General features: G+C 72.5%; 107 protein-coding genes, 2 pseudogenes and 1 riboswitch. Of the genes and pseudogenes, 56 read left to right on the forward strand and 53 right to left on the reverse strand.

Annotation, left to right across the window (positions count from 1 at the left end; translation table 11 throughout):
• Positions 1 to 149 precede the first annotated feature (149 nt).
• Complete coding sequence (locus ACFFCA_RS06385; RefSeq protein WP_375482936.1) at positions 150 to 1,232, forward strand: ATP-dependent DNA ligase; 1,083 nt, start codon at positions 150 to 152, stop codon at positions 1,230 to 1,232.
• A gap of 50 nt (positions 1,233 to 1,282) precedes the next feature.
• On the opposite strand, the gene ACFFCA_RS06390 is transcribed toward ACFFCA_RS06385, so the two are convergent.
• Entirely contained in the window at positions 1,283 to 2,122 is an 840-nt protein-coding gene (locus ACFFCA_RS06390; RefSeq protein WP_375482937.1) for a class I SAM-dependent methyltransferase, read from the reverse strand.
• Between the two features lie 94 nt (positions 2,123 to 2,216).
• Between ACFFCA_RS06390 and ACFFCA_RS06395 the strand changes: the two genes are divergently transcribed.
• Positions 2,217 to 3,149: a DMT family transporter gene (locus ACFFCA_RS06395; RefSeq protein WP_375482939.1), complete on the forward strand. Its 933-nt coding sequence runs from the start codon at positions 2,217 to 2,219 to the stop codon at positions 3,147 to 3,149.
• Complete coding sequence (locus ACFFCA_RS06400; protein ID WP_375482941.1) at positions 3,140 to 4,345, forward strand: type III PLP-dependent enzyme; 1,206 nt, start codon at positions 3,140 to 3,142, stop codon at positions 4,343 to 4,345. Before ACFFCA_RS06395 ends, ACFFCA_RS06400 begins: the two co-directional genes overlap by 10 nt.
• Here the strand turns inward: ACFFCA_RS06400 and ACFFCA_RS06405 are convergent.
• A complete protein-coding gene (locus ACFFCA_RS06405; protein ID WP_375482943.1) occupies positions 4,335 to 5,105 on the reverse strand; it encodes a pyrimidine reductase family protein in 771 nt (256 codons plus the stop codon). The genes ACFFCA_RS06400 and ACFFCA_RS06405 overlap by 11 nt on opposite strands.
• 81 nt (positions 5,106 to 5,186) lie before the next feature.
• On the opposite strand from ACFFCA_RS06405, the gene ACFFCA_RS06410 reads away from it, so the two are divergent.
• Together ACFFCA_RS06410 and ACFFCA_RS06415 are read left to right on the forward strand one after the other, a co-directional pair.
• A complete protein-coding gene (locus ACFFCA_RS06410) occupies positions 5,187 to 5,897 on the forward strand; it encodes a hypothetical protein (RefSeq protein ID WP_375482945.1) in 711 nt (236 codons plus the stop codon).
• 63 nt (positions 5,898 to 5,960) lie between these two features.
• Positions 5,961 to 6,170, forward strand: coding sequence for a hypothetical protein (locus ACFFCA_RS06415; RefSeq protein WP_375482947.1), 210 nt, complete (start codon positions 5,961 to 5,963; stop codon positions 6,168 to 6,170).
• 6 nt (positions 6,171 to 6,176) lie between these two features.
• On the opposite strand, the gene treZ is transcribed toward ACFFCA_RS06415, so the two are convergent.
• The gene (treZ, locus tag ACFFCA_RS06420; protein ID WP_375482949.1) at positions 6,177 to 7,889 is read right to left on the reverse strand and encodes a malto-oligosyltrehalose trehalohydrolase; all 1,713 of its coding nucleotides are present in this window, start codon (positions 7,887 to 7,889) and stop codon (positions 6,177 to 6,179) included.
• A 96-nt stretch (positions 7,890 to 7,985) separates the two neighbouring features.
• On the opposite strand from treZ, the gene ACFFCA_RS06425 reads away from it, so the two are divergent.
• Genes ACFFCA_RS06425 through ACFFCA_RS06440 form a run of 4 tightly spaced genes read left to right on the forward strand, consistent with a single transcriptional unit; the run spans position 7,986 to position 10,151 of the window.
• The gene (locus ACFFCA_RS06425; protein WP_375482951.1) at positions 7,986 to 8,372 is read left to right on the forward strand and encodes an SRPBCC family protein; all 387 of its coding nucleotides are present in this window, start codon (positions 7,986 to 7,988) and stop codon (positions 8,370 to 8,372) included.
• Between the two features lie 9 nt (positions 8,373 to 8,381).
• Complete coding sequence (locus tag ACFFCA_RS06430) at positions 8,382 to 9,215, forward strand: PPK2 family polyphosphate kinase (protein ID WP_375482953.1); 834 nt, start codon at positions 8,382 to 8,384, stop codon at positions 9,213 to 9,215.
• Positions 9,216 to 9,256: 41 nt separating this feature from the next.
• The gene (locus ACFFCA_RS06435; RefSeq protein WP_375482955.1) at positions 9,257 to 9,760 is read left to right on the forward strand and encodes a hypothetical protein; all 504 of its coding nucleotides are present in this window, start codon (positions 9,257 to 9,259) and stop codon (positions 9,758 to 9,760) included.
• Between the two features lie 37 nt (positions 9,761 to 9,797).
• On the forward strand, positions 9,798 to 10,151 hold the full coding sequence (locus tag ACFFCA_RS06440) for a VOC family protein (protein ID WP_375482957.1): 354 nt from the start codon (positions 9,798 to 9,800) through the stop codon (positions 10,149 to 10,151).
• A gap of 139 nt (positions 10,152 to 10,290) precedes the next feature.
• Here ACFFCA_RS06440 and ACFFCA_RS06445 read toward each other — a convergent pair whose 3' ends face one another.
• From ACFFCA_RS06445 to ACFFCA_RS06460, 4 genes are all read right to left on the reverse strand, one after another.
• Positions 10,291 to 11,307 (reverse strand): ankyrin repeat domain-containing protein, encoded by a 1,017-nt coding sequence (locus ACFFCA_RS06445; RefSeq protein WP_375482959.1) that lies wholly within the window; start codon positions 11,305 to 11,307, stop codon positions 10,291 to 10,293.
• Positions 11,308 to 11,445: 138 nt separating this feature from the next.
• Positions 11,446 to 13,713 (reverse strand): malto-oligosyltrehalose synthase, encoded by a 2,268-nt coding sequence (gene treY / locus ACFFCA_RS06450; protein WP_375482961.1) that lies wholly within the window; start codon positions 13,711 to 13,713, stop codon positions 11,446 to 11,448.
• A complete protein-coding gene (gene glgX, locus ACFFCA_RS06455) occupies positions 13,713 to 15,815 on the reverse strand; it encodes a glycogen debranching protein GlgX (RefSeq protein WP_375482963.1) in 2,103 nt (700 codons plus the stop codon). The genes treY and glgX overlap by 1 nt, the downstream gene beginning before the upstream one ends.
• A gap of 133 nt (positions 15,816 to 15,948) precedes the next feature.
• The gene (locus ACFFCA_RS06460) at positions 15,949 to 16,662 is read right to left on the reverse strand and encodes a hypothetical protein (protein WP_375482965.1); all 714 of its coding nucleotides are present in this window, start codon (positions 16,660 to 16,662) and stop codon (positions 15,949 to 15,951) included.
• 110 nt (positions 16,663 to 16,772) lie between these two features.
• Between ACFFCA_RS06460 and uvrB the strand changes: the two genes are divergently transcribed.
• The 3 genes from uvrB to ACFFCA_RS06475 all read left to right on the forward strand — a co-directional run bounded on the left by uvrB (position 16,773) and on the right by ACFFCA_RS06475 (position 20,503).
• Positions 16,773 to 18,947 carry an excinuclease ABC subunit UvrB gene (gene uvrB / locus ACFFCA_RS06465; protein ID WP_375482967.1) on the forward strand — a complete coding sequence of 725 codons (2,175 nt, stop codon included), beginning with the start codon at positions 16,773 to 16,775 and terminating at the stop codon, positions 18,945 to 18,947.
• 22 nt (positions 18,948 to 18,969) lie between these two features.
• Positions 18,970 to 19,350: a VOC family protein gene (locus ACFFCA_RS06470; RefSeq protein ID WP_375482969.1), complete on the forward strand. Its 381-nt coding sequence runs from the start codon at positions 18,970 to 18,972 to the stop codon at positions 19,348 to 19,350.
• Positions 19,351 to 19,669: 319 nt separating this feature from the next.
• Positions 19,670 to 20,503, forward strand: coding sequence for an SDR family oxidoreductase (locus ACFFCA_RS06475; protein ID WP_375482971.1), 834 nt, complete (start codon positions 19,670 to 19,672; stop codon positions 20,501 to 20,503).
• Positions 20,504 to 20,509: 6 nt separating this feature from the next.
• Here the strand turns inward: ACFFCA_RS06475 and ACFFCA_RS06480 are convergent, their stop codons facing one another.
• Complete coding sequence (locus ACFFCA_RS06480; protein ID WP_375482973.1) at positions 20,510 to 21,283, reverse strand: IclR family transcriptional regulator; 774 nt, start codon at positions 21,281 to 21,283, stop codon at positions 20,510 to 20,512.
• A gap of 120 nt (positions 21,284 to 21,403) precedes the next feature.
• Between ACFFCA_RS06480 and hutU the strand changes: the two genes are divergently transcribed.
• The 9 genes from hutU to ACFFCA_RS06525 all read left to right on the forward strand — a co-directional run bounded on the left by hutU (position 21,404) and on the right by ACFFCA_RS06525 (position 31,059).
• Positions 21,404 to 23,062 carry a urocanate hydratase gene (hutU, locus tag ACFFCA_RS06485; RefSeq protein ID WP_375482975.1) on the forward strand — a complete coding sequence of 553 codons (1,659 nt, stop codon included), beginning with the start codon at positions 21,404 to 21,406 and terminating at the stop codon, positions 23,060 to 23,062.
• A 67-nt stretch (positions 23,063 to 23,129) separates the two neighbouring features.
• Positions 23,130 to 24,305: an allantoate amidohydrolase gene (locus ACFFCA_RS06490; RefSeq protein WP_375483134.1), complete on the forward strand. Its 1,176-nt coding sequence runs from the start codon at positions 23,130 to 23,132 to the stop codon at positions 24,303 to 24,305.
• 82 nt (positions 24,306 to 24,387) lie between these two features.
• On the forward strand, positions 24,388 to 25,704 hold the full coding sequence (locus ACFFCA_RS06495) for a formimidoylglutamate deiminase (RefSeq protein WP_375482977.1): 1,317 nt from the start codon (positions 24,388 to 24,390) through the stop codon (positions 25,702 to 25,704).
• Complete coding sequence (gene hutI / locus ACFFCA_RS06500) at positions 25,689 to 26,858, forward strand: imidazolonepropionase (RefSeq protein ID WP_375482979.1); 1,170 nt, start codon at positions 25,689 to 25,691, stop codon at positions 26,856 to 26,858. The genes ACFFCA_RS06495 and hutI overlap by 16 nt, the downstream gene beginning before the upstream one ends.
• A gap of 51 nt (positions 26,859 to 26,909) precedes the next feature.
• Positions 26,910 to 27,572 carry a lysophospholipid acyltransferase family protein gene (locus ACFFCA_RS06505; RefSeq protein WP_375482981.1) on the forward strand — a complete coding sequence of 221 codons (663 nt, stop codon included), beginning with the start codon at positions 26,910 to 26,912 and terminating at the stop codon, positions 27,570 to 27,572.
• Positions 27,573 to 27,668: 96 nt separating this feature from the next.
• A complete protein-coding gene (locus tag ACFFCA_RS06510) occupies positions 27,669 to 28,415 on the forward strand; it encodes a DUF2993 domain-containing protein (protein ID WP_375482983.1) in 747 nt (248 codons plus the stop codon).
• A gap of 291 nt (positions 28,416 to 28,706) precedes the next feature.
• Positions 28,707 to 30,269 (forward strand): PP2C family protein-serine/threonine phosphatase, encoded by a 1,563-nt coding sequence (locus ACFFCA_RS06515; RefSeq protein WP_375482985.1) that lies wholly within the window; start codon positions 28,707 to 28,709, stop codon positions 30,267 to 30,269.
• Complete coding sequence (locus ACFFCA_RS06520; RefSeq protein ID WP_375482987.1) at positions 30,266 to 30,658, forward strand: anti-sigma factor antagonist; 393 nt, start codon at positions 30,266 to 30,268, stop codon at positions 30,656 to 30,658. The genes ACFFCA_RS06515 and ACFFCA_RS06520 overlap by 4 nt, the downstream gene beginning before the upstream one ends.
• Positions 30,655 to 31,059, forward strand: a complete 405-nt coding sequence (locus tag ACFFCA_RS06525) for an ATP-binding protein (protein ID WP_375482989.1) — start codon at positions 30,655 to 30,657, stop codon at positions 31,057 to 31,059. The genes ACFFCA_RS06520 and ACFFCA_RS06525 overlap by 4 nt, the downstream gene beginning before the upstream one ends.
• Before the next feature lie 13 nt (positions 31,060 to 31,072).
• On the opposite strand, the gene ACFFCA_RS06530 is transcribed toward ACFFCA_RS06525, so the two are convergent.
• From ACFFCA_RS06530 to thiO, 6 genes are all read right to left on the reverse strand, one after another.
• On the reverse strand, positions 31,073 to 31,948 hold the full coding sequence (locus tag ACFFCA_RS06530; protein ID WP_375482991.1) for a carbohydrate kinase family protein: 876 nt from the start codon (positions 31,946 to 31,948) through the stop codon (positions 31,073 to 31,075).
• 1 nt (position 31,949) lies between these two features.
• Complete coding sequence (locus ACFFCA_RS06535; RefSeq protein WP_375482993.1) at positions 31,950 to 32,849, reverse strand: pseudouridine-5'-phosphate glycosidase; 900 nt, start codon at positions 32,847 to 32,849, stop codon at positions 31,950 to 31,952.
• Positions 32,824 to 34,188 carry a purine-cytosine permease family protein gene (locus ACFFCA_RS06540; protein ID WP_375482995.1) on the reverse strand — a complete coding sequence of 455 codons (1,365 nt, stop codon included), beginning with the start codon at positions 34,186 to 34,188 and terminating at the stop codon, positions 32,824 to 32,826. The genes ACFFCA_RS06535 and ACFFCA_RS06540 overlap by 26 nt, the downstream gene beginning before the upstream one ends.
• Before the next feature lie 94 nt (positions 34,189 to 34,282).
• On the reverse strand, positions 34,283 to 35,077 hold the full coding sequence (locus ACFFCA_RS06545) for a thiazole synthase (RefSeq protein ID WP_375482997.1): 795 nt from the start codon (positions 35,075 to 35,077) through the stop codon (positions 34,283 to 34,285).
• A complete protein-coding gene (gene thiS / locus ACFFCA_RS06550; RefSeq protein WP_375482999.1) occupies positions 35,070 to 35,270 on the reverse strand; it encodes a sulfur carrier protein ThiS in 201 nt (66 codons plus the stop codon). Before thiS ends, ACFFCA_RS06545 begins: the two co-directional genes overlap by 8 nt.
• Positions 35,267 to 36,421, reverse strand: a complete 1,155-nt coding sequence (gene thiO, locus ACFFCA_RS06555) for a glycine oxidase ThiO (protein ID WP_375483001.1) — start codon at positions 36,419 to 36,421, stop codon at positions 35,267 to 35,269. The genes thiS and thiO overlap by 4 nt, the downstream gene beginning before the upstream one ends.
• A riboswitch (TPP riboswitch) is annotated at positions 36,410 to 36,515 on the reverse strand. (Overlaps the previous gene by 12 nt.)
• Positions 36,516 to 36,597: 82 nt before the next feature.
• Between thiO and thiE the strand changes: the two genes are divergently transcribed.
• Positions 36,598 to 37,233: a thiamine phosphate synthase gene (gene thiE, locus ACFFCA_RS06560; RefSeq protein ID WP_375483003.1), complete on the forward strand. Its 636-nt coding sequence runs from the start codon at positions 36,598 to 36,600 to the stop codon at positions 37,231 to 37,233.
• A gap of 130 nt (positions 37,234 to 37,363) precedes the next feature.
• Here the strand turns inward: thiE and thiD are convergent, their stop codons facing one another.
• The gene (gene thiD / locus ACFFCA_RS06565; protein WP_375483004.1) at positions 37,364 to 38,200 is read right to left on the reverse strand and encodes a bifunctional hydroxymethylpyrimidine kinase/phosphomethylpyrimidine kinase; all 837 of its coding nucleotides are present in this window, start codon (positions 38,198 to 38,200) and stop codon (positions 37,364 to 37,366) included.
• A gap of 17 nt (positions 38,201 to 38,217) precedes the next feature.
• Between thiD and ACFFCA_RS06570 the strand changes: the two genes are divergently transcribed.
• Positions 38,218 to 38,616 carry a VOC family protein gene (locus ACFFCA_RS06570; RefSeq protein WP_375483006.1) on the forward strand — a complete coding sequence of 133 codons (399 nt, stop codon included), beginning with the start codon at positions 38,218 to 38,220 and terminating at the stop codon, positions 38,614 to 38,616.
• 9 nt (positions 38,617 to 38,625) lie between these two features.
• Here ACFFCA_RS06570 and ACFFCA_RS06575 read toward each other — a convergent pair whose 3' ends face one another.
• Positions 38,626 to 39,078: an SRPBCC family protein gene (locus ACFFCA_RS06575; protein ID WP_375483008.1), complete on the reverse strand. Its 453-nt coding sequence runs from the start codon at positions 39,076 to 39,078 to the stop codon at positions 38,626 to 38,628.
• A 149-nt stretch (positions 39,079 to 39,227) separates the two neighbouring features.
• Here ACFFCA_RS06575 and ACFFCA_RS06580 point away from each other — a divergent pair, with 149 nt between their 5' ends.
• Positions 39,228 to 40,268, forward strand: coding sequence for a L,D-transpeptidase (locus ACFFCA_RS06580; RefSeq protein ID WP_375483010.1), 1,041 nt, complete (start codon positions 39,228 to 39,230; stop codon positions 40,266 to 40,268).
• A 34-nt stretch (positions 40,269 to 40,302) separates the two neighbouring features.
• Here ACFFCA_RS06580 and ACFFCA_RS06585 read toward each other — a convergent pair whose 3' ends face one another.
• The 3 genes from ACFFCA_RS06585 to ACFFCA_RS06595 form a co-directional block, all read right to left on the reverse strand.
• On the reverse strand, positions 40,303 to 40,479 hold the full coding sequence (locus ACFFCA_RS06585) for a hypothetical protein (protein WP_375483012.1): 177 nt from the start codon (positions 40,477 to 40,479) through the stop codon (positions 40,303 to 40,305).
• Positions 40,480 to 40,565: 86 nt separating this feature from the next.
• Entirely contained in the window at positions 40,566 to 42,206 is a 1,641-nt protein-coding gene (locus ACFFCA_RS06590; protein WP_375483014.1) for an ABC-F family ATP-binding cassette domain-containing protein, read from the reverse strand.
• Positions 42,207 to 42,236: 30 nt separating this feature from the next.
• The gene (locus ACFFCA_RS06595; RefSeq protein ID WP_375483016.1) at positions 42,237 to 42,884 is read right to left on the reverse strand and encodes a GPP34 family phosphoprotein; all 648 of its coding nucleotides are present in this window, start codon (positions 42,882 to 42,884) and stop codon (positions 42,237 to 42,239) included.
• A 350-nt stretch (positions 42,885 to 43,234) separates the two neighbouring features.
• Between ACFFCA_RS06595 and ACFFCA_RS06600 the strand changes: the two genes are divergently transcribed.
• On the forward strand, positions 43,235 to 43,834 hold the full coding sequence (locus tag ACFFCA_RS06600) for a L,D-transpeptidase (RefSeq protein WP_375483018.1): 600 nt from the start codon (positions 43,235 to 43,237) through the stop codon (positions 43,832 to 43,834).
• Positions 43,835 to 43,864: 30 nt separating this feature from the next.
• On the opposite strand, the gene ACFFCA_RS06605 is transcribed toward ACFFCA_RS06600, so the two are convergent.
• Complete coding sequence (locus ACFFCA_RS06605; protein WP_375483020.1) at positions 43,865 to 44,233, reverse strand: VOC family protein; 369 nt, start codon at positions 44,231 to 44,233, stop codon at positions 43,865 to 43,867.
• A 64-nt stretch (positions 44,234 to 44,297) separates the two neighbouring features.
• Between ACFFCA_RS06605 and ACFFCA_RS06610 the strand changes: the two genes are divergently transcribed.
• Both ACFFCA_RS06610 and ACFFCA_RS06615 read left to right on the forward strand, forming a co-directional pair.
• Positions 44,298 to 44,759, forward strand: coding sequence for a MarR family winged helix-turn-helix transcriptional regulator (locus ACFFCA_RS06610; RefSeq protein WP_375483022.1), 462 nt, complete (start codon positions 44,298 to 44,300; stop codon positions 44,757 to 44,759).
• Positions 44,760 to 44,848: 89 nt separating this feature from the next.
• On the forward strand, positions 44,849 to 46,432 hold the full coding sequence (locus tag ACFFCA_RS06615) for a GAF domain-containing sensor histidine kinase (protein ID WP_375483024.1): 1,584 nt from the start codon (positions 44,849 to 44,851) through the stop codon (positions 46,430 to 46,432).
• 6 nt (positions 46,433 to 46,438) lie between these two features.
• Here ACFFCA_RS06615 and ACFFCA_RS06620 read toward each other — a convergent pair whose 3' ends face one another.
• Positions 46,439 to 47,194: a hypothetical protein gene (locus tag ACFFCA_RS06620; protein ID WP_375483026.1), complete on the reverse strand. Its 756-nt coding sequence runs from the start codon at positions 47,192 to 47,194 to the stop codon at positions 46,439 to 46,441.
• 117 nt (positions 47,195 to 47,311) lie between these two features.
• Between ACFFCA_RS06620 and ACFFCA_RS06625 the strand changes: the two genes are divergently transcribed.
• Genes ACFFCA_RS06625 through ACFFCA_RS06640 form a run of 4 tightly spaced genes read left to right on the forward strand, consistent with a single transcriptional unit; the run spans position 47,312 to position 49,440 of the window.
• Complete coding sequence (locus ACFFCA_RS06625; protein ID WP_375483028.1) at positions 47,312 to 47,833, forward strand: SigE family RNA polymerase sigma factor; 522 nt, start codon at positions 47,312 to 47,314, stop codon at positions 47,831 to 47,833.
• Positions 47,830 to 48,606 (forward strand): hypothetical protein, encoded by a 777-nt coding sequence (locus ACFFCA_RS06630; protein WP_375483030.1) that lies wholly within the window; start codon positions 47,830 to 47,832, stop codon positions 48,604 to 48,606. The genes ACFFCA_RS06625 and ACFFCA_RS06630 overlap by 4 nt, the downstream gene beginning before the upstream one ends.
• Positions 48,607 to 48,652: 46 nt before the next feature.
• On the forward strand, positions 48,653 to 48,961 hold the full coding sequence (locus ACFFCA_RS06635) for a hypothetical protein (protein ID WP_375483032.1): 309 nt from the start codon (positions 48,653 to 48,655) through the stop codon (positions 48,959 to 48,961).
• 17 nt (positions 48,962 to 48,978) lie between these two features.
• Complete coding sequence (locus ACFFCA_RS06640) at positions 48,979 to 49,440, forward strand: GNAT family N-acetyltransferase (protein ID WP_375483034.1); 462 nt, start codon at positions 48,979 to 48,981, stop codon at positions 49,438 to 49,440.
• Positions 49,441 to 49,751: 311 nt separating this feature from the next.
• On the opposite strand, the gene ACFFCA_RS06645 is transcribed toward ACFFCA_RS06640, so the two are convergent.
• Positions 49,752 to 50,288, reverse strand: a complete 537-nt coding sequence (locus ACFFCA_RS06645; RefSeq protein WP_375483036.1) for a GNAT family N-acetyltransferase — start codon at positions 50,286 to 50,288, stop codon at positions 49,752 to 49,754.
• A 116-nt stretch (positions 50,289 to 50,404) separates the two neighbouring features.
• On the opposite strand from ACFFCA_RS06645, the gene ACFFCA_RS06650 reads away from it, so the two are divergent.
• Both ACFFCA_RS06650 and ACFFCA_RS06655 read left to right on the forward strand, forming a co-directional pair.
• Positions 50,405 to 51,328 carry a phosphotransferase gene (locus tag ACFFCA_RS06650; protein WP_375483136.1) on the forward strand — a complete coding sequence of 308 codons (924 nt, stop codon included), beginning with the start codon at positions 50,405 to 50,407 and terminating at the stop codon, positions 51,326 to 51,328.
• Between the two features lie 76 nt (positions 51,329 to 51,404).
• On the forward strand, positions 51,405 to 52,454 hold the full coding sequence (locus ACFFCA_RS06655; RefSeq protein ID WP_375483038.1) for an LD-carboxypeptidase: 1,050 nt from the start codon (positions 51,405 to 51,407) through the stop codon (positions 52,452 to 52,454).
• A gap of 14 nt (positions 52,455 to 52,468) precedes the next feature.
• On the opposite strand, the pseudogene ACFFCA_RS06660 reads toward ACFFCA_RS06655, so the two are convergent.
• Both ACFFCA_RS06660 and ACFFCA_RS06665 read right to left on the reverse strand, forming a co-directional pair.
• Positions 52,469 to 53,203: pseudogene (locus ACFFCA_RS06660) on the reverse strand (class I SAM-dependent methyltransferase); the annotation flags it as partial.
• 52 nt (positions 53,204 to 53,255) lie between these two features.
• Positions 53,256 to 53,792 (reverse strand): pyridoxamine 5'-phosphate oxidase family protein, encoded by a 537-nt coding sequence (locus ACFFCA_RS06665; protein ID WP_375483040.1) that lies wholly within the window; start codon positions 53,790 to 53,792, stop codon positions 53,256 to 53,258.
• Between the two features lie 110 nt (positions 53,793 to 53,902).
• On the opposite strand from ACFFCA_RS06665, the gene ACFFCA_RS06670 reads away from it, so the two are divergent.
• Positions 53,903 to 55,222, forward strand: coding sequence for an MATE family efflux transporter (locus ACFFCA_RS06670; RefSeq protein WP_375483042.1), 1,320 nt, complete (start codon positions 53,903 to 53,905; stop codon positions 55,220 to 55,222).
• Position 55,223: 1 nt separating this feature from the next.
• On the opposite strand, the gene map is transcribed toward ACFFCA_RS06670, so the two are convergent.
• On the reverse strand, positions 55,224 to 55,988 hold the full coding sequence (map, locus tag ACFFCA_RS06675; protein WP_375483044.1) for a type I methionyl aminopeptidase: 765 nt from the start codon (positions 55,986 to 55,988) through the stop codon (positions 55,224 to 55,226).
• Between the two features lie 56 nt (positions 55,989 to 56,044).
• On the opposite strand from map, the gene ACFFCA_RS06680 reads away from it, so the two are divergent.
• The 6 genes from ACFFCA_RS06680 (at position 56,045) to ACFFCA_RS06705 (ending at position 60,976) form a co-directional block, all read left to right on the forward strand.
• Positions 56,045 to 56,308: a helix-turn-helix domain-containing protein gene (locus ACFFCA_RS06680; protein WP_375483046.1), complete on the forward strand. Its 264-nt coding sequence runs from the start codon at positions 56,045 to 56,047 to the stop codon at positions 56,306 to 56,308.
• A 151-nt stretch (positions 56,309 to 56,459) separates the two neighbouring features.
• A complete protein-coding gene (poxB, locus tag ACFFCA_RS06685) occupies positions 56,460 to 58,181 on the forward strand; it encodes a ubiquinone-dependent pyruvate dehydrogenase (protein ID WP_375483048.1) in 1,722 nt (573 codons plus the stop codon).
• A gap of 47 nt (positions 58,182 to 58,228) precedes the next feature.
• Positions 58,229 to 59,335 (forward strand): branched-chain amino acid aminotransferase, encoded by a 1,107-nt coding sequence (locus ACFFCA_RS06690; protein WP_375483050.1) that lies wholly within the window; start codon positions 58,229 to 58,231, stop codon positions 59,333 to 59,335.
• A gap of 109 nt (positions 59,336 to 59,444) precedes the next feature.
• On the forward strand, positions 59,445 to 59,699 hold the full coding sequence (locus ACFFCA_RS06695) for a hypothetical protein (protein WP_375483052.1): 255 nt from the start codon (positions 59,445 to 59,447) through the stop codon (positions 59,697 to 59,699).
• Between the two features lie 33 nt (positions 59,700 to 59,732).
• Positions 59,733 to 60,617 carry an aldo/keto reductase gene (locus tag ACFFCA_RS06700; protein WP_375483054.1) on the forward strand — a complete coding sequence of 295 codons (885 nt, stop codon included), beginning with the start codon at positions 59,733 to 59,735 and terminating at the stop codon, positions 60,615 to 60,617.
• Complete coding sequence (locus ACFFCA_RS06705; RefSeq protein ID WP_375483056.1) at positions 60,614 to 60,976, forward strand: DUF3253 domain-containing protein; 363 nt, start codon at positions 60,614 to 60,616, stop codon at positions 60,974 to 60,976. Before ACFFCA_RS06700 ends, ACFFCA_RS06705 begins: the two co-directional genes overlap by 4 nt.
• A gap of 13 nt (positions 60,977 to 60,989) precedes the next feature.
• On the opposite strand, the gene ACFFCA_RS06710 is transcribed toward ACFFCA_RS06705, so the two are convergent.
• Both ACFFCA_RS06710 and ACFFCA_RS06715 read right to left on the reverse strand, forming a co-directional pair.
• A complete protein-coding gene (locus tag ACFFCA_RS06710) occupies positions 60,990 to 62,528 on the reverse strand; it encodes a class I adenylate-forming enzyme family protein (protein ID WP_375483138.1) in 1,539 nt (512 codons plus the stop codon).
• A 2-nt stretch (positions 62,529 to 62,530) separates the two neighbouring features.
• Positions 62,531 to 63,499: a phosphotriesterase gene (locus ACFFCA_RS06715; protein WP_375483058.1), complete on the reverse strand. Its 969-nt coding sequence runs from the start codon at positions 63,497 to 63,499 to the stop codon at positions 62,531 to 62,533.
• Positions 63,500 to 63,672: 173 nt separating this feature from the next.
• Between ACFFCA_RS06715 and ACFFCA_RS06720 the strand changes: the two genes are divergently transcribed.
• On the forward strand, positions 63,673 to 64,356 hold the full coding sequence (locus ACFFCA_RS06720) for an SDR family NAD(P)-dependent oxidoreductase (RefSeq protein WP_375483060.1): 684 nt from the start codon (positions 63,673 to 63,675) through the stop codon (positions 64,354 to 64,356).
• A gap of 68 nt (positions 64,357 to 64,424) precedes the next feature.
• Here the strand turns inward: ACFFCA_RS06720 and ACFFCA_RS06725 are convergent, their stop codons facing one another.
• The 7 genes from ACFFCA_RS06725 to ACFFCA_RS06755 form a co-directional block, all read right to left on the reverse strand.
• Positions 64,425 to 65,114 (reverse strand): 2-phosphosulfolactate phosphatase, encoded by a 690-nt coding sequence (locus ACFFCA_RS06725; protein WP_375483062.1) that lies wholly within the window; start codon positions 65,112 to 65,114, stop codon positions 64,425 to 64,427.
• Positions 65,111 to 65,872, reverse strand: a complete 762-nt coding sequence (locus ACFFCA_RS06730) for a metallophosphoesterase family protein (RefSeq protein ID WP_375483064.1) — start codon at positions 65,870 to 65,872, stop codon at positions 65,111 to 65,113. The genes ACFFCA_RS06725 and ACFFCA_RS06730 overlap by 4 nt, the downstream gene beginning before the upstream one ends.
• The gene (locus ACFFCA_RS06735; RefSeq protein WP_375483065.1) at positions 65,869 to 66,468 is read right to left on the reverse strand and encodes a hypothetical protein; all 600 of its coding nucleotides are present in this window, start codon (positions 66,466 to 66,468) and stop codon (positions 65,869 to 65,871) included. The genes ACFFCA_RS06730 and ACFFCA_RS06735 overlap by 4 nt, the downstream gene beginning before the upstream one ends.
• 30 nt (positions 66,469 to 66,498) lie before the next feature.
• Entirely contained in the window at positions 66,499 to 68,709 is a 2,211-nt protein-coding gene (locus ACFFCA_RS06740) for an NADP-dependent isocitrate dehydrogenase (RefSeq protein WP_375483067.1), read from the reverse strand.
• Positions 68,710 to 68,782: 73 nt separating this feature from the next.
• Positions 68,783 to 69,253 (reverse strand): DUF2867 domain-containing protein, encoded by a 471-nt coding sequence (locus ACFFCA_RS06745; RefSeq protein WP_375483069.1) that lies wholly within the window; start codon positions 69,251 to 69,253, stop codon positions 68,783 to 68,785.
• Between the two features lie 87 nt (positions 69,254 to 69,340).
• A complete protein-coding gene (locus ACFFCA_RS06750) occupies positions 69,341 to 69,475 on the reverse strand; it encodes a hypothetical protein (RefSeq protein WP_375483070.1) in 135 nt (44 codons plus the stop codon).
• A gap of 33 nt (positions 69,476 to 69,508) precedes the next feature.
• The gene (locus tag ACFFCA_RS06755) at positions 69,509 to 69,658 is read right to left on the reverse strand and encodes a hypothetical protein (RefSeq protein ID WP_375483072.1); all 150 of its coding nucleotides are present in this window, start codon (positions 69,656 to 69,658) and stop codon (positions 69,509 to 69,511) included.
• Between the two features lie 137 nt (positions 69,659 to 69,795).
• Between ACFFCA_RS06755 and ACFFCA_RS06760 the strand changes: the two genes are divergently transcribed.
• Positions 69,796 to 70,419, forward strand: a complete 624-nt coding sequence (locus tag ACFFCA_RS06760) for a class I SAM-dependent DNA methyltransferase (RefSeq protein ID WP_375483074.1) — start codon at positions 69,796 to 69,798, stop codon at positions 70,417 to 70,419.
• Between the two features lie 111 nt (positions 70,420 to 70,530).
• On the opposite strand, the gene ACFFCA_RS06765 is transcribed toward ACFFCA_RS06760, so the two are convergent.
• Together ACFFCA_RS06765 and ACFFCA_RS06770 are read right to left on the reverse strand one after the other, a co-directional pair.
• Complete coding sequence (locus tag ACFFCA_RS06765; protein ID WP_375483076.1) at positions 70,531 to 71,898, reverse strand: FAD-binding oxidoreductase; 1,368 nt, start codon at positions 71,896 to 71,898, stop codon at positions 70,531 to 70,533.
• Between the two features lie 83 nt (positions 71,899 to 71,981).
• A complete protein-coding gene (locus ACFFCA_RS06770; RefSeq protein WP_375483077.1) occupies positions 71,982 to 72,815 on the reverse strand; it encodes a DNA-formamidopyrimidine glycosylase family protein in 834 nt (277 codons plus the stop codon).
• Between the two features lie 67 nt (positions 72,816 to 72,882).
• On the opposite strand from ACFFCA_RS06770, the gene ACFFCA_RS06775 reads away from it, so the two are divergent.
• From ACFFCA_RS06775 to ACFFCA_RS06790, 4 genes are read left to right on the forward strand one after another with little or no spacing between them, the layout of a single operon-like run.
• Complete coding sequence (locus ACFFCA_RS06775; RefSeq protein ID WP_375483079.1) at positions 72,883 to 74,136, forward strand: MFS transporter; 1,254 nt, start codon at positions 72,883 to 72,885, stop codon at positions 74,134 to 74,136.
• 9 nt (positions 74,137 to 74,145) lie between these two features.
• A complete protein-coding gene (locus ACFFCA_RS06780; RefSeq protein WP_375483081.1) occupies positions 74,146 to 74,967 on the forward strand; it encodes an SDR family oxidoreductase in 822 nt (273 codons plus the stop codon).
• A gap of 4 nt (positions 74,968 to 74,971) precedes the next feature.
• The gene (locus tag ACFFCA_RS06785; RefSeq protein ID WP_375483083.1) at positions 74,972 to 75,991 is read left to right on the forward strand and encodes a glutathione S-transferase family protein; all 1,020 of its coding nucleotides are present in this window, start codon (positions 74,972 to 74,974) and stop codon (positions 75,989 to 75,991) included.
• A gap of 45 nt (positions 75,992 to 76,036) precedes the next feature.
• Positions 76,037 to 77,752 carry an SDR family oxidoreductase gene (locus ACFFCA_RS06790; protein ID WP_375483085.1) on the forward strand — a complete coding sequence of 572 codons (1,716 nt, stop codon included), beginning with the start codon at positions 76,037 to 76,039 and terminating at the stop codon, positions 77,750 to 77,752.
• A 10-nt stretch (positions 77,753 to 77,762) separates the two neighbouring features.
• Here the strand turns inward: ACFFCA_RS06790 and ACFFCA_RS06795 are convergent, their stop codons facing one another.
• Positions 77,763 to 79,139: a wax ester/triacylglycerol synthase family O-acyltransferase gene (locus ACFFCA_RS06795; RefSeq protein ID WP_375483087.1), complete on the reverse strand. Its 1,377-nt coding sequence runs from the start codon at positions 79,137 to 79,139 to the stop codon at positions 77,763 to 77,765.
• Positions 79,140 to 79,264: 125 nt separating this feature from the next.
• Here ACFFCA_RS06795 and ACFFCA_RS06800 point away from each other — a divergent pair, with 125 nt between their 5' ends.
• Positions 79,265 to 79,459: an antitoxin gene (locus ACFFCA_RS06800; protein WP_375483089.1), complete on the forward strand. Its 195-nt coding sequence runs from the start codon at positions 79,265 to 79,267 to the stop codon at positions 79,457 to 79,459.
• A gap of 57 nt (positions 79,460 to 79,516) precedes the next feature.
• On the opposite strand, the gene ACFFCA_RS06805 is transcribed toward ACFFCA_RS06800, so the two are convergent.
• Positions 79,517 to 80,461 carry a cation diffusion facilitator family transporter gene (locus ACFFCA_RS06805; RefSeq protein WP_375483091.1) on the reverse strand — a complete coding sequence of 315 codons (945 nt, stop codon included), beginning with the start codon at positions 80,459 to 80,461 and terminating at the stop codon, positions 79,517 to 79,519.
• 49 nt (positions 80,462 to 80,510) lie between these two features.
• Positions 80,511 to 81,947 carry a GuaB1 family IMP dehydrogenase-related protein gene (locus ACFFCA_RS06810; protein WP_375483092.1) on the reverse strand — a complete coding sequence of 479 codons (1,437 nt, stop codon included), beginning with the start codon at positions 81,945 to 81,947 and terminating at the stop codon, positions 80,511 to 80,513.
• 116 nt (positions 81,948 to 82,063) lie between these two features.
• On the opposite strand from ACFFCA_RS06810, the gene ACFFCA_RS06815 reads away from it, so the two are divergent.
• Together ACFFCA_RS06815 and ACFFCA_RS06820 are read left to right on the forward strand one after the other, a co-directional pair.
• Positions 82,064 to 82,528 (forward strand): hypothetical protein, encoded by a 465-nt coding sequence (locus ACFFCA_RS06815; RefSeq protein WP_375483094.1) that lies wholly within the window; start codon positions 82,064 to 82,066, stop codon positions 82,526 to 82,528.
• Between the two features lie 176 nt (positions 82,529 to 82,704).
• Positions 82,705 to 82,971 (forward strand): DUF5999 family protein, encoded by a 267-nt coding sequence (locus tag ACFFCA_RS06820; protein ID WP_375483095.1) that lies wholly within the window; start codon positions 82,705 to 82,707, stop codon positions 82,969 to 82,971.
• Here the strand turns inward: ACFFCA_RS06820 and ACFFCA_RS06825 are convergent.
• The 5 genes from ACFFCA_RS06825 to ACFFCA_RS06845 form a co-directional block, all read right to left on the reverse strand.
• Entirely contained in the window at positions 82,921 to 83,802 is an 882-nt protein-coding gene (locus tag ACFFCA_RS06825; RefSeq protein WP_375483097.1) for a metal ABC transporter permease, read from the reverse strand. The two genes, ACFFCA_RS06820 and ACFFCA_RS06825, sit on opposite strands and share 51 nt — an antisense overlap.
• Complete coding sequence (locus tag ACFFCA_RS06830) at positions 83,799 to 84,686, reverse strand: metal ABC transporter ATP-binding protein (RefSeq protein ID WP_375483099.1); 888 nt, start codon at positions 84,684 to 84,686, stop codon at positions 83,799 to 83,801. The genes ACFFCA_RS06825 and ACFFCA_RS06830 overlap by 4 nt, the downstream gene beginning before the upstream one ends.
• Positions 84,679 to 85,605, reverse strand: coding sequence for a metal ABC transporter solute-binding protein, Zn/Mn family (locus ACFFCA_RS06835; RefSeq protein ID WP_375483101.1), 927 nt, complete (start codon positions 85,603 to 85,605; stop codon positions 84,679 to 84,681). The genes ACFFCA_RS06830 and ACFFCA_RS06835 overlap by 8 nt, the downstream gene beginning before the upstream one ends.
• A gap of 159 nt (positions 85,606 to 85,764) precedes the next feature.
• On the reverse strand, positions 85,765 to 87,420 hold the full coding sequence (locus tag ACFFCA_RS06840; protein ID WP_375483103.1) for an acyl-CoA dehydrogenase family protein: 1,656 nt from the start codon (positions 87,418 to 87,420) through the stop codon (positions 85,765 to 85,767).
• Positions 87,421 to 87,458: 38 nt separating this feature from the next.
• Entirely contained in the window at positions 87,459 to 87,869 is a 411-nt protein-coding gene (locus ACFFCA_RS06845; protein WP_375483105.1) for a hypothetical protein, read from the reverse strand.
• 46 nt (positions 87,870 to 87,915) lie between these two features.
• On the opposite strand from ACFFCA_RS06845, the gene ACFFCA_RS06850 reads away from it, so the two are divergent.
• The 3 genes from ACFFCA_RS06850 to ACFFCA_RS06860 all read left to right on the forward strand — a co-directional run bounded on the left by ACFFCA_RS06850 (position 87,916) and on the right by ACFFCA_RS06860 (position 89,751).
• Positions 87,916 to 88,278, forward strand: a complete 363-nt coding sequence (locus ACFFCA_RS06850; RefSeq protein ID WP_375483107.1) for an MmcQ/YjbR family DNA-binding protein — start codon at positions 87,916 to 87,918, stop codon at positions 88,276 to 88,278.
• 32 nt (positions 88,279 to 88,310) lie between these two features.
• Positions 88,311 to 88,583 carry a DUF2277 domain-containing protein gene (locus ACFFCA_RS06855; RefSeq protein ID WP_375483108.1) on the forward strand — a complete coding sequence of 91 codons (273 nt, stop codon included), beginning with the start codon at positions 88,311 to 88,313 and terminating at the stop codon, positions 88,581 to 88,583.
• Between the two features lie 76 nt (positions 88,584 to 88,659).
• Positions 88,660 to 89,751 (forward strand): hypothetical protein, encoded by a 1,092-nt coding sequence (locus ACFFCA_RS06860; protein ID WP_375483110.1) that lies wholly within the window; start codon positions 88,660 to 88,662, stop codon positions 89,749 to 89,751.
• Between the two features lie 21 nt (positions 89,752 to 89,772).
• Here ACFFCA_RS06860 and dop read toward each other — a convergent pair whose 3' ends face one another.
• The gene (gene dop / locus ACFFCA_RS06865; RefSeq protein ID WP_375483113.1) at positions 89,773 to 91,302 is read right to left on the reverse strand and encodes a depupylase/deamidase Dop; all 1,530 of its coding nucleotides are present in this window, start codon (positions 91,300 to 91,302) and stop codon (positions 89,773 to 89,775) included.
• 107 nt (positions 91,303 to 91,409) lie between these two features.
• On the opposite strand from dop, the gene ACFFCA_RS06870 reads away from it, so the two are divergent.
• On the forward strand, positions 91,410 to 93,383 hold the full coding sequence (locus ACFFCA_RS06870) for a S9 family peptidase (protein WP_375483115.1): 1,974 nt from the start codon (positions 91,410 to 91,412) through the stop codon (positions 93,381 to 93,383).
• Positions 93,384 to 93,456: 73 nt separating this feature from the next.
• Here the strand turns inward: ACFFCA_RS06870 and ACFFCA_RS06875 are convergent, their stop codons facing one another.
• Positions 93,457 to 94,209, reverse strand: coding sequence for a sulfite exporter TauE/SafE family protein (locus ACFFCA_RS06875; protein ID WP_375483117.1), 753 nt, complete (start codon positions 94,207 to 94,209; stop codon positions 93,457 to 93,459).
• Positions 94,210 to 94,274: 65 nt separating this feature from the next.
• Between ACFFCA_RS06875 and ACFFCA_RS06880 the strand changes: the two genes are divergently transcribed.
• A complete protein-coding gene (locus ACFFCA_RS06880; protein WP_375483119.1) occupies positions 94,275 to 94,796 on the forward strand; it encodes a methyltransferase domain-containing protein in 522 nt (173 codons plus the stop codon).
• On the opposite strand, the gene ACFFCA_RS06885 is transcribed toward ACFFCA_RS06880, so the two are convergent.
• The 5 genes from ACFFCA_RS06885 to arc form a co-directional block, all read right to left on the reverse strand.
• On the reverse strand, positions 94,783 to 97,062 hold the full coding sequence (locus ACFFCA_RS06885; protein ID WP_375483121.1) for a glycosyltransferase: 2,280 nt from the start codon (positions 97,060 to 97,062) through the stop codon (positions 94,783 to 94,785). The two genes, ACFFCA_RS06880 and ACFFCA_RS06885, sit on opposite strands and share 14 nt — an antisense overlap.
• Entirely contained in the window at positions 97,059 to 98,921 is a 1,863-nt protein-coding gene (locus ACFFCA_RS06890) for a glycosyltransferase family 2 protein (protein WP_375483123.1), read from the reverse strand. Before ACFFCA_RS06890 ends, ACFFCA_RS06885 begins: the two co-directional genes overlap by 4 nt.
• Entirely contained in the window at positions 98,911 to 99,888 is a 978-nt protein-coding gene (locus ACFFCA_RS06895; RefSeq protein ID WP_375483125.1) for a glycosyltransferase, read from the reverse strand. The genes ACFFCA_RS06890 and ACFFCA_RS06895 overlap by 11 nt, the downstream gene beginning before the upstream one ends.
• Complete coding sequence (locus ACFFCA_RS06900) at positions 99,885 to 100,949, reverse strand: glycosyltransferase (RefSeq protein WP_375483127.1); 1,065 nt, start codon at positions 100,947 to 100,949, stop codon at positions 99,885 to 99,887. The genes ACFFCA_RS06895 and ACFFCA_RS06900 overlap by 4 nt, the downstream gene beginning before the upstream one ends.
• Positions 100,950 to 101,111: 162 nt before the next feature.
• A complete protein-coding gene (arc, locus tag ACFFCA_RS06905) occupies positions 101,112 to 102,821 on the reverse strand; it encodes a proteasome ATPase (RefSeq protein ID WP_375483140.1) in 1,710 nt (569 codons plus the stop codon).
• Between the two features lie 280 nt (positions 102,822 to 103,101).
• Here arc and ACFFCA_RS06910 point away from each other — a divergent pair, with 280 nt between their 5' ends.
• Complete coding sequence (locus ACFFCA_RS06910) at positions 103,102 to 103,377, forward strand: ferredoxin (RefSeq protein ID WP_375483129.1); 276 nt, start codon at positions 103,102 to 103,104, stop codon at positions 103,375 to 103,377.
• A gap of 51 nt (positions 103,378 to 103,428) precedes the next feature.
• Here ACFFCA_RS06910 and ACFFCA_RS06915 read toward each other — a convergent pair whose 3' ends face one another.
• Both ACFFCA_RS06915 and ACFFCA_RS06920 read right to left on the reverse strand, forming a co-directional pair.
• The gene (locus ACFFCA_RS06915) at positions 103,429 to 104,325 is read right to left on the reverse strand and encodes a tRNA (adenine-N1)-methyltransferase (RefSeq protein WP_375483131.1); all 897 of its coding nucleotides are present in this window, start codon (positions 104,323 to 104,325) and stop codon (positions 103,429 to 103,431) included.
• A gap of 22 nt (positions 104,326 to 104,347) precedes the next feature.
• A complete protein-coding gene (locus tag ACFFCA_RS06920) occupies positions 104,348 to 105,484 on the reverse strand; it encodes a site-2 protease family protein (RefSeq protein ID WP_375483133.1) in 1,137 nt (378 codons plus the stop codon).
• Between the two features lie 49 nt (positions 105,485 to 105,533).
• Here ACFFCA_RS06920 and ACFFCA_RS06925 point away from each other — a divergent pair.
• Positions 105,534 to 105,791: pseudogene (locus ACFFCA_RS06925) on the forward strand (hypothetical protein); the annotation flags it as partial.

Consider the following 105,791-nt stretch of genomic DNA (forward strand, 5'->3'; position numbering starts at 1 on the left):
GGGCGCGGGCGGGCTCGGGGGACGTCGCCTGATGTCACTGGTTCGCTCCCCGGGTTCGGCGCGGGCCCGCGCGAAGGTGCAGCGCCACGCGGCTCGCATCGTAAGGCACGGGCGCGGGGCCTCGGCCGCTTCGGTGACAGACTGTGCCGATGCAGCTGCCCGTGATGCCCCCGGTGGCGCCGATGCTGGCCAAGTCGGTCCCGACCATCCCGCCCGGGGCGTCCTACGAGCCGAAGTGGGACGGGTTCCGGTCGCTGATCTTCCGCGACGGCGACGACGTCGAGTTCGGCAGCCGCAACGAGAAGCCGATGACGCGCTACTTCCCGGAACTGGTCGAGGCCGTCAAGGCCGAGCTGCCCGACCGGTGCGTCATCGACGGTGAGATCGTCATCGCCACCGACAGCGGCTTGGACTTCGAGGCGCTCCAGCAGCGCATCCACCCGGCGGTGTCCCGGGTGACCATGCTGTCGCAGGCGACCCCGGCCTCCTTCGTGGCGTTCGACCTGCTCGCCCTCGGCGACGACGACTACACCGGTCGTCCGTTCGCCGAGCGGCGTGCGGCTCTCGAGAATGCGCTGGCCGACGCGAAGGCACCCGTCCACCTGACCCCGACCACGACCGACCTCGAGGTCGCGCAGCGGTGGTTCGTCGAGCTCGAGGGCGCCCATCTCGACGGCGTCGTCGCCAAGCCGCTGGACGGCACCTATCAACCCGACAAGCGGGTGATGTTCAAGATCAAGCACGTGCGCACCGCCGACTGCGTGCTCGCCGGTTTCCGCTGGCACAAGACGTCGACGGAGAACCAGCCGCTGGTGGGCTCGCTGCTGCTCGGGCTCTACAACGACGAGCACAAGCTCCAGCACGTCGGCGTCGTGGGAGCGTTCACCGCGAAGCGGAGGGCGGAGCTGGTCGACGAGCTCGAGCCGCTGCTGCTGCGTGACGGCGACGAGCACCCCTGGCAGGAATGGGCCAGTGCGGAGGCCCACCAGGGTCAGCGGCTGCCGGGCAACGTGAGCCGCTGGAACGCGACGAAGGATCTGTCGTTCGTCCCGCTACGGCCCGAGCGGGTGCTCGAGGTCAAGTACGAGCACATGGAAGGCACCCGTTTCCGGCACCTCGCACACTTCGTGCGGTGGCGCGAGGACCGCACCCCCGAGTCGTGCACCTACGGGCAGCTGGAACAACCGCTCACGTACGCCCTCGACGACATCATCTCGGGGCTCGGCGGCTGATCGCGGCGCCGCCGAACGACCCGGTGTCCACGAGGTGCCGCGGGCCCGCGTCAGCCGGGTCGGCGTGCGGTCACGCAGGCCATGGGCACGGAGAGGTCGAGACTCCCCGCTGCGCGGGCCCGCGCGTTCAGGCGGCGCTCCAGCTCGGCGAACACCTCGCCGCCGTCACCCGGGCCCACGACCGCACGCCAGCCGGGTAGGAAACCGAGCCGGATGAAGTAGTGGTGCAGCAGCGCCGTCCCGTCGGCGTAACGCATCGTGAACGACCCGGTCGCCGTGTCGACGAGGTCGAACCCCGCCTGCTCGAGCTGCCGGGACATCGACCCGACGGTGGCGCGGTGGGCGATCTCGGCGTCCAGCGCGGGCAGCCGGTCGGTACGGCCAACGCCGGTCAGCGTCTCGCGGAACACGTCGTAGAACTCGGCCAGGTGGCCGACGAGGTTGCTGGAGGTCAGCAGCGTCCCGCCCGGCCGCAGCACGCGGTGGCATTCGCTCAGCACCGCCGCCGCGTCGTCGACGTTGTTGAGCCCGAGGTTGCTGACGACGACGTCGACGGACCGGTCTCCGAGGTCGACCGCGTCGGCGCCGCCGACCTGCAGCTGCACGTTGGTCAGCCCGAGGTAGCGGCACTTGTCGCGCAGGACGTCCATGGCCGCGGCCCAGGGGTCAACGGCGATCACCCGGCTCGTCGGGCCGCATCGCTGGGCCAGCTCGACGGTCAGGAACCCGGTACCGGCGCCGACGTCCACCACGGTCTGGCCGGCTCTCAACGGCACCCGGTCCAGGATCAGCTGCCCGAAGGGCGCCGACCACAGCGGCAGCTCGTCGTAGTGGGCCGCCACCTCGGGGCGACTCAGGTCGAGGTCCTCGGCGTCGAACACGGGCTTCATCGTGTCACCGCGCGACTTTGGTCCCGTACCACGGCGCGTCCTCGGGGGCTCCTGGACTGCATCGACCGCAGCCCACCCGCAGGAGAGGTGTCCGATGTCCCTGGCCACCGCGCGCACCGTCCCGCTCGTCGCGCTCACCCTGGCCGCAGCCGGCTGGGGATTGGCGAGCTGCGCGACCAAGTACGCACTGGGCGGCCTGGGCCCGGTGACGTTGCTGACGGTCGCGCTGGTGCCGGCCACGATCGGGCTCTGGACGTGGTGGTGGCTCCGCGGCCCCAGGGGCACGCGACCGCCCCGCGGCCGGGTCGTCGTCCTGGGCCTGCTCGAACCCGCCGTCGCCTATCTCGCCATCACCGTCGGGCTGGCGCACACGAGCGCCGCCAACAGCGTGGTCGTCGAGGGTCTGGAGTCGGCCTTCGTCGTCGTGCTCGCCGCCCTGGTGCTGGGTGAGCGCATCACCGGACGTCTCGGGGTGGCGCTCGCGATGGGGCTGCTGGGTCTCGGTGCGCTCGAGCAGGTCCGTGGCGTCACCGCCCCGCACCCCGGCGACCTGCTCGTCCTCGCGGGTGTGCTGGCGGCCGCGGCGTACACGATCGTCGCCCGTGGCCTGGCCGACGACGTCGACCCGTTGCTGCTGACCGCCTTGCAGTTCGCGGTGGCCACCGCCGTCGTGCTGCCCACCGCCGCCGTGCGGTGGAGCTGCGGCGCGGAAGGCCTGCCGACGCACGTCGCGCCCCAGTTCTGGGGCGCGGCCGTCGCCGTCGGCGTGGTGGGCTACGCGGGCAGTTTCGTGCTGTACAACTGGGCCATCCTGCGGGTCGAGGCCCGTGTGGCTGCGATCGTCCTCAACTCGATACCGGCCTTCGGGCTGCTCGCCGCCGTGGCCTGGTTGGGGGAGCAGCTGAGCGTGGCCCGCGGCATCGGCGCCGCCTTGATTACTCTCTCGGTCGCGCTCTTCGCGCGGGCCGAGCTCCGACCCGTCGTTCCCCTCGAACCCACCACGGAAGAGGTCCCGCTGTGTCTCTGACCTTGAGCGACACCGCCGCTGCCGAGCTGGTCACGGGGTCCGTCTATCCCTCGACCGCCCGGATCGACGCGTTCCTGGCCGAGAACCCTCAGCTGCCCACCCCGGTCCTGGTCGTGGACCTCGACATCGTGCGCGAGCGCTACCTGCGCCTGCGTCGCGCGCTGCCGTCCGCCGAGGTGTTCTACGCCGTGAAGGCCAACCCCGACGCCGCGGTCGTCGGCCTGCTCGCCGGCCTGGGCAGCAACTTCGACGTCGCCAGCCTTGGGGAGATCGACCTGTGCCTCGGCCTCGGCATCGCCCCCGACCGCCTGTCCTACGGCAACACGGTCAAGAAGGAGGCCGACGTCGCGGCCGCGTACGCACGCGGCGTGCGGATCTTCGCCGTCGACTCGGCCGTCGAACTCGCCAAGATCGTCCGGCAGGCGCCGGGGTCCACGGTCACGGTGCGACTCGCCAGCGACGGCGACGGGGCCGACTGGCCGCTGTCGCGCAAGTTCGGCGCCAGTACCGACGAGGTGGCCGAGCAGTTGCTGGCCGCCGCCGAGGCCGGGCTGGACCTGGGCGTCTCGTTCCACGTCGGGTCGCAGCAGCGCGACCCGCGGGCGTGGGAGGCCCCGCTCTGCGCGGTGGCCGCGCTGTCGGACCTGCTGGCCGCACGGGGGCACCGGCTGTCGGCCGTGAATCTCGGCGGCGGGCTGCCCAGCACGCACTTCCACTCCACCGGGCCGGTCGAGGTCTACGGGGTCGCGATCGATGCGGCGCTGGAGGCCTACCTGGGGACGGACCACGGGCTGCGCACCATGGTCGAGCCGGGCCGGTACCTCGTCGGCGACGCCGGGTTGATCCGCAGCGAGGTCGTGCTGTCCACCCCGAAGCAGACCGACGGCGGACGTCGGTGGGTGTACCTCGACATCGGGATGTTCAACGGCCTCGTCGAGACGCAGGAGGAAGCGATCCGGTACCGCATGCGGTGCCCGGGGACGCGCGGACCGCTCGAACCCGCCGTCGTCGCCGGCCCCACGTGCGACTCGCTCGACGTGCTGTACGAGCGCGAGCCGTATCCGTTGCCCGTCGACCTGCAGGTCGGGGGACACGTCGACCTGCTGTCGACCGGCGCGTACACGACGACATACTCATCGGTATGGTTCAACGGCTTCGAGCCGCTGCAGGCGCACTACCTGCCGGTCAGCGACTGACGGGTCGGCCCCGCTCGACGGTGCGGTAGCGGCAGAACAGCGCGCCGTCGTCCTCGAGCAGTCCGGCCAGGGTGAGCGGCACCGCCGACGTCCACTCCGCGCCCGCGGTGATGCGGCCGGGCCCGGGGCCGCCGAGGGTGGGCGAGATCGACAGGCACAGCTCGTCGACCAGGCCGTGGCCCGCGAGGTCGGCGAATACGCTCGGGCCGCCCTCGGAGAGGATCCGCGAGTACCCGCGGTCCTCCAGCGCCCGTCGGGCCAGCGCCGGGTCGACCGTCTCGTCACCGCAGTCGACGACGTCGGCCACCGCCTCGAGAGCCTGACGTCGGCCCGGGTCGGCCGCCGCGCACGTGAGCACGATGGTGCGGGCGCCCGGCTCGGCCGCGGTGAACAGCTCGGCCTGCGGGTCCAGCTGCAGCGATCGGCTCTGGACGGCGACGGGCAGTACCTCGGCCAGCCCGAAGGAGCGCCGGACGGCCTGCCGGCGCGCACTCAGCCGGACCGGCCCGTAGCCCTCGGCGACGGCCGTGCCCGAACCCACGTGCACGACGTCGGCGAGGTCGCGCAGGGCGGCGAACACCGTGTTGTCGCCGGGGGTCTGGAGACCGCGGGACAGGCCGGCGGCGCTGACCGCCCCGTCCACCGCGGTGACGAAGTTGACGCGCAGCCCGCCGCGGTCGAGCCAGTCGGTCGCGTAGTGGGCGTGCACGTCGACCTCGGGGTGCGTTCCCCCGGCCGGAACGGGGAGCAGGGCTCGCATGGCGTCATCCAAGCAGGGCGGTGAACGGTCGGTCGTTACCGTGGGCCCCGTCCGCCTCGTCCGCACCGGTTCGGAGATCCCATGGCCAAGCGCAGCATGCTGTCGCGCATCCCGCTGCCCTCGCGTGTCGAGCACACGCTGGACTCGGCGCTCGACCGTGCTCTGTCGGTGCAGCGCCCGGCCGTGCTCGCCTACCTCGACCGGATGCGGAAGAAGAACCCGAAGATGACGCCCGGGCAGGTGCAGGAGCAGCTCGAGCGCCACTACCGCACGGCGGTCATGGGGGTGGGCGGCGCCTCGGGAGCAGCGGCAGCCATGCCCGGCGTGGGGACCGCCGCCTCCCTGGCGTCCGGCGCCGCCGAGATCACCGCGTTCGTGTCGGCCTCGGCCATGTACGTGCTGGCGCTCGCCGAACTGCACTCCGTTCCCACCGGTGACCCGCAGCTGCGCCGCGCGCTCGTGCTGTCGGTGCTCGTCGGTGAGGGGGGCGCGGCCGTGATCGCCGGCGAGACCGGGGGAGACCCGCACTGGGCCAAGGTGCTCGGACGGTCGACGTCCAAGGACAAGGTCTCGGGCATCAACAGCCGGTTGGGCCGCATGCTCGTCGGCCGCTTCGGTGCCAGGCAGGGGGCGCTGCTGTTCGGCCGGGCGTTGCCGCTCGGGATCGGCGCGGGCGTGGGGGCGGCGGGCAACGCGGTCCTGGCGAAGGGCGTCATCAAGTCGGCCCGTCGGGCGTTCGGGCCACCGCCGGCGAACTTCCCGGCCCGCGTCGTGGACGCCACACCCGCCTGACCGCCCACCGGGCTGTGTACGACACCGGCCGGTACGTTGTCCCGAACGTCACTTGATGGAGGTATGTGCGTGTTCGTGGTCGTGCTGACGGACGAGGGACAGCAGCTGGTCGGCCCGCGGGCGGTCGGCCCGTTCGACGACTGGGACGCCGCCCAGCAGTTCGGGCGCGCTGTCGTGGAGCAATGGAAGGTCGAGGACGGCCAGGCACCGTTAGCCACGGTCGCCCGGGTCGAGGAACCGATGCCCGGCGTCGTGGTCGGCGAGATCCAGTAACCCGGCTCAGCCCACCCGCACGATCGCCGCGGCGTCCGGGCCCAGCACGACCGCGTCACCGTCGACCGTCGCCGGCCCGGTGGACAGCACGATCTCGCCGCTGACGCCGAACCGGTGATCGCCGGAGCCGAGGTTGGCCAGCACCCGGAACGCACCGCGGTGCACGACCAGCCACAGCTGCTCGTCGTCGAAGTCGACCGACACGCGACGCAGGTCGCCGTCGCGCAGATCCGGCTCGGCAGCGCGCAGGGCGGTCAGCTCGCGGTAGAGCGCCAGCATGTCGAGGTGGGTCCCGGACTCCGCCTCGGACCAGTCGAGGATCGCCGAGCGGTACGCCTCAGGGTCCTGCGGGTCGATCATCTGCGAGACGTCCCAGCCGTGCGACGCGAACTCCTCGACGCGACCCTTGGCGGTGGCCTCGGCCAGCTCGGGTTCCGGGTGCGAGGTGAAGAACGGCCAGCGCGTGGACGCCGCCCACTCCTCACCCATCCAGAGCATGGGGGTGAACGGCGACGTCAGCAGCAGGACGGCGCCGACCCGGAGGCGACCCGGTGAGGTGATCTCGGGCAGCCGGTCGCCGACCGCGCGGTTGCCGACCTGGTCGTGGTCCTGCAGGCAGACGACGAACTGCTGGCCGCGCTGCTTCGCCGGGTCGATGGGCGCTCCGTGGTCGCGCCCGCGGAACGTCGAATAGGTGCCGTCGTGGAAGAACGCCCTGGTGAACGTCTTGGCCAGCACCGAGATCGGCCCGAAGTCCTCGTAGTAGCCCTGCCGTTCGCCGGTGAGCATGGCGTGCAGGGCGTGGTGGACGTCGTCGTCCCACTGTGCGTCCATCCCGCGACCACCCTCGGCGACCGGGGTGATCATGATCGGGTCGTTGAGGTCGGACTCCGCGATCAACGTCAGCGGCCGGCCGAGCTCGGCGGAGAGGGCAGCCACCTCCTGCGACAGCTGGGCCAGGATGTGGACGGGGGAGTCGTCGGCCAGCGCGTGCACGGCGTCGAGGCGCAGCCCGTCGATGTGGAAGTTCCGCAGCCACATCAGCGCGTTGTCCAGGACGAAACGGCGGACGGCCGGCTCCTCGACGTTGACGAGGTCGCCCCACGTGTTGCGGCCCGTCTTGAGGTACGGCCCGAAGCGGGGAAGGTAGTTGCCCGACGGGCCGAGGTGGTTGTAGACGACGTCGAGGACGACGGCCAGTCCGACTCCGTGGGCGGCGTCGACGAAGCGCTTGAACGCGTCCGGGCCGCCGATCGGCTCGTGCACCGCGTACCAGTCGACGCCGTCGTACCCCCAGTTCCAGACGCCGTTGACCGCGTTGACCGGCAGCACCTCGACGTGGGTGACGCCGAGGTCGACCAGGTGGGGGAGCCGTTCGATCGCGCTGTCGAAAGTCGCGCCCGGCGTGAAGGTGCCGATGTGCAGCTCGTAGACGACGGCGGCGGACAGGTCGCGTCCGGCCCAGTGCCCGTCGTGCCAGACGTGGGCGTCCTGGTCGTAGACGCGGCTGGGCCCGTGCACGCCGACGGGCTGCCACCGCGACGCGGGGTCGGGCACCAGGTCGTCCTCGTCGTCGAGCACGAAGCCGTAGTCGGTGCCCGGGGCCAGTTCGGGTCCGTTCCACCAACCGTCACCGGCCGGCTCCAGCGCGGTGTCGCGGCCGTCGGCCCGCACGCGGATCTTGGTCACAGCCGGGCCCCACACACGCAACGCGCTCATGTCTGGCAACGTCCCCCCGCGGGGTGGGTGGCAAACCGGCGGGAACGGGCTGTGACGGACGTCGTGCCGAGCCGCTATCCGGGTACGTCTTGGCCCATGAGCGTCATCACCGTGCACGCGTCGGGACGGGCCCGGGCCGAGACCGCCTGGGCCCGCTACCTCGAACCGCAGCGGTGGCCCGACTGGTCGCCGCAGATCACCCGGGTCGAGTCCTCGGCCCGCACGATCGCGCCGGGTGTCACCGGCCGTGTCCACGGCCCCTTGTGGGTGTCGGTGGACTTCGTCGTCGAGACCGTCGACGCGAGCGCCATGACGTGGGCGTGGCGCGTGCACCGTGGGCCGGTGACGCTGCGGCTGCATCACGCGGTGACCGCCACCGAACGCGGCAGCCGCACGTCGGTCGGGGTGACGGGGCCGTTGCCGCTGATCCTGGGGTACGCGCCGCTCGCCCGGTTTGCGCTCAGCCGCCTCGTCCGGCCGTAACGTAGGGCGATGACCACCTCGATGCGCGAGGCGCTGGCCGTGGCGTCCGGCCCCGTCAACCTCGCCGGCTACGAGACGGACGCCCGCCCGCTCGCCCCCGTTAAGCACAACCGCGACCTGACCAACGACGCCGCCGCGCTGACCGCGCTGCAGGAACAACTCTGGGCGGAGTCGACCGCCGGTAAGGAACGGCGCGTCCTGCTCGTGCTCCAGGGCATGGACACCGCCGGCAAGGGTGGCATCACCGAGCACGTGGTCGGCATGTTCGGGCCGATCGGCGTCCAGTACACCGCGTTCAAGAAGCCGACCAAGGAGGAGTCGGAACACGACTTCCTGTGGCGCATCCGCAAGCGCCTGCCGCCGCCGGGCGTGATCGGTGTCTTCGACCGGTCGCACTACGAGGACGTCCTGGTGGTGCGGGTGCACGATCTCGTGCCGCCCGGCGAGTGGGAGGCCCGCTACGACGTCATCAACGACTTCGAGAAGGAGCTCGTCGACACCGGGACGACGGTCGTGAAGTGCTTCGTCCACATCAGTTACGACACCCAGCGGGAGCGGCTGCTCGCCCGGCTGCAGGACCCTGACAAGCACTGGAAGTTCAACGAGGGCGACATCGCCGAGCGCGCCTACTGGGCCGACTACCAGGTGGCCTACGAGGCCGTGCTGGAGCGCACGAACACCGAGCACGCGCCGTGGTACGTGGTGCCGGGCGACCACAAGAAGTACCGCAACTGGGCCGTCGGGCAGCTCCTGCACGAGACGCTGCTCGAGCTCGATCCGCACTACCCGCGGCCCGACCTCGACGTCGCATCGCTCGAGACCCGGCTCGCGCCGCCGCACTGACTCTGGCCGGCGCGTACTTTTGTGGGGTGCGCAGCGGACGGATGAGGCGGATCAAGCCGCCACCGGCTGCCTCCGTCACGAGCCTGCTGCGACCCGCCTGGCTGGTGACCCACGTGGTGCTGCTCGGCGCGGCCGTCGCGATGGTGTTCCTCGGACGGTGGCAGTTGCACGTGTCCGAGAGCAACCACTGGGACCCGCAGACGACGAGCTACATCGTGCAGTGGTGGGCGTTCGCCCTGTGCACGGTGCTGTTCTGGGGCAAGCTCGTGCGCGACGCCCGCCGGCCCCCGCCGGCCGCGGCGTCGCCCAGCGGCGAGGTCGTGCTACGGGCGCCGTCGCAGGCCCTGGCCCGCAGTGGTCCGGCGAACCTGGTGCAGGCCGGTGGCGACGTCCCGGTCGTCTACCGCGGGTACGTGCTGCCCGACAGCGCCACGACGCCGCACCGCAGCTACGGGGACGACCTCCACAACGAGTACAACGACTACCTCTGGCAGATCTCCCTGGGCGACGAGCCGGAGGAGCCGCGCCCGGCCGACGGCCGCTGACGGCCGCTGACGGCCGTCGTCCTGGAACGATGGCCGGATGGAACGCGTGCTGGGCATCGGTGGGTACTTCGTCCGGTCGCCCGACCCGGCGGCCCTGAGCGCCTGGTACCGCGACTGCCTGGGTCTCGACCTCGACGACAACGGGCTGTGGCGCCAGGCGCCGGGCGAGACGGTTTTCGCGGCGTTCGACGCGGACACCGACTACTTCGGGGCCCGCGCGCAGCAGACGATGCTCAACTTCCGCGTGGCCGATCTCGCGGCCATGCTCGCCCAGCTCCGCACGCTGGGGGCGGCGGTCGCCGACGAGACGCAGGATCTGGACGGCGTCGGCCGCTTCGGCTGGGTCACCGACCCGGACGGCAACCGCGTGGAGCTCTGGCAACCGGCCTGAGCGCCGGCCGCCCGTCCGCTGCTGCCGCGTGGCTTCGCCGCGTACCGCCGCCGGAGGGATCGGGCGCCGCACGCCCTCCCTCAGCTGACGACCGCGGCTGGGGGCGGGATAACGGCCTCGACGCGCAGTTGATCACCGGTCAGGGTGTGCGACGTCCGAGGGCCTCGAGCAGCAGGGTCTCGACGTCGGGGTGGCGGGGGTTTGCCCGCCGGGCCCAGTACAACGCGGTCCGGTTCCGAGCCGGGTCGCGGTGGTGCGGGTCCGCACCCCGGGCGAGCAGGTGCACCACCGAACGGGCCCGTCCCGACGACGCAGCCAGGCGCAACGCCTGCCGTCCGTACACCTCGTCCTCACGGTCGACGGGCACCCCCGCGGCGAGGAGCTCGTCGATCACGTCGAGCCGCTCGTGGTGCGCGGCCATGATCACCGCGAGCAGCCGGTCGTCGGACGGCGAACCCTCGAGCAGGTCACCGAGCCCGCCGGCCGCCGCCGCGATCGGCAGACCGGCGACGACCGCCCCGGCCGCCACCAGCAAATCGACGACGGCGGTCATGCCGAACACGGCGGCGTGCACCAGCGCGGTCGCGTTCGGCACCCCGCCGGCATCCGGCGCGGAGCGTGCCTCGAGGTCGGCACCGGCGTCGATCAGGGCGCGGGCCAGGCCGACCTCGCCGTAGCTGGCGGCGGTCATCAACGGGGTCTCGCGGTCGCCGGGGCGGCCCTCGACCGGCGCCCCTGCGGCCAGCAGCAACCGCGCCGCCTGCTCGCCGCGCGGCAGCTCCCGCCACCCACCTCCTGCGAGGTCGAGCGGCGCCTCGGCCAGGTAGCTCAGCGGCGTGAGACCGCCGTGCCGGTGCGGCAGGTCCATGAGTTCCTCGGTCGCCAGCCCGGGATGGTCCGCCAGCAAGCGGCGCAACGCCTCGACGTCGCGCGCGTCCAGTGCCGCACGGCGCGTCACCTCGCTGACGAGACGGGGCCAGCCGGCGAACCCGTGCTCACGGGCCAGGGCGAGTTGGGCACCCGTCAGAGTGGTGGGCGCCGACACTGCGGCGAGGCGGTTCACGGCGGCAGGATCACCGTCGCGCGCCGAGCGCACCAGGTCCTTGGCGCGGCGGCGCAGCTGGGCGAGGTCGGGGTGGTCGGGCAGCGCGGACACGGGGTCTCCTTCGCGACCGGCGGTCCGCGAGCCGGGCGACGAAGGGACGAGGTCCGGGCCGTGCGTGGAGCACTCGAAGGAGGTGGACTCAGTCCTGCCCGCGGACCCGGCAGCGCCCTCCAGCGCCTGCCGCCGACGCTAGCGGACGATCAGCGCGACCGGAAGCCGGTCGAGCAGGTCGGCCAGGGCGACCTGGGCCGGCACCCGCCGGCCGGTGAGCACGTCGGTGCCCTCGCCCCCGAGGTCCAGCACCGTGTCGTCCCAGCCGCCCGCTGCGTCGAGGGTCATCGGCAACCTGGTGGCCACCGTGACCGCCCCACCACGGTCGAAGGCCACGACGTGCCGTGCGGCCGACCCCGAGGCCGCCACCGGGGCGTAGGAGTCGAACAGCTCGGGGCGGTCGCGGCGCAGTCGCAACGTGCGCGACACCACCCAGAGCTTGGCGGCCCCGTCGTCCGTGACCGGAGGTACCTCGCCGGTGTCGTCGAGCTGGGCGAGCAGGCGGCGCCGTTCGTCGAAGTCGACGGCGCGCCGGTTGTCGGGGTCGACGAGGGAGTCCTCCCAGAGTTCGGTGCCCTGGTAGACGTCCGGAACGCCCGGCATGGTCAGTTGCACCAGCTTCTGGCCCAGCGCGGTGACCCGGCCGAACGGGGTGATCCGCTCGATCAGGGCCGCCAACGGTTCGTGCACGTCGGCCCGGTCGTAGGCGGCGTCGACGACGGCGTGCACGGCCGCCTCGAACGCCTCGTCGGGGCTGGTCCACGCCGTCGACGTCGACGCCTCGCGCATGGCCTTCTCGGCGTAGGCGTGCATGCGCTCACGCTCGACGAACCCCGCACCGGCGAACGTCTGCCACAACAGGTAGGCGAACGGCGCGTCGGTCAGCGGTGCAGCCCGCATCAGCCCGGTGACGACGTCCGCCCACTCCCGGGGGATCTCGCCGAGCACGGCCAGCCGGGCGCGGACGTCCTCGCCACGTTTGGTGTCGTGCGTCGAGAGCGTGGTCATCCCGTTCGGGACGGTGGCCTGGCGACGTTGCTGGGCGGCGTGGAAGTCGTCCGGGTCGAGCCCGAAGACGCCCGGGTCGTTGCCGACCTCGTTGAGCGCCACGAACCGGGTGTAACGGTAGAACGCGGTGTCCTCGACGCCCTTGGCCATGACGGCGCCGGACGTCTGCTGGAACCGCGAGCAGAGCTCGTCGGCCGGGTCGAGCAGCCGCGGTTCGAGGGCGTCGAGCGCCTCGCCGAGGTCGGGCCGGGCGGTACGAGCGGTGGCCAGCGCCGCCGCGAGGTGGTCGGCACCGACCTCCGGCAGGTAGGAGCGGTACACGGGGAAGGCGATCAGCAGCTCGGCCAGCGCGTCGCGGGCCCCCGTGACGTCGGGCACGAGCCGGGCCAACCTCGAGACCTCGGCCTGCAGGATGGTCGACACCACGAACCGCTTGCCCCGGGACACGTGCTCGGCGGCGGTGAGCTCGTCGCCGGTCAGCTCGCGGTAGAGCTCGTCGAACGGGGTCTCGGCCGCAGGGTCGAGGAAGACGCCGCCCGCCTCGGCCAGCGCGTCGTAGCCGGTGGTGCCGTCGACCGGCCAGTCCCGCGGCAGCTCCTCACCGTGCTCGAGGATCTTCTCGATGAGCAGCCAGACGTCCGGGCCGGCCAGCTCGCGCAGCCACTCCATGTAGCCCACCGGGTCGGCGAGGCCGTCGGGGTGGTCGACGCGGAGCCCGTCGATGTGGTCCTCGCGGACCCAGCGGGCGATCTGCGCGTGGGTCGCGTCGAACACGGCGCGGTCCTCGACCCGCAACCCGGCGAGCGTGGTGACCGCGAAGAAGCGGCGGTAGTTCTGGTCGGTGTCGGCGCGGCGCCAGTTGACGAGCTCGTAGTGCTGGCGGTCGTGCACCTCGCCCGGCGTGCCGTCGCCCGTGCCGGGCGCGATCGGGAAACGGTGCTCGTAGTAGCGCAGCTCGCCGTCCTCGACGGAGAGCTGCGACGGGTCGAAGTCGTCGCCGAGCACGGGCAGCAGGATGCGCCCGCGGGCCCACTCGATGTCGAACCAGGCTCCGTGCTCGGCGTCGCGGCCGTGCTGCAGTACGTCCCACCACGCCGCGTTGGCGGCGGCGTCCTCGACCCCGGTGTGGTTGGGGACGATGTCGACGACGGTCTTCAGCGTGCGGGCGCGCGCATCGGCCAGCAGGTACGTCCAGCCGTCGAGGCCGCCGCGCTGCGGGTCGACGGTGTCGAACCCGATGACGTCGTAGCCGTGGTCGGAGCCCTGGGCCGACGGCAGGATCGGTGACAGGTAGACGGCGTCGACCCCGAGGTCGGCCAGGTGGTCGCAGACCGCTCCCGCGGCGTGGAGGTCGAACGAGGAACGGATCTGCAGCCGGTAGGTGGACGCCGGACGCATCAGGCCACCCGTCGCAGCACGACGACGGCGCGCGGCCCGACGGGGATGGTGTGGCCCGGGCCGTCGATGACCCGGTCGTCGGTGTCGGCGGTCATCGTGTCGATGACGACCTCCCAGGAATTGCCGTACTCGGCGGCGGGCAGCGTGAACTCGATCTCCTCGTAGTGCGCGCTGAAGCACATCAGGAAGGAGTCGTCGACGATGCGCTCGCCGCGGGTGTCCGTGCCGGCGATGCCCTGCCCGTTGAGGTACACGGCGATGCTGCGCCCGAAGCCGGAGTCCCAGTCCTCCTCGGTCATCTCCGAGCCGTCGGGGGTGAACCAGCTGATGTCGGGCAGGTGCACGCCGCGTCGCGTGGGACGGCCGTCGAAGAACCGGCGGCGGCGGAAGACGGGGTGCTCACGACGGATGGCGGCGACCTGGCGGGTGAACGCCAGCAGGTCGACGTCGACCTTGCTCCAGTCGACCCAGGTCATCTCGTTGTCCTGGCAGTAGCCGTTGTTGTTGCCGCCCTGCGACCGCCCCAGCTCGTCGCCGTGACAGATCATCGGGACGCCCTGGCTGAGGAACATCGTGGTGATGAAGTTGCGCAGTTGCCGCTCGCGCAGCTCGAGGATCTCCGGGTCGTCGGACGGGCCCTCGACGCCGCAGTTCCAGGAGCGGTTGTGGCTCTCGCCGTCGTTGTTGTCGTCCTGGTTGGCCTCGTTGTGCTTCTCGTTGTAGCTGACGAGGTCGCGCAGGGTGAACCCGTCGTGCGCGGTGACGAAGTTGACGCTGGCGACGGGACGCCTACCCGACGTCTCGTACAGGTCCGCGGAACCGGTGATGCGGGCCGCGAACTCGCCCACGGTGCCGGGCTCGCCGCGCCAGAAGTCGCGGACGGTGTCGCGGTACTTGCCGTTCCACTCCGTCCACTGGGGCGGGAAGTTGCCCACCTGGTAGCCGCCGGGCCCGACGTCCCAGGGCTCGGCGATGAGCTTCACCTGGCTGACGACCGGGTCCTGCTGCACGAGCTCGAAGAACGACGACAGCCGGTCGACGTCGTAGAACTCACGGGCCAGGGTCGAGGCCAGGTCGAAACGGAAGCCGTCGACGTGCATGTCGAGCACCCAGTAGCGCAGCGAGTCCATGATCAGCTGCAGCGAGTGCGGGTGCCGGACGTTGAGCGTGTTCCCGGTGCCGGTGTAGTCCATGTAGTACTGCGGGTCGTCGTCGACGAGGCGGTAGTACGCCGGGTTGTCGATGCCGCGGAAGGACAGCGTCGGGCCGAGGTGGTTGCCCTCGGCGGTGTGGTTGTAGACGACGTCGAGGATGACCTCGATGTCGGCCTCGTGCAGCGCGCGCACCATGGCCTTGAACTCCTGCACCTGACCGCCCGGAGAGGTGCTCGAGGAGTACTTGTGGTCGGGCGCGAAGAACCCGATGGTGTTGTAGCCCCAGTAGTTGTTCAGGCCCTTGTCGACCAGCGTCGAGTCGTTGACGAAGTGGTGGACCGGCATGAGCTCGACGGCGGTGACGCCCAGCTGCGCGAGGTGCTCGATGATCACCGGGTGGGCCATGCCGGCGTAGGTGCCGCGCAGCTCCTCGGGCAGCTCGGGGTGGGTCATGGTCAGACCCTTGACGTGCGTCTCGTAGAACACGGTGTCGGCGTAGGTGCGCCGCGGCGGCCGGTCGACCCCCCAGTCGAAGTAGGGGTTGATCACGACGCACTTGGGCAGGTTGGCCGCGGAGTCGTCGTCGTTGCGGCTGTCCGGGTCGCCGAAGTGGTAGCCGAACAGCGACTCGTCCCACTCGATCGTGCCGTCGATGGCCTTGGCGTAGGGGTCGAGCAGGAGCTTGTTCGGGTTGCAGCGCAGGCCCTGGTCGGGCTTGTCCGGGCCGTGGACGCGGTAGCCGTAGCGCTGGCCGGGCTCGACGCCGGGCAGGAAAGCGTGCCAGACGAAGCCGTCGACCTCGGGCAGCTCGACCCGGGTCTCGGTGCCGTCGGCGTCGAACAGGCACAGCTCGACGCTCTCGGCGACCTCGCTGAACAGCGCGAAGTTCGTCCCGAAACCGTCGTACGTCGCGCCCAGGGGGTAGGCGTTGCCGGGCCAGATCTGCATGTACGGCTCCTCGTGTGATGCGGTGCGGCACGGGGTCGAGCCGTTCACGCCTGCGGGTGTCCAGCCTGGCAGATGCGCCGGGCCCGCAGAGACCTACCCAGAATCTCCGTCGCCACGCGCGCGAACGGCGCGGTCAGGGCAGGGCCGGCGCCGGTGCCTCGTCGGCGGCCCAGGCGCGCCGCCGGGACTCGTACCAGGGGATCCACAGCCCGACGACGCTGACGACCCAGGCGCCGACGAGCAGCCAGAGCATGGCGCCGACGTCGACGGAGGTCGACTCCCCGCCGGACGAGGCGATGCTGCCCGCGTTGTCGAGCGTGCTCTGGATGTTCAGCGCGACGGCGGCCAGCACGCCGAGCAGCAGCGCCGAGCCGGCGACGCCGATGCCGACGGCGAGACGGTCGTCACTCCGGGCGGGCGTGGTGGAGACGTCGCCGTCGGGACTCTCGCGGTCGGTGGCGTCGGGGTAGTCGAGGTAGTCGGAGCGGTCGACGGGCCGCAGGTCGCGCAACCGGGTCGCCGCGGCGACGACGAGCACGATGGCCGCGGCGGTGAGGGCGACCCCGTAGCGCGGCCCGTGCTGGGAGGCGGCGGCCAGGTCGTAGCGGCCCCAGCCGTCGAACGAGGCGCTGAGGCCACCGGCCCGCAGGGTGTAGACGGCGCGGAAGGGCGCGACGACGCACAGCACGGCGGCGGCGACGAGCAGCCCGGCCGAGACCAGCGCGGCCTCGCGGCTGAGGTCGCGCGGCGGCGGGCCGGCCACGTCGAGTTCGCTCTCCCGCGCCTCACGGTCGGCGGCGAGGTCGCTCTCGTCCGAGTCGCTCGGGTCGGTCGTCTCGTCAGCCATGCCCCCGAGTCTGCCTGCGTCCCGATCCCGAGGCGCCCACGGGCCCGGCACCCGGGGTTCGCGCGGCCGGAGGGGTCCCCGTTGTCGTACCGCCCTCGTACCGTGGAGGCATGCGCGTTCGCTCCGACATCAGGCCGACCTCCGGCACCTTCCAGGTGGTCTCCGACTTCGAACCCTCCGGTGACCAGCCCGCGGCCATCGCCGACCTCGAGAAGCGGATCCGCAACGGCGAGGACAACGTCGTCCTGCTCGGCGCCACCGGCACCGGCAAGTCGGCGACCACGGCCTGGCTCATCGAGCGCCTGCAGCGTCCGACCCTGGTGATGGCGCCGAACAAGACGCTGGCAGCCCAGCTGGCCAACGAGCTGCGCGAGATGCTGCCGAACAACGCGGTCGAGTACTTCGTCAGCTACTACGACTACTACCAGCCCGAGGCCTACGTCCCGCAGACCGACACCTACATCGAGAAGGACTCCTCGGTCAACGACGAGGTCGAGCGGCTGCGGCACTCGGCCACCAACTCGCTGCTGACCCGGCGCGACGTCGTGGTGGTGGCGAGCGTCTCGTGCATCTACGGCCTCGGCACCCCGCAGGAGTACGTCGACCGCTCGGTGCGCCTGCACGTCGGCCAGCAGATCGAGCGCGAGTCCATCCTGCGGCACCTCGTCGACGTCCAGTACACCCGCAACGACCTGTCCTTCACCCGCGGGACGTTCCGGGTGCGCGGCGACACCGTCGAGATGTTCCCGGTCTACGAGGAGCTCGCGATCCGCGCCGAGATGTTCGGCGACGAGATCGAGCGGCTCTACTACCTGCACCCCCTGACGGGCGAGGTCGTCCGGGAGGTGGAGGAGGTGTTCATCTTCCCGGCCACGCACTACGCGGCCGGGCCCGAGCGCATGGAGCGGGCCATCCGCGGCATCGAGGCCGAGCTGGCCCAGCGCCTGGCCGAGCTCGAGGGTCAGAACAAGCTGCTCGAGGCGCAGCGCCTGCGGATGCGCACCTCCTACGACATCGAGATGATGCGGCAGGTCGGGTTCTGCTCCGGCATCGAGAACTACTCGATGCACATCGACGGGCGCACCCCGGGCAGCGCCCCGAACTGCCTGCTCGACTACTTCCCCGAGGACTACCTGCTCGTCATCGACGAGTCGCACGTGACGGTCCCGCAGACGGGCGGCATGTACGAGGGCGACATGTCCCGCAAGCGGATGCTCGTCGACCACGGCTTCCGGCTCCCGTCGGCCATGGACAACCGCCCGCTGAAGTTCGAGGAGTTCGTCGAGCGGGTCGGCCAGACGGTCTACCTGTCCGCCACGCCCGGCGACTACGAGATGAACCTGGTGCAGGGCGAGTTCGTCGAGCAGGTCATCCGCCCGACCGGCCTCGTCGACCCCGAGATCGTGGTCAAGCCCACCAAGGGCCAGATCGACGACCTCATCCACGAGATCCGCGACCGCACGGAGAAGAACGAGCGGGTCCTGGTCACGACGCTGACCAAGAAGATGGCCGAGGACCTCACCGACTACCTGCTCGAGATGAACATCCGGGTGCGCTACCTGCACTCCGAGGTGGACACCCTGCGCCGGGTGGAGCTGCTGCGTGAGCTGCGGATGGGCGAGTACGACGTGCTGGTCGGCATCAACCTGCTGAGGGAGGGTCTCGACCTGCCCGAGGTGTCGTTGGTCGCCATCCTCGACGCCGACAAGGAGGGCTTCCTGCGTTCCGGGCGCTCGCTGATCCAGACCATCGGCCGCGCAGCGCGCAACGTCTCGGGGCAGGTGCACATGTACGCCGACACCGTGACCCCGTCCATGGCGCTGGCGATCGAGGAGACGACGCGGCGCCGCGAGAAGCAGGTGGCCTACAACGTCGAGCACGGCATCGACCCCACCCCGCTGCGCAAGCGGATCGGCGACATCACCGACCTGCTGAACCGCGAGGCCGCCGACACCGAGGAGCTGCTGTCCGGGGCCGTCCCGGTCGGCGGGTCCGGGCGCTCGCAGTCGCGCGGCAAGACCCCGTCTCCGAGCCGCGGTGGTCGTGGGGCAGGGGGCACGGGTGTCTCCGGCGGTGTCGTCGGCGTCGGCGCACACGCGTCGGGCGGGCTCGACGTCGCCCAGATGCCCCGCGCCGAGCTGGCCGACCTGATCCAGCAGCTCAACGACCAGATGCTCGGCGCCGCCCGAGAGCTGCAGTTCGAGGTGGCGGCGCGACTGCGCGACGAGATCGGCGAGCTGAAGAAGGAACTGCGAGGGATGGACGCGGCCGGGGTGGGCCGCTGAGGTGAGCGCCCGACCTGCCCCGATGCACATCGCGCCGGTCATCGCCGTCTCCGACCTCGATCGGGCGCGCGAGTTCTACGAGGGCAAGCTGGGCCTCGACGGCAGGTCGACGCCGGGTGGGTGGGTCGTCGCCGGGGACCACGGCACCGTCCTGAACCTCCTGCCCGGCGTCGAGCACGCCGGATCTGCGGAGTGGCCGGTGGCCACGTTTTGGGTCCACGACGTGCACGCGGTCGTCCGCGAGCTGCGGGCCCGCGGGGTGCCGTTCCTGGGCCCGGACGACCTGCCCTTCGACCTCGACCCCGATGGTGTCTCCACGGGTCAGGACGGCCTGCACGTCGCCTGGATGCGCGACCCCGACGGGTCGGTGCTGACCGTCTTCTCCCTGATCGGCGAGGGCTGACCCGGATCGGTTCTCTCCGCGGGCCCGCGACGGCCGACCCCGGTCTAGTGTCCGCCTGGGCCCGCGACGCTGACCCCGGTCTGGTGTCCGCCTGGGCCCGCGCCTGCCGACCTCATCAGTGATCAACTGCGGATCCGGGTCGATGGACGGCCGATCCCCGCAGTCGATCATCGTTCTACGTCCACCGACCGCCGCTCCGCCCGGCACCGAGCCGCCGGGAGCCGCCGGGAGCCGCCGGGAACCGCCGGGAGCCGCCGGGAGGCGCCGACGGCACCACCGTGGCAGGATCGATCGCATACCACGAGGTACGGGGGCGCACATGGGTCGAGCAGGGACCGTCCACGGCAAGGTCGTCGCCATCAGCGGAGGGGCCAGGGGGATCGGGTACGCCACCGCTCGCCGGCTCATCGACGACGGTGCGCGGGTCGCCATCGGCGACATCGACGACGAACGCCTCAAGGAGGCGGTGGGTGAGCTCGGCGTCACCGCCTACACCCACCTCGACGTCACCGACCCCGACTCGTTCGCCCGCTTCCTCGACCACGTCGAGGACGTGCTGGGCCCCGTCGACGTGGTGGTGAACAACGCCGGCATCATGCCGTTGGGCGCGTCGGCCGAGGAGCCGGACGCGGTCAGCCGCCGCGAGGTCGAGATCAACCTGCTCGGCGTCATCACCGGCACCAAGCAGGCCCTGACCCGGATGCTGCCGCGCCGGTCCGGCCACGTCATCAACATCTCGTCGCTGGCCGGCGAGAGCTACGTCCCGGGCGGGGCCACGTATTGCGCGACCAAGCACGCGGTCAAGGCCTACACCGAGACCGTGCGGCGCGAGTACCGCAACTCCGGGGTGTCCGTTTCCCAGGTCATGCCGTTCTTCACCAACACCGAGCTCGTCGCTGGGACATCGGGCACCAAGGGCATGCGCAACGTCGAGCCGGAGGACATCGCCGCCGCGGTCGCCGGGCTCATCGTGCGCCCACGGCCGCGCGTGCGGGTCAGCAAGCTGGCCGGTGCGATCACCCAGTCGCAGGCCTTCCTGCCGTCGCGCGTTTCCGAGTATCTGGGCCGGGTCCTCGGGGCCGAGAGCGCGTTCACGGCCGGCGTCGACCCCTCGGCGCGCCAGGCCTACGAGGACCGCGTCCGCGCCGTCTGATCGCGGTCAGGGCCGCGCGGGCACGGCCCCACCGATGCGCCGGGTCAGGGTGTCCGCCGTCCGCAGCACCGCCGCTGCCATCCGCTCGCGGACCGGCGGGGGCGTGCTCACCGACGGGAACGTCACGGCCACGCTGGCGACGGGGTGCGCCGAGTGGTCGAACACCGCCGACGCCGCGGACGCCCAGCCCGCACTGACCTCGCCGTCCTCGACGGCCCAGCCGCGCCGCCGCACCTCTGTCAGCAGGGCCCGCAGTGCCCGCGGCGAGCGTGGGCCCACCGGGGTGCGCAGCACGAAGGCCGCCGCGTCCGGGAACAGCGCGCGGATCTGGGCCGGCGGCAGGGCGGCGAGCAGCGCGCGCCCGCTGGCGGTCAGCTGCGCGGGCAGGCGTACCCCGACGTCGGTCACCAGCGGCGGGCGCCCGGGCGCGCGCTCCTCGATCACGTAGACGACCTCGCGGCCGTGCTGCACGGCCAGGTGCGCCGTATGCCCGGTGCGGTCGACCAGCTCGGCGAGCGGCACCCGGGCGAGCCGTTGCAGCGGCGCCTGCCGCGTGTAGCCGGTACCCAGTTCGTAGGCGGCGACACCCAGCGCGTAGCGCCGGTCCTCGGGCAGGTGGGTGACGAAACCGGAGTCCACCAACGTCGAGAGCAGGTGGTAGACGGTCGACCGCGGCAGTCCGAGCTCGCGCACGACCACGGCGGCCTGCACCGGCCCGGCCTGGCCGCTCAACAGCCGCAGGATCGCCAGGGTCTGCGCGGCGGCAGGGACGATCGCCATTCCGGCATGCTACGTCTGAGATCTCAGACCGCTTACCAGGTGTCGGGTCGCCACGAGCGCCCCGGACGGTGTGCAATCGAGGTCACCACGCAGGACGTACGCGACGCAGAGGAGACCGCCATGGACGGAGCCCGCCCGGTCAGCGCCCCCCGGGGCACCGACCTGACCGCGAAGAGCTGGCAGACCGAGGCGCCGCTGCGCATGCTCATGAACAACCTCGACCCCGAGGTCGCCGAGCGCCCCGACGACCTGGTCGTGTACGGCGGCACCGGCCGGGCCGCTCGCAGCTGGGCGGCCTACGACGCGCTGGTCCGCACGCTGACCACGCTCGAGCGAGACGAAACCATGCTCGTGCAGTCCGGCAAGCCGGTCGGCGTCATGCGCACGCACGAGTGGGCCCCGCGGGTCCTGATCGCAAACTCCAACCTCGTGCCTGACTGGGCGAACTGGGAGGAGTTCCGGCGCCTCGAGAGCCTGGGCCTGACCATGTACGGGCAGATGACCGCCGGCTCGTGGATCTACATCGGCACCCAGGGCATCCTGCAGGGCACCTACGAGACCTTCGCCGCGGTGGCCGAGAAGCGGTTCGGCGGCACGCTGGCCGGCACCATCACCCTGACGGCCGGGCTCGGCGGCATGGGCGGGGCGCAGCCACTGGCCGTCACGATGAACGGCGGCGTGGCGATCTGCATCGAGTGCGACCCGTCGCGGATCCGGCGTCGCATCGACCACGGCTACCTCGATGTCGAGGCCAAGGACCTGCACGACGCGCTGTCGCTGGCCGAGGAGGCCAAGGCCGCCCGGCGTCCGCTGTCCATCGGCCTGCTGGGCAACGCCGCCAGCCTGGTGCCGCAGTTCGTGGCCAACGACGCCCCTATCGACATCGTCACCGACCAGACGTCCGCCCACGACCCGCTGAGCTACCTGCCCGTCGGGGTCGAGTTCGCGGACTGGCACGACTACGCGGCCCGCAAGCCCGAGGAGTTCACCGGCCGGGCGCAGGCGTCCATGGCCCGGCACGTCGAGGCGATGGTGAAGTTCCAGGACAAGGGCGCCGAGGTCTTCGACTACGGCAACTCGATCCGCGGTGAGGCACGCACCGCCGGACTGTCCCGTGCGTTCGACTTCCCGGGCTTTGTCCCGGCCTACATCCGGCCGCTGTTCTGCGAGGGCAAGGGTCCGTTCCGGTGGGCGGCCCTGTCCGGCGACCCCAAGGACATCGCCCGCACCGACCGCGCCGTGCTCGACCTGTTCCCCGAGAACGAGTCGCTCGCGCGGTGGATCAAGCTGGCGGGGGAACGGGTGCACTTCCAGGGCCTGCCCGCGCGCATCTGCTGGCTCGGTTACGGCGAACGCGAGAAGGCCGGCGTGCGCTTCAACGAACTGGTCGCCGACGGCGAGATCAGCGCGCCGCTGGTGATCGGGCGCGACCACCTCGACTGCGGCTCGGTGGCGTCGCCGTACCGCGAGACCGAGGGCATGGCCGACGGCTCGGACGCCATCGCCGACTGGCCGCTGCTCAACGCCATGGTCAACGTGGCCAGCGGCGCGTCGTGGGTGTCGATCCACCACGGGGGCGGCGTCGGCATCGGCCGGTCCATCCACGCCGGCCAGGTGTGTGTCGCCGACGGCACGGACCTCGCCGGGCAGAAGATCGACCGAGTGCTCACCAACGACCCGGGCATGGGGGTCATCCGGCACGTCGACGCCGGCTACGACCGGGCCGACGAGGTGGCCGCCGAGCGTGGCGTCCGGGTCCCGATGTCCGAGGGCGCGTGACCGTCATCGCGGCGACGGCCCGGTCGTGGAGCGGCGGTACCGGGTGACCGGCTCGGGGTTCGACCGGATGTGGGCCGATCTCGCGCCGATCGGTCGCGACCCCGGCTCCGGCGGTTACCGGCGCTTCGCCTGGACCGACGAGGACGCCGCCCTGCGGGAGTGGTTCGCGGGTGAGGCGACGGCCCGTGGCCTGGACCTCGTCGAGGACCGCGCGGGCAACCAGTGGGCCTGGCTCGGCGACCCGGACGCCGACGGGCCGGGCGTGGTGCTCGGCTCACACCTCGACTCGGTGCCCGACGGCGGCGCGTTCGACGGGCCGCTCGGCGTGGTCAGCGCCTTTGCCGCCCTGGACGCGCTGCGGGTGCGCGGCGTGGTCCCGAGTCGGCCGCTCGCCGTCGCCCACTTCGGCGACGAGGAGGGCGCGCGGTTCGGCATCGCCTGCGCCGGCTCACGCATCATCACCGGGGCACTCGACGCGGACCGCGCCCGCGGCCTGACCGACGCCGACGGGGTCCGGCTGGGCGAGGCGTTCACCCGTACCGGACGACGCGCCGAGCACCTCGGCCGCGACGACGAGACGCTGCGCCGCATCGGCACGTTCGTCGAACTGCACGTCGAGCAGGGCCGGGGGCTCATCGACCTCGACCGCCCGGTGGCGGTGGGCTCGGGCATCCGGCCACACGGCCGCTGGCGGGTCGACCTGACCGGTACGGCCGACCACGCCGGCACCACCCGGATGTTCGACCGCAAGGACGCCATGCAGGCCTTCGCGATGCTCGTCACGTCGGTGCGCGCGGCCGCGATCGCCCAGGAGGGGGTGGCCACCTGCGGGAAGGTGCGCGTGACGCCGAACGGCGTCAACGCGATCGCGTCGCACGTCACCGCCTGGGTCGACGCCCGCGCCGGGTCGGAGCAACAGGTGCGCGACATCGTCGCCGACATCGCGCGCGACCTCGAGGCCATGGACGGCGCCACGATGACCGAGGAGTCGTGGACGGGCGTCACCGCCTTCGATCCCGCCCTGGCCGACGACCTCGCCGCGATGCTCGACGGCGCGCCGCAGCTCGACACCGGCGCCGGCCACGACGCCGGCGTACTGGCGGTGGCCGGCATCCCCACCGCCATGCTGTTCGTCCGCAACCCGACCGGCGTCTCGCACTCGCCCGCGGAGTTCGCCGAGCGGGACGACTGCCTGGCCGGCGTCGACGCCCTGACGCAGGTCGTCGAACGCCTCGTCGGATGACTCCCACCCCGTCGAGTTGTCCGCGCCAACACGTGTGTGAACGCGTCCGGGCGCGGACAACTCGGAATGGGCGGGCCGCAGCGTGACCTCGTACTTCGCGCGTACGGCCCTGCTGCCCGACGGCCCGGCCCGTGACGTGCGGTTCGACGTCGCGAACGGCCGTTTCGCCGCGGTGACACCCGGCGCCGACGCCACCGGAGCCACCGTGTTGCCCGGCGTCGTGCTGCCCGGCTTGGCGAACGGGCACAGCCATGCCTTCCACCGGGCCCTGCGCGGGCGCACCCACGCCGACGGCGGCACCTTCTGGACCTGGCGCGAGCGGATGTACGCGCTCGCCGCGCGGCTCGACCCCGACACCTACCTCGCCCTGGCCCGCGCGACCTACGCCGAGATGGCGCTGACCGGGTTCACCGCGGTGGGCGAGTTCCACTACCTGCACCACGCGCCCGACGGGCGGCCCTACGACGAGCCGAACGTGATGGCCGAGGCCCTGCGTGCCGCCGCGCGGGACGCAGGCATCCGGCTCACCCTGCTGGACGCCTGCTACCTCGCGGGCGGGCTGGACGGCGACGGCCACCGCCCGCTCGACCCGGTGCAGCGCCGGTTCGCCGACGCCGACGTCGATCACTGGGCGGCACGCGTGGCCGCGCTGACCGGCGACGACGGCATGCGGGTCGGAGCGGCCGTCCATTCGGTCCGCGCCGTGCCGCGCCCGGCTCTCGCGCCGGTCGCCACGGCCGCCGGCGACCGGCCGCTGCACGTCCACCTGTCCGAGCAGCCGGCCGAGAACGCCGCCGCCCAGGCCTTCTACGGCACCAGCCCGACGCACCTGCTCGCCGACGCCGGCGCGCTGGGGCCGCGCACCACCGCCGTGCACGGGACGCATCTCGGACCTGACGACGTCGTCACCCTGGGTGCACAACAGGTCACCGTCTGCTTCTGCCCGACCACGGAGCGTGATCTCGCCGACGGCATCGGACCGGCCCGGGAACTGGTGGCGGCCGGTGCCAGGCTGTCGCTCGGCTCCGACCAGCACGCCGTGATCGACGCGTTCGAGGAGGCCCGCGGCCTCGAGGCGCACGAACGGCTACGCAGCCACGAGCGGGGGCGGTTCACCCCGCCGGACCTGCTCGCCGCCGTCACCCGGCACGACGCCCTCGGCTGGCCCGACGCGGGGACCCTCGAGGTCGGCCGGCGGGCCGATCTCGTCGCCGTGCGCGACGACTCGGTGCGCACCGCGGGGGCCGCACCCGAGCAGCTCGTCCACGCCGCGACCGCGTCCGACGTCGACACCGTCCTGGTCGACGGCCGCACCGTCGTGACCGGCGGCCGCCACGTGCTGGGGGACGTGGGCCGCCTGCTCACCGAGGCGATCGAGGCTGCATGGCAACCACGCTGATCACCGACATCGCCGAGCTGGTCACCAACGACCCCGCGCAGGGCGACGGGTCCCCGCTCGGCGTCGTCCACGACGCCGCGGTCGTCGCCGACGACACCGCCGTCCGCTGGGTGGGCCGCGCCGCCGACGCCCCGGCCGCCGACCGCGTGGTCCACGCGACCGGACGCGCGGTGATCCCCGGCTTCGTCGACGCGCACACCCATCTGCTGTTCGCGGGCGACCGCTCGGCGGAGTTCGCCGCGCGCATGGCGGGCGACGCCTACGACGGCGGCGGCATCGCCTCGACGGTTACGGCCACCCGCGCCGCGTCCGAGGACGACCTGCGGACCCTGCTGGCCAGACGGGTCTACGAACTGCGCAGCCAGGGCACCACGACCATCGAGATCAAGAGCGGCTACGGCCTCGACGTCGTCACCGAACGACGCCTGCTCGAGCTGGCCGGCACGGCCACCGAGGAGACGACCTTCCTGGGCGGTCACGTCGTCCCGCCGGGGGTGGACCGGGACGACTACGTCCGCCTCGTGGCGGGGGAGATGCTCGTCGCCTGCGCGCCCTTCGCGCGGTGGATCGACGTGTTCTGCGAGCCGGCCAGTGCGCACGCCTTCGACGGCGACGAGTCTCGGACCATCCTGCAGGCGGGCGCCGCCGCCGGGCTCGAGGTGCGGGTGCACGGCAACCAGCTCGCCGCCGGGCCCGGGGTGCAGCTCGCCGTCGAGCTGGACGCCGCCAGCGTCGACCACTGCACCTACCTCACGGGCGCCGACGTCGACGCCCTGGCGGGCTCCGGCACCGTGGCCACACTGCTCCCGGGCGTCGAGTTCTCGACCCGTTCGCCGTACCCGGACGCGCGCCGACTGCTCGACGCCGGCGTCACCGTGGCCGTCGCGACCGACTGCAATCCCGGCACCAGTTACACGTCGTCGATGTCGTTCGTCATCGCCCTCGCCGTGCGCGAGATGCGGATGACGGCGGCGGAGGCGCTCTGGTCGGCCACGGCCGGTGGCGCGCGCAGCCTGCGCCGTTCCGACATCGGTCGCATCGCCGTCGGGGGCCGGCCGCACCTGACCATGCTGGACGCGCCGAGCCACGCGCACCTCGCCTACCGACCGGGTGTCCCGCTGACCAGGCCGATCGAGCTGGCGGAGCGCGGTTGAGGGCCGGCGGGCGTCGCGCGCACGCTCAGCGAGAGATGCGATGCTGACGTCGTGAAGCCGCGCCGCGTCGCCCCCGTCTACCGGATCGTCATGTGGATCGCGACGCCGTTCGTGAAGTGGTGGGGCCGCCTGGAGGTGACCGGTGCCGAGCTGCTCGACCGCCCCGGGCCCGCCGTGCTGTTCAGCAACCACGACAGCCACTGGGACCCGCTGATCGGCGGTCTGGCTGCCCCGAGGCGACAGATCCGGGCCCTGGCCAAGTCGTCGTTGTGGGGCAACCCGATCGTGTCCTGGGTGCTCGACCACATGGGTCAGATCCCCATCGAGCGCGGGCGCGGGGACGCGGCAGCACTGAGCCGGGCCATCGAGGAACTCGAGGCCGGCGCCTGCATCGGCGTCTACCCCGAGGGCACCATCTCCCGCGGCCGGCAGATGAGGGCGCTGAGCGGGGCCGGCCGGCTGGCGCTCGCCGTGCCGTCGGCGCACGTCGTGGGGCTGCGGGTCGTCGGTGCGGTGGACATCGTCCGGTTCCCCAGACGCCCGCGCATCCGGGCGCAGTTCTTCGAACCCGCCGGCGGCCAGCCGCAGGAGGGCGAGAGCGCGGCGGCGTTGACGAAGCGTGTGATGGTGGAGGTCCGTGCCGGGGCGCCGTTCGCGCTCGCGGGCCGCAACCCTCAGCCCGTGGACCCGGCCGCTGCCGAGCGGAGCGCCTGAGTCCGGTCACCCGGCGTCGGCGACCTGGAGGTCGAGCACGCGGCGTGCGGACGAGTCTGCCGCGTGCCACCGACAGCGATTGGGTACGTCTTGCGGATGACGTCACCCGAGGCCGACGCCGCGCTGGACCGGCGTCCCGCGGCCCGTCGGCGGAGCCCGTGGTTGCGCCGGATCGTCGTGATCCTGCTCGTGCTCGTGGTCCTGCTCGTGGTCCTGGACCGCGGTGGTGACCTGGTCGCCGAGCGGATCGCGGCCGACAACCTCAAGTCCTCGCAGCACCTCACGTCCCGCCCCGACGTGTCGATCGACGGGGTGCCGTTCCTGACGCAGTTCGCGCGGGGCAAGTACGACCACGTCAGCGTCGACGCGGACGACCTGCCCGTGGCCCGGCGCACCGTGCGCATCTCCCGTCTGCACGTCGACCTCAACCAGTTGACGGTGTCGCGCGACTTCTCGACCTTCCACGTCAACAGCGCCACCGCCCACGCGACCATCTCCTACGCCGACCTGAGCCGCCGGCTGGGCATCACCGTGCGTTATGCCGGCAACCATCGCATCCGGGCGTCCAAGTCCTTCGATCTGCCGGTGGTCGGCACGGTCTCGCCGAGCATCTCGGTGCTGCCCCAACTCGTGAACGGGGCGCTGACGTTCGGCAAGTCCTCCATCAACGGTGCCGGCGACAGCCTCGGGCTCGTCTCGAGTGCGTTGAACAAGCTCTTCGACGTGACCATCCCGTTCGACGGGCTGCCCTTCGACATCAAGGTCCGCTCGTTGACGGCGGACGCCACCGGCCTGCAGGGACGCTTCGTCGGCGCCGACCTTACCTACACCAAGGGCGACTGAGTCTCCCGAGCGCGTTGTTTCGGGTACGAAATTTCCGGCGTTTGTCGCACTATCGGGCAGACTGCGCGCGTCGCGTCTGGACACCCACCCACCGGCCCGTGCACCCTGCGTGAGGTGCTCGACCGACGGGTCACCACCGGTGACGCGAGGGGAGCTGCGGTGGCCGAGCTCGTGGTGCGCCGTCGCCTCCTCGCGCGCCCCGTGTGGGCGCGCCGGCACCGAAGGCTGACCCATGATCGCCCGGCGGGCGCACCCGCGCGCAGCAGCCGTCGGCCCACCCTGCTCGGTGTCATGGCTGCGACCGTCATCCTGGCGCTCACGGCGGTCCTCGCGATCACCGTCGACCTGGTCGACGACGCGAACGAGAACCGCCTGCTCCACCTGCAGACGCGGCAGGCCGGGACGCTGGTTCAGTCCAACGTCGAGAACCTGGCCACCCCGCTCGCCTCGGCGGCCCAGATCGCCGCGGGCACCGGTGGCGACTCGCTGAGCTTCCGTCGTTACGTCGCTCGCTTCATGGCTCGCGAGAACCGCTTCGAGTCGCTCACGCTGTGGTCGGTCACCAGTTCGGATGTCCGCCTCGTGTCGACGGTGGGGCGGCCACCGGAGCTGGGCCGAACCGGAGCGAAGGCCACTACCTTCGTCCGGTGGGCGTCGACCGCCGACACCATCGCCGTGAACGGCCTGCTCACCGGGACCACGACGATGTTCGGCTACGGGTACGGCTCGTCGCCGGCGGCCACGCGGTACGTCGTCTACATCGAATCACCGCTGCGGTACCGGTTGCGATCGACGGTCTCGAACAGCTCGCCGCTGTACGGGCTGCGCTTCGCGCTGTACCTCGGACGCACGACCGACGCGCGTCACCTGCTGCTGACCAGCGGTTCCACCGCGAGGTTGTCGGGCCACACCGCCCGAACCACCGTCCCGTTCGGTACCGCGACCCTCACCCTGGTGACCGGGGCCAAGGGGCCGCTGGCCGGCCGGGCCGCCGACCGGCGATGGTGGGTGGTGCTGCTGCTCGGTACGGCGGTGGCGGTGGGCGCCGGCCTGCTCACGGATCGGTTGGTACGACGCCGCCGCAGCGCCGAGGCGCTCACGGCCGAGATCGACGGCCTGCTGCGCGATCAGCGCGGGATCGCGGAGTCGCTGCAACGCGCGCTCATCCCCGACGGGCTGCCCCTCGTCGACGGCGTGCAGCTCGCCGCGCGTTACCGTCCCGGCGTCAACGGCATCGAGATCGGCGGCGACTGGTACGACGTCGTCCCGGTCGACGACACCCACGTCTTCTTCGCGGTCGGCGATGTCTCGGGTCGCGGCCTCGAGGCCGGTTCGGTCATGGCCGCGCTGCACTTCGCCATCCGCGCGTACGCCCGCGAAGGGCACAGCCCGGCCACGGTGCTCGACCTGCTCGGCAACCTGCTGACCATGCGGCGCGACCGGCACTTCGCGACCGTCGTGTGCTGCCTGCTCGACGTCAGCACCGGCTCGCTGACGGTGGCCAGCGCGGGCCACCTGCCGATGCTGTTGGTCCACCGGGACGGGTCACATTTCATCGACGCACCGCTGGGCCCGCCGATCGGAATCCGCCACACCGGGCCGTTCCGGTCCGTCACCGTCGAGCTGCCCCTCGGGGCCACCCTGCTGGCCTACACCGACGGCCTCGTCGAACGCCGTGACGAGACCCTGGACGACGGCCTGGCCCGGCTGCGATCCGTGGCGGCACGGACGGGCGGAACCGTCGAGGGCATGGTGTCCACCCTCCTGGCCGAGATGACGCCGGCGGGATCGGACGACGACACCGCCGTGCTCGCCCTGCGCATGGAACACCGGGCCGCGGAGGTGCACGCGTGACCACCGGCGAGGAGTCGACCCTCACCGTGACCGAGCGACACGACGGGCGCGGGTCCTGCGAGCTGTGTTTGGTCGGCGACGTCGACCTGTCGTCGCTGCCCGTCCTGAACGAGCACGTCGAACAGGTGCTGACGACGTCGCCGCGCGCGGTCGGCTTCGACCTCAGCAGCGTCGGCTTCATGGACAGTTCCGGGATCGGTGTCCTGTTGCAGGTGGCCGAGTCGGTCGCGACCGTCGCGCTCGTCAACCCGTCTCCGCCGGTGCGGCGGCTCGTCGAGCTGTCCGGCCTGACGACGGTCCTGCCGATCACCGACACATCGGTGGTCCCGCCCGTGTCGCCGGTGTCGCCGGTGTCGCCGGTGTCGCCCGTGTCGCCGGTGACGTCGTGAGGCGCGAGTGCCGCCTACCGGCGGAGGCGACGTCGGTGCCGGCCGCGCGCACGTTCGTCACCGAGGCCATGGTCGGCCAACCGGCCGAGGCGGTCTTCCGTGCCGAGCTCATGGTCTCCGAGCTGGCGACCAACTGCATCCTGCACGCTGCGACCGCGTTCACCGTCACGCTGACCATCGCCGGTCGCGCGATGCGGGTCGAGGTCAGCGACGACGGTCCCGGCAAGCCGGCCGTCGGGTCGCCGGCCCCGAACGAGCCGCACGGGCGCGGCCTGCGTTTGGTCGACCAGCTGGCGACATCGTGGGGCATCTCGACGTCGAAGCGCCGGCCGGGCAAGACGATGTGGTTCTCGCTGCTGACGTCCCAGCTGCCGATGACCGGCGGGCGCCGCAGCGCCTGAGCCGCGCCGCGGATCAGGGTCGGGCGCCCACCTGGCCGACGGCGCGTGCGCCGAGAGCAGCGCCCTCGGTCAAGGCGTAATTCACCGGTGCACCGTCGAGCCAACTCGCGAGGAAGCCGGCCGCGAACGCGTCCCCGGCCCCGGTGGTGTCGACCGGTTCGGCCTCCGTGCGCGCCGCGGGCACCGACCGCACCCCTGAGGCGTCGGACCACACCGCGCCGGCCGCGCCGCGTTTGACGATCGCCCGCCCGGTGCGCAGCGCGATCGACTGCGCGGCGGCCGCGGCGTCGTCGAGCTCGGTCAGCACGACCGCCTCGTCGGTGTTGGCGAGCACCAGCACGTCGCGCCCGAGCCGGTCGAGGAAACCGGGGTCGGCGGCCAGCGGGGCCGCGGACGCGGCGTCCACGACGACGACCCAGCCACGTGCCCGCGCCTCCCGGATGGCCTCGACGGCGAAGGGGCGCGAACCCTCGCCCAGCAGCGCGTACCCCGACACGTACAGGGCGTCGGCGTCGTCCGGCAGCTCGACCGCCACCTCGCCGAGGCCCGCGTTGGCACCGGCGTCGGGCACCATCGTCCGTTCGCCATCGGGGGCGACCAGCACGACGCAGGTCCCGGTGGGTCGTCGGTCGTCGACGGAGACGTGCGCCCGGACGCCGGCCGACGTCAGTCCGTCCAGGGCCTGCCGACCCGCGACGTCGTCGCCGACCCGGCCGACGAAGGTGGCGTGGGCCCCGGCAGCGACCAGCCAGCAGGCGACGTTGGCCGCGGCGCCGCCGCCGAGCAGGCGCACCGAGGCCGGGGTGTCCGATCCGGGCGCCAACGGCCCCGGCAGCCGAGCCAGGACGTCGACCATGAGGTCGCCGACGCAGACGACGTGGGGCGGCACGTCAGCTCGCGTAGGCCGCGGCGACCTCGGCCGCGAGCCGCGCGTTGCCGAGCACCAGGGCGACGTTGGCGGCCAGCGAGGCACCGTGCGTCTCGCGGTGGAAGAAGTCGAGCAGGAACGGGGTGACGTCCTTGCCGGTGACGCCGGCCTGGTGGGCGGCGGCGAGGCCGGCGTGCAGGGTGCGGTCGTGCAGCTCGTGGTCGAGCTCGTCGGCGATGCCGATCGGGTTGGCCAGGACCAGTCCGTACCCGGCGCTGTTCAACGCGTCCTGCTGCCGCAGCACGTCGGCCACCTGGCCGGGTGTCTCGGCCGTCCAGAACAGGCCGTGGCCGCTGTCGCGCAGATAGAAACCCGGGAAGCGGTCGGTGCGGTACCCGAGCACGCCGACGTTCAGGGTCTCGAGCCGTTCCAGGGTCGCCCCGACGTCGAGGATGGATTTCACACCGGCGCAGACGACCAGGACGGGCGTGCGCGACAGGGTGGTGAGGTCGGCCGACTCGTCCCAGGTGTCGCGGGCCCCGCGGTGGACGCCGCCGAGCCCGCCGGTGGCGAACACGCGGATGCCGGCGCGGGCGGCCAGGTGCGCGGTGGACGCCACCGTCGTCGCGCCCACCCCGCCGCGGGCCGCGACGACGGCGATGTCGCGCACGGACACCTTGTCGACGTCGGGGTCGGACGCGACGCGGTCCAGGGCGGCGTCGTCGAGACCGATGCGGGCCTGGCCGTCGACGACGGCGACGGTGGCGGGGACCGCCCCACCGGCGCGCACCGCGTCCTCGATCTCGCGGGCGATGCGCAGGTTGTCGGGGCGGGGGAGCCCGTGGCTGATGATCGTGCTCTCGAGCGCCACGACGGGACGCCCGGCGTCGAGCGCCTCAGCGACCTCGGGATGCAGCAGCACGGAGTCTCCTCTCGACCAGTCCGACCGGCAGCGTAACGACGGCGGCCACGGCGAAGGAGATCAGGGATGCGCTCATCCAGTTCGTGGGGGTGAAGTCGAGCCATCCCTGGACCGTGTGCCACATCCGCGACCACGGCCCGAGGGTCCCGGGGTTGACGAGCTGGTAGACCACGAAACCGATGGCCCAGGGCAGCACCATGGCCAGGCGCAGGGGTGCGTTCTCGCCGAGGTCCCACGAGCGCCGGGAGACCACGAACCAGTCGACGGCGAACACGCCGAGCAGCGGGACGAACAACGAGCCGATGAGCAGCAGGAACGACTGGTAGTTCGCGATGTCCAGGGCCAGGGCCAGCACCGTGCACAGCGTGCCCAGCAGCAGCGCGAGCAGGCGCCGGTCCCAGCGCGGGCGCACGTTCTGCACCGAGACGGCCGCCGAGAACACGTCGACGAAGGACTGGTCGATCTCGCGGATGGCCAGGACGGCGAACGCCACCGTGCCGACGGGAATGGCCATGAAGGCACCGAAGATCCGGCCGTCGTCACCCTGGGCCACGGTGACGAGCGCGACCAGCCCGATGGCGTAGCAGGCGAGCTGGCTCAGCGAGTACCCGACGAAGGTGCCGACCACCGTGTCGCGCGTCGATCTCGAGTGCCGGGTGTAGTCGGCAGCGACCGGCACCCACGACACCGCGACACCGATCACCGAGTCGACGGCGATCCAGAAGCCCGTCCAGGGGCCGTGGCCCAGCGGGGGCAGCGGATTGCGCAGCAGCTGCACGGCCAGGTAGACGAGCGCGATGACGACGGCAACGGTGACGTAGCGGCGCAGCAACCGGATCCAGCCCAGCGGGCGCAGGGCCAGCGCGGTGGTCACGACCCCGGCCAGCACGACGTAGACCCAGCGCGGGACGCTGCCGGTGATCTGGTGCAGCGCGGTGCTGATGGTGACGATCTCGAACGTCGTCCAGCCGAGCAGCTGCACGACGTTGAGCAGGGTGGGCAGCCACGAGAGACGCGCTCCGAACAGCCCGCGCAGCAGCACCATGGCCGGCGAGCCGGTGACCGTGCCGGGCACCGCGGCGACCGCCACCGCCGCGGTGCCGAGCACGGTGCCGACGAGCAGCGCCAACAGCGCCGCCCCGAGCGAGATCGGGGTGTCGCCGACCGGGTACAGCACGTAGATCGCGCCGGTGAACCCGAGCAGGCTGACGCCCAGGTTGCCCCACATGCCCATCTGGTCGATGAGGCGCAGCGAGCGGCCGGCGGGCTGGTCGAGCGTCAGCGGCGCCTCGTCGGGCGGTGCGGTCGGCGGGGTGGTGCGGTCGTCGAGCGTCGTCATGCGTGTCTCCCTGCGCCGGCATTACCCGGCGGGTTCGGCGGTCGGCCTGGTGGCCCTCTCAGCCCGGGACGGTCCCGAGCTCCCGCGGTGTGCGTTACAGGACGGCCATGCCCTCGGTCGGTGACGACGCCTGGGCGTGGACGCGCTTCGGGATGCGGCCGGCGCGGCGCGCGAGGCGCCCGGCGTGCACGGCGGCCTTCATGGCCTCGGCCATGGCAGTGGGGTCCTGCGCGCGGGTGACCGCCGAGGCCAGCAACACGGCGTCGCAGCCGAGCTCCATGGCCAGCGCGGCGTCCGAGGCGGTACCGATGCCGGCGTCGAGGACGACGGGCACGGTGGCCTCGCTGACGATGAGCTCGATGTTGTGCGGGTTGGCGATGCCGAGCCCGGTGCCGATCGGCGAGCCCAGCGGCATCACGGCGACGCAGCCGGCCTGTTGGAGTCGCCGCGCGAGGACGGGGTCGTCGTTGGTGTACGGGAAGACCCGGAACCCCTGCGCCACCAGCAGTTGCGCGGCGTCGAGCAGCTCGATCGGGTCGGGCAGCAGGGTGCGCTCGTCCGCGACCACCTCGAGCTTCACCCAGTCGGTCTCGAGCGCCTCCCGGGCGAGCTGCGCGGTCCGGACGGCCTCGCGAGCGGTGCGGCAGCCGGCCGTGTTGGGCAGCACGCGGACACCCGCCCGGTCGATGACGTCGAGGATGGTGCCGCTGCTCGAGGCGTCGACGCGGCGCATGGCCACAGTGCACAGCGCCGTCCCGGAGGCGCGCAGCGTCTCGTCGACCACGTGCAGGCTCGGAGCCCCGCCGGTGCCCAGGATGAGCCGGGAGCTCAGCTCGACGCCGGCCACGACGAAGGGGTCGTGACGCGCGGACGGGTCGTGCTCAGCCACCCTGCACCGCCGTGATCAGCTCGACGTCGGCGCCCGCGACGAGCAGCGTGTCGTCCCACTCCGAACGCGGCACGACGGCGCCGTCGAGCACGACGGCGCTGCCGCGCGCCGATCCCGTCTCGGCGAGGATGAGGGCGCCGACGGTGCTGCCGTCCGCGACGTCGCGAGGCTTGCCGTTGAGCACGATGGTCATGCCGGCCCTCCGTGGGTGACGAGCTCGGTCTCAGCGGGCGCGAAGCGGCCGGGCGCGAACGGCTCGAGGACGCCCGGCAGGTTGCCGTCGGCGACCAGGCCGGCGACGCCGTCGGCGGTGACGGGGGACAGCAAAATACCGTTGCGGTGATGGCCGGTGGCGAGCACGAGGCCGTCGAGCGCGGCCGCGCCGACGAACGGGGCGTTGTCGGGGGAGCCGGGTCGCAGGCCGGTGCAGACCTCGTCGAGGGCGGCCTCGCCGAGCTCGGGCACCAGCGACATCGCGTCGCGCAGCAGCTCGTACACGGCGCCGGCACGCGGGGTCCGGTCGAACGCCGCCTCCTCGGTGGAGGCGCCGACGACCAGGCGCCCGTCGGCCCGCGGCACCACGTAGATCGGCGTGCCCTTCACCGCGCCGCGCACGACGCGCTGGATCACGGGTGGCCCGGGCAGCCGCAGCCGCAGCGTCTGACCCTTGACCGGCCGTACCCCGGGTGCGACCCGGGCCGGCAGGCCCTCGACCGTGGCCGACCAGCACCCGGCAGCGAGCACGACGCTCCCGGTCGACACCACGGTGCCGTCGTCGAGGCGCACCCCGACGGCACGATCACCTTCAGTGATCACTGCCGCCGTCGATGCAACGAAGGTCACACCTCGTCGGCGGCCGGCTTCGAGCAGCGCGTCGTGCAGCAGGCGAGGGTCGACCTGATGGTCGCCGGGCGCGAGCAGGCCTCCCGGGAGCCCCGGCGCGACGGCCGGTTCGAGGGCGCGCAGCTCGCGGCCGCCGACCAGCTCGGCCTCGACGCCCAGGCGGTGCGAGAAGTCATGCAGGTCGCGCAGCGCGGCGAGATCGGCGCCGTCCCACGCGACCGCCACGGTGCCGGTCTCGCGGAAGCCGGTGGGCAGCCCGGACTCCGCGGACAGCTCGGCGGCGAAGGACGGCCACCGCGCGAGCGAGTCGAGGTTCAGTCGTAACAGCGGCGTCTCGGTGTACTGCAGCTCGGTGATCGGCGCGAGCATGCCGGCCGCGGTGTGCCACGCGCCGCGACGTGGATCGGGGTCGACGAGCGTGACGGTCAGGCCGCGCTGCGCGCAGCGCCACGCGGCGGCGGCGCCGATGGCACCCGCGCCCACGATGACGACGTCCGACATGTGCTCCCTCGCGCCGGTATTACCCGGATCAGGTCGACGGTCGGCCCGCTGGCCCTCTCAGCCCGCCCCGTGGCGAGCTCCCGTTGCGACGCCAACCCTACGCTGGGCAATTGTGAGAGACGCTTGCGGAACGAACCGGGGGCACAGCGGCGTGCCGGCCCGAACGGAGTGAGGCCGTGCTTTTGTTGCAAGACGCCCGCCTGTACCTGTGCACCGACTCGCGCTCGCGCACCGGCGATCTCGCCGATTTCCTCGACACGGTGCTGCGCAACGGCGTCGACGTCGTGCAACTGCGCGAGAAGGGGCTCGAGGCCCGCGACGAGCTGCGCTTGCTCGAGACGTTCGCGGCGGCCGCGCAGCGACACGGTGCGCTCTGGGCGGTGAACGATCGAGCCGACGTGGCCCGCGCCGCCGGCGCACCGGTGCTGCACCTGGGCCAGGACGACCTGCCCGTCGCGGTCGCCCGGGACATCGTCGGGCCGGACGTCCTCATCGGCCGCTCGACGCACTCGCCGGACCAGGCCGACGCCGCCCGCGTCGAGGACGGCGTCGCCTACTACTGCTGCGGCCCGACGTGGACGACCCCGACCAAGCCCGGCCGCCCGGCCGCCGGCCCGTCACTACTGACCCACGCGAGCGCGCAGCAGGACGCGCGTCCGTGGTTCGCCATCGGCGGCATCGAGACGCTCGACCGGCTGGACGAGGTCATCGCGCGCGGCGCCCGGCGCGCCGTCGTCGTGCGGGCCGTCACCGACGCCGAGGACCCGGGTGCCGCCGCTGCCGCCTTCGCCGCCCGCCTGCGCGCCGTCTGACGTCCGCCCGCACGCCGACACACCCACCTCAGGTCCGTCGAGTGGTGGCTTTCTCCTCGAGTGGTGGGTTATATCCCGCCACTCGACGAAAGACCCACCACTCGCGTGAGGGAGGTGGGGGCCCGCGTGATCAGGAACGGGGTTCGGGCCAGTCCCTGATGCGCCAGAAATGACCGACCGGGCCGAGCCCGGCCCCGAGCGGGAACGAGTTCCCGACCGCGGCCGTGACGAACGCCTTGCCCTCGCGCACCGCGTCGACGAGCGAGGCCCCGCGGGCCAGGGCCGCCGTGGTCGCCGAGGCCAGCGTGTCGCCCGAGCCGTGGGTGTGCGCGGTCGTATGGCGCGGGGCCGCGAACTCGGTCCAGGTGGTGCCGTCGTACAGCACGTCCACCGCGTCGCCGTCCGGCAGGTGCCCGCCCTTCACCAGCACCGCGCGTGGCCCGAGCCCGAGCAGGGCCCGGGCTGCGTCGTCCATGTCCGAGCGGGTGCGCACATCGATCCCGGTGAGCAGCTTGACCTCGCCGAGGTTCGGGGTGATCAACGTGGCCAGCGGGACGATGGTGTCGCGCAGCGCCGCGAAGGCGTCCGGGCGCAGCAACGCGTCGCCGTGCTGGGACGCGGCCACGGGGTCGACGACGAACGGGCTGATGCCGAGCCGCGTCACGGCCTTGGCCACCGCGGCCATGATCGCGGCCGACGCCAGCATGCCGGTCTTGGCGGCGTCGACCCCGATGTCGACCGCCACCGATTCGATCTGGTCGGCGACGGCCTGTGGCGGCAGCTCGTGGAAGTCCGACACACCGAGCGAGTTCTGGACGGTGACCGCGGTGATCGCGGACATGCCGTGCACCCGACAGGCCAGGAAGGTCTTCAGGTCGGCCTGGACGCCGGCGCCGCCGCCGGAGTCGGAGCCGGCAATGGTCAGGGCGGTCGGTGGCTGGCTGCTCTGTCGTGGGCTGCGGGGCACCGTGCCAGTATTCCGTGGTGACCGCACCGCTCGATCACGTCACGATCGCCGCCACCGACCTGACGCGCAGCGTGGGCTTCTACGAGGCCGCGTTGACGGCGCTCGGTCTCGTCCGTCTCGCCGAGCTCGTCGACGAGGAGGAGGACGACGCCGAGCTCGAGGCGGCCGGTTGGGGCGAGCCGGACGGGCGGGTCCTCGTCTGGGTGGTGACCTCGGAGGTGGCGACGTGCGGCGTCCACGTCGGGCTGCGTGCTGCGACTCGCGAGGCCGTCGAGGCGTTCCACGCGGCGGCACTGGACGCGGGCGGCGCGGAGCACTCCGCACCGCGGCGGTGGCCGCTCTACCGTCGCGGCGAGTTCAACGCGATCGTCCGTGACCCGCAGGGCAACCTCGTCGAGGCCGTCGCACCCGAGTAGCGCCGTCCGTCAGACGACGGCCTCGAGGGTTCGCTTGAGCTGGATGACGGTGTCGTCCGCGATGGGCTCGAAGCCCTTGCGCAGGAACGGTTCGGCCAGCCGCGCGAGGCCCTTGAAACGGAAGTGCGCGCGGTACGTCAGGACCGTGCGTTCGCCGTCCTCGCTGTGCTCCGCCCGGAAGCTCATGTCGTCGGTGCTCTCGACGGTCTTGTTGACGCCCGTGAACGTCAGGTGCTCGTCCGGGTCGAGGCGGGCGATGCGGTAGTCGAGTTCGGTGCGCCGTCCGCGGTACTCGGACACGTTGCGGAAGGCGGCACCGACGACGAGCGGCCCGTCGCCGTCCGTGCGGACTGTCGAGATCGTTCCCGGGTCCCACTGCTCGGTGTTGGTGAAGTCGGTGAGGTAGGCGAAGACATTCGGCAGCGGACGCTCGACAACGACCTCGCGCTCGACGGTGATCATGCCGTCGCACCGGGGTGAATCGGAACAGGCGCTCCCGCGTAGACCATGTACTCAGCGTGACAGGCGATCGGGAGCGATGCGACCGGGTCGGCCAGGTCGAGACCACATCGTGTCTGTTTCACATCAGCCACAGCTGGCACACTGGCACCATGCCCGCCGGACGTGTCCTCGCCGCCCTCACCGCCTCCGTCGCCGTGGGCGGCTGCGCCGTCGTGGTGTTCGGCATGACGAACGCCGCCAGCAAGCCCGATGCTCGGCAGCGGAGCACCGTCGCCGCGGCGCCCACCTCACGGCCCGCCTTCGTGCCGACGGGTGCGCCGAGCACCGGGCCGGTCCTCCGGGCCACCGGGCGGGCCACGGCCACGCGTCTCGCAACCGCTCCCACCCGGTCGAGCGCAGCGGCAGCCACGCCCGTGGCGGTCGCACCGACGACCCGGGCGGTGGCCCCGGTCGCGGCACCCACGACAGCCTCCCGGACGGCGGCCCGTCCGCCCGCCGCTCGTCCGGCGGCCCGTCCCGCGGCCAGGCCGGCGACCCGGCCCGCAGTGCAGCGCGCCGCGCCCACCACGCACCACGTGGCCGCCGCGACCGGCCAGCGGTTGCCACTGGGGTACTCGACCGGAAGCGCCACCCGTGTCATCACGGTCACCGCCCGCTCGCATGGCGCCACGACGGCCACCCTGCAGGCCTGGACGAAGGTGCGGGGCGGCTGGACGAAGTACGGCTCGTCGATGACGGCCCACGTCGGTGCGCAGGGCATCGGGCGGGCCAGCGAGTCGTCGTCCCACACGCCGGCGGGCAGTTTCACGATGACGCAGGCGTTCGGGCGCAGGAGCGACCCGGGCACCGCGCTGCCCTACTTCAAGACCACGCCGTCGGACTACTGGATCAGCGACTCGGGTCGGTACTACAACACCCACCGCCGGTGCGGCTCGTGCGGCTACGACGACGGTGTCAACGAGCGCCTGTACTACGAGACGCCGTACTACAACTACGCCGTGGTCATCGACTACAACACCCGCAACGCGCCCGGCGGCGTGCACCAGGGCCGGGGGAGCGCGTTCTTCCTGCACGTCACCGACGGGCGGCCGACGGCCGGGTGCGTCGCCATCCCGCAGAGCCGTCTCGTCCCGCTCATGCGGTGGCTGCGGCCGTCGGCGCACCCGCGCATCCTCATCGGCGTCACCTGATCCCACCCGCCCGGTGGGGCACGACGCCGAGCGGTCAGCCCTGGGGGTACTTGCGCTGACGCTCCTCGGCGAGCCGCCGGCCGGTCATGCGCTGGGTGCCGTACGTGCCGTCCGGGGCACGCATCGGTGGCATGAAACCGGTCAGCGCCGCCCCCATCACGCGGAGGAACTCGCCGACCGACTGGAACGCGCGGTGTCTGGATGCGGCCATGACGGACCTCGTTCCCAAGGGCTGCTCGATGCAGCGTGCCTCGAGCGTAGATCGTCCGTGAGCCCGTGGCGAGGACCGGATCGGGGTCAGGTCTCGCGGACGGTGCCGTGGTCGACGGACAGGCGCCGGGTCACCGCCACGGCCTCGAGCAACCGGCGGTCGTGACTGACGAGCAGCATCGTGCCGGGATAGGTCGCCAGCGCCTGTTCGAGCTGCTCGATGGCCGGCAGGTCGAGGTGGTTGGTGGGCTCGTCGAGCACGAGCAGGTTGACGCCGCGCGCCTGCAGCAGTGCCAACGCGGCCCGGGTGCGCTCACCGGGGGAGAGGGTGCCGGCCGTCCGGCCGACGTGGTCGGCGCGCAGCCCGAACTTGGCGAGCAGGGTCCGTACCTCGGCGTCGGGCCAGTCGGGCAGCAGTCGGGCGAAGGCGCGGGGCAGCGTCTCGTCCTCGCCCAGCAAGGCTCGTGCCTGGTCGACGCCGCCCACGACGACGCCAGGGCCCAGCGAGCTGCGGCCGGACGCGAGCTCGGTCCGACCGAGCAGCGCGGCGAGCAGGGTCGTCTTGCCGCTGCCGTTGGGCCCGGTGATCACCACCCGATCACCCCAGTCGATCTGCAGGTCGACGGGCCCGAGCGTGAACCCGCCCCGGCGGACGACCGCGTGGTCGAGCACCGCGACGACCGCGCCGGCCCGCGGCGCTGCGGCGATCGTCAGCTGCAGCTGCCACTCCTTGCGGGGCTCCTCGACGACCTCCAGCCGTTCGATCGCCCGCTCGGTCTGCCGGGCCTTGGCGGCCTGCTTCTCGGTGTTCTCCTGACGGAACTTGCGGGTCACCTTGTCGTGGTCGGTACCCGCTTTGCGCCGGGCGTTGCGCACCCCGTGCTCGAGCCAGTTGCGCTGCATCTGGGCCCGGTCGCCGAGAGCCGACAGCCGGCCCGCGTACTCGTCGTAGGCCTCCCGGGCGTGGCGCCGGGCGACCTCGCGCTCGTCGAGATAGGCCTGGTATCCGCCGTCGAAGTGCGCGATCTGCTGCTGGGCGAGGTCCAGCTCGACGATCTCGGTGACGGTGCGGGCCAGGAACTCGCGGTCGTGACTGACCACGACCACACCGGCCCGCTGTGCGGTCACGAACTGTTCCAGCAGCTGCAGGCCGTCGAGGTCGAGATCGTTGGTCGGCTCGTCGAGGGCGAACACGTCGAAACGCGCGAGCAGCAACGACGCCAGCCCGGCGCGCGCGGCCTGCCCGCCGGACAGCGAGGTCATCAACGCGTCCGTCCCGACGTCGAGACCGATGCGCGCGAGCTCGGGGCCGACGCGTTCGTCGAGATCGGCTGCGCCGAGCGCCAACCAGCGTTCCAACGCTTCTGCGTAGGCGTCGTCGGACCCGGGCCGGCCGTCGGCGAGAGCCGCCGACGCGTCGTCGAGCGCGGCGTTCGCGTCGGCCACCCCGGTGCGCCGGGCCAGGAAGGCGCCCACCGTCTCGCCCGGGCGCCGCTCGGTCTCCTGGTCCAGGTAGCCCACGGTCGCCGACGACGGGACCCGGGTGACGGTGCCGGTCTCGGGCGCGAGCAGGCCGCTCAGCATCCGCAGCAGGGTCGACTTGCCGGCCCCGTTGACGCCCACGAGCCCGACCACCGCGCCGGGTGCGACGACGAGGTCCAACCCCTCGAACAGCACGCGCGCACCGAAGGCGGCTGCCGCGTCCCGGACGACGATCGAGGCGGACACCCGTCCACTGTAGGGAACGGTGCGGGCCGCTCAGCCGCCTCCGCCGCTGGCGCCGAGCTGGGCCATGGCCGCCCGGGTGCGGATGCGGACGGTCGCGTGGTTCACGAGCTCGCGATACGGGCCGCACTCGTCCCACCGCAGTTCGAGCGCGTCGCCACCGAGGCCGAACAGCCGATCGGCAAGCACCAGGGTCGTGAACTCGTGGTGGGACCGGGCCGCGACGGTGTCGCGGGCGACGGCACGCAGCTGCTCGCGCAGCGCCCCGTACTGGTCGGCCGGCGCGACGTAGACGCGGCCTCCCGGACGTAGCGGCGCAGCCTTCGCGCGCCACTCGCCGGTGTCGACGAGCCGGGCGGCGACCTCGCGGGTGCGCAGTCGGCCGCGATCGATCCAGGCCGTCTCCGACTCGAAACCGCCGTGCAGCAACTGGTCGCAGACGACGTCGTCGAGGTCCCCGTCCGGGGAGCCCTCGTCGATGTAGGTGGTGGTGTCGCTGTCGACGATGCGTTCGGTGAGACGCAGGTCGACGAGGACCGCGGCACGCAGCGCGATGTCCCACAGCGGTCCGGGCGTCAACCGGCCGCGGGCGTCGATGCCGAGGCGGAGCAGCCACAGCGCGACGCTGTCGATCTCCTGGGCGTCGGCGCTGACCCCGCCGGGACCGTCGTCGAAGGACACGCGCCCATGGTGCCGGATCCGGCCTGCGACGGCCGCATGCGACCCTGGAGGCCATGCACCGGCCCCGTCTCGCCCTTGCCGCGGCCACGATCTCCGCGTGTTGCGCGCTCGCGGCATGCTCCAGCAGCGGGCCGAACGCCACAGACGCCACTGCCTCGTCCGGGTCGCGACCGCCCTCGACGCCTGCCAGCAGCTCGACGGCCCCGACCAGCACCGCGGCGCCGAGGACGAGCGCCGCAACGCGCTCCGCGGCGCCGACCTCGAAGCGTGCGAGCAGCACGAAGCCGGCGACGTCACCCGCACCGCGGACGTCGTCGACCCGCGTCCACGCGGCGAGCACCCCCCGGCGGTTGCCCCTGTCCGGCACGACCAGCGGCGCCGACCAGGTCATCACGGTGGTGGCCTCGTCGCACGGCAGCACGACCGCGACGTTGCAGGCGTGGCACCGCGTCTCCGGCGGCTGGCGTACGTCCGGCCCGTCCGTCACCGCGCACCTGGGCTCGGGGGGCGTCGGGCGGGCCAGCGAGGGGTCGACGAAGACGCCGGCCGGCAGCTTCACGCTGACGCAGGCCTTCGGGCACGACCGCGACCCCGGCACCCGGTTGCCCTACACGCACACGACGCCGGACGACTGGTGGATCAGCCAGAGCTCGTCGCCGCTGTACAACACCAGGCAGCGCTGCGCGTCGCACTGCGGTTTCACCCGCGGTGACCCTAACGAGCACCTCTACTACGAAACGCCGTATTACAACTACGCCGTCGTGATCGACTACAACACGCGCAACGCACCCGGGGGAGTGCACCCGGGCGCGGGTAGCGCGTTCTTCCTGCACGTCACCGACGGCGCTCCGACCGCCGGCTGCGTCTCCGTACCGCAGGACCGGCTGGTGTCCATCCTGCGGTGGTTGCGACCGGGGGACCACCCGCGCATCCTCATCGGCGTGGCCTGACGGCCTGCCGGCGGTGGGACGCGCCGCGCGTCAGGCCCGGTCGTGCAGGGTGATCTGGTAGCCGTCCGGGTCGGCGAAGGTGAAGGTCCGGCCGAAGGGGCCGTCGATCGGTGCGGAGACGATGGCGTGGCCGTCGGCGAGCAGCGCATCGTGAATGGCCTGGACATCGGTGGCGTGCAGCCAGATCGCTGCGCCGATGCCGGGCTGGGCGACGGACGCGAGGTCGGTGCCGGGAATGACGTCCCGGAGCGCGAAGGCGATCGGCGACGTGCCGAACACGACGGCGTGCGGCGGCCCGGCCGGTGAGCGGACCAGGCCGAGATAGCGCTCGTAGAACGCCTGCGAAGCGCCGAGATCGCGCGCTTGCAGGGAAATGAAGTCGGGACCAGTGGCCGGCATGATGAAGCTCCTCTTTTGGTTGTGTCAGCTACCTGACACAGGCAACGTATGTCAGAATACTGACATGAGTCAAGACGGCGTCGACATCGAGACGTCCCTCGGTTATCTGTTGAAGGAGGCGTCCAGCGCCCTCCGCGCGGCGATGGAGGAGGTGCTGCGTCCGCTGGGGATGACCGTCACGCACTACTCGTGCCTCGAGCTGTTGGCGCAACGACCGGGGCTGTCGAACTCCGAGCTCGCTCGGGGCGCCTTCGTGACCCGACAGTCGATGAACGTGCTGCTGCAGAGCCTGGAACGGGACGGTCAGGTCACCAGGCCGGCGCAGCCACCCGCGGGCAAGGCGCTTCCCACCCGGCTCACGCCGCGCGGCCGACGCAACCTCGCCAAGGCGACGAAGGCGGTCCGTGCCGTCGAGGTCCGGATGCTGGCCGGCCTCGACGCCGGTGAGCAGTCCCACGCCTTCCGGGTCCTGCACAGCATGGTTCGGCAACTGCGCGACCACGACGCCGACGCATCGTCGGATTGATTCACGTATGCGCACGAAGCGTCACCGGTACGCGGCTGGATCGGCTACAGTGCGTGAGCCCCCGCGATACCCAGCTCGAGGTGCAACTCGTGAGAAGCGTGTCCGACGACCGGCCCTCGGCCGAGGCTGCGCTGCGCCGGACGCTGGACCAGTCCGCCCAGGACGTCGAGAACCGCCCGATCGACGACATCCTGGCCGACGTCGCGCGCGGGCTGGTCGACACCTTGGACAGCGAGTGCGCGGCCATCGCGGTCTGGGCCGCCGGGGGCGCTTCGGAGGTGTTCGCGGCCGCGGGGGAGGACGCCGACGCGCCCGCCATCTTCGCCCGTCTGCGCGAGGCCGCCGGGTCCCTGACCGACACCGACGTCGACGTGATCCGCACGCCGCCGGGGCCGACGACCATGGCCCGGATCGTGGCACCCGTCCTGGTGCGCGGCCGCCGGGCGGGCGCCGTGTACGTCGCCGGCGCGGGCGGGGGAGCGGACTTCGACGACCGCGCGTCGTCGGTAGCCCATTCCGCGGCGGTGGGAGTGGCGGGGCTCGTCGAGCGTGCGCGCACCGCCGAGGCCAATCGGCGCCGCGAGCGGTGGTTCACCGGCGGCACCGAGATCGCGCGGGCGCTGACCGCCGCCGAGCACCCGGACCCGCTCACCATGATCGCCGAGCGGGCAGCCGAGATCGCCGACGCGGACGCCGCCATGGTGCTCGGCCCGGCCAGCGCACCGGGCCTGATCACGGTCGAGGCGGCCGCCGGGATCGGTGCGCAGTGGGCCCGTCAGCAGATCCCCGACCTGCAGGGCGACCACGTGCAGCGGGTGCTCGACGGTGGCCGGGCGATGCGCATCGACGATCTTGCCGGCGTCACGTCGCGCCCGGACCTGCTCCCGCTCGACACGGTCATGCTCGTACCGATGCACGGCAGCACCGGCTTGCGGGGGGTGCTCGGCCTCGGCCGTTCGCGTCGAGGGACCTTCACCGAGGCCGAACTGGGCATGGCCGGCATGTTCGCGTCGACCGTCGCGTTGGCGCTCGAGCTGGCCGAGTCGCAGAGCCACCGCGAGCAGACGGCCCTCGTGCTCGAACGCGACCGCATCGCGCGTGACCTGCACGACCACGTCATCCAGCGGCTCTACGCGATCGGCCTGACCATCCAGCACGTCAGCTCGATGGCCGGGCAGGAGATCGCCGATCGGCTGCTCGCCGGGGTCACCGACATCGACGCGGCCATCGGCCAGATCCGCTCCACCATCTTCCGGCTCACGACGCCGATCCTGGGTGCACACGCGTCACTGCGGACCCGCGCCGAGGCACTGGTGGACGAGCTCGAACCGGTGCTGGGTTACCGGCCGGCCCTGGTGTCCGAGGGGCCGCTCGATTTCGGCCTCGACGACGACCTGATGGCCGATTGCGAGGCGGTACTGCGCGAGGGCATCACCAACATCGCGCGGCACGCCCGGGCGACGCACGCCGAGGTCAGCATCGCGGTCACCGGCGACGACGTGATCATCACGATCAGCGACGACGGACGCGGGCTGGGGGAGTCCGACCGCCGCAGCGGGCTCGGCAACCTCCGGCGCCGGGCCGAGCAACGCGGCGGCGGCCTCGAGATCCTGCTGAACGGGACGGTCGGGACGAAGCTGGTGTGGTCGGTCCCGCTCGACCTGCCCGACTGACCGGCACTACGCGTCGCGGACCGGACCCGACGGCGTCGGAGCACCGCCGACGAGGTCGTCCCACCGTCGGCGTACCGGGTCCCACCGACGGTCGAACCCGGCGGCCCGCCGCACCGCCCGCTCACGCCTGCCCGTCGAGTAGAACCACCGGGCCCACGGCGAGGTCGGTCGCGCGAGCCGGACGGCGCTCACCCACGTCACGGGCGCGAGGAACAACCCGACGAGCGCGGTCGGGTACTTGCCCTTGAACGCCGTGACGGCCACGAGCAGCAGATGCAGGACCAGCACGACGAGCACACTGCCTCGGACGGCGACCTCGGTGTCGGACAGGCCGCTGACCGGCGAGACGCCGATGACCGCAAGGGCGACGCACGCCGTGGCGAGGGTGACCACGTTGACCGACAGCTGCCCCTCCTGGGTCCAGTAGTCGTCATCGAGATGCAGGATCATCGCGAACTCGTCCAGCACCAACGATGCGCCGACTCCGACGAAGGCGGCGGCGAGGTAGGCCCAGGGCGACCGCGCCTGGGCACCCACCGCGACGAACGCACCCACGACCAGCAGCACGATCCCGGGCGTCGAATGGTGCAGGTGCACGCCGCCTTCGCTGACGTCCTGGAACGGGCCCTTGCCCGCCCGGATCGTGCGAGTGATCGTGCGCGTGACGCAGAACGTCAGTACGAGCGCGACGAAGCTCAACAGCAGCGGTCCCTTCGCGCCGTGGACCACTTCGTCGTGCCACCAGTCCGACACCCACGCCATCGTCCGAGCCTAGAACGCCGGTGACGTGAGCAGCAGTCGACGCATTCGCCTCGATGATCGGTTCGAGAATCCCGGCTCGGGACCACGGATCGGCGCCGAGCGGCGTCTAATCCCTACGTGGGGAACCCCGAGTTCGAAGACTTCGCCCGGCGCGAGCTGGACGGTTTGCTCCGCTACGCCACCGTCCTCGCGGGGGACCGCGAGCTGGCCGGCGACCTCGTCCAGGACGTCCTGCTGAAGGCGTATCGGAAGTGGTCGCTGGTGGCCGCGGCCGAACACCCTCGCGCCTACGTCCGGACGATGGTCACGCGGGCCTACCTGTCGTGGCGGCGCAGCTGGTCGACCCGCAACGTCGTGCTGCCGTTCGACGAACTGCCCGAGGGGCCGCCGACCGGCGATCACGCCGGCTCGGTCGTCGATCGCGACGCGATGCTGCGCCGGCTCGCAGAGCTGCCACGGCGTCAACGCAGCGTCCTCGTGCTGCGCTACTACGAACACCTCACCGACGCCGAGATCGCCGACGTACTCGGCTGCTCGGCCGTCACCGTGCGCGGTTACGCCGCACGTGCCCTGGCCAGCCTGCGTGCCGACTCGGCACCCGTGCTGGTCACTTCCACCGTCCCGACGGAGCGCTCATGAACACCGAGAACCTGCTCACCGACCTGTTCGCCGACCAGGCGGACGGTCGTCCCGAACCCGGCCCGGTACTCGAGGCCGTGCACACCCGGATCGCCCGGCAGCGCCGGGTGACGGTCACCCGGGCGACGACCGTCCTGGCGGCAGCAGCCGCGGTCGCCGCTGTGGCCGGCGGGAACACCGTGGCGACGGAACCGTCCGGCTTCCACGCGGGTCCCGCAGCCGGGACGGGCGCGGTGAGCTCGTCGACTCCTGCTTCCACCGCAGCGATGTCACCGTCCTCGACCACGGCACCTTTGCCGTCCTCGACCGCGCCGTCGCCGCGCACGTCCGGCCCCGCGCGTGTCAGGGTGGCCGACAGCGGTGGGTACTCGACGATCAACGCCGGCTGGTTGCCCGGTCCGGCCACACCCGATCCGGCCGGCACCTCGGTGCAACCCGGCTTCGAGGAACGGGACTGGACCGTGATGGTGGACGGTGTCGCGATGGACGTCATCATCTGGACCGAGTCGGGATCGCTGCCGAGCCGGGTCCAGGCGACCGGCGGCAGGCCCGACTACCGCGCCATCACGGTGAACGGTCACCCCGGCCGCGAGTTCGTCGCGAAGAACGTCACCGTCGTCGCGTTCGACCTGGGCAACGGCACGATCGCCTACGCCGGCCCGAGCGTCGAGCGCACGACGGCGAAGGTGACCACCGCACGGATCAGCGCGATCGCCAGGAAGGTCGCCGTCAACATGCAGTTCCACCGTCACGACCCGATCCCGAGCCGGTGAGTCGACGGGGTCGAGGCAGCGAGGTCGGCGCCGATACCCTCGACACGTGATCAAGTCAGCCACCTCGGTCCTCGCCGCAGTCGCCGTGCTGTCCCTGGCTGCGTGCGGGTCGAGCGGGGGAGCGTCGTCGTCCACAGCGAAGCAGCAACTGGCACTGATGGCCGGAGTGCCGTCCCCGCCGCAGCAGATCGCGGCCAACTGGACGGCCTGGAAGTCCTACCTGTCGCTGGTGCTCACGGATTCGGCCAAGCCCGGGGCCGGCTCGTCGCTGGCCAGCACCTTGAGCGGGCCCACCACGAAGGTGGAGTCGTCGCGCACAAAGCTGGAGAACTACGCCTTCGCCCACTGCTCGTAGGCCGAGGCGCGCGCAGCATGACCGATGTGGAGATCCGGGACGCGAACGACGCCGATGCCGGTGAGATCCTGACCCTGCAGCGAGCGGCCTGGGTGCCGGAAGCTCAACGTCACGGTTGGTTCTTCATCCCGCCGCTGGTGCAGACCCTGGACGAGTTGCGGGCCGACGTCGCCGAGCAGACGGTGTTGGTCGCGGTGGCCGGGCATCGCATCGTGGCGACCGTGCGCGGCGCCCTCGTGGGGACGGACTGGTACGTCGGCCGCCTCGGTGTGGTTCCGGACCGGCAGCGCGACGGGCTGGGCCGGCTCATGCTGGCCGCGATCGAGGCGCGGGCGCCACAGTCCGCCACCCGCTTCACCCTGACGACCGGCCCGAAGAGTGTCGAGAACATCGCCTTCTACGAGCGCCACGGGTACCACCGCGTCGCAGGCGGTGACGAGCTCGTCCATCTCGCGAAGGACGCCAGGCCGACCGTCTGAATCGGTGACTGACATAACGTATGCGGAGGCTGCTGAGCCCGTGATCCAGGGGGCTAAGGCACGGCCGAGCGGGCGGCCCACCTCGAGGCCGATCAGTCGAGGCCAATCACCGGTGTCGCCGGTCAGCCGCGATGCGCACGGCGCGCCTCGTGGCGGTGCATTGATCGAGACGCGTTCTGCAGGTCTGTGGACCGGTGCAGTGCGTGTCGATCACGGCTGCGTGGCGAGACGACGGCGAGACTCGGCCGGGAGCAACCGGCCACAGCCTCGCGGCGGTGCACCGTCCCGTCGCGCCGATAATGCATATTATGTCATTCAGGGAGGACGGGAGCCGGTCCGTCGGCTTCGGCCCTGGCGACTCCCAGGTCGCACCGGTACCGGGTCCCCCGCTCACCACCCAGTTCCGACGGGTCCGCCGCGCCGACCGCCACGAAGCCGGTCTTGGTCAGCACCTTCTGCGAAGCGACGTTGTCGTCGGACGCGGCTGCGGTCAGGGTCTGCACGGCGAAGCGGCTCGACGCGATGACGCACAACTCGCGCACGGCCGCCGTGGCGACGCCCCGACCGGCGACGCGCTCCGCCAGCCGGTACCCGACCGTGGCGCCACCGTCCGCGCAGTCGTAGAGATTGAACCGGCCGAGGACCTCGCCGCTGTCGTTCATCAGGAGGAAGAAGGCGCAGTCGCCCGCCTCCTGCTCGGCGAGCGCGGCGCTGTGCCGCGCCGGGAAGTCGGCGAAGTACGCATCGCCGCGGTCGGAGATCGAACGGGCGAAGTAGGCCCGGTTGTCGCGCTCGAAGGCCAGCACCGCCTCCGCATGCTCCGCCCGGAGTGGTTCGAGCCTGCACACCGGACAACCTTCGCACGACATCCGAGAGCAGAGCACGCGGCCGACGCCGACCTGGGCGGCGCAACCCGTTCGCGTCCCGGATCTACGCTCCACGACGTGACGGTCGACGGGTGCTGATGCACGACGACGAGCTGCCGCTCACCGACGAGACGGTGCGGGCGCTGCTGCGTCGCGACGCGCCGGAGCTCGCTCATCGACCGCTGCAGCGGTTGGACGTCGTTGGATCGTCGAACGTCCTCTACCGGCTGGGCGACGACCTCGTGGTGCGGCTCCCCCGCCAACGCGGTGGCTCGGCGTCGATCACGGCCGAGGCCACGTGGTCGCGATGGTTGGCCCCACGCGTAGCGGTTGCCGTGCCCGAGGTGGTCGTGGTCGGCGAGCCCGACGCCGCGTACCCCGAACGGTGGTCGGTCGTCTCCTGGATCGAAGGTGAGACACCGGCCGTCCCGCTGCCCGTCGGCACGTCGACCACCGCATTCGCCGTCGAGCTCGGCGAGGTCGTTCGGCAACTCAGGGCGCTGCCGGTGCCGCCCGAGGCCGCCGCCGACCCGGCTCTGGTGTCCTACCGGGCCGGTCGGCTGCGCGACGTCCGCGACGAGATCGACCGCTGGCTCGCCCGCTGCCACGAGGTGCCGGGCCTCGAGCTCGATCTCGCCGCCGCGCGGCGCTATTGGGCGTCGACGGCCGAGCTGCCCGAACCCGCCGTTGCTCCGACATGGGTGCACACCGACCTGCTCGCCGAGAACGTGCTCGTTCGCGGGCCGGATGCGCAGGATCGGACGCTCGCCGGAGTGCTCGACCTGGGCGGCCTCGCCGTCGGACGACCGGCGGTCGGACCGGTCGGGGCCTGGGAACTGTTCGGCCCGGCCGACCGTGAGGTGTTCCGCAGGACGGTCGGCGTCGGTGACGACGAATGGCAAGTGGCCCGGGCCTGGGCCTTCGCCATCGCGGTGATGACGCTCCCGTACTACTGGCGCACCATGCCCCGCCGTTGCCGCCATCGCCTCGTCGCCGCCCGAGCCGTGCTCGACGACGTCTGATCACGTCACCGAGCAGCGATCGGCACCGTGCGTAATGCGCAGGTCATCCGCTCGGGTGCGTGCTTCGATGACGGTCATGACGCAGCCGCTCCTCCATCCGCCGAAGGCCTCGCCCGGAGACAGGATCGCGGTCCTGTCTCCGTCGTTCGCGGCACCGGGCGCGTTCCCGGCTGTCCACGAGCAGGCCATGCAGCGGCTGACCGAGCTGACCGGATTGGTGCCGGTCGAGTACCCGACCACGCGGCAGCTGGACGCGCCTCCCGAGGCCCGCGCGGCGGACGTCAACGCCGCGTTCGCGGACCCCGGGATACGAGGGGTGCTGGGCACCATCGGCGGCGAGGACGAGATCCGGGTGATCCCCCACCTGGACGCGGAGCTCGTCCGCGCCGACCCCAAGCCGTTCCTCGGGTACAGCGACAACTGGAACCTGCACAACTGGCTGTGGACCAACGGGGTCGCGAGCTTCTACGGCGGCTCGTCCCAGGTGCAGCTCGGCCCCGGGCCGCACGTCGACCCCATCCATGCCGCCTCGTTGCGCGCCGCGCTGATCACCGGAGAGTCGCTCGAAATCCTCGACCCCGGCGAGTCGGAGGACGTCGGTGTGCCGTGGGACGACCCGCGTGCCCTGACCACGTTCGGCGAGCGGGAGGTCACCGAGCCGTGGACGTGGAGCGGCCCGCCGCGTCCGGTCACCGGTAGGTCGTGGGGCGGGTGCATCGAGGTCATCGAATGGGTGCTCACCGCCGGCCGCTTCCCCGCGGCACCGGATGTGCTGGCCGGTGGGGTGCTGCTGCTGGAGACGTCGGAGGAGCTGTTGCCCGCGCAGAACGTGGGGTGGATCGTCCGTTCCCTCGGTGAGCGGGGGCTCGTCGGCGCGGTCGATGCCGTGCTGGTTGCCCGGCCGCCCGTGTCCGACTTCCGGACAAGACCCGATGCCGTCGAACGCGCGCGACTCCGCGCGGAACAGGCCGCCGTGGTGATCGAGATGATCAACAGCTACAACGACCAGGCCGTGGTCTGCGTCGGCGTGCCGTTCGGCCATACCCGACCCCAGTGGGTCCTCCCCCACGGCGGCGAGATCACCGTCGACGGCGCGCAGCGGCGCGTGTTCGCCGACTACTCCTGACGGCCCGGAACGGATCAGGCGACGAGCAGGCGAAGACCGAAGTCCGCCGAGTCGAGGCCGGCGAGGTCGGCGTTGCGTTCGGCCCACCGACCGGTCGCGAGGTCGTCGCGCAGATCGTGGACCACGCGCTGCTCGACGGCGCCTCCGACCTTGCCCCAGACCGACATCCCCCGGCGTACCTGCTCGTCGAGGTAGGCCTCCGGACGACGCCAGTACGCCTCGAACATGCCGTCCGCACAGTCCCAGGGGATGGGCACCGGTTCGGCGTGGGCCCCGATGACGCCGACGAGCTCGGTCAGCGATGGCCACCCGGTGTACAGCACTGCCGCCTCGGGCAGGTAGTCGCGCAACAACCAGAAGCGGTTCCGCCACGTCTCGTTGCTGCCGTCGAAGGTCAGCACCACGACGCGACGAGCGACGCGGCGCATCTCCCGCAGACCCGCGATCGGGTCCGGCCAGTGGTGGATGGTGCTGACGGCCATGGCCGCGTCGAAGCTCCGGTCCGGGAACGGCAGCTCGCTCGCGCCCGCGGTCACGCACCGCGCTGCGTCAGGTGCCCGCTGCGCGCGCATGACCTCGGACGGCTCCACCGCCGTGACGTCGCGGTCGGGTGGCTCGTAGGAGCCGGTGCCCGCTCCCACGTTGACCACGGTCCGCGCGTCGCCCAACGCCGCCCAGATCTGCGCGGCGAACCGCGGGTCTGTGCGACGCGTGGCCGCGTACGTGATGCCGATGGTGTCGTACAGCTCGGGCACGGCCAGCCTCCCACCTATCGACCTATCACTGCGATATATCGAAACGTTATGTCGGTTCGGCGGTACCCGCAACCGCCCGCCACGTCTGTCGCGGGGCGAACCCGCTGCGGCGCAACCAGTGGTCGGTGTACACGATCCGGTCGGGCGTGATCACCGTCAGCGGGTCGTCGGGCGGCTCGGCCGGTGAACGTCCGCGTTCGACGTGGTCGGACTGCCAGCGCACCGCTTCCCAGTAGCGGTCGGCGCCCGGGTCGTCGCGTCGGAGGGTCACGGCGCGGCCGAACAGCTGTGCGCCGCGGCTGCTCGCCTGGCCGACGAGCGGCGCGACGATGCCCGCGGACACCCGCGGGTCGCGGCGCAGGTTGCCGGACTTCACCGAGGCGTCCCAGCTCGTGTAGAGGATCTCGAACCCCAGGTGGAAGTAGCGCACGGGCGTGGCATTGGGTGATCCGTCCGCGTTGACCGTGGCGACGACCGCCGTGTTGTGCGTCGACAGCAGATTGAGGATGCGTTCCTCGAGCTGTTCTCGGTCGAGCGGACGGGTCGGTGCCGGACCGGCGAGCCACGGGTTGGTGATCGGCATGCGCTCAGCCTGGCATGCGCAGGACCGGTACGAGCGAGAACGACGGCGCCCGCACGTCAGCACGGTACGAGGTGGGCCGGCCGCGGGCCGGCCAGCATGATGGACCCACCATGACCGAGGCACCCCACCCGACCCGACAGCTGCTGATGCTGACGCTCTCGGCGTTCGTCGTGCTCGCCGCGGAACCGCTCTACCTGCTGGTCGACACCGCCGTCGTCGGTCATCTCGGTGCCCGCGCGCTGGCCGGTCTCGGCGTCGGCGCCGCCCTGATGGGTCTGCTGACCATCGTCGGCTCGTTCGTCGAGTACGGCACGACGGCCCGGGCCGCGCGCTGGTTCGGCGCGGGCCGTCTCGACCGGGCCGTCGACGAGGGGGTGCAGGCGTCGTGGTTGGCCGGCGCGATCGGGGTCGCCGTCGTGGCCGCCGGCGAGGCCTCGGCCGGCCCGCTGACGCGGCTCCTGGCCGGAGGCGCCGGACCGACGGCCGACCTGGCCGAGGGCTGGTTCCGCATCGCCGTCCTGGGCATGCCGGGCGTGCTGCTGGTGCTCGCGGGCAATGGCTGGATGCGCGGCGTGCAACGCACCCGTCAACCGGTGGTCATCGTCCTGGCCGCCAACGCGGTGTCGGCGATCGCCTCTCCCCTGCTCGTGTACCCCGCGGGGCTCGGACTGCGCGGCTCGGCCGTCGCCAACGTGGCCGCCCAGGCCATCGGCGCGGCGCTGTTCCTGCGCGCCCTCGTGCGGGCCGCGCCGGGTGCCCGGCCGGACCGACGCGTCATGCGCGCCCAGGCCGTCATGGGCCGCGACCTCATCGTCCGGTCGGCGGCGTTCCAGGTGGCGTTCCTGACGGCGGCGGCTGTTGCCTCCCGGATGGGGACGGCCCAGATCGGCGCCCACCAGATCGGCCTGCAGTTGTGGGACTTCACGGCGCTGCTGCTCGACTCGGTGGCGATCGCCGCGCAGTCGCTGGTGGGCGCGGCGCTCGGGGGCGCCGACGCCGCGCAGGCCCGCGTGCTCGCCTGGCGGGTGGCGCGGTGGGGCCTGTGGGCCGGCCTCGGTTTCGCCGCGGTGTACGGAGCGCTGTACGCGGTCCTGCCGCACGCGTTCACCACCTCGTCCGCGGTCGTCGGCCAGACGCACGTGCTGTGGCCGTGGTTCGTGGCCATGCTGCCGGCGGCGGGCGTCGTGTTCGCCCTCGACGGGGTGCTCATCGGCGCCGGCGACGTGGCCTACCTCCGCACCCTGACGATCGTGGCCGCCGTCGTCTTCTTCGCGCCGATGAACCTGGCCGCCCAGCACTGGCACTGGGGTCTGGGCGGTGTCTGGGCCGGGCTCGCGTCATTCGTGCTGGTCCGCCTCGTCGGCATGCTGGCCCGCGCCCGCAGCGACCGCTGGCTCGTGCTCGGCGCCGAGCAGTCGGCGCCGGCATAGCTCACCGCGTCAGGATGCGCGGACCGTCCTCGGTGACGGCGATGGTGTGCTCGAAGTGGGCACCGCGCGAGCCGTCGGTGCTGCGCAGCGTCCAGCCGTCGTCGTCGACCCGGTAGGCGTTCACTCCCCCGGCCAGGAACCACGGCTCGATGGCGATGGTCAGCCCGGCCCGCAGGCGCAGGCCGCGCCCGGCCCGACCGTCGTTCGCGATGTGCGGGTCCTCGTGCATCGTGTGCCCGACACCGTGCCCGCCGAAGTCCGTGGACAGGCCGTACCCGGCCGTGCGGGCGACCGCACCGACGGCCGCCGAAACGTCGCCGACCCGTGCGCCGGGCACCGCGGCGTCGATCCCCGCCTGCAACGCCGCCGCAGTGCGCTCGAGCAACCGCGCGTCCTGCTCACCCGTCCGGCCGACACAGAAGGAGATCGCGGCGTCGCCGGTCCAGCCGTCGAGGGTGGCACCGCAGTCCACGCTGAGCAGGTCCCCGTCCTGCAGGGCGTAGCGGGACGGGATGCCGTGCAGCACCGCGTCGTTCACCGACAGGCACACGACGCCCGGGTACGGGCTGTTCGCGAACGACGGTTGGTAGCCGAGGAACGGCGAAGCTGCTCCCGCATCCTTCAGGACGCCTCGAGCGACCTCGTCCAGGTCGACGAGGCGCACCCCGACGTCCGCGGCGTCACGCACCGCGGTCAGCGCCCGCGCGACGACGGCGCCCGCCGCAGCCATGGCCTCGATCTCACCGGGGGTCTTGAGCTCCACCATCGCGGGTCCGCGTTCCTCTCGACCGGGATTGTTATACCGGTATTAGTATCACGGTCATGGTGCGCCCTATCCTCTCCCCCGCCGAACGCGAACGCGGCCGTCGGCTCGGTGCCACGCTGCGCCGCGCACGTGGCGACCGCAGCATGGTCGACGTCGCCACGGCCGCAGGCATCCCGGTCGAGACCCTGCGCAAGATCGAGACCGGGCGCATCGCCACTCCGGCCTTCTTCACCGTCGCGGCCCTGGGCGGTGTGCTCGGGCTCGACCTCGCCGAGCTGGCCCTGATCGCGCTGCCGACCCCGGCGGCCGAGTCGGCCTGACCACGTCCCGGGCGCGACCCGCCTGCGTCGCCGGTTCTTCCGCTCCGCTCTGGTACGGACCGAGCCCGGCGACAACCGTGCGCCCGTCGCCCCGAGCGGGAAGGACGATCAGTAGCGGCCTCGGGGGCCGTGGTTCCGGAGGGGAAACGCCATGCCGACCATTTCCGACGTCATCGCCGACACGCTGATCGCGAGCGGGGTGCGTCGTGTCTACGGCATCCCGGGCGACTCGCTCAACGGCTTCACCGACGCGCTGCGCACGCGCCCCGAACTCGCCTGGGTGCACGTCCGGCACGAGGAGGCGGCGGCCTTCGCGGCGAGCGCCGAGGCCGGCCTCACCGGTGAGCTCGCGGTCTGCGCCGGCAGCTGTGGCCCGGGCAACCTGCACCTCATCAACGGCCTGTACGACGCCAACCGTTCGCGGGTACCGGTGCTGGCCATCGCCGCGCAGATCCCCACCGCCGAGATCGGTTCGAACTTCTTCCAGGAGACGCATCCCCGCGAGCTGTTCCGCGAGTGCTCGGTGTTCGCCGAGGAGGTGACGCACGCCGAGCAGATGCCGCGGCTGCTGCGGATCGCGATGCGCGAGGCCCTCGGCAAGCGCGGCGTCGCCGTGCTCATCGTGCCGGGCGACCTGGGGACGACCTCCGTCGAGGCCGAGCCCGAACGCGTCGTCCAGCCCGGGTCCGAGGTCGTCCCCGCGGACGAGAGCGTCGCGGCCGCCCTCGAGACCCTGAACGCCGGCTCGAAGGTCACCATCCTCGCCGGGGCCGGCTGCGCGGGCGCGCACGACGAGCTGATGCAGCTCGCGGAGCTGTTGCAGGCCCCGATCGTGCACACCGTCCGCAGCAAGGACCACGTCGAGTACGACAACCCCTACGACGTCGGGCTCACCGGCCTGATCGGCTTCTCGTCCGGGTACCGCGCCATGGAGGCGTGCGACACGCTGCTCATGCTGGGCACCGACTTCCCCTACCAGCAGTTCTTCCCGACCGCCGCGACCGTCATCCAGGTCGACGAGCGGGGGTCGCAGCTCGGGCGCCGGACCAAGGTCCACACCGCCGTCGTCGGCTCGGTCCGGCCGACCGTCGCCGCCCTGCTGCCCCGGCTCGTGGGCGGCCGCTCGAGCAAGCACCTGGACGCGATGACCAAGCACTACGCCCGTGCGCGCAAGGACCTCGACGAGCTGGCCACGCCGAGCCGCCGCGGCGCGGCCGTCCATCCCCAGTACCTGACCCGGCTGCTCGACGAGGCCGCCGACGACGACGCGATCTTCATCCCCGACGTCGGCTCCCCCGTCGTCTGGGCCGCCCGTCACCTGCACATGAACGGTGCGCGTCGCCTCATCGGCTCGTTCAACCACGGGTCGATGGCCAACGCGCTGACGCAGGCCATCGGCGCGCAGTCCGCCTACCCGGGGCGCCAGGTCATCGCGCTGGCCGGCGACGGCGGGCTCGCCATGCTGCTGGGCGAGTTGATCACACTCGCCCAGCAGCAGCTGCCGGTCAAGGTCGTGGTGTACGACAACTCGTCGCTGAATTTCGTCGAGCTGGAGATGAAGGCCGCGGGCTTCGTGAACTTCGGGACCCAGCTCGACAACCCGGACTTCGCCAAGGTCGGCGACGCACTCGGTGTCCGTGGCTGGCGGGTCGAGCGCTCGAAGGACCTGCCCGGCGCGGTCACGGAGTTCCTGGCCCACGACGGCCCGGCGATCCTCGACGTCGTGACCGCACGCCAGGAGCTGTCCATCCCGCCGACCGTGACGGCCGAGCAGGCCAAGGGGTTCGCCCTGTTCGCCATCCGGACCGTGATGTCCGGGCGCGGCACCGAACTCGTCGACCTGGCCCGCACCAACATGCGGCAGATCTTCTAGCGCATCGGACGAACACGGCGCGAAGAGCTCGGAGATACAGTGAAGCGATGAGCGAAGACACCGTGCCGCGCTTCGGCGTGGTCCCTGCGTCCACACGCGTGTCGGCGGCCGACCGCGAGACGATCCTGCGGAACCCGGGGTTCGGCCGCTACTTCACCGACCACATGGCGCGCGCCGTCTGGACCCGCGACGCCGGCTGGCACGACGCCGACGTCCGCGCCGTCGAACCCCTCGTCCTGCACCCGAGCGCGGCGGTCCTGCACTACGCCCAGGAGATCTTCGAGGGGCTCAAGGCCTACCGCCAGCCCGACGGCAGCGTGGCCCTGTTCCGGCCCGACATGAACGCCGCCCGCTTCCGCCGCTCCGCCGCCCGCCTGGCCCTGCCCGAACTGCCCGTCGAGATGTTCCTCGACAGCGTCGAGCAGCTCGTGCGCACGGACGTCGACTGGGTGCCCGACGGGTCTCACGAGGCCAGCTTGTACCTGCGCCCCTACGCGGTGGCCACCGAGGCCTACCTCGGCGTCCGCCCGGCCGACGAGGTGTTCTACGGCGTCATCGCCTCCCCCGCCGGCGCGTACTTCGCCGCAGGCAGCACCGGGATCACCCTCTGGGTCTCGACGGAGTTCGTGCGCGCCGCGCCGGGTGGCACGGGTGCGGCCAAGTGCGGCGGCAACTACGCCGCCAGCCTGCTCCCCCAGGTGCAGGCTCAGGAGCAGGGCTGCGACCAGGTGCTGTACACCGTCGAGGTCGACGGCCAGACCTGCATCGACGAGTCGGGCACCATGAACGTCTTCCTCGTGACGAAGGACGGCGAGCTGGTGACGCCGTCGCTGGCCGGCGGCACGATCCTCTCCGGGGTCACCCGTGACAGCGTCCTGACCCTCGCCAAGTCCTTCGACCTCAATCCGGTCGAGCGGCAGGTCAGCCTGGCCGAGGTGTTGGACGGGGTGGCCGACGGCACGATCCTCGAGGTGTTCGCCGCGGGCACCGCCGCCGTCATCACGCCGATCACCGGGCTCAAGACCGCGGATCGTGCGTGCACGGTCGCCGACGGGTCGCCGGGCCGGCTCAGCGAGCAGCTGCGCCAGCACATCGTCGACATCCAGTTCGGCCGGCGCGACGACGAGCACGGGTGGCTGCACCGCGTTACGTGAGGCGGCCCGGGTCGGGGTTCGCGATGGTCGCGACCCCGTAACGGGTTGGTCGCGAACCTTCCGGGGCCACCCGGGTGCGGCGTACGTTCGGCGCGTCGAAAGGCTCGCCATGATCGCCCCTCTCGTGCTCCTCGCCCTGGTGGCCTGCCTGGTGGTGTGGCGCCGGGTGCGGGCGGGGCGGCGCCGCCGCGAGGCGGGCCGGATGGTGGTGGGCACGTACCCCGAGATTGAGCTGCGCCAGCCCTACGGCGGGTGGGACGCCGACGCCTACGACGCGCACACCGGACACGACCGCAGTGCGGCCAGCACGCTGCCCGCCAGCGCCGCGTTCGTGCACGGCCTCGCTCCCGTGCGCCGCCACTGATACGACACCGCGACCCCGGGGCAGGGTCTGGACATGCAGACACGCACCCTGGGCAACGACACCGTCGGCCGGCACGAGGTCGGAGCCATCGGGCTCGGGCTGATGACCTTCGACCAGACCGGTGACCAGCCCCGCGACCAGCTCCGCGACACCGTCCGCGCAGCCGTCGACGCGGGCGTCACCCTGTTCGACACCGCGGACGCCTACGGGCCGGGTGAGCAACTCGGCCCCGACGCCCAGGGCGCCAACGAGACGCTGATCGCCGGCCTGCTCGACGAGCTGGGCCTGCGCGACCGGGTGCTGCTGGCCACCAAGGCCGGGCACGTGCGGACCGACGGGGGTGGTTGGGCGACGGACGGGTCGCCGGCGCACCTGCGCCAGGCCGTCGACGACAGTCGACGTCGGCTGGGCGTCGAGCAGATCGCGCTCTGGCAGCACCACCGTCCCGATTCCTCGGTCGACTACGCCGACACCGTCGGCACGCTCAAGGACGTGTACGACACCGGCGCCGTCGCCGTGGTGGGACTGTCGAACGCCGACCCGGAGCAGATCCGCCAGGCGCACGCCATCCTCGGCGACGCCCTGGTCAGCGTCCAGAACCAGTTCTCCCCCGCGTTCCGCAGCAGTGCGGCGGAGATCGACGCGTGCGCCGAACTCGGGCTGGCGTTCCTGCCCTGGAGCCCGCTCGGCGGCCTGGGCAGCGCCAAGGACCTCGCGAGCAAGCACCCGGCGTTCGCGCAGGTGGCCGACGAGCTCGGTGTCAGCGCCCAGCAGGTCGCGCTGGCCTGGGAGCTGGCGCAGTCCGCCGTCGTCATCCCGATCCCCGGCGCCAAGCGGCCGCAGTCGGTGCAGGACTCGGCCGCCGCGGCGGACCTGCAGCTGACCGACGAGCAGCTCGCCAGGCTCGACGACGAGTGACCCCGCCCGACAAGGCCTGCCGGTCGTGCGGGCGCACGATCCAGTGGCGCAAGAAGTGGGAGCGTGACTGGGACGAGGTCCGCTACTGCAGCGCCGCATGCCGCAAGCACGGCATCACCGACGTCGACCGGAAGCTCGAGGCCAGCATCCGGCAGCTGCTGTCGACGCGCAGCGGCACGATCTGCCCGTCGGACGCCGCCCGGGCCGTCGGCACCGAGGACGGCTGGCGCGACCTCATGGAGCCGGCGCGCCGGGCCGCTCGACGGCTCGTTGCCGCGGGCGAGGTCGAGATCACCCAGGGCGGCCGGGTGGTCGACCCGTCGGCGGCCAAGGGACCGATCCGCATCCGTCGCCGCTGAGCCCCGAGGCCCGTCAGCGCAGCGGTGGACCCCAGTCGGCCTCGCCGCGCAGCCGGCTCTTGAGCAGCTTCCCGCCCGCGTTGCGCGGCAGCGGGCTGGACACGACACGGACGAACTGCGGGATCTTGTAGTCGGCCAGCCGTTCCCGGCAGTGCGCGAGCACCGCCTCGACGTCCGGGTCGGCACCGTCCACGCCGACCAGCACCGCGCCGACCTTCTCTCCCATGACGTCGTCCGGCACCGCGAGGACCGCGGCCTCCCCGACGCCCGGCGCCGAGGCCAACGCGCCCTCCACCTCGACACTCGACACGTTCTCGCCACCCCGGTTGATGATGTCCTTGGCGCGGTCGACGATGTGGATCCGTCCGTCCTCGTCGGCGCAGACGATGTCGCCGGTCCGCAGCCACCCGTCGACCACCGTGGCCGCGGTCTCCTCCGCCCGCTGCCAGTAGGCGGTCATGACGTTCGGGCCGCGGGCGAGCAGCTCACCGGTCAGCGGGTCGCCGTCGAGCGGGGCGATGGCCAGATCCACGACGGGCATGGCGTAGCCGACCGAGTCGGCGTGCTCGACGGCGTCGTGGTCGGGCAGCACCGTCATCAGCGACGCCGTCTCGGTCATGCCGTACCCGTTCGAGACCGCGCTGTTGGGGAACGCCCGTTTCAGGTCGAGCACCAGCGACGGGGCGATCGGCGCCCCGCCGTAACCGACCCAGCGCACGCCGCTGACGTCGGCTGCCGCGAACCGCGGGTGGCGCAGCAGCAACGCGTACACCGCCGGCACGGTGACCAGGAAGGAGATGCGTTCGGTGACCAGTGCGTCGACGACGCCGGCGAGATCGAGCGCAGGCATGATGACGGCCGCGCCCCCGAGGTAGAGCGCGACGAGCAGCTGGGAGTTGCATCCGGTGACGTGGAACAGCGGCACCGAGATCAGCGTGCGCAGGTCCGGGCCGGGTTCGTCGGACAGCGCCAGGGACACCGTCATCGTGCGGGCGTTGCTGAGGAACGCGCGGTGCGTCGTCGGGACGCCCTTCGGGTGCCCGGTCGTGCCCGAGGTGTAGAAGAACGCGGCCACGTCGTCGGGCCCGAGGTCGTCGACGACGACCGGGTCACCGTCGGGCAGGGCGACGTCGGGGGCGAGGTCCACGACCGCACCGCAGTCGGCAAGCACGAACTCGACCTCGGGCGGCGCCAACCGGGTGTTGACGGCGACCGCAATGCCGCCGCACAGCACGGTGCCGAGGAACGCGAGCGTCCAGTCGACCCCCGCCGGGTAGCGGACGGCGACCCGGTCGCCGCGTCCGACGCCCTGCTCGCGCAGACCCCCGGCCACCCGCGCGGCGGCGTCCCACAGCTGCCGGTAGGTCAGGCGCCGGCCGCCGAGCTCGACGACCGCCTCGGCGTCCGGCCGGTCGTCGGCGTGGTCGCGCAGCAGGGTGACGAGCGAGGTGGGCAGGTCCTCGTAGTACGCCACGCCCTGCGCGTCACGGGCGATCCCGGTCGTCGGATAGGGGTAGGCGGCCGACCGCGGGACGGGCACCACGGCGGGCACGCTCACGTGCCCGCTCGTTCGAAGTAGCGGCGCGGGTTGTCGACGAGCATGGTGGTGAGCTGGGCGTCCGTGACGCCGGCGTCGCGCAGGGCCGGCAGCACCGTGTCGTGGATGAAGGTGAAGTGCCAGTTCGGGGCGAACTCGTCCACGAACCCGGGCGGGAACCAGTCGATGTGACACGACGCGTCGTGGGCCAGCACCAGCTGGTCGGCGTATCCCTGCTCGACGAGCGTGGCGACGGTCTGCACGCGCTGGTCCGTGGGCAGCAGGACGTCGAGGCCGAACCGGTCCATGCCCAGGTAGCCGCCGGTGTCGAGCAGCTCGCGCAGGTAGTCGAGGTCGGTGCTGTCGCCGCTGTGGCCGAACACGACCTGCGACAGATCGACACCCTCGCTGCGCAGGACGTCGCGCGCCGCGAGCCCGGTGCGGTGCGGCGCGCTGGTGTGCACGGTGATCGGAACGCCGGTGCGCTTGTGCGTCTCGGCCACGGCCCGCATCACCCGCTCGACGCCCGGGGTCAGCTGGTCCTCGATGGCGCACTTCAGGAACGCGGCCTTGATGCCGGTGCCCGCGATGCCGTCCTCGATGTCCCCTACGAACATGGCGACCATGGGCTCGTCGCCCTCGAACAGCGTGCCGGGCCCGACGTAGTGGAAGAAGAACGGCACGTCGTTGTAGGTGTAGAGCCCGGTGGCCGGCACGATGTTGATGTCGACCTGCTCGTTGACCCGGGCCACCCGTTCGACGTCACGACCCAGCCCGACGACCGTTGGGTCGACGATGGTGTCGACCCCGCGGTCCTTGAGCGCCTGCAGCCTGGTGACGGCGTCACCGACCCGCGTCTGCTCGTCCCACGTCTGCGGGTAGTTGCGGCGGATCTCCTCGCTGAGCACAAAGACGTGCTCGTGCATGAGCGTCGTGCCCAGCGCCTCCGTCGGGACCGGACCTCGCACCGTCTGGATGTCGGGCATGTGGGTGCCACCTCTCGTGCTCGCGCGTCGGAGACGGCCCGAGTGCGGCGAGCGGCGGTGCCCGGACGGTCTGGACGCTATCGGCGCCGACGGTGACTGACCAGGGCCCCGGATGTGCGCGTCGACAGCATCCGGACGCAGCATGACCCCATGACCTCTGTCAGGGTGTCGACATGGAGATCTCGGGTGCGCACGTCCTGGTCGTCGGCGCGACGGGCGGGCTGGGCTCGGCGCTGGCCAGGGCCTTGGCCGCCGACGGCGCCAGGCTCAGCCTGAGCGGCCGCGACGCCACCCGGCTGTCCGCCCTGGCCGACGAGCTCACCGCGTCGGTGCTGAGCTCGGTGTCCGCCGACCTCGTCGACCCCTCTGCGCCGGCGCGGATCGTGGACGCCGCGGTTGCCGCGAGCCCGCTGGACGTCGTCGTCTTCGCGGCCGGCGTGGTCGCGTTCGGCGCCGTCGCCGAGCTCGACGACGACACCCTCGATCAGCTGCTGCTCGTCAACGTCATCGCGCCGGTGCGCCTGCTGCGCGCCGTGGCGCCGCAGCTCGGTCGTGGCGCCGTGGTCGTGAACCTCAGCGCCGTCGTCGCCGAGACGCCCTTGCCCGGGATGGCGGCCTACGCGGCGTCCAAGGCCGCGCTCACCGCGTTCGACCGCGCCGCCGGCCGGGAGCTGCGCCGGGCCGGGGTCCGCGTGCTCGACGTCCGCCCGCCGCACACCGAGACCGGCCTGGCGTCGCGCCCGGTTGCCGGTATTTCGCCCCGGCTCGGAGCGGGCAAGTCGCCGGACGAGGTGGCGGCCCGCATCGTGCAGGCGTTGCGGGACGACGAGGCCGACCTGCCCAGCGACGCCTTCTGACGCCGACGGTGTGCAGACGCGCGGGCCCAGACACGCGGGTCTGCATACCGTCGGACGCGAGCAGTGGGTCAGCCGGCCGTGAGCAGCAGCCCGCCGTCCGTCGGGCGGGCCTCCATCGCGAAGTCGAAGGCGTCGACGCGGACGGCCAGCTCGATGTCGCGCGGGTCGACGTGGCCCGGCCCCAGCGCCAGCGTCACCTCGGCCTCGCGGCTGGTCGCCACCGCCCGTGCCGTCCGGTCCGCGTCGATCGCCTCCCCCGTGCGCACCCGCTCGACCAGCTCCGCGGTCAGCCGGTCGTCCTCGCCGGGGTGGTCGGCACCGCGGTCACCGGTCAGCACGTAGGCGGGGGCACCGAGCCCGGCCGCGGCCACCGCGCGGGCGGTGGCGGTGGCGCACACCAGGCCGGTCGCCCACCGCCGGGCCGCTCCGGACGCTGCCACCATGCCGCGCGTGCCGGCCGAGGTCCGTTGTACGAGCTCGCGACCGTCGAGCTCGGCCTGCGACACCTCCCAGGGCGAGTTCGCGAAGTCGAACCCCGGCACGCGGCGGCCGCCGTCCTCGCCCATCGCCAGCAGGCCGGGCCGCTCCGCCTTCAAGGCGAGGGCCTCGCCGACGGTATCGACGAGCCAGATCGCCGACGCTCCCCCGGCGAACGCGTACGCCGCCGTGGTGAAGGCACGCAGCACGTCGACCACGACCACCGCTCCCCCGGCCTCGTGGGCCCGGCCGGCGGGCAAGAACTGGGCGGGGCCGGTCACGGCCGGTCGCCCTGCGGGGTGAAGGCGGCGATCGCGTCCGCGTCGCTGTTGGCAGACCGGACGTACTCGTCGGCCCAGGCCTGCCGGTCCGGGTAGGTCGACCCGGCGACGACCGCCGCCACGGTGGCGTCCACGTCGACCCGGGTGTGGCGCAGGGTCACCGCACCATCGCGCAGGAGGGCCCAGGCGCCGCCCGCACGCCCATAGGGCATGCCGACGCTGCCGGCGTTGATGACGAGCCGGCGATCGACGAGCCGGACGTACGGCATGTGCGTGTGTCCGCACACCACGGTGCGCTGCTCGTCGGTCAGCCCGGACAGTGCGTCGGCCCAGCGCGTCAGGGGCGAGTCGACGAGCACGATATCGTCGTCGCGGCGCGGGGTGCCGTGACAGAAGACGACCGGCCCGAACCCGTCGACGTCCAGGACGAGCGGGTGCGGCAGCCCGGCCAGCAGGTCGACGTGGTCGTCGGTGAGCTGCTCGGCCGCCCATGGCGTGATCTCGTCAGGCACGTCGATGTCCTGGCCGCGGCGCAGCGCGACCAGTTCGCGGTCGGCGTTGCCGCGTACGAGGCGCACCCGGTCGCCCTCGGCGAGCAGGCGGTCGAGCACCGCGTCGGGTTGCGGGCCGGAGGCGTGGTCGCCGGTCACGACGACGAGGTCGGCGGCGCGGACGTCGGGTTCGTCGAGGACGGCCGACAGCACCGGCAGCACGCCGTGCACGTCGGACAGCACCGCGACCGAACGGGGGGCGGTCATACCCGTACGGCGGCGAGACCGACGGGAGGCTGCCCGTCCCAGCTGCCCGTGAGGCGGGCCCGGCCGGGCACGTCGGGCCCGAGCAGGCGCTGCAGGACGAACTCGCACCCGCCGGCGCGGATCAGGGTGCTGATGTCCTCGTCGACGGCGGTGACGTCGTCGATGACCGGCACCGCCCCGCGATCGCCCTCGACGGACGTCAGCACCGACGGCTCGCGGTGGGAACCGTCCTCGAGGACCACCTCGGCCTGCGGTGCTGCGGTGCACAGGGCGGTGGCCAGCGCGCGGACGGACACCGCGTCGGTGCACCCGTCGTAGACCCAGCGCCGGCCCAGGACCGAGTGCTCGGTGGTGCCGACCGGTACGGCGTCGTCGAGCGGCGCCGCGCGGTAGGTGACCGGAATCTGGAACACCCGATCGCCCGAACGGACGAGGTGGATCTCGATACCGACCTCACCGTCCGGGTCGTCCCACCGGTACGCGCCGACCACCCCGAGCGGTCCACCGTCGGTGAACCACGACCGTCCGGGTGCGAACGCCTGCAGCAGCTCGAGCTTGGACGGGGTCAGGGACGCCGTGTTGTAGAGATGGGCCACGGTGCGACCGTACCGCCGGCGCGAACCCGCCTAGAGCAGGGCGAGAGCCTGGTTCAGGGTCGGCGACGGGCGCATGACGTCCGAGGCCTTCGCACCGTCCGGGCGGTAGTAACCGCCGATGTCGACCGGTGAGCCCTGCACGGCGAGCAGCTCGTCGATGATCTGCTGCTCGTTGCTGCCCAGGGCCTCGGCGACCTCGCGGAACGCGGACGCCAGTTCGGCGTCGTCGGTCTGCCTCGCCAGCTCCTGCGCCCAGTACAGCGCCAGGTAGAAGTGGCTGCCGCGGTTGTCGATGGTCCCGAGCTTGCGACCCGGCGAGCGGTTCTCGTCGAGGAAGGTCGCGGTCGCACGGTCCAGCGTGTCCGCGAGGATCTGGGCGCGCGCGTTGCCCGTCGACTGCCCGAGGTGGTCGAAGGCGACGGCCAGCGCGAGGAACTCGCCCAGGCTGTCCCACCGGAGGTAGTCCTCCTTGACGAGCTGCTGGACGTGCTTGGGAGCCGAGCCGCCGGCGCCGGTCTCGAACAGCCCGCCGCCGTTGATGAGCGGGACGACGGACAGCATCTTGGCCGACGTGCCGAGCTCCAGGATCGGGAACAGGTCGGTGAGGTAGTCGCGCAGCACGTTGCCGGTCACCGAGATGGTGTCCTCGCCCTTGCGTATGCGCTCGAGGGAGAACGCGATCGCGTCGACGGGGGCCATGATCTCGAGCTGCAGGCCGTCGGTGTCGTGTTCGGGCAGGTACTCGCGCACCTTCTCGATGAGCACCGCGTCGTGTGCGCGCGTCTCGTCGAGCCAGAACACGGCCGGCGAGCCGGTGGCGCGGGCACGGGTGACGGCGAGCTTGACCCAGTCGCGGATCGGGACGTCCTTGGTCTGGCACATGCGCCAGATGTCGCCCTCGGACACGACGTGCCTGAGCACGACCTCACCGGCGGCGTTCGTCACGCGGACCGTGCCCGTCGTCGGGATCTCGAAGGTCTTGTCGTGCGAGCCGTACTCCTCGGCGGCCTGCGCCATGAGCCCGACGTTCGGCACCGAGCCCATCGTGGCCGGGTCGTACGCGCCGTGCGCGCGGCAGTCGTCGATGACCACCTGGTAGATGCCGGCGTAGCTGGAGTCCGGGATGACGGCGAGCGTGTCGGCCTCGTCGCCGTCCGGACCCCACATGTGGCCGGACGTACGGATCATGGCCGGCATCGAGGCGTCGACGATGACGTCGCTGGGCACGTGCAGGTTGGTGATGCCGCGGTCGGAGTCGACCATGGCCAGGGCCGGCCCGTCCTGGATGCCCTGCTCGAACGCGGCCTTGATCTCGGCGCCGCCGTCGACCGAATCGAGGCCGCTGAGGATGGCGCCGAGACCGTCGTTGGGGCTCAGGCCGGCGGCCGCGAGCGCGTCGCCGTGGCGGGTGAAGACGTCCGGGAAGAACGCGCGCACGACGTGGCCGAAGATGATCGGGTCCGAGACCTTCATCATCGTCGCCTTGAGGTGCACCGAGAACAGCACGCCCTCGTCCTTCGCGCGCTGGATCTGCGCGGTGAGGAACTCGCGCAGCGGCCCGACGCGCATCGTGGTGGCGTCGACGACCTCGCCGGCCAGCACCGGTACCGACTCGCGCAGCACGGTCGTGCTGCCGTCGTCGCCGGCCAGGGTGATGGTGAGCGTGTCGTCGGCGGGCAGGACGGCCGACTTCTCGCTGCCGCGGAAGTCGTCGGCGTCCATGTGCGCGACGTTGGTCCGCGACTCGGGCGTCCACGCGCCCATCCGGTGCGGGTGCTTGCGGGCGTACTGCTTCACCGACGCCGGGGCCCGGCGGTCGGAGTTGCCCTCGCGCAGCACCGGGTTGACCGCGCTGCCCTTGGTGCGGTCGTATCGGGCGCGGGCGTCCTTCTGCTCGTCGGTCCTCGGGTCGTCCGGGTAGTCGGGCAGGTCGTAGCCCTGGCTCTGCAGTTCCTTGATCGCGGCCTTCAGCTGCGGGATCGACGCGCTGATGTTCGGCAGCTTGATGATGTTGGCCTCGGGTGTCTTGGCCAGTTCCCCGAGCTCGGCCAGCGCGTCGTCCTGGCGCTGCTTGTCGGTCAGGCGGTCCGGGAACTGGGCGACGATGCGCCCGGCGAGGGAGATGTCGCGCGTCTCGACCTCGACCCCGGCGGTCGAGGCGTAGGCCTCGATGATCGGCAGGAACGAGTAGGTGGCCAGCAGCGGCGCCTCGTCCGTGTGCGTATAGATGATCTTGGCCATGGTCGCGGTCACTCCCCGGGGTTCGACGATCGCAGATGTCTTGACGTCAAGATACCTTGCTCGCGCGTCACTGTCAGACCCCAGGGTGTCTGGCGGCCCAGCGCAGCAGCAGCGGCATCGACAGCTCGTGCATCGGGGCGATGGCGCGCCACACGAGGCGACCGGCCCGGGTGTGGGCACGCACGAGCGTCACCCAGACGATGCCGTCGCTGTCGCGCAGGAAGTGGTGCTGGGCCTCGAGCAGCTTCGAGCCGGCCGACACGGTGGCGAGGTCGGCCGAGCTCTCGGTGACGTACCAGCCCAGCACGGTGCCGGCGGACGTGCGGGACCCCAGGCGGAGGCGGAAGGCGAGCCGCCAGCCCAACAGCAGCATGTAGCGCACGATCGACGGGGCGCGCTCGAAGGTCCCACGCGCCCACTGCTCCGGCGACAGGCTCGGGCCACCGTTGAGGCGCACCGCCGTCCGGTACCCGGCGCGCTCGGAGTCCTTGGTGGTGCCGATGCGCTCCGGGACGGGGACGCGCTGCGTGCGAGGTGTGGTCATCCCTCGACGGTAGCCACGCCGCCTGGCGAGACGCGCACGACCGGGGGCGGTGGCTATCGCGGACGTCGTGTCCGGGTGCGGCCGCGCCTACTGGCTGCGCAGTTCGACGAGGCGCTGTTCGGCCTCGGCGCTGCGCATGCCGTCCGGGATCTCGCTGTCCGGTGCGAGGCGACGCAGCTCCTCGAGCTGCTCGGTGGTGGCGAGATCATCGGGCTGGGTCAAGTGCTCTCCCTCGTCGATGCGGTGGGCGGGCGTTCAGCCCAGGGTGCGGCCGCTGCCGTCCTCGTTGCCCTCGATGGCTTCGAGCGCCTCGCCGTGCAGGTCGGGGTTGCGTTCCTCGGCCTCGTCGCGGCGCTCCTCCTGGATCTCGCTGCGGGCGTCGTCGGTGTCGTCCGGTTCGGACATGGGCGTTCTCCTCGGGGCCGGATGCGGCTGATGAACCGAACCTAGGCGTGTCGCGCACACGGCACAGCTGGCTGTTCGGACGGGCACGGCACACCCGGGCCGGTTGCCCGGCCTGGTCGAACGGGCAGGACGACAGCATGTCCTCCGCGTCGGCGACCCCCAGCCTGCCCGAGCAGTACTTCCGCGACCTGTACGCCCGTGACGAGGATCCCTGGCGCATCTCCGACGGCTGGTACGAGCAGCGCAAGCGTGCGCTCGTCCTCGCCGCGCTGCCCTCGGCGTCGTTCGGCACCGTCTTCGAGCCCGGCTGCAGCAACGGCGAGCTGACGGTGCCACTGGCCGGGCGATGCGACCGGCTCGTGGCCTGGGACGTCGTGGACTCCGCGCTGGCGCGGACGCGCGAACGGACGGCGGACCGCGCGAACGTCGAGGTGCGCCGGGGCGCGCTGCCGGGCGACTGGCCCGACGAGCCCGCCGACCTCGTCGTGCTCAGCGAGGTGGGCTACTACCTCGACCGTACCGACCTGCGGACCGCGGTCGACCACGTCGCGGCGAGCCTGCGCGACGGTGGCTCGCTCGTCGCGGTGCACTGGCGGCACCCGGCGCCGGACTACCCGCTGTCCGGCGACGAGGTGCACGACGTCATCGAGGCCCACCCCGCGTTCGAGCGGCTCGGCCGTTACCGCGACGAGGACGTCGTTTTGGACGTGCTCGTCAAGGGGAATGCCGTATCGGTCGCGCGCGCCGCCGGCGTCGTCTGACCGCTGGTTGTCCGCAGCGCGCAAGAACCGTTGACCTGTATTGATCAACACGCGTTCTGCAGGCGTACGGACCTGCAGAACGCGTGTTGATCACCTGAAGACGGGCCGACGTCAGGGCAGGATGGCGCCCGGGTTGAGGATGTGCTGCGGGTCGAGGGCGTCCTTGACACGGCGGATGACGTCGAGCACGTCCGGGCCGACCTGGCTCTCCAGCCACGGCTGCTTCATACGTCCGACGCCGTGCTCGCCGGTGATGGTGCCGCCGAGTGCGATGGCGAGGTCCATGATCTCGCCGAACGCCAGCTGGGCCCGCGCGGCCATCTCGGCCTTCGAGGGGTCGAACACGATCAGCGGGTGGGTGTTGCCGTCGCCGGCGTGCGCGATGAGCGCGATGGTCAGCTCGCGCGCCAATGCGATCTGCTCGATACCGGCGACGAGATCGGGCAGTCGCGGCAACGGCACCCCGACGTCCTCGAGCAGCAGCCGCCCGTGCCGCTCGACCGCGGGGATCGCCGCGCGCCGCGCGGCGACGAACAGCTCACCCTCCTGCTCGTCGTCGGTGGACAGCACCTCGGTGGCGTGGTGTCGCTCGCACGCCTCGGTGATCACCGCGATCTCGCGGGGGTCGCCGCTGTCAGTGCGGGCGACCAGCAGCGCAGCCGCGTCCCGGTCGAGACCCATGTGCAGGTGGTCCTCGACGGCGTTGATCGACGCGCGGTCCATGTACTCGAGCATCGACGGGCGGATCTGCGAGGTGATGTCGAGGATGGCCGCGGTCGCGTCCTCGGTCGTCGCGAACCAGGTGGCGAGGGTGTGCGCCGGCGGGGCGGCAGGCAACAGCCGCAGGGTCACCTTGGTGATGATGCCGAGCGTGCCCTCGCTGCCGACGAACAGCTTGTGCAGCGACAGCCCCGCGACGTCCTTGAGCCGGGGCCCGCCGAAGCGCACGGCCCGGCCGTCGCTGAGCACGACCTCGACGCCCAGCACGTAGTCGGTGGTGACGCCGTACTTGACGCAGCACAACCCGCCGGCGTTGGTCGCGACGTTGCCGCCGATGGAGCAGATCTCGAATGACGACGGGTCGGGCGGGTACCAGAGCCCGTACCCGGCCGCGGCCTGCTTCACCTCGGCGTTGAGCAGCCCCGGCTGCACGACGGCCACCCGGGTGGTCGGGTCGACGGTGACGGCACGCATCCGCTCGGTGGACACGACGATGCCGTGTCGCAGCGCGCTCGCGCCGCCGGACAGCCCGCTCCCGGCACCGCGCGGCACTACCGGCACCCCGTGCCGCGCCGCCCACCGCACGGCGACCTGCACGTGCTCGGTGCACTCGGCGCGCACCGCGGCCAGCGGGCGCTCGGCCGCCGGGTCGAGGGCACGGTCCCAGCGGTACTTGTCGAGGCCGTCCTCGTCGGCGAGCACGACGCCCGGCGGCAGCGCGTCCACGAGGTCCTGGATCGAGGTGGCTACATCGGTCACGAGAACACTCCCGGGGTCGTGGATGCGCCGGTCCGCCGACCCTAGCGCGGCAAGCGCGGAAGGTCAGCGGCTACGAGCCCGGCTCATGCCTGCTCCTTCGAGCACCACCAGGTCGTGCGCCCGCCGACCGTCCCGCGGACCATCTCGGCGCCGCAGCGCGGGCAGTGCTCGCCGCGGGCGCGGTACGGGATGATCTCCCCGTGGTGCACGCCGCCCAACCGGATCGCGTGGCGGATGGCCTTGCGCAGGTCGCGCCGCAACCGGGCCAGGTCGTCGGTGGTGAGTCGACCCGCCTCGGTGCGCGGTGAGATCTCGGCCTGCCACAGCACCTCGTCGGCCAGCAGGTTGCCGACGCCGGCCAGGGTGGCCTGGTCGAGCAGTCGCGCCTTGATCGGCAACGTGCCCCGGCCGACCCGCGCCCGGAAGTCCGTTGCCGTGATCTCCCCGGCATCGGGGCCGAGCGCGTCGACGTCGGGGTTGAGGTAGACGCGGCCGAGGCGACGCTTGTCGAACAGGCGCAGCGTGCCGCCGTCCGTGAAGGTGATGGTGAAGCGGTCCCACTCGGGCTTGCGCGTGGCCGAGCCCTGCTGCGGACGCCCCCGGGGACCGGCGTAGTCACCGCCCTCGTCGGTCGTCGCCCCCTGCGTGGCCAGGATGCGCCCCGCCATGCCGAGGTGCAGGGCCAGCGACGGGCCCGGCGTCCGGGAGCGGCCCAGGCCGGACGTCTCGCACCACATGAGCTTGCCGCGCCGGTTGGCGCTGGCCAGCGTGCGCCCGACCAGCGCCTCGCGGAGCTCGCCGGGCTGGTGCGGCCGGCATTCGTAGGTGTCGCGGTCGTCGACGTCGGCGATGCGCCGGCCGAGCGCGGAGCGTTCGATGACGGCACGGGCAGACTCGACCTCGGGTAGCTCGGGCACGGCACGAGTCTGCCCCGCGCCCGCCGCCGGCTCCCCCGCCGTCGGTCGACGACCGTAGGGTCGAACGGTGGCGACGACGGAGCAGGTCGGGGCGGTCGCGCGCTCCGGGAAGCGTGCGCAGGTCGCCGTGGTCGCCGTCTTCTTCGTGCACGGGCTGTTGTTCGCCTCGTGGACGGCGCACATCCCGCACGTCAAGGCCTCCCTCGGGCTCAACGACGGCAGCCTGGGCATCGCCCTGCTCGGTACGCCGATCGGATCGGTGGCGGCCATCGGGCTCGCAGCCCGCCTCGTTCCGCGGCTGGGCAGCCGGCGGGTCGTGCAGGTCGGCCTCGTCGGGTACTGCCTGTCCGGCCCGCTCGTCGGGGTGAGTGGTTCGCTCGTCGGGCTGATGCTCGCGCTGTTCCTCTGGGGCTTGTTCCAGGGCGTCCTGGACGTGTCGATGAACACCCAGGCCATCGCGGTCGAGGGCGCGCGACGGCGCCGCCTGATGAACGGCATCCACGCGTGGTGGAGCATCGGCGCGTTCGCCGGCGCCGGCGCCGGCACCCTCGGGGTGGCGGTCGGGCTGGCACTGTCGGTGCAACTGCTCGTGCTCGGCGTCCCGGTCATGGTGGTGGCCGGCCTGCTGACCGCGCGGATGCTCACCGATCGCACCCCCCGGACCCCGCCGGTGGCGGCCGACGCCACGACGGGGCTCGATGCCGAACCCACGACGCCCGAGCCGGCGGCCCCCGTCCGACGGTTGTCGCGGGGCATGCTCGCGCTGGGTGGTATCGCCTTCGCGTCGATGCTCTGCGAGGGCGCGTCCGCCGACTGGTCGTCGGTCTACCTGCGCGACTCCCTGGGCGGGGACGCGGCCGCCGCCGGGCTCGGCTACACCGCGTTCGCGCTGGCCATGTTCGTCGTCCGCGTGGGTGGGGACCGGCTGATCACCCGCATGCCGGTGCATCGCCTGCTCCCCCTGCTCTGCGGGATCGCGGCCCTCGTGTTCCTCGCCGCGCTGCTCGTCGGCGACGTGGCCGTCGGCGTGGTCGGTTTCTTCGCCCTGGGCCTCGGCCTCGGCGCCGTGGTGCCGACCGCGTTCAGCGCGGCCGGCCGCCTGCCCGGCATCCACCCCGGCGTCGGGGTGGCGGGCGTGTCCGGGCTCGGCTGGGCTGGTTTCGTGCTCGGGCCGCCGCTGATCGGGCAGCTGGCGCACCTCACCTCGCTGGCCGTGGCGCTCGGCGTCATCCCCGTGCTCGTTGCCGGGGTCGCGGTCGGTTGCGCGAAGGTCGCGGCACTACGACCCACGTCACGGGGTGCGGGCGTCCCAACCGGGTAGGACGACGGCATGACGAAGACATGGTTCATCACCGGTGCATCCCGCGGCTTCGGCCGTGAATGGTCCATTGCCGCCCTCGACCGCGGCGACTCGGTCGCCGCGACGGCCCGCGACACCTCGACCCTCGACGACCTCGTCGAGACCTACGGCGACCGGCTGCTGCCGATCCAGCTCGACGTGACCGACCGCGACGCCGACTTCGCCGCCGTGAAGCAGGCGCACGACCACTTCGGTCGTCTCGACGTCGTGGTCAACAACGCCGGGTACGGGCAGTTCGGGCTCATCGAGGAGCTGTCCGAGCAGGATCTGCGCGATCAGATGGAGACCAACCTGTTCGGCGCGGTCTGGGTCACCCAGGCCGCGCTGCCCTTCCTGCGCGCCCAGCACAGTGGCCACATCCTGCAGGTCAGCTCCATCGGCGGCATCTCGGCGTTCCCCATGGTCGGCGCCTACCACGCGTCCAAGTGGGCGCTCGAGGGTTTCAGCCAGACCCTCGCCCAGGAGGTCGAGAGCTTCGGCATCAAGGTCACCCTCATCGAGCCCGGCGGCTTCTCGACCGACTGGGGCGGCGCGTCGGCCAAGCACGCCACCCAGCTGTCGGACTACGACGAGGTGCGCCAGCACTTCGCCGACCAGCGGGCGCAGCGGACCAGCAAGTCCGGCGACCCGAAGGCCAGCGGCGCTGCGGTGTTGAAGATCGTCGACGCGGAGAACCCACCGCTGCGCGTGTTCTTCGGCGAGGCGCCGCTGTCGATCGCCACCCAGGACTACGAGTCGCGCCTGGCCACGTGGAACGAGTGGCAGCCGGTCTCGCTCGAGGCGCAGGGCTGACCCGGTGGCGGCCGACACGAAGGACCTCGGAACGGACGGCAGTTTCCAGCGTGACCAGAACTACCTGACCACGCGCATCACCGCCGACGGCCGTGACGGGTACCCGGTCGAGGCCGGCCGCTACCGGCTGGTCGTGGCCCGGGCCTGCCCGTGGGCGAACCGCGCCACCATCGTCCGCCGGTTGCTGGGTCTGGAGTCCGCGATCTCGCAGGGCATCTGCGGGCCGACGCACGACGACCGCAGCTGGACCTTCGACCTCGACCCGGGCGGCGTCGACCCCGTTCTGAAGATCGAACGCATCCAGCAGGCCTACTTCGCGCGCGATCCCGACTACCCGCGCGGCATCACCGTTCCGGCCTTCGTCGACGTCGCGACCGGTGCCGTCGTGACCAACGACTACGCGCAGATGACCATCGACATGTCGCTGGAGTGGACGGCGTTGCATCGTGACGGCGCGCCGGAGCTGTATCCCGCGCGGCACCGGGACGAGATCGACGAGGTCGCCGAGCTCGTGTTCACCGACGTCAACAACGGCGTCTACCGGTGCGGTTTCGCAACGTCCCAGGAGGCCTACGACAAGGCGTACGCGCAGCTGTTCACGCGGCTGGACTGGCTGGAGGACCGGCTGCGCGACCGCCGGTACCTCGTCGGCGACACCATCACCGAGGCCGACGTGCGGCTGTTCACGACGCTGGCCCGCTTCGACGCCGTGTACCACGGCCACTTCAAGTGCAACCGGCAGAAACTCATCGAGTTCCCGGTGCTGTGGGCCTACGCCCGCGACCTGTTCCAGACCCCCGGGTTCGGTGACACCACCGACTTCGTGCAGATCAAGCAGCACTACTACGGCGTGCACAAGAACCTGAACCCGTCGGGCATCGTGCCCCTCGGGCCCGACACGTCGGGCTGGCTCACCGCCCACGGGCGCGATGCACTGGGCGGCCGCCCGTTCGGCGACGGCACGCCGCCGGGGCCCGTCGCGTCCGGTGAGCAGGTCACGCCCGGGCACGGCGCCGGCGACTGACGTGGGCCCGTCGCGAGGTGCCGCGCGGAATGCTTCACTGAGCCGATGAGCGTGGCGCCGCGATACGTGAAGTCCGCCGACGGGGTGAGCCTGGCCGTCTACGAGTCGGGCGCACCGGAGTCCCCCACCGTCGTGCTGCTGCACGGCTACCCGGACAACCACAGCGTCTGGGACGGCGCGGCCGCACTGCTGGCCGAGCGCTTCCACGTCGTGCAGTACGACGTGCGCGGCACCGGCGCCTCGGACCAGCCCGGCGAGACCGGTGCGTACCGCCTGGAGCGGCTGGTCGCGGACTTCACGGCTGTCGTCGACGCGGTCAGCCCCGACGCGCCGGTCCACGTCGTCGGCCACGACTGGGGATCGGTGCAGGGCTGGGCCGCGGTCCACGCGCCGTCGCTGCAGGGCCGGATCACGTCGTACACGTCGATCTCCGCGCCCTCGCTCGACTACGCCGGCGCCTGGCTGCGGGACCTGCGCCACGGCACCGGTCCGAAGCTGCGGCAACTCGCGCACTCCTACTACGTGGGGCTGTTCCAGCTGCCGCGCGTGCCCGAGCTGGCCGCCCGCTCCGGGCTGCTCGACCGGCTGATCGCGCTCGGTGCCCGCGGCCCGCGCAGCTCGCGGCGCAGCAACCACGAACCGCAGCGGAGCCTGGCCGACAAGATCAACGGGCTCGAGCTGTACCGCGCCAACGTCAGCCGGGCGCCGAGACCCGTCCGCACGACCATCCCGGTACAGATCATCGTGCCGCGCAGGGATCCCTACGTCGGACGGGATTTCGCGGTCGAGTCCGCCCGCCCGTGGGTCGACGACCTGACCGTCACCGACGTCGCCGGTGGGCACTGGGTGGTGAGCGAGCGGCCGGACGTGATCGCCCGGCTGGCCGCCGAGTTCATCGACGGACGTCAGGCGCCTCGGTCGCCGAAACCCGCGACACACGGCCGGTACGCCGGAAAGTTCGTCGTTGTCACCGGCGGGGCGCGCGGGATCGGGCGGGCCACGGCGCTGGAGTTCGCGGGCCAGGGCGCCGACGTGCTCATCGCCGATGTCGACGACGGTGCCGCTGCACAGACCGTGGGCGAGCTGCGCGAGCTGGGTGGGCAGGCCTGGACGGCCCACCTCGACGTCGGCGACGTCGACGCCTGGGAGGCCTTCGCCCGCGACGTCCGGGCCGAGCACGGCGTCCCCGACGTCATGGTCAACAACGCCGGCATCGGCATCGGCGGGCCGTTCCTCGGCACGCCCGCCGCCGAGTGGGGACGCGTCGTCAACGTCAACCTGTGGTCGGTCATCCACGGCAGCCGACTGTTCGCGGCCCAGATGGTCGAGCGCGGCCAGGGCGGCCGCATCGTCAACGTCGCGTCCGCGGCCGCGTACTCGCCGTCGATCGCCTATCCCGCCTACGCCACAACCAAGGCCGCGGTGCTCATGCTCACCGAGTGCCTGCAGGCCGAGCTGGTCGGCGAGGGCATCAGCGTGACGGCGGTCTGCCCCGGTTTCATCGACACCGACATCTCGCGTACGACGGTGCACGTCGGCGTGGACGAGGTGACGGCGGCCCGGTTGCGCGAGCACCAGATCGCGTCCTACCGGCGACGCAACTATCCGCCCGAGAAGGTGGCGCGGCAGCTCGTCCGGGCCGCGACGGCCGGGCGGCCCATCGTGCACGTCACGCCGGAGGCGAAGGCCCTCCGAGCGCTGAGCCGGGTGTCGACGCGGCTGACCAGGCGGCTGTCCCGGGTCGACCTCAACGCGCTCTGAGCCGAGCCGGTCAGACGCCTACGGCCTTCTCCAGGCCGGCCAGCTCGTCGTCGAGATAGGTCAGCAACCGCTGCAGGTGCGGCACGGTACGGCGGCAGCCGGTGAGCCCGAACGCGATCTCGTCGGAGTACGTGGTGCAGGTGATGTTCAGGCCCTGGCCGTCCAGCGCGATGGACAGCGGGTACAGGCCGTCCAGGCGCGCGCCGTTCCAGTACAGCGGCTCGGTGGGGCCGGGCACGTTGGAGATGATCACGTTGAACGGCGGCCGCACCCGGTCGGTGAGCCGCAGCGCCGGCCACACCGCCAGCGGGCTGACGCCGAGCGCGCTCATGGCCAGGATCTGCGGCTGGCTCATCCCCCGCAGGGACGCCTTGCCGTCGGTCATCGAGGCATGCACAGTGGCCAGCCGCTCCGCGGGGTCGTCCAGGTCGGTGCCGAGCCGGCACATGACGGCGCCGACCGCGTTACCGCCACCGTCGCTCTCCTTGGACTCCGAGTCGTGCAGGGACACCGGGACCATCGCGACGAGCGACTGCTCGGGCAGCTGCTCGAGCCCCGACATGTAGGTGCGCAGCGCGCCGGAGCACATGGCGAGCACCACGTCGTTCAGGGTCACGTCCGAGGCCTTGGCGACCTGCCGCAGGCGCTCCATGGGCCATGACTGGCCCGCGAACCGCCGCGAGCCGGTGATGTCGACGTTGAGCATCGAGCGCGGGGCGTTCAGTGAGACCGAGCCGCCCTGGTCGCGCAGCGCATTCAGGGCCGTGCGGGCCAGCGCCGGCGCGAGCCCGGCGACCTCGCCGGCCACGCCGACGGCCTCCTTGACGGGGCTGCGGCGACCCGACGACGACCGTGCCCTGCGGGTGTTGTCGTACGGCGCCCAGGGTGCCTTCATGCCGCGCTCGTCGGGGTCGGTGCTCAGCGTCTTCGGCATCAGGCGCATGGCCGACACCCCGTCGAGCAACGCGTGGTGCACCTTGAAGTAGAGCGCGTACCGGCCGTCCTCCAGCCCCTCGATCAGGTGCATCTCCCAGAGGGGGCGCTTGCGGTCGAGCAGGGTCGAGTGCAGCCGCGAGCACAGGGCGAGCAGGTCGCGGATCTTGCCGGGCTGCGGCAGCGCGCTGCGGCGCACGTGGTGCTCGATGTCGAAGGAGTCGTCGGTGGTCCAGCCCCACTGCCCCAGGGTGGTCAGCGACCGCTTGGGCCGCTTGAGGAAAAGCGGCGCGACCTCGCCGTCCTCGATGGCCTCCTCGAACAGGGCGCGGATGTCCAGCGCGGTCGCGCCCTTGGGCGGCAGGTAGAGCTGCAGGCTGGCGACGTGCATCGGGTTGTCGCGGGTCTCGGCGAGCAGGAACATCGAGCTCGTCGGCGACATCGGCAGCAACATGCCCGCATCTTGCCCGGTGCCGACGCGATCTACCACTCGGACGGGCCCGGTCGGTGGACGGGCCGGGCGGGCCGGTGGTTGGCTCGACACGACAGCAGCACACCGACTCGGGAAAGGGTGCGGACATGGTCGACTTCGACGCGTTGCGCCACAAGGCCAAGGACTTCATCGACAAGAACGAGGACAAGATCGACAAGGGCGTCGACAAGGCGGCGGACGCGGCCGGCAAGCGCTTCGGCCACGACGGCCAGATCGACAAGGCGGCCGACAAGATCAAGGACTTCACAGGTGACCGGGACGAACCCGAGCACAGAGGGTAGTCTCCGCTCACCGTCCGTATCCGGCAAGGACGGCCGGCCCGCTGTGGAACGGTCGGGTCAGGGCAGGGGCGCCGGCGCCACGTGGATCTCCCCGTGCGCGTCGGCGCACTCCGCCGCGTTGTGCCCGGCGGCGTCGACGTGGTCGGCCTGCAGGGTGACGTGCCCGATCGACCACTGCTCGGCCAGGACGCTCCGCAGCCGGGCCGACACCGCGTGGCAGTCGAACTCGGGGTCGACCAGGACGTGGGCCGACACCGCGGTCTCGGTGGTCCCGATCATCCAGACGTGCAGGTCGTGCACCTCGGCCACCCCGGCCGTGGCCACCAGGGACGCCGCGACGCCGGCGGGGTCGGTGTCGCGGGGTGCGGCCTCGAGGAACACCCGTCCGGCCGCCCGCACCAGCCCCAGGCCCGTCCAGGCCATCAGCGCGGCGACGACGAACGTGGCGACGGCGTCGGCCCGCAGCCAGCCCGTGGCCAGCACCACGACGCCCGAGACCAGGGTCGCGCCGAACGCCCAGATGTCGCTGACGAGGTGGGCGAGCACGCCGCGGACGTTGAGCCCGGAGCGGTCGGCGCGGCCGGCCAGCCAGGTCGCGAGCACGTTGATGACAGCACCGATCGCGGCGACGACCACGACCACACCGCCCTGCACGGGCGACGGGTCGAACAGACGGCGCACGCCCTCGACGACGAACCACACAGCCAGCAGCAGCAGGGTGATGCCGTTGGCCTGGCCAGAGAGCGCATCGACCCGGGTGAAGCCGTAGGTGAACGCGCCCCGCGCTGGGCGTTCGGCGATCCGGGAGGCGACCACGGCCAGGCCCAGCGCGGCGGCGTCGGTGAGCATGTGCCCGGCGTCGGCGACGAGCGCGAGCGAGTGGGCGAGCAGGCCGGCCACCACCTCGGCGACCATGAACACGACGATGACGGCGAGCGCGGCGAGCAGCCAGCGTCGATCGCTCGTGCCGCCGCGGGCGTGCGCGGCGTGATCGTGTCCCATGGTCACCATGGTCCCACCGGGCCCGGCGGCCTGCCAGCGACCGGGCCGGTCACCAGCCGGTGTGCAGCGGCCGTCCCTCGGCGTAGCCGGCCGAGCTCTGCACCCCGACGACGGCGCGGTCGTGCAGGTCGGCGAGGGAGGCCGCCCCGGCGTAGGTGCAGGCCGAGCGCACCCCGGCCGTGATGGCGTCGATGAGGTCCTCGACGCCCGGCCGGGCCGGGTCCAGGAACATCCGCCCGCTGGAGATGCCCTCCTCGAACAATGCCTTGCGCGCCCGCTCGAACGGGGTCTCGCTGCTCGTGCGGCTGGCGACCGCGCGGGCCGAGGCCATGCCGAAGCTGTCCTTGTAGGCCCGACCGTCCGGCGCGACGTGCAGGTCGCCCGGCGACTCGTAGGTCCCCGCGAACCAGGAGCCGATCATGACCGACGACGCTCCGGCGGCCAGCGCCAGGGCGACGTCGCGCGGGTGCCGCACTCCCCCGTCGGCCCAGACGTGCCGACCCAGCTCGCGGGCGGTATCGGCGCACTCGAGCACGGCGGAGAACTGCGGACGCCCGACGCCGGTCATCATCCGGGTGGTGCACATCGCGCCGGGGCCCACGCCGACCTTGACGATGTCCGCGCCCGCGGCGATCAGCTCACGGGTGCCCTCGGCCGACACGACGTTGCCCGCGACGACGGGGACGGCCGGGTCGAGCGCGCGGACGGCCTGCAGCGCCTCGATCATCCGTTGCTGGTGCCCGTGCGCGGTGTCGAGCACGAGCACGTCGATGCCGGTGTCGAGCAGTTCGGCGGCCCGGCTCTTGACGTCGCCGTTGACGCCCATCGCGGCGGCGACGCGCAGCCGGCCGGAGGCGTCCACCGCCGGACGGTAGATGGTGGAGCGCAGCGCGCCGGTGCGGGTGAGGATGCCGATCAGCCGGCCGGTGCCGTCGACGACCGGGGCGAGCTTGCGGCGCTGGCGGTCGAGCTCGGTGAACGCCTGCGCGGGGTCGAGGCCTGCGGACAGGGTCAGCGGTTCCGGGCTCATGACCTGCTCGAGCTGGGCGAACCGCTCGGCGCCGGCGCAGTCGGCCTCGGTGACCACACCGACGGGCCGCTGCTGCTCGTCGACCACGACGAGCGCACCGTGCGAGCGTTTGGGCAGCAGGGCCACCGCGTCGCTGACCGTGCTGTGCGGCGAGAGGGTGATGGCGGTGTCGACGACGAGGTCGCGCTGCTTGACCCAGTCGACCACCTCGCGGACCACGTCGACGGGGATGTCCTGCGGCAGCACCGTGAGGCCGCCGCGGCGGGCGACCGTCTCGGCCATCCGGCGCCCGGCCACCGCGGTCATGTTCGCCACGACCAGCGGGATCGTCGCCCCGCTACCGTCCGAGGTGGACAGGTCGACGTCGAAACGGGAGCCGACGTCGGAGCGGGCAGGGACCATGAAGACGTCGTCGTAGGTCAGCTCGAACGACGCGGGGTTTCCGAGGAAGCGCACGGTCGTAGAACGGTAGTCCGTGACGCCGCGTTCCGCTCGGCCCCTACGGTGATGAGCGACGCTTGCGGAGCGAACGACGGCACGGCGGTTCGCCGGCCCGAACGAAGTGAGGGCGCATGCTGGCGGTCTTCGACATCGACGGGGTCGTCGCCGACGTGCGGCACCGCCTGCACCACCTCGAGCACTGGCACGCGTGGGACGAGTTCTTCGACGCAGCGCAGGACGACCCGCTGCTCGACGAGGGCCTCAGGCTGGTTACGGATCTGAAACGCGAGCACGACGTCGTCTGGTTGACGGGACGTCCGGAGTGGTTACGCGGTGTCACCGAACGCTGGCTGCGCGCGCACGACCTCCCGGCCCACGAGGTGCACATGCGGCCCTCGGGCGACTACCGCCCGGCCCGGTTCTACAGGCTTGACGTGCTGCGGGAGCTGCGCCCGCGCGGCGTGGCCGCGCTCATCGACGATGACGACGAGGTCGTGCAGGCCGCGCGACACGCCGGATTCCCGGCAGTACTTGCTGATTGGGTCCCGTGTAACCGGGTGCTGCGGCGGGCCCAGGAACGCGACGGCCGGACGTGATGTCCGGTTCGGCAGCATGTTGCATCACGAATTGGTAACGGTCTAACACAGACCAAACACAATCGTGCGACATCGTGTCTTCATGGGAACTGAAGAACCGAGCGGCGGTGCTTTACATCAAGAAAATCGAGCGCACACTGGTCCCAGCCCCACCGAAAGCGATTACAGGACACGACATGATCAACACATCGATCACCAGCGAGGACCCGGCCGTCACCCCGGCCGGCCACACCTGTCGCCACACCCCGTGCTGCCCCGCGGCCGACGACTTTGACCGCGACGCGGCCCATGTCGTCTCCGCCCGGCCGGAGCAGGGCTGGAGCCTGCTGTGCAACGGCGTCGTCGTCTTCGAGGACTTCGGCGAGCTGCTGCCGAACGGGCAGAGCATCGACTCACGCCGGGTCGACCTGCTCGCGGCCTCCCCGCACCGTCGCAGCGCCTGACGCCACCGCCGGCCGCGCCCGGCGCCTCGGGCGCAACCGCGCCCCCACGACCCGCGACACCAGGTACAACCCGAAGCTGATCGTCGTGATCGGCACGCTGGGCGTCACGTCCACCGCCAGGCTGGTGAGGATCCCCCCGTCGGCGGCCACCAGCGCGATCACCACCGACACCGCCGTGACCACCAGCGGGCTCGCCGACAGCCGGTGGGCCGCCGCCGCCGGCGTGATCACCAGGCACAGCACCAGCGTCGTGCCGACGATCTGCGCCGCCTCGGTCACGGTCAGGGCCAGTAGCACCAGGAAGACCAGGCCGACCAGCCGCACCGGCACCCCCCGCGCCTGGGCCAGCTCCGGGTCGACGGAGGCGAACAGCAGCGGCCGGTAGATCACCAGCGTCACGGCCAGCACGCCGACCGCGATCCCGACCAGCACCCAGATCTCGGTGGTGCTGACCCCGAAGATCTGACCGAACAACAACCGCGTCGCCTGCGACGCAAAGTTGTGCATCAGACCCAGCAGGTACACGCCGACACCGAGCCCGAAGGCCAGGGTGACGCCGATCGCGGCGTCGCGTTCGTGGTCGCGGGCACCCAGCCCGGCAATGGCCGTCGCCACGACCAGGCTCCCCAGGATGGCCCCCAGCAGCGCGTCGTCGAACAGCAGCAGGCCGGCCGCGGCGCCGGTGAACGACAGCTCGGAGACGCCGTGGACGGCGAAGGCGGCGTGCCGGGTGATGACGAAGGGGCCGAGCACGCCGCTGACGACCGCCACCAGCGAGGCCGCGATGAACGCGTGCTGCACGGCCGGCAGACCCAGCAGGAAGCCGATCATCGGCCGATCCCGCCGTGCGCCTCGCCGTGCACCCCGTGGTCGTGCCCGTGGTCGCGCTCGTGGTCGTCGCCGTGGGCGTGGTGGTGGTGCCCGCCGTCGGTCTCGGCGTGCGCCGAGTCCGGGGCGCCGACCACGACGATCCGGTCCCGAACGCGCAGGACGTCGATCTGCGTCCCGTAGAGCTCGCTGAGGCGCTCGGTGGTCATGACCTCGTCCGGTGTGCCGACCGTCCACCGGCTGCCGACGAGGTACAGCACCCGGTCGACGTACGGCAGGATCGGGTTGATCTCGTGGGTCACGAAGACAACGGACGTGCCGGCGGCACGCCGACGCTCGTCGATGAGGCCGCTAGTGCTCTGCTGGTGCTGCAGGTCGAGGCTCAGCAACGGCTCGTCGCAGAGCAGGACCTGCGGGTCGCCGAGCAGCGACTGGGCGATGCGCAACCGCTGCTGCTCGCCGCCGGACAACGTGCCCAGCGGCGCGTCGGCGTACGCCCCGGCGCCGACCTCGTCGATCACGCGGTCCACCGCGGCGCGAGTGTCGCGTCCGGCGCGCCCGATGCCCCAGTGGTGACCGTCCTGACCCAACCGGACGAGGTCCCGCCCGCGCAGCGGCACGTCCCGGTCGAACGCCTTCTGCTGCGGGATGTAGCCGACTAGGTCGCTCCCCCGGTGCGGCACCCGTCCGCACACCTCGACCGTGCCGTGCCAGAGCGGCTGCAGGCCCAGCAGCACCTTGAGCAGGGTGGTCTTGCCGCTGCCGTTCGGGCCGAGCACGGCAACGAACTCGGCCGGGGCGACGTCGAGGTCGAGCCCGCCCCACAGCGTCCGCGCACCGAAGCGCACGCTCGCGTCGCGCAGCTGGACCGTTGGGTCGTCAGCCACCGAGCGCCGCCAGCAGGGCGGAGGCCTGGGCGGCCTGCCAGGTCTGGAAGTTCTCGCCCCTGGGCAGGGTCTCGGTGACGTCGACCACCGGCACGTGCGCGTTCCTGGCCAGCTTCTGCAGCCGGTCGGTCTCGGGATCGGTGACCTGGGTGTTCAGCAGCAGGGTCTTGATCCGGTGACCGGTGACGGCCTGCTCGAAGTGGGCGTTGTCGCCGGGGCTGGGGTCGGTGCCGTTCTCCAGGGCGAGGGAGAAGCTCTCCGGCGTACCCAGGCTGAGCCCGGCGTCGGTGACGAGGTAACCCGGCACCGGTTCGGTGTAGCCCACCGGTGCGCCGGCGTGGCGGGCCCTGATGGCGGCGATGACGCTGCGGACCTTCTGCATCCCGGCGGTGAAGCGCCCGAGGCCGGCTGCGAAGTCGGCGCGGTGGGCGGGCTGCTTGCGGATCAGGGCGGCCTCGATGGCCTGGGCCGCCTGCAGCGCGTACGCGGTGCGGTACCAGAGGTGCGGGTTGGCGCCGTTGCTCGCGCCGACGACCTTGCTCACCGTGATCACGTCACCTGCGGGTTTCTTGTCCACGCCCAGCAGGCGGTTCATGAACGGGTCGTACCCGGCCCCGTTGACGATGACCAGCTTGGCGCGGCTGAGCGTCGACGCGTCGCCCACCGTGCTCTCGTACTCGTGCGGGTCCTGGTTCGGGTCGCTGATGATCGAGGTGACGTCGACGTGGTCGCCGCCGACTTGCTCGGCGACGTTGCCCCAGAGGCTCTCGGCCGCAGCCACCTGGACCCGCCCGGCGTGCGTGGTCTGCGTCGTCGGCAGGTTGTTGCCGGCGCCGCCGCTGGCACTCGAGCAGGAGGCGAGGACGGCCGCCGAGAGGGCGGCCGCGACGGCGGGAGCGATGCGGCGGGGCAGGTGCATACAGAAACCGTACTGGATATGAAAACGATTCCCAACAAGGCCCCGACGGGACCGCGCATCGAACTGATCAACTGCGGGTCGTGGCTGCTCAGCGACCAGCAGCCGCAATTGATCACCGGAAGAGAGCAGGCGGAAACCGAAACGGCAGCGCCTGCGTCGTTACTCGGGGACGGCGGCGCGGGCCAGCACCGCGCGGGTGTCGATGCCGCTGGGCAGGGTGCCGTAGTCGCGGCCGCGGTCCCCCGCCAGCCGCGAGGCGACGAACGCGTCGGCGACCGCGTGGTCGCCGTGCCGGATCAGCAGGGACCCCTGCAGCAGCAAGGCCATCCGCTCGACGACGCGGCGCGCGCGGAACTGCAGGTCCTCGGGATCACCGAGGTCGACCAGCTCCTTGTGCAGCACGGCCAGCGCGTCGTCGTAGCGACCGTCTGCGCCGCCGGCGAGCTCGAGCTCGGCGAGGAAGGCCTCGACGGCCGCGGGCTCGCGCCCCAGGGCGCGCAACGTGTCCAGGGCGGCGACGTTGCCCGAGCCCTCCCAGATCGAGATGAGCGGCGCCTCGCGGTACAGCCGCGGCATGCCGGAGTCCTCGACGTAACCGTTGCCACCCAGGCATTCCAGGGCCTCGACGGTGTGCGGCGCGAGTCGCTTGCAGAGCTGGTACTTGGTGACCGACAGCGCCACCCGCCGGAACGCCCGCTCGGCCTCGTCGCCGCGCATCGCACGATCCACGGCCCCGGCGAGGCGCATGACGACGGCGCTCGCGGCCTCGCTGTCGACGGCCAGGTCGGCCAGCACGTTGGTCATGGCCGGCTGGTCGACGAGCCGCCGGCCGAAGGCGGAGCGGTGCGTCGCGTGGTGCAGGGCGTGCGCGACGTTGAGGCGCATGCCGCCCGCGGCCATCAGTGAGCAGTCGAGGCGGGTCATGTTGACCATCTCGATGATGGTGGCGACGCCGCGCCCCTGCTCGCCGACGAGCCAGCCCGTCGCCCCGTCGTATTCGACCTCGCCGCTGGCGTTGGACTTGTTGCCCAGCTTGTCCTTCAGGCGCTGCAGGAAGAACGCGTTCCGGGTGCCGTCGGGCAGCACGCGCGGCACCAGGAAGCACGACAGCCCGGCGTCGGTCTGCGCCAGGGTGAGGAACAGGTCGGACATCGGCGCGGACGTGAACCACTTGTGGCCCGTCAGGCGGTGGGACCCGTCGCCGGCCGGCACGGCGACCGTCGTGTTGGCCCGCACGTCCGACCCGCCCTGCTTCTCGGTCATCGACATGCCGGCGATCAGGCCGCCCTTGTCCTGCGGCGCCCGCAGCGCCGGCTCGTAGACGCCGTTGGTGAGCAGCGGCTCGTACTGCAGGGCGAGCTCCGGGGTGGCGCGCAGCGCCGGGACGACGGCGTAGGTCATCGAGATCGGGCACAGGTGCCCGGCGTCGGCCACTCCCCACGCGACGACCTTGGCGGCGCGGGCGACGTGCGCGCCGGGGCGCGGATCGACCCAGGGGGCGCCGTGCAGGCCGTGGGCGACGGCCTTGCGCATCAGGTCGTGGTACTGCGGCAGGTACTCGACCTCGTCGACCCGGTTGCCGTACCGGTCGTGAGTGTGCAGCACCGGCGGGTGGTCGTTGGCGAGGCGGCCGGCCTGCTGCCAGGTCTCGCTGTTGCCGAGCAGGGCGAGCGCGCGCACCTCGTCCTCGGCCCACCCGCCGCCCTCGCGCCGCAGCCCCTCGAGCAGGGCGGGCGACGTGCTGATGTCGCGGCCGACGACGGGCGGTACCTGGTTGGTGACCTCGTGGGTGGGCACGGGACGTTCCGCTGCCATGGCACTCAGTGAACCACGGTGTGCGGCGTGGCGTGTCGTCACCCGAACAGGGCGGTGGCTCCGCACTCGGGGCAGGCCCACACCCCGTCGGCGGTGGCCATCTCGCCGTGCGCGATGCACGCCGGGCGGCCGTCGTCGCCGAGCACGACGTTGCCCAGGCTGACGTCCCAGCCGCCGTCGGCGTCGTGCAGGACCGCGCCCGTCGGCTCGCTGGCGATCCGCGCGCGTTCCAGGGCGCGGACGGCGTCGGCCACGGCCAGCCAGGCGTCCCCGGTGCGGCTCCAGTCGGCAGGCAGGCTCGCCTCGGCCACCGTCACCTCGGGGGCGTCGGACCCGGCCCCGGTCACCTGGACGACGGCGGTCTGCTCGGTGCCGTCGAGGCGGCGGAAGGTGGCCGCCCACCGTCCGTCCCCGGGCAGCGCCTCGAGTCGATGAAGAACGGCATCCACGCCCACGAGCATGCCGCAGCCCCAGGCACGCGCGGTAGCGTGCCCCATGGCCGACTTCGAGGACGTCCGCGCGATCGCGCTGTCGTTGCCGGAGACGGCGGAGGACAACGACGCGTTCAGCGTCGTGGGCAAGGGCTTCGTCTGGCCCTGGCGCGAGCGCGTGCACCCGAAGAAGAAGAAGGTCAAGCGCTTCGACGTGGTCGCGCTGCGCACCGACGGCGTCGGCGAGAAGGAAGCGCTGATCCACTCCGACCCGGACAAGTTCTTCACCGAGGACCACTACAACGGCTATGCCGCGGTGCTGCTGCGCCTCGGTGCGGTCGACGCCGACGAGCTGCGCGAGCTGCTCACCGACGCGTGGCGGGTGCAGGCGCCCAAGCGGTTGCGCAAGGAACTGGATTCGGGCTGATCGAGGCCGGCACTCCGTGGCACAGTGGCGGCATGTGCCGCAACATCCGGACCCTGCACAACTTCGCGCCGCCGGCCACCACCGAGGAGGTGCACGCCGCCGCGCTGCAGTACGTCCGCAAGGTCGCCGGGACGGCCAAACCGTCCGCGGCCAACCAGGACGCCTTCGACCGCGCCGTCGCCGAGGTCGCGCACATCACCCAGCACCTGCTCGACGACCTCGTCACCGCGGCTCCCCCGAGGGACCGCGCCGTGGAGGCGGCGAAGGCGCGCGCCCGCGCTGCGGAGCGCTATCAGCGCGCCTGACCCGACCGCCGGCCTGTCCGCCGCGGTCGGTGCGTACGCGCCGCGCCTGCACGCGCTCGCCGGCGACGAGCACCACGTGGTGTCGGCCCTGGGCGCGTGGGTCTTGCTCGCGCTGCTCGCGCCGGCGGCCGGGGGCGGCCTCGACGACGTCGTCGGGCTGCCCGCCGACGAGGCCGCCCGCGTCGCCCGCGACCTGCTGTTCCACCCGCACCCGTCGGTCCACCTGCAGGGCGCGGCCTGGCGGAACGCGGACGTGCGCAGCGCGGCGCTCGACAGCTGGCTGGAACAGGTGGCCGCGGTGCTCACCGCCGGCCCGATGCCCGACCAGGCCGCCGCCGACGCGTGGGCCGACCACGTCACCGGCGGGTTGATCCGACGTTTCCCGCTGGACGTCGCCGGAGCGCTGGTCGTGCTGGCCAGCGCGGTGGCCGCGTCGATCGAGTGGCACCTGCCGCTGGACGTCGTCGGGGCCGACGTCGTGACCCTGCCCCGCGCGCCCGGTTTCGCCGGTGTGCAGCGCTTGCTGCACAGCGGGGTCGACGACGAGCAGTTCCTCGCCAGCACGGACCTCGGGCTGCTGGCGGTGCACGCGGGCCGGTCGGCCGGCGACGACCTCGACGTCGTGTCGGTCTGCGGGCCGCCCGACGCCGCGCCCGGCGACGTGCTGGCCGAGGCCTACCGGCTGGCGGTCGCCGTGGCCGGCGCCGACCCGGGCCTCGCCCGCACTGACCTGTTCGACCTCCCGCTCGGCGACGGGCACGCGTGGACCCTGACCGAGCGGATGACGACGCGCGGCGGCCGGCACCAGCGCGTCGAGAGCGTCCTGCCCGCGTGGTCGGCCGACACCGACCTGGACCTGACCTCGGCGTCGACGGGTTTCCCGCGCGCCGCGCAGACCCTGGCCGGGCTCGTCGGCGACCCGGCGTTGCCGACCGAGGCGCGGCAGCAGGCCATGGCGCGCTACACCCGCACCGGTTTCGAGGCCGCGGCGGTGACCGCGGTCGGGGTGCGGGCCAGCGCGATCATCGCGCGCGACGGGGTCGAGCGAACTGCCACGCTGCAGTTCGTCCGCCCGTACGCGGTGGTCGCCGTCGCGCGGGCGGACGCCGGCCCCTGGTCGGGGTTGCCGGTGTTCTCGGCCTGGGTCACCCGGGCCGACGAGCCCTGATCGACGGTCGGGCAGGCGGGCTCAGCGGGCCGTGTTCAACGCCTCGACGAGCTCCGCCGCGGTGCGGCACCGGTCGAGCAGCTCGCCGACGTGGGCCTGCGTCCCGCGCAGCGGTTCGAGCATCGGCACCCGGACCAGCGACTCGCGGCCGACGTCGAAGATCACCGAGTCCCACGAGGCGGCGGCGACGGACTGCCCGTACCGGCGCAGGCACTCGCCCCGGAAATAGGCACGGGTGTCGGCCGGCGGTGTCGACACGGCGGCCTGCACCTGCTCGTCGGTCAGCAGCCGTTCGAACGCCCCGCGCGACGCGAGCCGGTTGTACAGGCCCTTCTCGGGTCGGACGTCGCTGTACTGCAGGTCGACGAGCTGCAGGTGCGGGGAGTCCCAGTCGAGGTGGTCGCGGTCCCGGTATCCCTCCAGCAGCCGGAGCTTGGCCACCCAGTCGAGCTCGCGGGCGAGCAGGAACGCGTCCTGACCGAGCCGGGTCAGCACCGACTCCCAGCGGGCCAGCACGTCGAGGGTCTGGGTGTCGGCGTCGTCCCCGAGGCGGTCGTCGACGAACTTGCGGGCGCGGTCGAGGTACTCGCCCTGCAGGTCTAGGGCGGTCATCGTGCGGCCGTCGGCCAGTTGCACCCGGTGCCGCAACGACGGGTCGTGCGAGATCTCGTGCAGCTCGCGTACCGGCTGCACCACCGCGAGGTCGTCGGTCAGGAACTTGGCCTCGATCATGGCGAGGACGAGCGCGGTGGTGCCGACCTTGAGGTAGGTCGAGATCTCGGACATGTTCGCGTCGCCGATGATGACGTGCAGTCGCCGGTAGCGGTCGGCGTCGGCGTGCGGCTCGTCGCGGGTGTTGATGATCGGGCGCTTGAGGGTGGTCTCGAGACCGACCTCGACCTCGAAGAAGTCCGCCCGCTGCGAGATCTGGAACCCGTGGGTGCGACCGTCCTGGCCGAGCCCGACCCGGCCGGAACCGCACATCACCTGGCGGGTGATGAAGAACGGGATCAGGCCACGGACGATGGCCGCGAACGGGGTGTCCCGGCTGCAGAGGTAGTTCTCGTGCGAGCCGTACGACGCACCCTTGTTGTCGGTGTTGTTCTTGTACAAATTGATGCTCGCGTTGACCCCGGGCATGGTCGGCAGCCGGCGGATGGCCTCGAGCATCACCAGCTCACCGGCCTTGTCCCAGCGCACCGCGTCGAGCGGGTTCGTGACCTCGGGGCTGGAGTACTCGGGGTGCGCGTGGTCGACGTAGAGCCGGGCTCCGTTCGGCAGGATGACGTTCGCCATCCCGGCGTCCTCCTCGGCCTCGATGAACTCCTGCGCGACCGTGCCGCTGCCGCCGCCGAGGTCGAAGCCCCGCGCGTCGCGCAGCGGCGACTCCTCCTCGAAGTCCCAGCTCGCCCGCCGCGCGCGTCCGGCCGGCAAGGTGCTGGCGTAGGCGTTGACGACCTGCGCCGAGAGCAGCATGGCGTTGGCGGTCGGCTGCCCCGGCAGGCTCACGCCGTACTCGACCTCGGTGCCCATCACGCGTTCGACTGTCACCCGTCCAAACTACGTGCCGCGCACGGCCGCGTCCCCGTGAGGACGGACGGGTCGGAATCGCCGGGGGTCGGTGCCGCCGCGGACGCGAGGGCCTACGGTCAGTCCCCATGACGGGGTTTGTGACGTTCGACGAGTACCTCCAGCACGCGCGCGTCTCCGGGCTCGCGCTCTCCCCGGACGGCACCCGGCTGATCGCCGAGGTCTCCGAGCTGTCCGACGACGGCGACACCTTCGTCGGCGCGCTGTGGGAGCTCGACCCGGTGGGCGACGGGCAGGCGCGGCGCCTGACGCGGTCGGACAAGGGCGAGAAGGGCGCCGCGCCCGCCCCCGACGGCTCGGTGTACTTCACCTCGGCGCGCGACGCCGACGAGGAGGACCCGCCGGCCCTGTGGCGGCTGCCGGCGACCGGCGAGGCGGAGCGGGTGCTCACCCGGCCGGGCGGCATCGGCGCGGTGCACGTCGCGCGGGAGGCCGGCACCGTCGTGGTCGGCACGTCCGCCCTACCCGGCACGATCGGCGCCGACGCCGACGAGAAGGCGCGCGAGGCCCGCACGAAGATCAAGACCAGCGCGGTGCTGCACACGTCGTCGCCGGTGCGCTTCTGGGACCACGACCTGGGGCCAGCCGAGGACCGCCTGCTGGCCTGGACGCCGGGCGCGGACCCGGTCGACCTCACGCCCGAGCCGGGCCGGGCCCTCGACGAGGCCGAGTTCACGGTGACGCCGGACGGCAGCACCGCCGTCGCCGGCTGGTACCGGCGTGACACCCCCGGCCTCCCGAAGGCGGCCCTGGTCGCGATCGACACGACGACGGCGGAGCAGCGTGTGCTCGCCGAGGACGACGCGGCCAGCTTCACCTCCCCGTCCGTCTCGGCCGACGGCCGGCACGTCGTGTGCGTCCGCTCGATCGACTGCACCGACGACGAGCCGTGGCAGCACTCCCTGCTGCTCATCGACCTCGCCACCGGCGATTCGCGCGAGCTGGTCACCGACCCCGACGTCTGGCCGGGTTCCCCGGTCTTCGGCGCGGACGCCGACACCGTGTTCTTCTCGACCGACGAGCAGGGGCACGGCCCGATCTTCCGGCTCGACGTCCCCACCGGAGCGCTGACGCGGGTCACGGCGTCGGGGCACTACACGTCGCTGCAGGTCACGCCGGACGGGTCGACGATCTTCGCGCTGCGGGACGCCTGGGACTCCCCCGCCCGCCCGGTGCGCCTCGACGCCGCCGCCACCGACGGCGAGCCGGTGTACCTGCCGTGCCCGGGCGCGGTCGAGGTGCCGGGGACGGTCGAGCGCCTGCACGTCACCGTCGAGGACGGCACCGAGGTGGGCGCGTGGCTGGTGCTGCCCCACGGTGCGTCCGCCCAGGCGCCGGTGCCGCTGCTGCTGTTCGTCCACGGCGGCCCGTTCGCGTCCTTCAACGGGTGGACGTGGCGGTGGAACCCGTGGCTGATGGCCGCCCGCGGCTATGCCGTCGTGTTGCCCGACCCGGCCCTGTCGACCGGATACGGCGCGCACATGCTGCGCCGCGGCTGGGGGCAGTGGGGCGGCACGCCGTACACGGACCTGATGGCGGTGACCGACGCCGTCGTCGCCCGGCCCGAGATCGACGGCTCGCGCACCGCGGCGCTCGGCGGGTCCTACGGCGGGTACATGGCCAACTGGATCGCCGGGCACACGGAGCGGTTCCGCTGCATCGTCACGCACGCCAGCCTGTGGGCCATGGACCAGTTCCAGGGCACCACCGACGTCCCGGGTGACTGGGCGCTCGAGTGGGGGCTGCCGACCACCCGTCCGGAGCGGTACGCCGAGTTCTCGCCGCACCGCTACGTCGACGCGATCCGTACGCCGATGCTCGTCATCCACGGCGACAAGGACTACCGCGTGCCGATCGGCGAGGGGCTGCGGCTGTGGTGGGACCTGCAGCGCACCGGTGTCGAGTCGGCGTTCCTCTACTACCCCGACGAGGGGCACTGGGTCCTCAAGCCCGGCAACGCCCGGCTCTGGTACGAGACGGTGTGGGCGTGGCTGGCGCAGCACGTGCTCGACGAGCCGTGGCAGCGGCCCGAGCTGCTCTAGCCGGCGCGCCGGCGACGGTAAGCAGACACGCCGGCCCCGGCCCGCGCGTCTGCACACCGTCGGCCGGACGGGGTCATACCAGCAGTTTGACGATCGCGGCGACGCCGACCACGACGATCGTTGCCCGCAGCACCGCCGGCGACAGCCGCCGGCCGATGCGCGCGCCCAGCAGGCCACCGGCGATCGAGCCCACGGCGATCAACCCCGCCGCCGCCCAGTCGATGTGGGTCGTCAGCGTGAAGACGACGGCCCCGACCAGGTTGACGATGCCGGACAGTACGTTCTTCAAGGCGTTCTGGCGCTGCAGCGACTCGGCCAGGAACAGCCCGAAGAAGCCCATCAGCAGCACACCCTGCGCGGCCCCGAAATACCCGCCGTACACCCCGGTGCCGAAGCACGTCAGCCACAGCGCCGGCCCCACCTGCTCACGCGCACCGCCGCCGCGGGCCTGCATCCAGGCCGTCACCCGTTTGCCGAAGATCACCAGCAGCAGGGCGAGGACGATGAGCACCGGGACGATGGTCTGGAACGCACCGGCGGGCAGGGTGAGCAGCAGCACCGCCCCGACGAGGGCGCCCAGTCCGGACGCCGCGCCCAGCCATGTCGCGCGGCCCCGTTGCCCGGTCAGCTCGCGGCGGTAGCCGTAAGCACCGACGAACGAGCCGGGGAACAGCCCGACGGCGTTGGACACGTTCGCCGTCACCGGCGACAGGCCGACGCCGAGCAGTACCGGGAACGAGACCAGCGTCCCGGAGCCGACGACGGTGTTGATCGTTCCGGCCCAGATGCCCGCGACGAGGACGAGCACCCCTTCCCAGAACGTCACTGCCTGAAGTCTGCCAGGGGACGGACCGGGTGACCGCCGAGCGGCAACGTGGGAAGGAACACGGCATGCCGATGAGCTCAGCCGAGGGCAAGGACTGGACCCGTGACCGGATCGCGGCGCTCGCCGCCGACGGCCCGGTGTCCGTGCTCGACCTCGGCCCCGGCGTCGGCACGTACGCGAAGCTGCTGCGCGGCCTTCCCGTCAGTCGCATCACCGGCCTCGAGGCGTGGGAGCCCTACGTCACCACCTACCGGCTGCACGAGTACTACGACGAGGTGATCGTCGGAGATGCGCGGACCACCGACCTGCCGGTGGCCGACGTCGTCGTTCTCGGCGACATCGTCGAGCACATGACCCGTGACGAGGGTGTCGAGCTGTGGCGCCGTTGCGCCGACGCGGCCCGCCTGGCCGTCTACCTGTCGATCCCGATCGTGCACTACCCGCAGCACGAGATCGAGGGAAACCCCTACGAGGTCCACGTCGAGGAGGACTGGTCGCACGAGGACGTGCTCGCGACCTTCGACGGCATCGGTGCGACCTGGACGGGTTCCGAGGTCGGGGTCTACGAGCGCCTCATCTCGGTCTGAGCCGTGCGGCGAGGTCGCCCGCCGGCCAGGACCGTGCACTGCTGTCGTGGACGCCGAACAGCTGGGCGGCGTCGTCGTCCCCCAGCCCGTGTCGCGCCGTACGACGGACCCCGCGGCTCGCACGCACGCGCAGCGCGGGTGTGCGGATCTCGCCGTGGCGGTCGGCGGCGGTGGCGAGGGCGTCGAGGTCATGGAGGTCGGCCGGGCCCGTCAGCTCGGCGACGCACCAGGCGCGGGCCAGCACGTCCGCCGACGGTGACCCGACGACGATGCGCGGGTCCGCGCGCACGAGGTCCGCGGACGCCCCGGTGACGGCGTCGAGGTAGAGCACGCAGTCGACGCCGGCTCCGAAGGCCGAGCGGGCCGTCGCCAGCGCCTGCGCCGCGGTCATCGCCGGCGCGCGCACCACGATCGACGGGTACGGCCACCACGACCCCGGCCCGCGCGCGTCGGGGTCGGGCAGCAGGGCGGCGAGCATCAGCGTCTCAGGATCCTTCGCCGCCGGGTCGGCACCGGCACGGGCGCCCCAGTCGGGCCCGTCGTGCCACGCGACCGCGCCGGGCACGTGTGCAAGCACTGCACCGGCGACGTACAGGCGGTGCGCCAGCTCCCAGTCCTCGCCCCCGTAGCCGACGAAGCGCTCGTCGAAGCCGCCGACCTCGGCGAACAGCGCCGCAGGGCCGCCGAGCACGGCGCTGATGACGTAGCGGTAGGAGCGGCGGTCGACGCGCAGCAGGTCGTCACTGGCCCGGTAGGCGTCCGTCAACCAGGCCGGCTCGTCGAGCTCGTCGACCTGCACCTGTCCGGCCCTCCACGCGGCGAGGCGGTCCGGTGTCAGCTGCTCGAGGTCGGCGTGCCGGCGCCGGCCCACCGTGACCGCGTCCGGGCACACCGCGGGCAGCGCCAGCAGGCTGCGCAGGTAGTCCGGCTCGGGCACCGTGTCGCCGTCGAGGAAGGCCAGCAGCTCCCCCGAGGCGGCCCGCGCACCCAGGCTGCGGGCGCGGGCGGCGCGGAACCCGTGGTCGTCCTGCCGGAGCACCTGCACGGCCAGTGACCCGGCGGCCGTCGTGTCGGGCGCCCGGCGCGACCCGTCGTCGACCACGACGATCTCGAGCCGGTCCTGCGGGTAGGTCTGCCCGGCCAGCCCGGCCAGGACGAGATCGAGCTGCCGCTGCGCCTCGAAGTACGGCACGACGACCGAGACGGTGGGTTGCGTGGCCGGGGCGGGGAGCAGGTCCCACCGGTTGCCGGGCACGGTGTGCCCGCCGGCCACCGCCACGGCGCGAGGCGGGACGCACGCACGCAGGTGCTCGGCGTAGGCGTCGGCACTGTCGGAGAGGGACGGTCCGCGCGCGACGTCGTCGCCCAGCCAGGTGCGGTCGGGCTCGGCCAGCGCGGTGGCCAGGGCGGCCCGGAGCGCCGCCGGGTCGTCGGGGTCGTAAAGCCACAGCGCACCGGGCCGGGCCGCCGCGAGCTCGCGCGTGTACGCACAGTCGGGCACGAGCGGGCGTCGATCGTGCGCCAGCCAGGTGTTGATCGAGCCGGACGCCGTGACGCGGCGGTTGGGCGCCACCGGCACCGCCGCGGCACGCAAGCGCGCCCCCAGCTCGCCGTCCGGGACGAACCCGGTGACCCGGAACCGCCCGGCGGCCAGCGTCGCGTATCGCTCCGGCAGGTCCTCGTGGCCCTCGGACGGGCGACCCAGGGCCAGCAGCGACGCGCCCTCGGGCAGCGCGGCGATGACCTGCTCGTAGCCGCGGTCGGGGAACAGGAAGCCCAGGACCACGACGTCGGTCGGGCCGGACGCCGTGCGCGCGCCTGAGCCGCCGGCCCGCTCGACGGGCAGCGGGATGCGACGCAGCGAGTGCACGCCACCCGCCCACGGCGTCACCAGGTCGAGCTCGACGTCGCTGTTGACGACCACGCCACGCGACGCCTCGACCACCTGCCGGTAGAAGGCGGCCCGTCGCTGCTGGAAGTCGGTGGTGTCGTAGGGGACGTCGTGCAGGGTGACCGACAGCGCGGCACCGTCCGCGTGCACCCGGCCGGCCAGGGCGGCGAAGGCCCCTGCTGCGGAGTCCAGGTCGGGCCTGAACAACCGCTCGGTGACCGGCACGTGCACGACGTCGTAGCCGGTCAGCTGCACGTCGTCATCGGGGCGTTCGACGCGGCGCGCGTCGTGGCCGCACGCCCCGGCCACCTCCACGGCGTGCCGAACGACGCCGTGCTGGTCGGGCCCGGGCACGAGGTGCAGGACGCGCGTCACGGCACGCGGGCCGGGCGGGAGCGCTGCCGGGCCAGGTCGCGGTAGAGCACGTCGTGGGTGGCCCGGACCAGGTCGCGCTCGACCTCGCGGGCCGCACGGTCGGCGGGCACGGCGGCCGGGCGCCGGACCACGTCGGCGACCGCGGCCCGCAGGCCGGCCGGGTCGAGGCCGGCCGTCTCGTCGTTGCCGTACACCGCGGCACCGGCGAGCTGCGAGGCGACGTGGCCACTGCTCGGCGCGATGACGTGGGTGCCGAGGTCACGGGCCAGCTCGGCCCAGCCCGAGTGCGTGCCCCACCGGTAGGGCAGCACCACGGCGTGCGCGGCGGCGACGAGGGCGTGCAGCTCGTCGGGCGGCAGGTACTCGCGGGTCAGCAGGGTGAGCTCACCGCGGGCCGCGGCCGCTCTCGTGCCCGCCAGCTCGGGCCGCTCGGCGACGGACGGCTGCACGAGCACGACGACACGGGCGTCCGCCGCGCCCTGCACGGCGGCACCCACCACGGCGTCCGGGTCGACGACGTTGCGCCGCAGTGCCTTCAGCGGCACGAGGACCGTCGGCGGGTCGGCGGGCGGGCGGCCGAGCGCTGCCCCGACGTCGGCCGCGGACAGCAGGGTCGGATGCACGACGACCTCGGGCCGCCGGCCGAAGCGCCGCCGGCACTCGTCCGCCGCCGCGTCGGTCAGGGTGAGGGCGCGCTGCGCGTGCTGCAGCAGCAGCGACAGGTGCGCGTCGTGTCGTCGACGGTCGGCGTGGTGCGGGTTGCGCAGGTCGTGCACCGTCACGGCCAGCGCCAGGCCCAGCTCGTCCAGCCGCGCGAGCCAGCCGTCCAGCGCGTCGGGGTCGACGTGGTCGTAGCCGAAGTGCACGTGCACGACGTCAATGCCGTCGGCGGCGTCCGCGAGCGCGTCGGCGTCGAGCAGCGGGTCCGGTTCCCACGCCGTGACGCGGTCCGGCGCCACCCGCACGACCGACGCCGGCAGCACCGCGTCGAGGTAGGGGTGGCGGGCCGGGACGGTGACCACGCGGGGCGCGTCGGTGCGCCGCGGCGCACCGGTCGGGCCGGTCTCGACGAGCCCGTCGGCCGCGAACGCGTCCAGCCAGCCGGACATCGGCAGCGAGCCGTTGCGGCGCAGGTAGACCTCGCTGTTGCGCACGATGTCGTCGACGTGCTCGACCGGCGGGCGGCTCACCGGGTGGTGCTGGTGGTAGGCGTCGGCTCCCCCCACCATCAGCAGCGGCACGCCCGAGGTGACGACGTGGACGCCGAAGTCGGTGTCCTCGGCGCCGTAGCCGACGTAGCCGGCCCAGAACCCACCGAGACGGGCCCAGGTGCCGGCCGTCAGCGCGAACGACAGCGACCAGAACAGCGCCGCGTCCAGGGGCAGTACCGCCCCGGGCGCCGGGTCGGGGCGCGCGGCGTGGGGCGCGCGCAGCAGGGTGGGGTCGTCCACCCGCCAGTCCCGGCCAGCGAGCGGCGGCAGGTAGGTGACGGGGCCGCAGAGGACCGCGTCGGTGTGCCGCGTCAGCGCCTCCGTGTAGTGCTCGAGCAGGTCGGGGGCGGGCAGGCAGTCGACGTCGAGGAACACCAGCTCGGTCGCGCCGGCGGCGAGCGCCTCGGCGGCGCCGGCGTTGCGGGCGGCGGCGACCGGCAGCCCGGCCGCGATCGTGTCCAGGGCCACGACCCGAGTGAGCAGATCGGGTTCCCGTGCCACCACCCCGGCCACTTCCGGGTCGGCGACGGCGACGACGACGTGCAGCAGCGGCGCGGGGTCGCACCGGGCCAGGTGATGCCGTTGCACGGCCAGGTGCTCGTGCCGCCCGCTGACCACCGTGACGACGGCGGTGCGTTCAGCGCCCATCGCCCACCGGCTGCAGGGCTCGCTCGGCGAGGGCGTGAGCGAAGCGGCCCGCACCCTGTCCGTCGTTCCACCGCTGCCACGACTCCCCCCGCGCGCACGCGGACGTCAGCACCCCGTCCCACTCGTCGGGCGCCGGCCAGGCGTCGAGCACGGTGGCCAGGCCAGCGGCCTTCAGGGCACCGCCGGTGGTGCGTTGCTCGGCGAACGGGCGGGACTGCGGGACCACGACGGCCGGTCGCCCTGCCGCGGCGACCTCGGCCAGGGCGTTGAGGCCGGCGTGGGTGACGACGACGTCGCTGTCCTGCAGGGCCGACCACACGTCACCGCTCCAGGTGCCACCGCCGCCCAACGCCGTCCAGGTCCAGCCGGCCCCGTCGGCCGGCACGGTCAGCCCGTCGGCGCCGCCCGATCCCAGCAGCACCAGCACGCGGCCCGCAGCGGGCGCGGGCCGGCCGGGCCGGCCGTCGAAGCGCGAGATGGCACCCGTGTGCACGACCTTCGCCCCGTAGTCGCAAAGGTGCGGGGGGTCGAGGATCGCGCGTGGCCACGGCGCGACGATGGTCGTGGCGAGGCGGTAGGCCAGGCGGTGCGCGTCGTCGGTGCGCTCACCGGGCAGGGTGACGACCGCGACAGGTGTGCCGAGCAGCCGGACGAGCGTCGCCACCTCCACCGACAGGTCGACCACCACCAGCCGCGGCCGCTCGCGCCGCACCCAGTCGGCCACGGTGGACATCCGGTCGGCGTAGCCGGGTGAGTTGGTCGGCGCCCAGTGCAGCGCACCACCGGCGTCCGGCCCGTCCGCGTCGTCGAGGGCGGGGTCCGGCGGCAGCGGCACCCAGTCGGCGAACGGCTCCCCCGGGCTCGGCAGCGAGGACAGCCCCACGACCGGTTCGTCGAGCGCGTGCGCGAGGCTCAGGGCCCGGTGCAGGTGGCCGTGGCCCTGGTGGTGGACGTAGTACCCGATCACGCCGCAGCGGTCTCGTCCAGCACGAGCTCGTACTCATCGAGCATGCGCTCGAGGGAACAGAACTTCTCGGCGCGCTCGCGGGCCGCGGCCCGGTCGAGGTCGGCAGCCTCGTCGATGGCCCTGGCCAGGGAGGCGACGTCGTCGGGCACGGCCAGCCGGGCGCAGGACTCGTCGACGACCTCGACGGTGCCGCCTCGCGCGAAGGTGGCCACCGGCGTGCCCGATGCCAGCGCCTCGGCGAGCACGAGGCCGTACGGCTCGTCCCAGACCGGCGTCGCGACCGCCACCGCGGACGTACGCACCAGGTGCGACAGCGCCTCGTGGCCGAGGTGCCCGGCAAAGACCGCGTCGCGGCCGAGCAGCGGCGACACCACCTCGGCGAAGTACTCGGGGTCCGACACCGGGCCGGCGAGCACGAGGCGCCGACCGGTGAGGCGGGCGGCCAGGATGGCGAGGTGCGGGGCCTTCTCCGGCACCATCCGGCCCGACCAGACCAGGTCCCGCCCGCCCGGCCCGGGCTGCCACGCCTCGCAGTCCACGCCGTTGGCCACGACGTCGACCGGCCCGAGGGTGGGGCGCCACTGCTCGGCGGTGTACCGGCTGACCGCGACGAAACGCACCGGCGGGGTGGGGCCCACCTGCACCGCCGACTCCAGCCACGGTGTCGGCGGGGTGTGCAGCGTGGTCACCATCGGAGCCGGCAGCAGGTAGGACAGCGCGATCGGCAGGTGGTGCTGGCTGTGGTTGTGGATGACGTCGAAGCGCCCGCGCTGGCGGGCCAGGCCGGTCATCAGGGCCAGGTAGGCGTGGTGCTCGTGCAGGAACACCTCGGGCGGCATCGAGACGTCCTGGCGGGCGGTCTCGGACAGCTGCAGGTTCATGGCCAGCTCGACCAGCGGCAGGCTCGGGTCCGACCCGGGCGCCGCAAACAGGGTCACGTCATGGCCCCGACGGCACAGGCGTTCGGTCAGGGCACGGATGTGCGCCGTGAGCCCCCCGGAGAACGGCTCGGCAATCGGCGTGCGAGCTGGTCCGATGATGGCGATGCGTCGACGGATCACAAAAAGCCTCGGTCTGTCGAGCGCGGTGGACGTCCCAGTTGTTTGCGGGCGAACTACGCGCAAGCCCGATCAAACCAGACGGGGGGCCCGAGGGGGGCATCGTCACCCCAAAGGGTGGTCATCCGGGCCGCGGGAGGTAGGCACAACGGCCGTCACAGCTGGTTACAGATACTGCCCGGTGTTGCCGACGGTATCGATGGAACGGCCCGCGTCGCTGCCCTTGCCGCCGGACACGAGCGTGCGGATATAGACGATCCGCTCACCCTTCTTGCCGGAGATCCGCGCCCAGTCGTCGGGGTTGGTCGTGTTGGGCAGGTCCTCGTTCTCGCGGAACTCGTCGACGCACGCGGCGAGCAGGTGCTGCATGCGCAGGCCGCGCTCGCCGAGGGTCAGCAGGTCCTTGATGGCCATCTTCTTGCCGCGGTCGACGATGTTCTGGATCATCGCGCCCGAGTTGAAGTCTTTGAAGTACAGGGTCTCCTTATCACCGTTGGCGTAGGTGACCTCGAGGAAGCGGTTCTCCTCGCTCTCGGTGTACATGCGCTCGACGGTGTTCGAGATCATCGACGCGACGGTGGCCTCGGGGTCCCCGCCGTTCTCCTTGAGGTCCTCGTCGTGGATCGGCAGGCCCGGCAGGATGTACTTGCTGAAGATGTCGGCCGCCGCCTGGGCGTCCGGGCGCTCGATCTTGATCTTCACGTCGAGCCGGCCCGGGCGCAGGATGGCGGGGTCGATCATGTCCTCGCGGTTCGACGCGCCGATGACGATGACGTTCTTCAGGCCCTCGACACCGTCGATCTCGGACAGCAGCTGCGGCACGATCGTGTTCTCGACGTCGGAGCTGACGCCGGACCCGCGGGTGCGGAAGATCGAGTCCATCTCGTCGAAGAAGACGATGACCGGGGTGCCGTCGGACGCCTTCTCGCGGGCCCGCTGGAAGACGAGGCGGATGTGGCGCTCGGTCTCCCCGACGTACTTGTTGAGCAGCTCCGGGCCCTTGATGTTCAGGAAGAACGCGGTGGCCTTCTCGTCGCCGCCGTGGACCTTCTGCACCTGCTTGGCCAGGGAGTTGGCGACGGCCTTGGCGATGAGCGTCTTGCCGCAGCCGGGCGGGCCGTAGAGCAGGATGCCCTTCGGCGGGCGCAGCTGGTGCTCACGGAACAAGTCGCCGTGCAGGAAGGGCAGCTCGACCGCGTCGCGGATGGATTCGATCTGGCCGGTGAGGCCGCCGATGTCGGCGTAGTCGATGTCGGGGACCTCTTCGAGGATGAGCTCCTCGACCTCGCTCTTGGGGACACGCTCGTACACGTAGGACGACCGGGTCTCGAGCAGCAGGGAGTCGCCGGGGCGCAGTGGCTTCTCGCGCAGCAGGTCGGCCAGGAAGACCACCCGCTCCTCGTCGGTGTGGCCCACGACCAGGGCGCGGTCGCCGCCGTCGAGGATCTCCTTGAGCATGACGACCTCGCCGGTGCGCTCGAACCCGCGCGCGGCGACCACGTTCATGGCTTCATTGAGCATGACCTCCTGGCCGTGGTGCAGTTCCAGCACCTCGACTTCGGGCGACACCGCGACCCGCAGCTTGCGACCGGTGGTGAAGATGTCGACGGTGCCGTCCTCGAAGGCCTCGAGGAAGACGCCGTAGCCGCTCGGCGGCTGCGCCAGGCGGTCGACCTCCTCCTTGAGCTGCACCATCTGGTCGCGCGCCTCACGCAGCGTGTCCGACAGCCGCTCGTTGCGATCGCCCAGCGCCGCGATGCGCGACTGCGCCTCGGCGAGGCGGTCCTCGAGCAGGCGCAGGTGACGCGGTGACTCCGACACCCGGGCGCGGAGCAGCTCGATCTCCTGCTCCAGGAACGCCGTGCGACGACGCAGCTCGGGGTCGTTCTGGGCCCCGCGTGCGGTGGCCTCGCGACCGTCGCTCGCCTCGTCGTGCTGTCCACCTCGTGACTCCTGAGTCACTGCGGCCACCTCCTCATTCGCCACGGCCGACGAGGTCGGCTCGCGCGGAGTGTTCGCGAGATTTCACCCTACACACGCGAGTCGCCGCGCAACGGCAACTACCCTCGAGTCGAAGGGCCGATCGACACCACAGAACAGGCATCGCATTACCGAGGAGTTACCCACCTGTGAGCGAAAAAAGCGGAGCGGACGAATGAGCGACGCGCTGCGCGTATGGATCGACCAGGACCTGTGCACCGGCGACGGGCTCTGCGTCCAGTACGCACCCGAGGTGTTCGAGTTCGACGTCGACGGCCTCGCCTACGTCAAGGACGGCGACGGCGAGCTGCTCGCGGCCCCGCAGGCGCGGGCCGACGTGCCCGCGTCGCTGCGGCTGGACGTGATCTCGTCGGCCAAGGAGTGCCCCGGCGACTGCATCCACGTGGTGCGCGAGAGCGACAACGTCGAGGTCGCCGGCCCCGAGGCCTGAACGTCCCGCGGCGCTTCTGCCGGAGGTTCGTGGCGCCGGAGGTTCGTGGGACTACGGAAGGTTCGGGCGGAACGGCACGCTCTCGTCGCGCGGTGGCACCGTCGGCTGATCGGTCGCCGTGGGCCGGCGCTGACGAGCGGGCGCAACCACCCCGGGTGCGAGCCGGCGCGCGGTGACGAGGAACGCCGTGTGCCCGATCATGCGGTGCTCCGGGCGCACGGCCAGCCCGACCACGTGCCACCCGCGCAGCATGGTCTCGAACGCGCTGGGCTCGGTGAAGCCGCCGTCCGTACGCAGGGCCTCGACGAGGCGCGACAGCTGGGTGGTGGTCGCCACGTAGCCGATGAGCACGCCGCCGGGCCGCAGTGCGCCCGCGACCGTGGGCAGCACGTCCCAGGGGCTGAGCATGTCGAGGACGACACGGTCGACCGGCTCGTCGGCCGGGTGTGCCGCGACGTCCTCGCGTCGCAGCGACCAGTTGGGCGGCGCCTCGCCGAAGAAGGTCTCGACGTTGCGCACCGCGACGTCGGCGTGGTCGTCACGGACCTCGTAGGAGACCACGGACCCGGTGGGGCCGACGGCGCGCAGCAACGAGCACGTCAGCGAGCCCGAGCCCGCGCCGGCCTCCAGCACCGTGATGCCCGGGCACACGTCACCCATGGCCACGATCTGTGCCGCGTCCTTGGGGTAGATGACGGCGGCCCCGCGGGGCATCGAGAGCACGAAGTCGCTGAGCAGCGGGCGCAGCGCCAGGTACTGCGTGCCCGAGGTCGCGCTGACCACGCTGCCCTCGAGGGTGCCGATGAGGTCGTCGTGGCTGATGGCGCCACGGTGGGTGTGGAACTGCTTGCCGGGCTCGAGGGTCACGGTGTGCAGGCGGCCCTTCGGGTCCGACAGCTGCACCCGCTCCCCGACCTCGAAGGGTCCGGCCCCGGGTGCCCTGCTCACGCCGTCGCCCCGCGCGGGTGGCTCACGCGGGGGGCTTCGTGTTGAGCAGCCGGGCGAAGTCGGCGGTGGTGATGATGCCCGCGGGCGAGCCGTCGGCGGCGAGCATCAGGTACTCACGGGCCGGGTGCTCGCGCATGCGGTCGAGCAGGTCGGTCGCGGCGATGTCCACCGGCAGGACCGTACCGGCGTCGAGCGGACGGGCGACGTCGGCCACCCGGGTCCAGGGCCGGCGGGGCGGCGGCACCGCGCTGATCAGGCGTTCGTCGACGATCGCGGTGGGTCGTTCGGCGGCGTCGGTGAGCACGATGCCCCGGACGTTGCCCGCCCAGGCCCGCTGCAGCGCGTCGTCGACCGTTGCGGTGCTCGGCACGAGCAGGCCCGGCCTGAGCAGGTCGCTGACGCGCACGAGCGGCAACCGTTGCTGCACGTCGGCGACCCGGATGGCCGCGCTGGCACCGGACCACAGGTAGACGGCCAGGAACAGGGTGACGATCCCGGCGGCCACCCCGGCCGACGTGCGGTCGACGATCAGGCCCGAGACGGCGATCAGGACGGCGAGGGCGCGACCCATCCACCCGGCGACCCGCGTGCTGCGCACCTCCTTGCCGCCGATGCCCCAGATGACCGCTCGCAGCAGGCGGCCGCCGTCGAGCGGCAGCCCGGGCAGCAGGTTGAACGCCACCAGGACGGCGTTGCTCCAGGCCAGCAGCAGGAACAGGACCTCGGCCAGCGAACCGTGCGGGGTGGACGCGTAGCCGCCGAACGCCGCGGCGGCCACACCGGCGGACACGAGCGGTCCGGCGCCGCTGATGAGCAGCTCGTCGCGGGCCCGGCGGGGCTCGCCGTCGATCTCGGACACGCCGCCGAGCAGGAACAGGGTGATGCGGGTGACCGAGTACCCGAGGGCGCGGCTGACCAGCGTGTGCCCCAGCTCGTGGGCGATGATGCAGAGGCCGAACAGCAGGGCGAAGCCCAACGAGGCCAGGTAGGCGACCGTGCCCGTCGTACCGGGTACCGCGTCGCGGACGATGGGCCCGTAGCTCGCGGTGAGCAGGACGGCGATGAGCAGCCACGACGGCGTCACGACGATCGGAACGCCCCACACCCGCGCCAGCTGCAGGGCCGCCCGCGGACGGCCGGACGTCGGCGGGGAGCTCACCGCTGCGATGCTACGGGCACCATCAGCTCCAACCGGCTACCGTTCCCCCGTGACGCGTGGGGCGGACAGGGCGGCCGGCGCCGGGGAGCGGCGCGACGCGGACGCGGACGCACCGGCGGGCGCCCCCGCGGGCGCACGATGGCGGCGGCCCTGGCGGCGCGACGACGAGGACGAGGACGACGGCCCGTTCTTCCCCGCGGACAACGCCGCTCCGGCAGGCAGGGCGGCGTCCGGCCCATCCGCGTCGTCCGGCGACGCGGCGCCGGCGCCCGTCCCGTCCGGTCGCCCGCGACCCGGCCCCCGGCCG

It is taken from the genome of uncultured Jatrophihabitans sp. (genome assembly GCF_964252635.1).
GTDB lineage: Bacteria > Actinomycetota > Actinomycetes > Mycobacteriales > Jatrophihabitantaceae > Jatrophihabitans.

Bases quoted from the DNA above. Each gene is read 5' to 3' on its own strand.
- ACFFCA_RS06385 (WP_375482936.1), top strand. From the start codon at position 150: ATGCAGCTGCCCGTGATGCCCCCGGTGGCGCCGATGCTGGCCAAGTCG.
- ACFFCA_RS06390 (WP_375482937.1), bottom strand. From the start codon at position 2,122: ATGAAGCCCGTGTTCGACGCCGAGGACCTCGACCTGAGTCGCCCCGAG.
- ACFFCA_RS06395 (WP_375482939.1), top strand. From the start codon at position 2,217: ATGTCCCTGGCCACCGCGCGCACCGTCCCGCTCGTCGCGCTCACCCTG.
- ACFFCA_RS06405 (WP_375482943.1), bottom strand. From the start codon at position 5,105: ATGCGAGCCCTGCTCCCCGTTCCGGCCGGGGGAACGCACCCCGAGGTC.
- ACFFCA_RS06410 (WP_375482945.1), top strand. From the start codon at position 5,187: ATGGCCAAGCGCAGCATGCTGTCGCGCATCCCGCTGCCCTCGCGTGTC.
- ACFFCA_RS06415 (WP_375482947.1), top strand. From the start codon at position 5,961: ATGTGCGTGTTCGTGGTCGTGCTGACGGACGAGGGACAGCAGCTGGTC.
- treZ (WP_375482949.1), bottom strand. From the start codon at position 7,889: ATGAGCGCGTTGCGTGTGTGGGGCCCGGCTGTGACCAAGATCCGCGTG.
- ACFFCA_RS06425 (WP_375482951.1), top strand. From the start codon at position 7,986: ATGAGCGTCATCACCGTGCACGCGTCGGGACGGGCCCGGGCCGAGACC.
- ACFFCA_RS06430 (WP_375482953.1), top strand. From the start codon at position 8,382: ATGACCACCTCGATGCGCGAGGCGCTGGCCGTGGCGTCCGGCCCCGTC.
- ACFFCA_RS06435 (WP_375482955.1), top strand. From the start codon at position 9,257: ATGAGGCGGATCAAGCCGCCACCGGCTGCCTCCGTCACGAGCCTGCTG.
- ACFFCA_RS06440 (WP_375482957.1), top strand. From the start codon at position 9,798: ATGGAACGCGTGCTGGGCATCGGTGGGTACTTCGTCCGGTCGCCCGAC.
- treY (WP_375482961.1), bottom strand. From the start codon at position 13,713: ATGCGTCCGGCGTCCACCTACCGGCTGCAGATCCGTTCCTCGTTCGAC.
- glgX (WP_375482963.1), bottom strand. From the start codon at position 15,815: ATGCAGATCTGGCCCGGCAACGCCTACCCCCTGGGCGCGACGTACGAC.
- ACFFCA_RS06460 (WP_375482965.1), bottom strand. From the start codon at position 16,662: ATGGCTGACGAGACGACCGACCCGAGCGACTCGGACGAGAGCGACCTC.
- uvrB (WP_375482967.1), top strand. From the start codon at position 16,773: ATGCGCGTTCGCTCCGACATCAGGCCGACCTCCGGCACCTTCCAGGTG.
- ACFFCA_RS06470 (WP_375482969.1), top strand. From the start codon at position 18,970: ATGCACATCGCGCCGGTCATCGCCGTCTCCGACCTCGATCGGGCGCGC.
- ACFFCA_RS06475 (WP_375482971.1), top strand. From the start codon at position 19,670: ATGGGTCGAGCAGGGACCGTCCACGGCAAGGTCGTCGCCATCAGCGGA.
- ACFFCA_RS06480 (WP_375482973.1), bottom strand. From the start codon at position 21,283: ATGGCGATCGTCCCTGCCGCCGCGCAGACCCTGGCGATCCTGCGGCTG.
- hutU (WP_375482975.1), top strand. From the start codon at position 21,404: ATGGACGGAGCCCGCCCGGTCAGCGCCCCCCGGGGCACCGACCTGACC.
- ACFFCA_RS06490 (WP_375483134.1), top strand. From the start codon at position 23,130: ATGTGGGCCGATCTCGCGCCGATCGGTCGCGACCCCGGCTCCGGCGGT.
- hutI (WP_375482979.1), top strand. From the start codon at position 25,689: ATGGCAACCACGCTGATCACCGACATCGCCGAGCTGGTCACCAACGAC.
- ACFFCA_RS06510 (WP_375482983.1), top strand. From the start codon at position 27,669: ATGACGTCACCCGAGGCCGACGCCGCGCTGGACCGGCGTCCCGCGGCC.
- ACFFCA_RS06515 (WP_375482985.1), top strand. From the start codon at position 28,707: ATGGCTGCGACCGTCATCCTGGCGCTCACGGCGGTCCTCGCGATCACC.
- ACFFCA_RS06540 (WP_375482995.1), bottom strand. From the start codon at position 34,188: ATGACGACGCTCGACGACCGCACCACCCCGCCGACCGCACCGCCCGAC.
- thiS (WP_375482999.1), bottom strand. From the start codon at position 35,270: ATGACCATCGTGCTCAACGGCAAGCCTCGCGACGTCGCGGACGGCAGC.
- thiO (WP_375483001.1), bottom strand. From the start codon at position 36,421: ATGTCGGACGTCGTCATCGTGGGCGCGGGTGCCATCGGCGCCGCCGCC.
- ACFFCA_RS06575 (WP_375483008.1), bottom strand. From the start codon at position 39,078: ATGATCACCGTCGAGCGCGAGGTCGTTGTCGAGCGTCCGCTGCCGAAT.
- ACFFCA_RS06580 (WP_375483010.1), top strand. From the start codon at position 39,228: ATGCCCGCCGGACGTGTCCTCGCCGCCCTCACCGCCTCCGTCGCCGTG.
- ACFFCA_RS06585 (WP_375483012.1), bottom strand. From the start codon at position 40,479: ATGGCCGCATCCAGACACCGCGCGTTCCAGTCGGTCGGCGAGTTCCTC.
- ACFFCA_RS06605 (WP_375483020.1), bottom strand. From the start codon at position 44,233: ATGCCGGCCACTGGTCCCGACTTCATTTCCCTGCAAGCGCGCGATCTC.
- ACFFCA_RS06610 (WP_375483022.1), top strand. From the start codon at position 44,298: ATGAGTCAAGACGGCGTCGACATCGAGACGTCCCTCGGTTATCTGTTG.
- ACFFCA_RS06620 (WP_375483026.1), bottom strand. From the start codon at position 47,194: ATGGCGTGGGTGTCGGACTGGTGGCACGACGAAGTGGTCCACGGCGCG.
- ACFFCA_RS06630 (WP_375483030.1), top strand. From the start codon at position 47,830: ATGAACACCGAGAACCTGCTCACCGACCTGTTCGCCGACCAGGCGGAC.
- ACFFCA_RS06640 (WP_375483034.1), top strand. From the start codon at position 48,979: ATGACCGATGTGGAGATCCGGGACGCGAACGACGCCGATGCCGGTGAG.
- ACFFCA_RS06650 (WP_375483136.1), top strand. From the start codon at position 50,405: ATGCACGACGACGAGCTGCCGCTCACCGACGAGACGGTGCGGGCGCTG.
- ACFFCA_RS06655 (WP_375483038.1), top strand. From the start codon at position 51,405: ATGACGCAGCCGCTCCTCCATCCGCCGAAGGCCTCGCCCGGAGACAGG.
- ACFFCA_RS06665 (WP_375483040.1), bottom strand. From the start codon at position 53,792: ATGCCGATCACCAACCCGTGGCTCGCCGGTCCGGCACCGACCCGTCCG.
- ACFFCA_RS06670 (WP_375483042.1), top strand. From the start codon at position 53,903: ATGACCGAGGCACCCCACCCGACCCGACAGCTGCTGATGCTGACGCTC.
- map (WP_375483044.1), bottom strand. From the start codon at position 55,988: ATGGTGGAGCTCAAGACCCCCGGTGAGATCGAGGCCATGGCTGCGGCG.
- ACFFCA_RS06680 (WP_375483046.1), top strand. From the start codon at position 56,045: ATGGTGCGCCCTATCCTCTCCCCCGCCGAACGCGAACGCGGCCGTCGG.
- poxB (WP_375483048.1), top strand. From the start codon at position 56,460: ATGCCGACCATTTCCGACGTCATCGCCGACACGCTGATCGCGAGCGGG.
- ACFFCA_RS06690 (WP_375483050.1), top strand. From the start codon at position 58,229: ATGAGCGAAGACACCGTGCCGCGCTTCGGCGTGGTCCCTGCGTCCACA.
- ACFFCA_RS06695 (WP_375483052.1), top strand. From the start codon at position 59,445: ATGATCGCCCCTCTCGTGCTCCTCGCCCTGGTGGCCTGCCTGGTGGTG.
- ACFFCA_RS06700 (WP_375483054.1), top strand. From the start codon at position 59,733: ATGCAGACACGCACCCTGGGCAACGACACCGTCGGCCGGCACGAGGTC.
- ACFFCA_RS06715 (WP_375483058.1), bottom strand. From the start codon at position 63,499: ATGCCCGACATCCAGACGGTGCGAGGTCCGGTCCCGACGGAGGCGCTG.
- ACFFCA_RS06720 (WP_375483060.1), top strand. From the start codon at position 63,673: ATGGAGATCTCGGGTGCGCACGTCCTGGTCGTCGGCGCGACGGGCGGG.
- ACFFCA_RS06730 (WP_375483064.1), bottom strand. From the start codon at position 65,872: ATGACCGCCCCCCGTTCGGTCGCGGTGCTGTCCGACGTGCACGGCGTG.
- ACFFCA_RS06740 (WP_375483067.1), bottom strand. From the start codon at position 68,709: ATGGCCAAGATCATCTATACGCACACGGACGAGGCGCCGCTGCTGGCC.
- ACFFCA_RS06745 (WP_375483069.1), bottom strand. From the start codon at position 69,253: ATGACCACACCTCGCACGCAGCGCGTCCCCGTCCCGGAGCGCATCGGC.
- ACFFCA_RS06755 (WP_375483072.1), bottom strand. From the start codon at position 69,658: ATGTCCGAACCGGACGACACCGACGACGCCCGCAGCGAGATCCAGGAG.
- ACFFCA_RS06760 (WP_375483074.1), top strand. From the start codon at position 69,796: ATGTCCTCCGCGTCGGCGACCCCCAGCCTGCCCGAGCAGTACTTCCGC.
- ACFFCA_RS06780 (WP_375483081.1), top strand. From the start codon at position 74,146: ATGACGAAGACATGGTTCATCACCGGTGCATCCCGCGGCTTCGGCCGT.
- ACFFCA_RS06790 (WP_375483085.1), top strand. From the start codon at position 76,037: ATGAGCGTGGCGCCGCGATACGTGAAGTCCGCCGACGGGGTGAGCCTG.
- ACFFCA_RS06795 (WP_375483087.1), bottom strand. From the start codon at position 79,139: ATGTTGCTGCCGATGTCGCCGACGAGCTCGATGTTCCTGCTCGCCGAG.
- ACFFCA_RS06800 (WP_375483089.1), top strand. From the start codon at position 79,265: ATGGTCGACTTCGACGCGTTGCGCCACAAGGCCAAGGACTTCATCGAC.
- ACFFCA_RS06805 (WP_375483091.1), bottom strand. From the start codon at position 80,461: ATGGGACACGATCACGCCGCGCACGCCCGCGGCGGCACGAGCGATCGA.
- ACFFCA_RS06815 (WP_375483094.1), top strand. From the start codon at position 82,064: ATGCTGGCGGTCTTCGACATCGACGGGGTCGTCGCCGACGTGCGGCAC.
- ACFFCA_RS06820 (WP_375483095.1), top strand. From the start codon at position 82,705: ATGATCAACACATCGATCACCAGCGAGGACCCGGCCGTCACCCCGGCC.
- ACFFCA_RS06825 (WP_375483097.1), bottom strand. From the start codon at position 83,802: ATGATCGGCTTCCTGCTGGGTCTGCCGGCCGTGCAGCACGCGTTCATC.
- ACFFCA_RS06835 (WP_375483101.1), bottom strand. From the start codon at position 85,605: ATGCACCTGCCCCGCCGCATCGCTCCCGCCGTCGCGGCCGCCCTCTCG.
- ACFFCA_RS06840 (WP_375483103.1), bottom strand. From the start codon at position 87,420: ATGGCAGCGGAACGTCCCGTGCCCACCCACGAGGTCACCAACCAGGTA.
- ACFFCA_RS06850 (WP_375483107.1), top strand. From the start codon at position 87,916: ATGGCCGACTTCGAGGACGTCCGCGCGATCGCGCTGTCGTTGCCGGAG.
- ACFFCA_RS06855 (WP_375483108.1), top strand. From the start codon at position 88,311: ATGTGCCGCAACATCCGGACCCTGCACAACTTCGCGCCGCCGGCCACC.
- ACFFCA_RS06870 (WP_375483115.1), top strand. From the start codon at position 91,410: ATGACGGGGTTTGTGACGTTCGACGAGTACCTCCAGCACGCGCGCGTC.
- ACFFCA_RS06880 (WP_375483119.1), top strand. From the start codon at position 94,275: ATGCCGATGAGCTCAGCCGAGGGCAAGGACTGGACCCGTGACCGGATC.
- ACFFCA_RS06890 (WP_375483123.1), bottom strand. From the start codon at position 98,921: ATGGGCGCTGAACGCACCGCCGTCGTCACGGTGGTCAGCGGGCGGCAC.
- ACFFCA_RS06910 (WP_375483129.1), top strand. From the start codon at position 103,102: ATGAGCGACGCGCTGCGCGTATGGATCGACCAGGACCTGTGCACCGGC.